The sequence below is a fragment of the Dactylosporangium sp. NPDC000555 genome (genome assembly GCF_040300025.1).
Lineage (GTDB): Bacteria > Actinomycetota > Actinomycetes > Mycobacteriales > Micromonosporaceae > Dactylosporangium.
Genome location: NZ_JBEPDB010000003.1, coordinates 1 through 110,140, shown reverse-complemented (window position 1 = coordinate 110,140; position 110,140 = coordinate 1). Strand labels below are relative to the sequence as shown.

Annotated in this window: 111 protein-coding genes, 3 pseudogenes and 1 riboswitch; of the genes and pseudogenes, 60 read left to right on the top strand and 54 right to left on the bottom strand. The window is 71.6% G+C overall.

From position 1 onward, the window contains the following. The first annotated feature begins 352 nt into the window (after window positions 1-352). Both ABT297_RS03895 and ABT297_RS03890 read left to right on the top strand, forming a co-directional pair. Window positions 353-1,423, top strand: coding sequence for a putative bifunctional diguanylate cyclase/phosphodiesterase (locus ABT297_RS03895; protein WP_350544336.1), 1,071 nt, complete (start codon window positions 353-355; stop codon window positions 1,421-1,423). A 13-nt stretch (window positions 1,424-1,436) separates the two neighbouring features. Beyond that, complete coding sequence (locus ABT297_RS03890) at window positions 1,437-3,110, top strand: cellulose binding domain-containing protein (RefSeq protein WP_350544333.1); 1,674 nt, start codon at window positions 1,437-1,439, stop codon at window positions 3,108-3,110. 6 nt (window positions 3,111-3,116) lie between these two features. On the opposite strand, the gene ABT297_RS03885 is transcribed toward ABT297_RS03890, so the two are convergent. Next, window positions 3,117-3,953: a PSP1 domain-containing protein gene (locus ABT297_RS03885; RefSeq protein WP_350544659.1), complete on the bottom strand. Its 837-nt coding sequence runs from the start codon at window positions 3,951-3,953 to the stop codon at window positions 3,117-3,119. A 297-nt stretch (window positions 3,954-4,250) separates the two neighbouring features. On the opposite strand from ABT297_RS03885, the gene ABT297_RS03880 reads away from it, so the two are divergent. Beyond that, window positions 4,251-5,768: a hypothetical protein gene (locus ABT297_RS03880; protein ID WP_350544331.1), complete on the top strand. Its 1,518-nt coding sequence runs from the start codon at window positions 4,251-4,253 to the stop codon at window positions 5,766-5,768. Between the two features lie 152 nt (window positions 5,769-5,920). On the opposite strand, the gene ABT297_RS03875 is transcribed toward ABT297_RS03880, so the two are convergent. After that, window positions 5,921-6,160, bottom strand: coding sequence for a hypothetical protein (locus tag ABT297_RS03875; RefSeq protein ID WP_350544328.1), 240 nt, complete (start codon window positions 6,158-6,160; stop codon window positions 5,921-5,923). A 208-nt stretch (window positions 6,161-6,368) separates the two neighbouring features. Between ABT297_RS03875 and ABT297_RS03870 the strand changes: the two genes are divergently transcribed. The 6 genes from ABT297_RS03870 to ABT297_RS03845 all read left to right on the top strand — a co-directional run bounded on the left by ABT297_RS03870 (window position 6,369) and on the right by ABT297_RS03845 (window position 14,343). Beyond that, window positions 6,369-6,761, top strand: coding sequence for a winged helix-turn-helix domain-containing protein (locus ABT297_RS03870; protein WP_350544325.1), 393 nt, complete (start codon window positions 6,369-6,371; stop codon window positions 6,759-6,761). A gap of 111 nt (window positions 6,762-6,872) precedes the next feature. Continuing rightward, a complete protein-coding gene (locus ABT297_RS03865; RefSeq protein ID WP_350544322.1) occupies window positions 6,873-7,355 on the top strand; it encodes a MarR family winged helix-turn-helix transcriptional regulator in 483 nt (160 codons plus the stop codon). Beyond that, entirely contained in the window at window positions 7,352-8,914 is a 1,563-nt protein-coding gene (locus ABT297_RS03860) for an MDR family MFS transporter (RefSeq protein WP_350544320.1), read from the top strand. Before ABT297_RS03865 ends, ABT297_RS03860 begins: the two co-directional genes overlap by 4 nt. Window positions 8,915-9,154: 240 nt before the next feature. Continuing rightward, complete coding sequence (locus ABT297_RS03855) at window positions 9,155-10,804, top strand: fatty acid--CoA ligase (protein WP_350544318.1); 1,650 nt, start codon at window positions 9,155-9,157, stop codon at window positions 10,802-10,804. Further along, entirely contained in the window at window positions 10,804-11,280 is a 477-nt protein-coding gene (locus ABT297_RS03850; protein ID WP_350544315.1) for a hypothetical protein, read from the top strand. The genes ABT297_RS03855 and ABT297_RS03850 overlap by 1 nt, the downstream gene beginning before the upstream one ends. A gap of 54 nt (window positions 11,281-11,334) precedes the next feature. After that, window positions 11,335-14,343, top strand: coding sequence for an NACHT domain-containing protein (locus ABT297_RS03845; RefSeq protein WP_350544313.1), 3,009 nt, complete (start codon window positions 11,335-11,337; stop codon window positions 14,341-14,343). Here the strand turns inward: ABT297_RS03845 and ku are convergent. After that, entirely contained in the window at window positions 14,335-15,264 is a 930-nt protein-coding gene (gene ku, locus ABT297_RS03840; RefSeq protein WP_350544310.1) for a non-homologous end joining protein Ku, read from the bottom strand. The genes ABT297_RS03845 and ku overlap by 9 nt on opposite strands. 95 nt (window positions 15,265-15,359) lie before the next feature. Here ku and ligD (ABT297_RS03835) point away from each other — a divergent pair, with 95 nt between their 5' ends. Both ligD (ABT297_RS03835) and ligD (ABT297_RS03830) read left to right on the top strand, forming a co-directional pair. Beyond that, complete coding sequence (ligD, locus tag ABT297_RS03835; RefSeq protein WP_350544308.1) at window positions 15,360-16,289, top strand: non-homologous end-joining DNA ligase; 930 nt, start codon at window positions 15,360-15,362, stop codon at window positions 16,287-16,289. Further along, window positions 16,282-17,169 (top strand): non-homologous end-joining DNA ligase, encoded by an 888-nt coding sequence (gene ligD, locus ABT297_RS03830; protein WP_350544306.1) that lies wholly within the window; start codon window positions 16,282-16,284, stop codon window positions 17,167-17,169. Before ligD (ABT297_RS03835) ends, ligD (ABT297_RS03830) begins: the two co-directional genes overlap by 8 nt. On the opposite strand, the gene ABT297_RS03825 is transcribed toward ligD (ABT297_RS03830), so the two are convergent. Both ABT297_RS03825 and ABT297_RS03820 read right to left on the bottom strand, forming a co-directional pair. After that, window positions 17,149-18,360 (bottom strand): aminotransferase class V-fold PLP-dependent enzyme, encoded by a 1,212-nt coding sequence (locus tag ABT297_RS03825; protein WP_502885483.1) that lies wholly within the window; start codon window positions 18,358-18,360, stop codon window positions 17,149-17,151. The genes ligD (ABT297_RS03830) and ABT297_RS03825 overlap by 21 nt on opposite strands. A 13-nt stretch (window positions 18,361-18,373) precedes the next feature. Continuing rightward, window positions 18,374-18,490: riboswitch (SAM riboswitch) on the bottom strand. Beyond that, entirely contained in the window at window positions 18,483-19,022 is a 540-nt protein-coding gene (locus tag ABT297_RS03820; RefSeq protein ID WP_350544303.1) for a hypothetical protein, read from the bottom strand. It overlaps the preceding riboswitch by 8 nt. Between ABT297_RS03820 and ABT297_RS03815 the strand changes: the two genes are divergently transcribed. Next, complete coding sequence (locus ABT297_RS03815) at window positions 18,997-20,394, top strand: PrsW family intramembrane metalloprotease (RefSeq protein ID WP_502885482.1); 1,398 nt, start codon at window positions 18,997-18,999, stop codon at window positions 20,392-20,394. The genes ABT297_RS03820 and ABT297_RS03815 overlap by 26 nt on opposite strands. Here the strand turns inward: ABT297_RS03815 and ABT297_RS03810 are convergent. Next, window positions 20,385-20,735 carry a GroES family chaperonin gene (locus ABT297_RS03810; RefSeq protein ID WP_350544652.1) on the bottom strand — a complete coding sequence of 117 codons (351 nt, stop codon included), beginning with the start codon at window positions 20,733-20,735 and terminating at the stop codon, window positions 20,385-20,387. The two genes, ABT297_RS03815 and ABT297_RS03810, sit on opposite strands and share 10 nt — an antisense overlap. Between ABT297_RS03810 and ABT297_RS03805 the strand changes: the two genes are divergently transcribed. After that, entirely contained in the window at window positions 20,717-22,111 is a 1,395-nt protein-coding gene (locus tag ABT297_RS03805; RefSeq protein ID WP_502885481.1) for an AI-2E family transporter, read from the top strand. The genes ABT297_RS03810 and ABT297_RS03805 overlap by 19 nt on opposite strands. A gap of 313 nt (window positions 22,112-22,424) precedes the next feature. Here the strand turns inward: ABT297_RS03805 and ABT297_RS03800 are convergent, their stop codons facing one another. The 8 genes and pseudogenes from ABT297_RS03800 to mtfM form a co-directional block, all read right to left on the bottom strand. Further along, window positions 22,425-23,315, bottom strand: coding sequence for an alpha/beta fold hydrolase (locus ABT297_RS03800; protein WP_350544649.1), 891 nt, complete (start codon window positions 23,313-23,315; stop codon window positions 22,425-22,427). A gap of 1 nt (window position 23,316) precedes the next feature. Next, on the bottom strand, window positions 23,317-23,643 hold the full coding sequence (locus ABT297_RS03795) for a DUF2516 family protein (RefSeq protein ID WP_350544298.1): 327 nt from the start codon (window positions 23,641-23,643) through the stop codon (window positions 23,317-23,319). 473 nt (window positions 23,644-24,116) lie between these two features. Beyond that, window positions 24,117-24,616: pseudogene (locus ABT297_RS03785) on the bottom strand (helix-turn-helix domain-containing protein); the annotation flags it as partial. Between the two features lie 189 nt (window positions 24,617-24,805). Next, window positions 24,806-25,639 carry a beta-keto acid cleavage family enzyme gene (locus tag ABT297_RS03780; protein WP_350544294.1) on the bottom strand — a complete coding sequence of 278 codons (834 nt, stop codon included), beginning with the start codon at window positions 25,637-25,639 and terminating at the stop codon, window positions 24,806-24,808. A gap of 245 nt (window positions 25,640-25,884) precedes the next feature. Next, window positions 25,885-26,949: a CAF17-like 4Fe-4S cluster assembly/insertion protein YgfZ gene (ygfZ, locus tag ABT297_RS03775; RefSeq protein ID WP_350544292.1), complete on the bottom strand. Its 1,065-nt coding sequence runs from the start codon at window positions 26,947-26,949 to the stop codon at window positions 25,885-25,887. Beyond that, window positions 26,943-27,353, bottom strand: coding sequence for a Fur family transcriptional regulator (locus tag ABT297_RS03770; protein ID WP_350544646.1), 411 nt, complete (start codon window positions 27,351-27,353; stop codon window positions 26,943-26,945). Before ABT297_RS03770 ends, ygfZ begins: the two co-directional genes overlap by 7 nt. Before the next feature lie 25 nt (window positions 27,354-27,378). Beyond that, on the bottom strand, window positions 27,379-27,966 hold the full coding sequence (locus ABT297_RS03765) for a heme-binding beta-barrel domain-containing protein (protein ID WP_350544290.1): 588 nt from the start codon (window positions 27,964-27,966) through the stop codon (window positions 27,379-27,381). Next, a complete protein-coding gene (mtfM, locus tag ABT297_RS03760) occupies window positions 27,963-28,067 on the bottom strand; it encodes a small membrane protein MtfM (protein ID WP_033363477.1) in 105 nt (34 codons plus the stop codon). Before mtfM ends, ABT297_RS03765 begins: the two co-directional genes overlap by 4 nt. Before the next feature lie 12 nt (window positions 28,068-28,079). Between mtfM and ABT297_RS03755 the strand changes: the two genes are divergently transcribed. Beyond that, the gene (locus tag ABT297_RS03755; protein ID WP_350544288.1) at window positions 28,080-28,454 is read left to right on the top strand and encodes a DsrE family protein; all 375 of its coding nucleotides are present in this window, start codon (window positions 28,080-28,082) and stop codon (window positions 28,452-28,454) included. A 110-nt stretch (window positions 28,455-28,564) separates the two neighbouring features. On the opposite strand, the gene ABT297_RS03750 is transcribed toward ABT297_RS03755, so the two are convergent. From ABT297_RS03750 to ABT297_RS03725, 6 genes are all read right to left on the bottom strand, one after another. Further along, on the bottom strand, window positions 28,565-29,350 hold the full coding sequence (locus tag ABT297_RS03750; protein ID WP_350544286.1) for a hypothetical protein: 786 nt from the start codon (window positions 29,348-29,350) through the stop codon (window positions 28,565-28,567). A 126-nt stretch (window positions 29,351-29,476) separates the two neighbouring features. Further along, window positions 29,477-29,788 (bottom strand): DUF1416 domain-containing protein, encoded by a 312-nt coding sequence (locus ABT297_RS03745; protein ID WP_350544284.1) that lies wholly within the window; start codon window positions 29,786-29,788, stop codon window positions 29,477-29,479. Between the two features lie 17 nt (window positions 29,789-29,805). Further along, entirely contained in the window at window positions 29,806-30,669 is an 864-nt protein-coding gene (locus ABT297_RS03740; protein ID WP_350544282.1) for a sulfurtransferase, read from the bottom strand. Between the two features lie 199 nt (window positions 30,670-30,868). Then, window positions 30,869-30,943, bottom strand: a complete 75-nt coding sequence (locus ABT297_RS03735) for an Ms5788A family Cys-rich leader peptide (RefSeq protein WP_350544643.1) — start codon at window positions 30,941-30,943, stop codon at window positions 30,869-30,871. A gap of 49 nt (window positions 30,944-30,992) precedes the next feature. Continuing rightward, window positions 30,993-31,766 carry an LmeA family phospholipid-binding protein gene (locus tag ABT297_RS03730; protein WP_350544280.1) on the bottom strand — a complete coding sequence of 258 codons (774 nt, stop codon included), beginning with the start codon at window positions 31,764-31,766 and terminating at the stop codon, window positions 30,993-30,995. 169 nt (window positions 31,767-31,935) lie between these two features. Next, window positions 31,936-33,024 carry a hypothetical protein gene (locus ABT297_RS03725; RefSeq protein ID WP_350544278.1) on the bottom strand — a complete coding sequence of 363 codons (1,089 nt, stop codon included), beginning with the start codon at window positions 33,022-33,024 and terminating at the stop codon, window positions 31,936-31,938. Window positions 33,025-33,321: 297 nt separating this feature from the next. Here ABT297_RS03725 and ABT297_RS03720 point away from each other — a divergent pair, with 297 nt between their 5' ends. The 6 genes from ABT297_RS03720 to pstB all read left to right on the top strand — a co-directional run bounded on the left by ABT297_RS03720 (window position 33,322) and on the right by pstB (window position 39,284). Beyond that, complete coding sequence (locus ABT297_RS03720) at window positions 33,322-34,023, top strand: winged helix-turn-helix transcriptional regulator (protein WP_350544276.1); 702 nt, start codon at window positions 33,322-33,324, stop codon at window positions 34,021-34,023. Window positions 34,024-34,064: 41 nt separating this feature from the next. After that, complete coding sequence (gene mshD / locus ABT297_RS03715; RefSeq protein WP_350544274.1) at window positions 34,065-35,027, top strand: mycothiol synthase; 963 nt, start codon at window positions 34,065-34,067, stop codon at window positions 35,025-35,027. A gap of 258 nt (window positions 35,028-35,285) precedes the next feature. Continuing rightward, window positions 35,286-36,404: a phosphate ABC transporter substrate-binding protein PstS gene (gene pstS, locus ABT297_RS03710; RefSeq protein ID WP_350544272.1), complete on the top strand. Its 1,119-nt coding sequence runs from the start codon at window positions 35,286-35,288 to the stop codon at window positions 36,402-36,404. A 99-nt stretch (window positions 36,405-36,503) separates the two neighbouring features. Continuing rightward, entirely contained in the window at window positions 36,504-37,409 is a 906-nt protein-coding gene (gene pstC, locus ABT297_RS03705) for a phosphate ABC transporter permease subunit PstC (protein WP_350544640.1), read from the top strand. Then, window positions 37,409-38,491 (top strand): phosphate ABC transporter permease PstA, encoded by a 1,083-nt coding sequence (gene pstA / locus ABT297_RS03700; protein WP_350544270.1) that lies wholly within the window; start codon window positions 37,409-37,411, stop codon window positions 38,489-38,491. The genes pstC and pstA overlap by 1 nt, the downstream gene beginning before the upstream one ends. 16 nt (window positions 38,492-38,507) lie before the next feature. After that, window positions 38,508-39,284: a phosphate ABC transporter ATP-binding protein PstB gene (gene pstB, locus ABT297_RS03695; protein ID WP_350544267.1), complete on the top strand. Its 777-nt coding sequence runs from the start codon at window positions 38,508-38,510 to the stop codon at window positions 39,282-39,284. Here the strand turns inward: pstB and ABT297_RS03690 are convergent. Together ABT297_RS03690 and ABT297_RS03685 are read right to left on the bottom strand one after the other, a co-directional pair. Further along, the gene (locus tag ABT297_RS03690) at window positions 39,260-40,048 is read right to left on the bottom strand and encodes an NUDIX hydrolase (RefSeq protein WP_350544265.1); all 789 of its coding nucleotides are present in this window, start codon (window positions 40,046-40,048) and stop codon (window positions 39,260-39,262) included. The two genes, pstB and ABT297_RS03690, sit on opposite strands and share 25 nt — an antisense overlap. Before the next feature lie 9 nt (window positions 40,049-40,057). Beyond that, window positions 40,058-40,498, bottom strand: a complete 441-nt coding sequence (locus ABT297_RS03685; protein ID WP_350544263.1) for a hypothetical protein — start codon at window positions 40,496-40,498, stop codon at window positions 40,058-40,060. A gap of 17 nt (window positions 40,499-40,515) precedes the next feature. On the opposite strand from ABT297_RS03685, the gene ABT297_RS03680 reads away from it, so the two are divergent. From ABT297_RS03680 to ABT297_RS03670, 3 genes are read left to right on the top strand one after another with little or no spacing between them, the layout of a single operon-like run. Then, a complete protein-coding gene (locus tag ABT297_RS03680) occupies window positions 40,516-41,493 on the top strand; it encodes a Gfo/Idh/MocA family protein (protein WP_350544261.1) in 978 nt (325 codons plus the stop codon). Between the two features lie 49 nt (window positions 41,494-41,542). Beyond that, a complete protein-coding gene (locus ABT297_RS03675; RefSeq protein ID WP_350544259.1) occupies window positions 41,543-41,869 on the top strand; it encodes a hypothetical protein in 327 nt (108 codons plus the stop codon). Beyond that, window positions 41,866-43,755: a M91 family zinc metallopeptidase gene (locus ABT297_RS03670; RefSeq protein WP_350544257.1), complete on the top strand. Its 1,890-nt coding sequence runs from the start codon at window positions 41,866-41,868 to the stop codon at window positions 43,753-43,755. Before ABT297_RS03675 ends, ABT297_RS03670 begins: the two co-directional genes overlap by 4 nt. Before the next feature lie 4 nt (window positions 43,756-43,759). Here ABT297_RS03670 and ABT297_RS03665 read toward each other — a convergent pair whose 3' ends face one another. From ABT297_RS03665 to ABT297_RS03650, 4 genes are all read right to left on the bottom strand, one after another. Further along, window positions 43,760-44,776: an inorganic phosphate transporter gene (locus tag ABT297_RS03665; protein WP_350544637.1), complete on the bottom strand. Its 1,017-nt coding sequence runs from the start codon at window positions 44,774-44,776 to the stop codon at window positions 43,760-43,762. A gap of 2 nt (window positions 44,777-44,778) precedes the next feature. Further along, a complete protein-coding gene (locus tag ABT297_RS03660) occupies window positions 44,779-45,405 on the bottom strand; it encodes a DUF47 domain-containing protein (protein WP_350544255.1) in 627 nt (208 codons plus the stop codon). 105 nt (window positions 45,406-45,510) lie between these two features. After that, window positions 45,511-46,512: a PI-PLC domain-containing protein gene (locus ABT297_RS03655; RefSeq protein WP_350544253.1), complete on the bottom strand. Its 1,002-nt coding sequence runs from the start codon at window positions 46,510-46,512 to the stop codon at window positions 45,511-45,513. A 90-nt stretch (window positions 46,513-46,602) separates the two neighbouring features. Further along, entirely contained in the window at window positions 46,603-47,103 is a 501-nt protein-coding gene (locus tag ABT297_RS03650; RefSeq protein ID WP_350544251.1) for a DUF402 domain-containing protein, read from the bottom strand. Between the two features lie 177 nt (window positions 47,104-47,280). Here ABT297_RS03650 and ABT297_RS03645 point away from each other — a divergent pair, with 177 nt between their 5' ends. After that, complete coding sequence (locus ABT297_RS03645; protein WP_350544634.1) at window positions 47,281-49,251, top strand: ATP-dependent DNA helicase; 1,971 nt, start codon at window positions 47,281-47,283, stop codon at window positions 49,249-49,251. Here the strand turns inward: ABT297_RS03645 and ABT297_RS03640 are convergent. Next, window positions 49,228-49,554, bottom strand: a complete 327-nt coding sequence (locus ABT297_RS03640) for a hypothetical protein (RefSeq protein WP_350544249.1) — start codon at window positions 49,552-49,554, stop codon at window positions 49,228-49,230. The two genes, ABT297_RS03645 and ABT297_RS03640, sit on opposite strands and share 24 nt — an antisense overlap. Before the next feature lie 385 nt (window positions 49,555-49,939). Between ABT297_RS03640 and ABT297_RS03635 the strand changes: the two genes are divergently transcribed. Genes ABT297_RS03635 through ABT297_RS03625 form a run of 3 tightly spaced genes read left to right on the top strand, consistent with a single transcriptional unit; the run spans window position 49,940 to window position 51,901 of the window. Beyond that, complete coding sequence (locus ABT297_RS03635; RefSeq protein ID WP_350544247.1) at window positions 49,940-50,602, top strand: response regulator; 663 nt, start codon at window positions 49,940-49,942, stop codon at window positions 50,600-50,602. Between the two features lie 11 nt (window positions 50,603-50,613). Next, a complete protein-coding gene (locus ABT297_RS03630) occupies window positions 50,614-51,414 on the top strand; it encodes an EI24 domain-containing protein (RefSeq protein ID WP_350544245.1) in 801 nt (266 codons plus the stop codon). Then, entirely contained in the window at window positions 51,389-51,901 is a 513-nt protein-coding gene (locus ABT297_RS03625; RefSeq protein ID WP_350544243.1) for an O-acetyl-ADP-ribose deacetylase, read from the top strand. Before ABT297_RS03630 ends, ABT297_RS03625 begins: the two co-directional genes overlap by 26 nt. Here ABT297_RS03625 and ABT297_RS03620 read toward each other — a convergent pair whose 3' ends face one another. Further along, complete coding sequence (locus ABT297_RS03620; protein ID WP_350544241.1) at window positions 51,902-52,660, bottom strand: maleylpyruvate isomerase family mycothiol-dependent enzyme; 759 nt, start codon at window positions 52,658-52,660, stop codon at window positions 51,902-51,904. Between the two features lie 51 nt (window positions 52,661-52,711). Here ABT297_RS03620 and ABT297_RS03615 point away from each other — a divergent pair, with 51 nt between their 5' ends. Further along, window positions 52,712-53,731 (top strand): UDP-N-acetylmuramate dehydrogenase, encoded by a 1,020-nt coding sequence (locus ABT297_RS03615; RefSeq protein ID WP_350544631.1) that lies wholly within the window; start codon window positions 52,712-52,714, stop codon window positions 53,729-53,731. On the opposite strand, the gene ABT297_RS03610 is transcribed toward ABT297_RS03615, so the two are convergent. Together ABT297_RS03610 and ABT297_RS03605 are read right to left on the bottom strand one after the other, a co-directional pair. Beyond that, the gene (locus tag ABT297_RS03610) at window positions 53,728-54,480 is read right to left on the bottom strand and encodes a class I SAM-dependent methyltransferase (protein ID WP_350544239.1); all 753 of its coding nucleotides are present in this window, start codon (window positions 54,478-54,480) and stop codon (window positions 53,728-53,730) included. The genes ABT297_RS03615 and ABT297_RS03610 overlap by 4 nt on opposite strands. A gap of 8 nt (window positions 54,481-54,488) precedes the next feature. After that, window positions 54,489-55,256 (bottom strand): SDR family oxidoreductase, encoded by a 768-nt coding sequence (locus ABT297_RS03605; RefSeq protein ID WP_350544237.1) that lies wholly within the window; start codon window positions 55,254-55,256, stop codon window positions 54,489-54,491. A 125-nt stretch (window positions 55,257-55,381) separates the two neighbouring features. Here ABT297_RS03605 and mshA point away from each other — a divergent pair, with 125 nt between their 5' ends. Further along, a complete protein-coding gene (gene mshA, locus ABT297_RS03600) occupies window positions 55,382-56,683 on the top strand; it encodes a D-inositol-3-phosphate glycosyltransferase (protein WP_350544235.1) in 1,302 nt (433 codons plus the stop codon). Continuing rightward, on the top strand, window positions 56,680-57,177 hold the full coding sequence (locus tag ABT297_RS03595; RefSeq protein WP_350544233.1) for a type III secretion system chaperone family protein: 498 nt from the start codon (window positions 56,680-56,682) through the stop codon (window positions 57,175-57,177). Before mshA ends, ABT297_RS03595 begins: the two co-directional genes overlap by 4 nt. A 483-nt stretch (window positions 57,178-57,660) precedes the next feature. Here the strand turns inward: ABT297_RS03595 and ABT297_RS03590 are convergent, their stop codons facing one another. Beyond that, window positions 57,661-57,984, bottom strand: coding sequence for an STAS domain-containing protein (locus ABT297_RS03590; protein ID WP_350544231.1), 324 nt, complete (start codon window positions 57,982-57,984; stop codon window positions 57,661-57,663). 44 nt (window positions 57,985-58,028) lie between these two features. Continuing rightward, window positions 58,029-59,264, bottom strand: a complete 1,236-nt coding sequence (locus ABT297_RS03585) for an MDR family MFS transporter (protein ID WP_350544229.1) — start codon at window positions 59,262-59,264, stop codon at window positions 58,029-58,031. A gap of 183 nt (window positions 59,265-59,447) precedes the next feature. Here ABT297_RS03585 and ABT297_RS03580 point away from each other — a divergent pair, with 183 nt between their 5' ends. Beyond that, complete coding sequence (locus ABT297_RS03580) at window positions 59,448-60,200, top strand: phosphoglyceromutase (protein WP_350544227.1); 753 nt, start codon at window positions 59,448-59,450, stop codon at window positions 60,198-60,200. Between the two features lie 60 nt (window positions 60,201-60,260). On the opposite strand, the gene phoU is transcribed toward ABT297_RS03580, so the two are convergent. Continuing rightward, entirely contained in the window at window positions 60,261-60,917 is a 657-nt protein-coding gene (gene phoU, locus ABT297_RS03575; RefSeq protein ID WP_350544225.1) for a phosphate signaling complex protein PhoU, read from the bottom strand. Window positions 60,918-61,099: 182 nt separating this feature from the next. Here phoU and ABT297_RS03570 point away from each other — a divergent pair. Next, window positions 61,100-62,164: pseudogene (locus tag ABT297_RS03570) on the top strand (sensor histidine kinase); the annotation flags it as partial. 77 nt (window positions 62,165-62,241) lie between these two features. Then, on the top strand, window positions 62,242-62,925 hold the full coding sequence (locus ABT297_RS03565; RefSeq protein WP_345123903.1) for a winged helix-turn-helix domain-containing protein: 684 nt from the start codon (window positions 62,242-62,244) through the stop codon (window positions 62,923-62,925). Between the two features lie 10 nt (window positions 62,926-62,935). Here the strand turns inward: ABT297_RS03565 and ABT297_RS03560 are convergent, their stop codons facing one another. Then, window positions 62,936-63,574: a PilZ domain-containing protein gene (locus tag ABT297_RS03560; RefSeq protein ID WP_350544221.1), complete on the bottom strand. Its 639-nt coding sequence runs from the start codon at window positions 63,572-63,574 to the stop codon at window positions 62,936-62,938. Between the two features lie 80 nt (window positions 63,575-63,654). Here ABT297_RS03560 and ABT297_RS03555 point away from each other — a divergent pair, with 80 nt between their 5' ends. Beyond that, a complete protein-coding gene (locus ABT297_RS03555; RefSeq protein WP_350544219.1) occupies window positions 63,655-63,876 on the top strand; it encodes a hypothetical protein in 222 nt (73 codons plus the stop codon). Here ABT297_RS03555 and ABT297_RS03550 read toward each other — a convergent pair. Next, a complete protein-coding gene (locus ABT297_RS03550) occupies window positions 63,847-64,671 on the bottom strand; it encodes a DUF3109 family protein (protein WP_350544217.1) in 825 nt (274 codons plus the stop codon). The genes ABT297_RS03555 and ABT297_RS03550 overlap by 30 nt on opposite strands. A 62-nt stretch (window positions 64,672-64,733) precedes the next feature. On the opposite strand from ABT297_RS03550, the gene ABT297_RS03545 reads away from it, so the two are divergent. Both ABT297_RS03545 and ABT297_RS03540 read left to right on the top strand, forming a co-directional pair. After that, entirely contained in the window at window positions 64,734-65,663 is a 930-nt protein-coding gene (locus ABT297_RS03545) for a Ppx/GppA phosphatase family protein (RefSeq protein WP_350544215.1), read from the top strand. 40 nt (window positions 65,664-65,703) lie between these two features. Next, window positions 65,704-66,507, top strand: coding sequence for a sugar phosphate isomerase/epimerase family protein (locus ABT297_RS03540; protein WP_350544213.1), 804 nt, complete (start codon window positions 65,704-65,706; stop codon window positions 66,505-66,507). A gap of 79 nt (window positions 66,508-66,586) precedes the next feature. On the opposite strand, the gene ABT297_RS03535 is transcribed toward ABT297_RS03540, so the two are convergent. Both ABT297_RS03535 and ABT297_RS03530 read right to left on the bottom strand, forming a co-directional pair. Further along, window positions 66,587-66,787 (bottom strand): cold-shock protein, encoded by a 201-nt coding sequence (locus ABT297_RS03535; protein WP_350544211.1) that lies wholly within the window; start codon window positions 66,785-66,787, stop codon window positions 66,587-66,589. 185 nt (window positions 66,788-66,972) lie between these two features. Next, on the bottom strand, window positions 66,973-67,560 hold the full coding sequence (locus tag ABT297_RS03530) for a CGNR zinc finger domain-containing protein (RefSeq protein ID WP_350544209.1): 588 nt from the start codon (window positions 67,558-67,560) through the stop codon (window positions 66,973-66,975). Window positions 67,561-67,638: 78 nt separating this feature from the next. Between ABT297_RS03530 and ABT297_RS03525 the strand changes: the two genes are divergently transcribed. From ABT297_RS03525 to ABT297_RS03500, 6 genes are all read left to right on the top strand, one after another. Then, window positions 67,639-68,559 carry a proline dehydrogenase family protein gene (locus ABT297_RS03525; RefSeq protein WP_350544207.1) on the top strand — a complete coding sequence of 307 codons (921 nt, stop codon included), beginning with the start codon at window positions 67,639-67,641 and terminating at the stop codon, window positions 68,557-68,559. 97 nt (window positions 68,560-68,656) lie between these two features. Further along, a complete protein-coding gene (locus tag ABT297_RS03520; protein ID WP_350544205.1) occupies window positions 68,657-70,147 on the top strand; it encodes a hypothetical protein in 1,491 nt (496 codons plus the stop codon). 211 nt (window positions 70,148-70,358) lie between these two features. Further along, window positions 70,359-70,574, top strand: a complete 216-nt coding sequence (locus ABT297_RS03515) for a helix-turn-helix domain-containing protein (RefSeq protein ID WP_350544203.1) — start codon at window positions 70,359-70,361, stop codon at window positions 70,572-70,574. 108 nt (window positions 70,575-70,682) lie between these two features. Next, entirely contained in the window at window positions 70,683-70,784 is a 102-nt protein-coding gene (locus ABT297_RS03510) for a 30S ribosomal protein bS22 (RefSeq protein ID WP_007465623.1), read from the top strand. Between the two features lie 162 nt (window positions 70,785-70,946). Beyond that, window positions 70,947-72,020: an NAD-dependent epimerase/dehydratase family protein gene (locus tag ABT297_RS03505; RefSeq protein ID WP_350544195.1), complete on the top strand. Its 1,074-nt coding sequence runs from the start codon at window positions 70,947-70,949 to the stop codon at window positions 72,018-72,020. After that, window positions 72,013-72,873, top strand: a complete 861-nt coding sequence (locus tag ABT297_RS03500) for a lysophospholipid acyltransferase family protein (protein ID WP_350544193.1) — start codon at window positions 72,013-72,015, stop codon at window positions 72,871-72,873. Before ABT297_RS03505 ends, ABT297_RS03500 begins: the two co-directional genes overlap by 8 nt. A gap of 34 nt (window positions 72,874-72,907) precedes the next feature. Here the strand turns inward: ABT297_RS03500 and ABT297_RS03495 are convergent, their stop codons facing one another. The 3 genes and pseudogenes from ABT297_RS03495 to ABT297_RS03485 form a co-directional block, all read right to left on the bottom strand. Then, window positions 72,908-73,750 carry an HAD family hydrolase gene (locus ABT297_RS03495; RefSeq protein WP_502885480.1) on the bottom strand — a complete coding sequence of 281 codons (843 nt, stop codon included), beginning with the start codon at window positions 73,748-73,750 and terminating at the stop codon, window positions 72,908-72,910. Window positions 73,751-74,208: 458 nt separating this feature from the next. Continuing rightward, window positions 74,209-75,069: pseudogene (locus ABT297_RS03490) on the bottom strand (DUF5667 domain-containing protein); the annotation flags it as partial. Between the two features lie 169 nt (window positions 75,070-75,238). Beyond that, entirely contained in the window at window positions 75,239-76,162 is a 924-nt protein-coding gene (locus ABT297_RS03485; RefSeq protein ID WP_502885479.1) for a sigma-70 family RNA polymerase sigma factor, read from the bottom strand. A 475-nt stretch (window positions 76,163-76,637) separates the two neighbouring features. On the opposite strand from ABT297_RS03485, the gene ABT297_RS03480 reads away from it, so the two are divergent. Genes ABT297_RS03480 through ABT297_RS03470 form a run of 3 tightly spaced genes read left to right on the top strand, consistent with a single transcriptional unit; the run spans window position 76,638 to window position 79,020 of the window. Beyond that, the gene (locus ABT297_RS03480) at window positions 76,638-78,146 is read left to right on the top strand and encodes an AMP-binding protein (RefSeq protein ID WP_350544189.1); all 1,509 of its coding nucleotides are present in this window, start codon (window positions 76,638-76,640) and stop codon (window positions 78,144-78,146) included. Beyond that, window positions 78,143-78,388: a glutaredoxin family protein gene (locus tag ABT297_RS03475; protein ID WP_350544187.1), complete on the top strand. Its 246-nt coding sequence runs from the start codon at window positions 78,143-78,145 to the stop codon at window positions 78,386-78,388. The genes ABT297_RS03480 and ABT297_RS03475 overlap by 4 nt, the downstream gene beginning before the upstream one ends. Beyond that, window positions 78,385-79,020 (top strand): HAD family hydrolase, encoded by a 636-nt coding sequence (locus tag ABT297_RS03470; RefSeq protein ID WP_350544185.1) that lies wholly within the window; start codon window positions 78,385-78,387, stop codon window positions 79,018-79,020. Before ABT297_RS03475 ends, ABT297_RS03470 begins: the two co-directional genes overlap by 4 nt. 17 nt (window positions 79,021-79,037) lie before the next feature. Here ABT297_RS03470 and ABT297_RS03465 read toward each other — a convergent pair whose 3' ends face one another. Both ABT297_RS03465 and ABT297_RS03460 read right to left on the bottom strand, forming a co-directional pair. After that, on the bottom strand, window positions 79,038-79,682 hold the full coding sequence (locus tag ABT297_RS03465; protein ID WP_350544183.1) for a response regulator: 645 nt from the start codon (window positions 79,680-79,682) through the stop codon (window positions 79,038-79,040). 562 nt (window positions 79,683-80,244) lie between these two features. After that, window positions 80,245-81,549 carry a sensor histidine kinase gene (locus ABT297_RS03460; RefSeq protein WP_350544181.1) on the bottom strand — a complete coding sequence of 435 codons (1,305 nt, stop codon included), beginning with the start codon at window positions 81,547-81,549 and terminating at the stop codon, window positions 80,245-80,247. 390 nt (window positions 81,550-81,939) lie between these two features. Here ABT297_RS03460 and ABT297_RS03455 point away from each other — a divergent pair, with 390 nt between their 5' ends. The 5 genes from ABT297_RS03455 to hemB all read left to right on the top strand — a co-directional run bounded on the left by ABT297_RS03455 (window position 81,940) and on the right by hemB (window position 87,632). Then, entirely contained in the window at window positions 81,940-82,695 is a 756-nt protein-coding gene (locus tag ABT297_RS03455; RefSeq protein WP_350544179.1) for a redox-sensing transcriptional repressor Rex, read from the top strand. A gap of 136 nt (window positions 82,696-82,831) precedes the next feature. Then, entirely contained in the window at window positions 82,832-84,139 is a 1,308-nt protein-coding gene (locus tag ABT297_RS03450) for a glutamyl-tRNA reductase (RefSeq protein ID WP_350544178.1), read from the top strand. Continuing rightward, window positions 84,136-85,065, top strand: coding sequence for a hydroxymethylbilane synthase (hemC, locus tag ABT297_RS03445; protein ID WP_502885478.1), 930 nt, complete (start codon window positions 84,136-84,138; stop codon window positions 85,063-85,065). Before ABT297_RS03450 ends, hemC begins: the two co-directional genes overlap by 4 nt. Next, the gene (locus tag ABT297_RS03440) at window positions 85,049-86,629 is read left to right on the top strand and encodes a bifunctional uroporphyrinogen-III C-methyltransferase/uroporphyrinogen-III synthase (protein WP_350544177.1); all 1,581 of its coding nucleotides are present in this window, start codon (window positions 85,049-85,051) and stop codon (window positions 86,627-86,629) included. Before hemC ends, ABT297_RS03440 begins: the two co-directional genes overlap by 17 nt. 22 nt (window positions 86,630-86,651) lie before the next feature. Next, window positions 86,652-87,632: a porphobilinogen synthase gene (hemB, locus tag ABT297_RS03435; RefSeq protein ID WP_350544176.1), complete on the top strand. Its 981-nt coding sequence runs from the start codon at window positions 86,652-86,654 to the stop codon at window positions 87,630-87,632. A gap of 39 nt (window positions 87,633-87,671) precedes the next feature. Here hemB and ABT297_RS03430 read toward each other — a convergent pair whose 3' ends face one another. Further along, window positions 87,672-88,400: a TetR/AcrR family transcriptional regulator gene (locus ABT297_RS03430; protein WP_350544174.1), complete on the bottom strand. Its 729-nt coding sequence runs from the start codon at window positions 88,398-88,400 to the stop codon at window positions 87,672-87,674. 89 nt (window positions 88,401-88,489) lie between these two features. On the opposite strand from ABT297_RS03430, the gene ABT297_RS03425 reads away from it, so the two are divergent. Next, a complete protein-coding gene (locus tag ABT297_RS03425) occupies window positions 88,490-89,389 on the top strand; it encodes a DUF3152 domain-containing protein (protein WP_350544172.1) in 900 nt (299 codons plus the stop codon). Window positions 89,390-89,392: 3 nt separating this feature from the next. Here ABT297_RS03425 and ABT297_RS03420 read toward each other — a convergent pair whose 3' ends face one another. Beyond that, complete coding sequence (locus tag ABT297_RS03420; RefSeq protein WP_350544170.1) at window positions 89,393-90,394, bottom strand: GNAT family N-acetyltransferase; 1,002 nt, start codon at window positions 90,392-90,394, stop codon at window positions 89,393-89,395. A gap of 85 nt (window positions 90,395-90,479) precedes the next feature. Then, complete coding sequence (locus ABT297_RS03415) at window positions 90,480-91,631, bottom strand: lytic murein transglycosylase (protein WP_350544167.1); 1,152 nt, start codon at window positions 91,629-91,631, stop codon at window positions 90,480-90,482. A 55-nt stretch (window positions 91,632-91,686) separates the two neighbouring features. Here ABT297_RS03415 and ABT297_RS03410 point away from each other — a divergent pair, with 55 nt between their 5' ends. After that, complete coding sequence (locus tag ABT297_RS03410) at window positions 91,687-91,908, top strand: FmdB family zinc ribbon protein (RefSeq protein ID WP_350544164.1); 222 nt, start codon at window positions 91,687-91,689, stop codon at window positions 91,906-91,908. A gap of 270 nt (window positions 91,909-92,178) precedes the next feature. Beyond that, entirely contained in the window at window positions 92,179-94,884 is a 2,706-nt protein-coding gene (locus ABT297_RS03405; RefSeq protein WP_350544162.1) for a winged helix-turn-helix domain-containing protein, read from the top strand. Between the two features lie 128 nt (window positions 94,885-95,012). Here the strand turns inward: ABT297_RS03405 and ABT297_RS03400 are convergent, their stop codons facing one another. The 4 genes from ABT297_RS03400 to ABT297_RS03385 all read right to left on the bottom strand — a co-directional run bounded on the left by ABT297_RS03400 (window position 95,013) and on the right by ABT297_RS03385 (window position 97,201). Further along, window positions 95,013-95,528, bottom strand: coding sequence for a hypothetical protein (locus ABT297_RS03400; protein WP_350544160.1), 516 nt, complete (start codon window positions 95,526-95,528; stop codon window positions 95,013-95,015). A 73-nt stretch (window positions 95,529-95,601) separates the two neighbouring features. After that, the gene (locus ABT297_RS03395) at window positions 95,602-96,168 is read right to left on the bottom strand and encodes a DNA-3-methyladenine glycosylase I (RefSeq protein ID WP_350544158.1); all 567 of its coding nucleotides are present in this window, start codon (window positions 96,166-96,168) and stop codon (window positions 95,602-95,604) included. Window positions 96,169-96,203: 35 nt separating this feature from the next. Next, a complete protein-coding gene (locus ABT297_RS03390; RefSeq protein WP_350544156.1) occupies window positions 96,204-96,683 on the bottom strand; it encodes an SRPBCC family protein in 480 nt (159 codons plus the stop codon). After that, a complete protein-coding gene (locus ABT297_RS03385) occupies window positions 96,680-97,201 on the bottom strand; it encodes a DivIVA domain-containing protein (protein WP_350544154.1) in 522 nt (173 codons plus the stop codon). Before ABT297_RS03385 ends, ABT297_RS03390 begins: the two co-directional genes overlap by 4 nt. A gap of 76 nt (window positions 97,202-97,277) precedes the next feature. On the opposite strand from ABT297_RS03385, the gene folP reads away from it, so the two are divergent. Next, complete coding sequence (folP, locus tag ABT297_RS03380; RefSeq protein ID WP_350544152.1) at window positions 97,278-98,138, top strand: dihydropteroate synthase; 861 nt, start codon at window positions 97,278-97,280, stop codon at window positions 98,136-98,138. A gap of 148 nt (window positions 98,139-98,286) precedes the next feature. On the opposite strand, the gene ABT297_RS03375 is transcribed toward folP, so the two are convergent. After that, window positions 98,287-98,676 (bottom strand): NADH-quinone oxidoreductase subunit A, encoded by a 390-nt coding sequence (locus ABT297_RS03375; protein ID WP_350544150.1) that lies wholly within the window; start codon window positions 98,674-98,676, stop codon window positions 98,287-98,289. A gap of 297 nt (window positions 98,677-98,973) precedes the next feature. On the opposite strand from ABT297_RS03375, the gene ABT297_RS03370 reads away from it, so the two are divergent. Further along, window positions 98,974-100,821: a 2-oxoacid:acceptor oxidoreductase subunit alpha gene (locus ABT297_RS03370; protein ID WP_350544148.1), complete on the top strand. Its 1,848-nt coding sequence runs from the start codon at window positions 98,974-98,976 to the stop codon at window positions 100,819-100,821. After that, window positions 100,814-101,842 carry a 2-oxoacid:ferredoxin oxidoreductase subunit beta gene (locus ABT297_RS03365; RefSeq protein WP_350544146.1) on the top strand — a complete coding sequence of 343 codons (1,029 nt, stop codon included), beginning with the start codon at window positions 100,814-100,816 and terminating at the stop codon, window positions 101,840-101,842. Before ABT297_RS03370 ends, ABT297_RS03365 begins: the two co-directional genes overlap by 8 nt. Window positions 101,843-101,897: 55 nt before the next feature. On the opposite strand, the gene ABT297_RS03360 is transcribed toward ABT297_RS03365, so the two are convergent. Both ABT297_RS03360 and ABT297_RS03355 read right to left on the bottom strand, forming a co-directional pair. Next, window positions 101,898-103,352: a leucyl aminopeptidase family protein gene (locus ABT297_RS03360; protein WP_350544144.1), complete on the bottom strand. Its 1,455-nt coding sequence runs from the start codon at window positions 103,350-103,352 to the stop codon at window positions 101,898-101,900. Window positions 103,353-103,465: 113 nt separating this feature from the next. Then, on the bottom strand, window positions 103,466-103,633 hold the full coding sequence (locus ABT297_RS03355; protein WP_081971220.1) for a DUF3117 domain-containing protein: 168 nt from the start codon (window positions 103,631-103,633) through the stop codon (window positions 103,466-103,468). Between the two features lie 221 nt (window positions 103,634-103,854). Here ABT297_RS03355 and ABT297_RS03350 point away from each other — a divergent pair, with 221 nt between their 5' ends. After that, window positions 103,855-104,658, top strand: a complete 804-nt coding sequence (locus ABT297_RS03350; RefSeq protein WP_350544141.1) for a PaaX family transcriptional regulator — start codon at window positions 103,855-103,857, stop codon at window positions 104,656-104,658. A 172-nt stretch (window positions 104,659-104,830) separates the two neighbouring features. Continuing rightward, window positions 104,831-105,619, top strand: coding sequence for an enoyl-CoA hydratase-related protein (locus ABT297_RS03345; protein WP_350544139.1), 789 nt, complete (start codon window positions 104,831-104,833; stop codon window positions 105,617-105,619). Between the two features lie 270 nt (window positions 105,620-105,889). Here the strand turns inward: ABT297_RS03345 and ABT297_RS03340 are convergent, their stop codons facing one another. Both ABT297_RS03340 and ABT297_RS03335 read right to left on the bottom strand, forming a co-directional pair. Beyond that, window positions 105,890-107,011, bottom strand: a complete 1,122-nt coding sequence (locus tag ABT297_RS03340; RefSeq protein WP_350544137.1) for a DNA glycosylase family protein — start codon at window positions 107,009-107,011, stop codon at window positions 105,890-105,892. Window positions 107,012-107,064: 53 nt separating this feature from the next. Beyond that, entirely contained in the window at window positions 107,065-107,655 is a 591-nt protein-coding gene (locus ABT297_RS03335) for an O-methyltransferase (RefSeq protein WP_350544135.1), read from the bottom strand. Window positions 107,656-107,808: 153 nt separating this feature from the next. Between ABT297_RS03335 and ABT297_RS03330 the strand changes: the two genes are divergently transcribed. After that, window positions 107,809-109,134, top strand: coding sequence for a S1C family serine protease (locus ABT297_RS03330; RefSeq protein ID WP_350544133.1), 1,326 nt, complete (start codon window positions 107,809-107,811; stop codon window positions 109,132-109,134). Window positions 109,135-109,205: 71 nt separating this feature from the next. After that, window positions 109,206-109,637: a Sec-independent protein translocase subunit TatB gene (locus tag ABT297_RS03325; RefSeq protein WP_350544131.1), complete on the top strand. Its 432-nt coding sequence runs from the start codon at window positions 109,206-109,208 to the stop codon at window positions 109,635-109,637. Window positions 109,638-110,140: the final 503 nt, after the last annotated feature.

Below are 110,140 nucleotides of genomic sequence, written 5' to 3'. Positions count from 1 at the left end.
CCGGGGGCGGCATGGTGAGACGACCGCCCACGCGTTCGGTGATCCGGTCAACTTCGCGCCGTGGCGGCCGATATGGGCTGCGTGGATTCTCGATGCTGCACCGTTCAGGCGAGATTTCGGAAATGCCGCCTGAAGCCGGGCGATCGTGCGGATGCGTGAGGTCCTGGCCGAGGCCCTGATCCGCGGCGCGCGCTCCGGCCGTAGCACCGCCGTGCTCCTCGTGGCCCTCGATCCACCCCCAACGAGGCCTGCGACGGGTCTCGCGACGAGGCCCGCGGTAGATTCTGCGCCGCCGGCAACGCCCGGGTGCGAAGCGGACGCCACGCCCGAGCCGGCCGAGTTCGATGACTTCATGCGCCGCAGCGTGCTCGGGGGCGACCCGGTGGGCCGGATCGGCGACAAGTTCGCCGCGGTGCTGCAGGACATCCGCAGCGTCGACAACGCCGAGGCGGTCGCGCGGCGCATCGCGGCCGCGGCGCCGGCCCGCATCGGCATCGCGGTTGCCGCGCCCGGCGAGTACGGCCCCGACGACCTGCTGGACCGCGCCGCCATGGCCCTGCAGCAGGCGCGGCTGCGCCCCGACGGCGCCCGCTGGGCCTGCTTCGAGCCGGGCATGACGGGGGGCACGCCCCTGGCGGAGGAGCTGCGCGTCGCGGTCGGCGAGGGGCAGCTGCGCCTGGTGTACCAGCCGATCGTCGGGCTGCCCGACGGCGGCCTCGCCGGGGTCGAGGCGCTGGTCCGCTGGGCGCACCCGCGGCGCGGCACGCTGGATCCGGACGCGTTCGTGCCGCTCGCCGAGCGCATCGGGATCATCGGCGACCTGGGCCGCTGGGTGCTCGAGCAGGCCTCCGCCCAGGCCGCCCGCTGGCAGCGCCGCATGCCCGCCCTGCAGCTCAGCGTCAACGTCTCGCCGCGGCAGCTCGACGACGACCGGTTCGCCGGGCAGGTGCTGCGGATCCTGGAGCGCACCGGACTCTTCCCCGGCAACCTCGTGATCGAGGTGACCGAGGGCGCGGTCATCGGCGAGCCCGCGTCCGTGGCGCAGCTGGCCGTGCTCAGCAACGCCGGGATCCGTATCGCGCTGGACGACTTCGGCACGGGGTACTCCTCGCTGCGCTACCTCGCCCGCCTCCCCGTCGACGTGCTCAAGCTCGACCGCGGTTTCGTCGCCGAGCTCGACGGCACCTCGCGCGGCAGCGCTGTGGCCCAGGCGGTGCTGCGCCTGGGCCAGATCCTGAACCTGGACACGGTTGCCGAGGGCGTGGAGAGCGAGGCCCAGGCCCGGGAGCTGACGCTGCTCGGCTGCCAGAAGGCGCAGGGGTACCACTACGCGCGCCCGCTCTCGCCCGACCAGTTCCAGCGCTGGCTGCCGACCGGAGACCTGTCCCGGTACGAGGCCGAGATCTGGGGCCCGGAGGTGTGATACTCGACGGGCCATGGGAGATCGCCTCCGCCTTCGTCTCGGTGCGTCGCTCGTCGCGGCCGTCGTGGCGGCCGCCGCCGCGACCGTGCTGGCGCCGTTGCCCGCCGCCGCCCTGCTGATCGTCGCCGCGGCGCTGGCCGGCGGTCTGCTCGGCCGGCTCGGCGCGCTGTTCGCGCTGCCCCTGCTGCTCTTCGCCGACGGCGCCGTGGCCAAGGTCGCCGTCGCGCTCGCCGGCGCCCTGCCGGGCCTCGCGCTCTACGGCTGGCGCCGCTGGTCCGCCCGCGGCGAGCGGATCCGCGCCGACACCGTCGCGGCCGAGCGGGCCCGGCTGGCCCGCGAGATGCACGACTCGCTGAGCCAGACCCTCGACGCGGTCGCGCTCGGCGCCGCGCCGCCCGACGGCCGTGCCGAGCCGGATCAGAGCGGCCGCCACGCGGCCACACCACGCGACGGCGACCGTGAGGCGACCCGCGACGCCGGCGGCCTGATCGAAGAGCCGGATCAGAGCGGCCGCCACGCGGCCACACCACGCGACGGCAACGCCGAGGCGGCCCGCGCCCGCGGCGTGATCGACGAGCCGCGCACCGACCTGGCCGACGCTCCGCTGCCCGACCTGGTCGCGGCGATCAGTCAGGAGTGGTCGGCGCGCACCGGCGTCGGCGTCATCCTGCACAGCGCCGGCCTCGACGGCGAGGCCGGCGGCGACGCCGCGCCGCGGGCCGGCATCGAGCTGTGCTGGATCCTGCGCGAGGCGCTGCGCAACGTCGCCGCCCACGCCCGGGCCGAGACGGTGGCCGTGACGCTCGGTCGCGACGGCGACGAGATCATGCTGGAGGTTCGCGACGACGGCGCCGGATTCGTCATACCGGAAAGCCTCGAGGCCCTGGCCCAGCCGCAGCGCGACGGCCACCACGGGCTCGCCGGCATGCACGAGCGGGCCCGGCTCTGCGGCGGGCACCTCAGCGTCTGGTCGCGCCCCGGCGGCGGCACCCGGATCACGGCAACGGTGCCCGCCGCCGCGGCGGTCGGCGCTTCGCGACCCTCCGGACGCCTCCGGCTGATCGCCGCCGTGGCGGCCGCGGCGGTACCGCTGGCGGTCGTGGCCTTCCTCGCGACGCCGGACAAGCACCCGACGCCGCTCGCCGCGCAGGACACCGAGCTGCCCCTCGATCCGCGGGCGACCCACGGCCCGGTGACCGCGGGGCCGGCGCCCGTCACGCCCGGTCGCTCGCCCGCCTCGTCCGGCCCGACCCCCGCCTCGTCCGGCCCGACCCCCGGCGCGTCGCGCAGCCCGTCCGGGCGCGCGGCCGCCCCGAGCAGCGCGCCGGCCGTGCCGGCCGCGCCGGCCGGACCGACCAGCCCGGCCACGACCCACACATGCAAGGTCACCTACGTCAAGATCAGCGAGTGGAACCCCGGCTTCGTCGCCGCCGTGACCATCACGAACACCGGCTCGAGCCCGCTCGGGGGGTGGTCGCTGCGCTTCGAGTATCCGGCCGGCCAGAAGGTCACCAGCTACTGGAACGCGGCGGTGACGCAGAGCGGCCCGGTCGTGGTCGCCGGCGCCGAAGGCAACAGCCGCGCGATCGCCCCGGGCGCGTCGTTCACGTTTGGCGTGCAGGGCACGTGGCAGGGCAGCAACCCCAATCCGGCCGCCTTCGCCCTCAATGGAGCGCCGTGCGGCTGAGGTGCGTCAGCCGTGGCGCTCCTCGTAGGCCTGGCGCGATCCGCACACCGATGCCCGGCTGCACGAGCAGCGGGAGCCGTCGGCGTCCATGCGGACGATGACCGAGTCGCGCGGGACGCTGTGGCCGACGACGCGTCCCTCGCCGTCCGGGGTGCTGACGCGCGCGCCGACGGCAGGGGCCGTGGCCTGGAAGCTCTGGTACAGCGGATGCTCGTACTTCAGGCAGCACATCAGCCGCCCGCACGCGCCGGAGATGCGCAGCGGGTTGAGCGGGAGGTCCTGGTCCTTCGCCATGCGGATGGTGACCGGCTCGAAGTCGTTGAGGAACGTGGCGCAGCACAGGTCGCGCCCGCAGGAGCCGATGCCGCCCTGCACGCGCGCCGAGTCGCGTGCCGAGAGCTGGCGCAGCTCAACCCGGCAGTGCAGCGTGGCGCCCAGGTCCCGCACCAGCGAGCGGAAATCCACCCGATGGGGTGCGGTGAAGTAGATCGTCGTCCGTGCGCCCTGCCCGCCCGCGGAGTCCAGGACGTGGTCCACCGCGACGACCTTCATCGGCAGGTCGTGCTCGCGGATGAGCCGCTTCGCCGCGACCTTGGCCTCGGCCTTGCGCTTGCGCAGCAGCTCGTCGCGGCGCAGGTCGTTGTCGGCGGCCATGGCCACCAGGCGCGGGAAGCCCTCGGTCTCCTCGGTGACCCACTGGGCGGCCCACACGCACTCGGCCACCTCGGGCCCGTCGTCGGTCGGCACCAGCACCCGGTCGCCGACCTGGGGGCGGAGGTCGCCGGGATCGAAGTAGAACAGCCGGCCGTAGCGATTGAAGCTCACCGCGCACAGCATGCCCATGGCGATCACAGTAACGCGGGTCATGCCCATCGCATATGGCTGTGGGCAGATCGCAGGAAAAGTGGGTAAAAGTCCGACTCGACACCTTTGGGTGGCTCCGCAACCATTCCGGTGCTTTCATCGTTACTAGTGCGGATGAGCCCGCAACCATGGGCGTAACCCCGTCCGGGAAGGCCTCGTTGGGGGCAGCAGTGGCACGCCCAACGGCGGGCCACGCCGAGTCTGGCTCGATATGGCTTCGCGCTGATCGATCCAGACCAGGCGCCCCGTACTCCCGGTCTCGGAGGACCTCACGTCATGACGCAACCTGTCGGTCTCGCGCGCCCAAAAACAGCCCGATACCTCGTCGCCCTTGCCGCCGCGGGGGTGCTCGGAGCAGTGAGCCCGGTCGCGGTGGCGGCACCAGCGGTGGCGGTCGCGGCGGAGAGCGCGGGTTGCCCCGACGGGTTCGGTGCGACGGCCGCCAGCAACACGCTCGCGCTCGGCGGCCTCGACCTGCGCGGTCTCGGGCTGGACCTGCGCGGCCTCGGGCTGGACCTGCCGCCGCTGGTGGAACTGCGCGCCGCGACCGCGCACTCCGGGTTCGCCGGCGGGCCGGCGCGGGCGGCGGCGGACGCGCGGTTCATCCAGAGCAGCGGCGTACTGCCGGTCGGGCTCATCGGCCCGAGCGCGTACCAGCAGGCGCCGCCGCCGCACGACCAGCCGGCCACCGCCGGGGTGGCCGCCGTCGACCTCGGCGCGTTGAAGACCGGCGTCGGCAGCCTGAGCGCGCACGCCACCTGGCAGGACGCCGCGAAGTGCACGCAGTCGGCCGGCCCCCGCGCCACCGCCGACGCCCGCCTGGCCGGCCTGGCGGTCCTGCCCGGCCGGGGCGACCGCGCGCTGCTGCGCCTCGGCGCGATCCAGAGCGGTACCGCCACCGGCGTGAGCACGCTCGACGGCAAGGCCGCGGCGTCGGCGACCGCCAGCGGCGGGGTCGCGGACCTCACCCTGCTGGCCGGCGGACCGCATGCGATCGGCGTGCGGGTGCTCAGCGCCCCCTCCCTGACGGTTACCGCCGGAAGCCGCAAGACCGTGGACTACAAGGCTCCCGTTCTCGAGGTGCGCGTCCCGGGCCGCGACGCGATCCGCGTCGACTCGGCCGGCTCGCACGCCGACATCGTGGTGCCGCTCGACGCCGGCTCCCGCGCGGCCGCCGAGGACCTGGGCCGCGCCGAGGGCCTGCCGGTGGCCGTCGGGGTGTCGCTGCTCGACCTGCTGGGCGGCGTGACGAGCGCCCTGTCCGGCGCGGTCGCCGGGGTCGCCGCCGTCCCCGAGGCGATCCTCGGCTCGCTGCTGCCCGGCCTGCCCGCGGTTGGCCGCGGCGAGTCCACCGTCCGCGCGCCCGAGGGCTCGCGCACCCGCCCCGCCCGCGCCGTCGTCCTCCGGGTCGAGATCGGGTCCGTCGAACGGCAGACGAGCGCGACCGGCCTGTACGCGAAGGCGTACTCGATCCGCGTCAAGCTGATTGTCCGGACCGCCTGGAAGTCCGACGGGTACGGCGCCCAGGGAGCTCAGGGAAGCCAGCCCGACAAGACCACGATCCTGGACCTTGGCGTGTGTGCCCTGGAGGCGGCGGCCGCGGCCCCGCGCGGGGACGGCTACGGCCCGGGTGGCATCGTCCCCAGCTACGGCGGGGTGAGCGGCAACACCGGCGGCGGCGAGACGCTGCCGGTGACGGGCCCCCGCGCCGCGATCGTCCTGGGTGCCGGCGTGCTCCTGTTGGTCGCGGGCCGCATGTTCGTGGTCCTGTCCCGCCGCCGCTCTGCGGTCTGATAGCCCCTTCGCCGCCCGTGCGGCCCGCGAGGGCTGCCCGGGCGGCGTAGTTTTCGCCGTTCCGCGCGGCGAAGACAAAGTGCCGTCTCGGGCGGTTCCCGGAGACGACGCGGGTAGGAGCATCGGGTAGCGAACGAGGTGAACGCGAACGGTCAGAGGGGGCGCGGGCGATGGCGGATCGATGCGGCGTACTCGAGGGCCGTCGAGGCCACTCGTTGGGCGCCGATGATGGCCTGCTCCCAGCTGCCGCACATGCCCGACGTGAACTCGATCATCACCTCGCCGTCGTCGACGAGCATGATCAGGTCGCCCTCGTCCTCCGCGATCACCGTGGTGATGTGCCGCAGGTCGAGCGCGACGATCGGAGTGAGGGGCTCCTCTTCGATCGGCATGTCGTTCTCCCGCTGTCTCGGCCGGGGATGGAAGGTGGGGCGCGGCGCCCGCGCGGCTCGCAGCAGTTGGACGAGCGCCGCACCCCGGTCTTTCGGGGGTGGCGGAGACCGGACCGCCCAGCCCGGTCTCCAGCCGAGCAACACTTTATACCGAGTAGCCCTAAGGCCACAATATGCCTGGCCGATTGACCTTCGTATGGTCGCCAGCATGATCTCCCGGAGTTCCGGCCTGTCGCTCTATCGGCAGGTCGCGGACGCGATTCGGCAACAGATCATCAGCGGTGAACTGCCGCCGGGGAGTCTGCTGCCCTCGGAGAAGTATCTGGCCGAGGAGCATGACGTCGGTCGCGACACCATCCGAGACGCGATGGCGCACCTGCGCAGCGAGGGTCTCGTCGAGAGCAAGCGCGGTTACCGCAGTCGCGTCCGCGCCATCCAGCCGCGCGAGCGTATCTGGCTGCATTCGGGCGAGATCGTCACCGCCCGCATGCCCACGCCGGCGGAGAAGAGGGAGCACAGCATGCAGGAGGGCGTGCCCGTGCTTGTCGTCGGCGACAAGGCGTATCCGGCCGATCGCTACGAGTTCGGCCGCGAGGATTGATCCTGTAGGTCCGCGCCGGCCGTAATGCGCGTCACGCCTTATTAGGTTGAAGTCGGCTGCCCGTGGTACCGATGCTTGTGGCAAGCAAGTATCGACCGACGGGGGACAGGCGTGGACGAGTACGGCGAGCACGCCGCCATCGGGCGGCAGGTCGGCCAGTTCATCCGGCTGTCTGAGCGGCTGTTCGCGACACTCAAATGGAATGAGGCCGGTCGCGGCCTCGAGCGCCCCGCTTTCGTACTGCTGAGCCGGATCTCGGTCGACGGACCGTTCCGGCTGTCGGTCCTCGCCACCGAAGTCAGCCTCGATCTCTCCACGGTCAGCCGTCAGGTTGCCGCGCTGGAGCACGCCGGTCTGGTGCGCCGCCTCCAGGACCCGTCCGACAAGCGAGCGAGCCTGGTCGAGGCCACCGACCTCGGGCACGAGGTCTTCGCCGAGAACCGGGACCGGTGGCTGGCCATCTGGGAGGAACTCCTCGCCGGATGGACGCCGCAGCAGCGGCAGCTCTTCGCCGCGCTGTTCACCCGGCTCAACGAGTCGATCGCCGAACGACTCCCGCAGACAGGCACAACCTCGGAAAGGGATGCTCGATGACCACCGCCGCGCCGCCGGAGCAACAGACCCGGCAGCCCCTCGCCCATCGGCAGATTCTGCTGCTGATGGGCGGCCTGATGACCGGGATGCTGCTTGCCGCGCTCGACCAGACGATCGTGGGCACGGCGCTGCCGACGATCGTCGGCGACCTCGGTGGCCTCGATCACTACTCCTGGGTCGTCACCGCCTACCTGCTCGCCTCGACGGCGTCGACGCCGCTGTACGGCAAGATCAGCGACCTCTACGGCCGCCGCCCCGTGCTGCTGTTCGCGATCGCGACCTTCCTGGCCGGCTCGCTGCTGGCCGGGCTCTCGCGGGACATGACCGAACTGATCGCCACCCGCGCACTGCAGGGCATCGGCGCCGGCGGTCTCATGACGCTCGCCTTCACCATCGTGTCCGACGTCGTCGCGCCGCGGGAGCGGGCGCGGTATCAGGGCCTCTTTGGCGCGGTCTTCGGCATCTCCTCGGTCGCGGGACCGCTGGTCGGCGGCTACTTCGCCGAGCACGACTGGCGCTGGATCTTCTACATCAACGTGCCGCTGGGCATCTTCGCGCTCTTCATCTGCGCCCGGGTGCTGCGCCTCGTCCCACACATCCGTCGCGAGCACCGCGTCGACTACCTCGGCGCGACGCTCATGGTCGCCGGCTGCAGCGCGCTGTTGCTGGCACTGTCCTGGGGCGGCAACGAGTACGCCTGGGGCTCCGCGACCATCCTCGGCCTGTTCGCCGCGTTCGCCGCGCTGACCGCGCTGTTCGTGGTCGTCGAGGGCCGCGCGCAGGAGCCGATCCTGCCGCTGCGGCTGTTCAAGCGGGCCACGTTCTCGCTGGGCAACCTGGCGACGTTCCTCCTCGGCTTCGCGATGTTCGGCTCGATCATCTACGTGCCGCTGTATCTGCAGATCGTCAAGGGCGCCACGCCGACCCGCTCGGGCCTGCTCATGCTGCCGATGATGGCCGGCCTCATCGCGACGTCGATCGTCGCCGGGCGGATCATCTCGAGGCTCGGCCGGTACAAGTGGTTCCCGGTCGCGGGCACCATCGTCATGGGCGGCGGTCTGCTGCTGTTCACCAGCCTGCAGGTCGACACCCCACTGTGGCAGGCGTTCATCTACATGACCGTCATCGGCGTGGGCCTGGGCCTGGCGATGCAGCCGTTGATCCTGGCCGTGCAGAACGCCCTCGACCCGCGCGACATGGGCGCCGGCACCTCGGCTGCCACCTTCTTCCGGTCGCTGGGCGGCTCGGTCGGCGTGGCCGCCCTCGGCGCGGTCATGAACAACCAGCTGGCCAAGCAGCTGCACGGCGCGGCCGGCGGAGTGTCGATCAACGCGCCGGCGCAGGTCCGGGCGCTGCCACCGGCGCAGCTGCAGATGGTCGAGCACATCTTCGTCAACGCGCTGCACCCGGTGTTCCTGGCGGCCGCGGTAACCGCACTGGTGGGCACCCTGATCACGCTCGCGTTGCCGAACAAGACCCTGCAGGGTGGCGCCCCGGCACAGGCCCGGGAGGGCGAGGAGGCCGCCGCCGACATGGAGGCGAAGGTCGCGGCGTTTTAGCGCCTGTTTCATAGCTGAGGCGGGGCTGCGGCGGGCCCAGATTCCGCCTGGCGGCGTCCCGCGCAAGCCCGGTTACAACACCGGTAGCCTGGCTCCCGCGGGCCACCACCAGACGAAATCTGGACTCCGCCTCGCTCCCACCCCAGTTATGAAACAGGCGCTGGCCGATCCGCGCGCAGGAGTTACCGGCTGGTAACACTGGGGTTCCAATGTGGCGCAGCACACATTAGCGTGCACTTCATGCGCAGCACGATGATGAAAACCCCCCTCCTGATCTCCCGCATTCTTCAGCACGGCAGCACCGTCCACGGTGATTCCGAGGTCGCGACCTGGGCCGGTGAGGGCGCCCGCCACACCACCTACGCCGAGGTCGGCCGGCAGGCCGCGCGGCTCGCCCACGGCCTGCGCGAGCTCGGGGTCACCGGCGACGAGCGGGTCGGCACGCTGATGTGGAACAACGCCGAGCACCTGGTGGCGTACCTCGCGGTGCCGAGCATGGGCGCCGTGCTGCACACGCTCAACCTCCGGCTGTTCCCCGAGCAGCTGATCTACATCGCCAACCACGCCGAGGACCGGGTCGTCATCGTCGACTCGACGCTGATTCCGCTGCTCGCGGGTGTGCTGCCGCACCTGAGCACGGTCCGGCACATCGTGGTGGTAGCGGGCCAGGAAGATTGGCAGAGTGTCACCGCGAAGCTGCGCAAGGACGGCGTCGAGGTACACCGCTGGGAGGAACTCGTGCGGGGCAAGCCGGACACGTTCGACTGGCCCGAGCTCGACGAGGACGACGCCGCGGCGCTGTGCTACACCAGCGGTACGACCGGAAACCCCAAGGGCGTCGCCTACTCCCACCGCTCGATCTACCTCCACTCGATGGAGGTGTGCATGGCGGAGAGCTTCGGCCTCGGTCCGCAGGTCCGCGACCTATGCATCGTCCCGATGTTCCACGCCATGGCCTGGGGCCTGCCCTACGCCGCGCTCATGAGCGGCGCGTCGCTGGTGATGCCGGACCGGTTCCTGCAGGCCGCACCGCTCGCCCGGATGATCGCCGCCGAGCGCCCGACCTTCGCCGGCGCGGTGCCCACGATCTTCACGGATCTGCTGGCGTACCTCGACGCCAACCCGACCGACACGTCCTCGCTCAAGGAGGTCGTCATCGGCGGGTCGGCCTGTCCGCCGGCGCTCATGCACGCGTACGACGAGCGGCACGGCATCCAGGTCATCCACGCCTGGGGCATGACCGAGATGTCCCCGCTCGGCTCGGTCGCCCGCGCGCCGCAGGGGCTGGAAGGGCCGCAGCACTGGGCGTACCGCTACACGCAGGGCCGCCTGCCGGCCGGCGTCGAGGGGCGCATTGTCGGCCCGACCGGCGAGGTCATGCCCAACGACGGCGAGGCGGTCGGCGAGTTGCAGGTGCGCGGCCCGTGGATCACCGCGCAGTACATCGGCGAGGACGGCCCCGACCCGGACAAGTTCGACAACGGCTGGCTGCGCACCGGCGACGTCGGCACCCTCACGCCCGACGGGTACCTCACCCTCACCGACCGCGCCAAGGACGTCATCAAGTCCGGCGGCGAGTGGATCAGCTCGGTCGACCTCGAGAACGCGCTGATGGCCCACCCCGCCGTGCTCGAGGCCTGCGTGGTCGGCGTACCGGACGAGAAGTGGGGCGAGCGCCCGCTGGCCACCGTGGTCCTCCGCGAGGGTGCCGCCGCCGACGCCGCCGTCCTGCGCGAGTTCCTGTCCGCGAAGGTGGCCCGCTGGCAGCTGCCGGAGCGCTGGTCGTTCATCGAGGCGGTCCCGAAGACCAGCGTCGGCAAGTTCGACAAGAAGCGCGTCCGGGCCGACTATGCGGGCGGGAGCCTGGAGGTGGTACAGATCAACGGGTGATGCGACGGGTCACAAGACCGGCGAAGATCGCCCTTCTGATCACCGCGGCCCTGTCGGCCTGCGTGATCGCGGCGTGCGGCGTGGCCCTGGCACTGCGGGACTGGGTGCCGGGGCTCATCGGCTGCGCCGACCCCGCACGCCCGACGAAGACCGCCGTGCTCACGGCGACGGTCCGGATCGAGCAGATGTACCCCGAGCTCAAACCGATCCGGTCCGTTCACTGGCAGGAACACGAGGCGCGCGCCCGCAGCTGCCCGGAGATCGGCCCGATGGACTACGAGATGAACGGCTTCGCGGTGATCACCGCGGACCGCGCCGCGGCGCTGTCTGCGGCCACGCAGTCCCCGGCGTCGGCCCCGGACATCCCCGCGGACCTCCGCCCCTTCGCCCCGGCCGACCCGCACTGGCAGCCCATCGGCGATGGCCTGCTCCTGGACCACGAATCGGCGACCGTCTACTTCACTCACGGGACATAGTGGCGCTGGATCGGTACGGTGAGGCCTCCGCCTTCTGCTCGGAGGTCCGTGGCGTTGTCCGGTATCGAGGTCGCGATCGTCGGGATCGGCGCAGCCGTGGTCAAGAGTGCGGCGAAGCTGTGGCTGGGCGACCGGGCCCTCGCCGCCGAAGTCGCTGCCAGTGCCATCGATGCGCTGGCCGGTCGGGCGACCGGGCTGCTGCAGCGCAAGAAGGTCGAGCGGACGTTCGACGATCTCGCTGATACGGTCGCCGAGCGCGTGCAGGTCTATGTGGAGCGCGAATTCCGGCGGCTGCCCAAGAACGAGCGGCTCTCCGTGCTCGAGGCCGTGCGCTCCACTGTGGAGCGCGCCCCGCTCGACAACGATGATCTGTTCGCGAAGGACCTCAACGCCGCCTACGTCGACCGGCACCTGCGCGGCTTCAGCCCCGATGCCGAGCGCCGCGCCGGACTGTCTGCGGACGGCGCTGCACTGTACGATATGGTGCTGCGCGACTGTTGCGAGTACATCGTGCAGGTCATCATCGCGCTGCCGGCCTTCGGCCCGAACGCCCTCGTCGAGGTGCTGCGCCGGGAGAGCGAAATCGCCGCGGCGCTCGAGGACGTCCTGCGACGCCTGCCGCAGCGAGGCGAACGGCGAGCCGAGGACTTCGAGACCGACTACCGCCGTCAGGTCGTCAACGTGCTCGACGAGGTGGAGCTGTTCGGCGCCGACGTCGCCACGCGCCGTTACCCGTTGAGCGTCGCATACATCAGTTTGAGCATGGCCGCCTCCGAGACCGGGCCGGACGCGGCGGAGGGATCGCCGGTGTCGATCGAGCGTGCACTTGCTAACTGGCCGCGGATCTTCGTGCGCGGTGAGGCGGGCGGCGGGAAGACGACGTTGCTGCAGTGGGTCGCGGTCCGGGCAGCACTGCGCGAACTCCCTGAGCTGGCGGGTCTGGTGCCACTGTTCATCCCGCTACGCCGGTACGTTGACAAGGAACTGCCGTTGCCGGAGCGGTTCCTGGGGCATGTCGGCCGCCACATCGCCGACGAGATGCCAGCCAGCTGGGTGCACGACCTGTTGCGACACGGCGCGGCCGTCGTGCTTGTCGACGGCGTTGACGAGCTGCCCGACGGGCAGCGCGACGAGGCCCGGCGCTGGCTCGGCGACCTCGTGGCGATATTCCCGGAGGCGCGGTTCGTCATCACGTCACGGCCCGGCGCGGCCCCACCCGACTGGCTGGAAAAGCAGGGGTTCGTACCGTATGACCTGCGGCCGATGTCGTCGGCGGACGTCGACGCCTTCGTGCGTTACTGGCACGCCGCAGTCGGCGCCGGGATCCCCGACCGGGACGAGCGGCTGCGGCTGGACGAGCTCGCTGACCGGTTGCGCCGCACCATACCGGAGCGGCGGCATCTGCGGCTGCTGGCCGAGTCTCCGCTGTTGTGCGCGCTGATCTGTGCGCTGCATCGCGACCGTAAGGGTCAGCTGCCGGAAAACCGGGTGGAGCTCTACAACGTCGCCCTGGACATGCTTCTGCAGCGGCGCGACAACGAGCGCAGCGTGGTGTCGGCACTGGCGATGTCCCGCACCGATAAGACCCAGTTCCTGCAGGACATCGCGTACTGGCTGGTGCGCAACGGCCGCTCCGACGCTGAGCGCGGCGAGGTGGTCGAGGCGCTTCAGCGCAAGCTGCTGACGATGGTGCAGATCCGTGGGACTGCTGAGCAGATCTACGCGTATCTGCTTGAACGCAGTGGCCTTCTCCGCGAGCCGGTGGTCGGGCGCGTCGACTTCGTTCACCTCACGTTTCAGGAGCATCTGGCTGCGCTTGGCGTGCTATCCAGCGGCGATCTCGGCCTGCTGCTCGCCAGCGCCCATCTCGACCAGTGGCGCGAGGTCGTGATCATGGCGGTGGGCAACGCGAGCTCTCGCGATCGGGAGAAGATCATGCGCGGGCTGCTGGCCCGTGCCGAGGAAGAGCGGGACCACCGCGAGCAGATGGTGCTGCTGGCGTTCCTGTGCCTGGAGACGGCGCCGGAGCTCGCCGTCGACGTCCGGGAGGCCGTCGAGCAGCTCGCCACGGAGATTCTGCCTCCGAAGACGGTCCGTGTGGGTCTGGCGCTGGCGGCGGCTGGCCCCTCCGTCCTCGATCCGCTCCGGAGGGTCCAGCCAACCCTGATCGGCGAGGTCGTGGCCACGATTCGCACCGCGGCGGAAATCGGTGGGCCGGAGGCCATGCAGCTGATCGGGCAGTGGGGCGCCGACCGCCGCGCGACCGTGGTGGACGAGCTGTTGCTGGCCTGGCATCGGTTCGACCGCGAGGAGTACGCGGCCCAGGTGTTGCGGAACTCACCGCTGCACGGTGGCCACCTGGTGCTCGACGATCCCGCGGCGGTGCCCTTCGCGTACCTGCTCTGCAATCTGCGTTCCCTGGACGTCCGCACGCCGGAGGCCCCGAAGGACCTGGACTTCGTCGCGCGCTGTACCGGGATCCGGGAGCTTCGAACCGCAGTGTCGCCGCGCAGCGAACTGCGGTCGCTTGGTAGGCTGGAGCGCCTCGAGCGGCTGAGCCTCGCCCGTGCGTCGAACGAGTTTCTCGGACGCGACGGGGTCGCCCTGCCCAGCGTGACGACCCTGGGTGTCTCGTGGTTCCAGGGGCCGGTCGACGTGGCCGATATTGGGCGGGTCGTGCCGAACGTCCTGCACCTGGTGCTGGAGGACGTGCAGTTCGTCGATCGGCGGGTCCTCAAGACACTGCCGCGGAGGTTGCGGACGCTTTCCCTGCGCAACACTGATGCGGTGCTCGGCCCGGAGATCGTGGAGTACACCGATCTCGAGTTTCTCGATCTGGGCGGCATCGGCCAAATTGACGACGCCAACCTCCGGCTGCTCGCGACCCTGCCCAACCTCTACGAGGTCAGCCTATTCAAGGGCTCGGGCTCGTTCGACGTGACGCCCTTGCGCCAGCGTGGCATCGCGGTCACGACCTCGCGGAAGTTTGGGCCGCTGCGCCTGTGGCGCCGGCTGCCGTACTGGACCAGACCGCCCGAGTTCGAGACTCCGGCCTCAGGCTGATTTCTTCGTAGCAGTTTTCTTCGCTGTTGCGGCCTTCTTGGCCGGCGTCGTCTTCTTAGTCGGGGCGGCCTTCTTCGCGGTCGTCTTCTTGATCGAGCTCGGCTGCCGCTCCTCCACCTCCGCCGGCGCGGCGGGCTCCTCGCCCCGCGCCGCCCGCGCCCGCTCCACCGACGCGCGCAGCGCGGCCATCAGGTCGACCGCCGCCGCCGGGGCCTCCTCGGCCTCCTCCGGCTGGACGACCTCGCGGCCGGCCACCTTCGCGTCGATGACCTCCTGCAGGGCCTCGCGGTAGTTGTCGGTGTAGGAGGACGGGTCGAAGTCGGCGGCCATCGACTCGATGAGGGAGCCGGCCATCGCGAGCTCCGCGGGGCGGGCCGTGACATCCTCGTCGAGGATGTCGAACTTCGCGGCGCGGACCTCGTCGGGCCACAGCATGGTGTTGAGGACCAGCACGTCGTCGCGCACGCGGAGGGTGGCCAGCTGCTCGCGCTGGCGCAGGGCGACCTTCACGATCGCGACCCGTTCGGTGTTGGTGAGGGCGTCACGCAGCAGGGCGTAGGGCTTCGCGGCCGTCTTCTCGGGTTCGAGGAAGTACGCCTTGTTGTAGAGGATCGGGTCCACCTGCTCGGCGGGCACGAATTCCAGCACCTCGATGGCCCGGCTGGTGGTCAGTGGCAGGTCGCTGAAGTCATCGTCGGTGAGGATCACCATCTCGCCGCCGCCCAGGTCGTAGCCCTTGGCGATGTCGTCGTAGGCGACCTCTTCGCCGTCGACGGAGCAGACCCGCTTGTACTTGATCCGCCCGCCGTCGTCGCGGTGCACCTGGTGAAAGCGGATGTCCTTCTCCTCGGTCGCGGAGTACAGGCGCACGGCGATCGAGACCAGCCCGAAGGAGACCGCGCCCTTCCAGATCGCGCGCATGGAGATCCTTTCCGCATGTGATGGACCTTGCCCAACCAGAATCGCATCGTTTCGAGCCGGACGCGAGGAACCGCCAGGCGAACTATCGTGTGGGCATGGCAGGCCCGCCGGCACCGATGCTCGCCTCGAGCGGCCCGCTGCCCTCCGGGCCCGGCTGGGCGTATGAGTTCAAGTGGGACGGCATCCGCGCGATCGCGGTCGTCCGCGAGGGTGCCACCAGGCTCTTCGCCCGTAGCGGGGCCGAGGTGACGGCCGCCTATCCCGAGCTCGCGGGCATCGGTCGCGGCCTGGCCGACTCGGTGCTCGACGGCGAGGTCGTGGCGATGGACGAGGCCGGGCAGCCGTCGTTCCAGGTGCTCGCCGAGCGCATGCACGTGCGCGAGCCGCACCGCGCGGCCCGGCTCGCCGCCACCGTTCCGGTCAGCTACCTGGTTTTCGACGCTCTGCGCGCCGAGGGGGAGGAGCTGACCGGCCTGCCGTACCGCATCCGCCGGCAACGCCTGGAGAGCCTCGCGCTGGGCGCCCGCGCGGTCATACCCCCGTCGTTCGACGACGGCGCGGCGACCGTGGCCGCCAGCCGGGAGAACCGGCTCGAGGGCGTGGTGGCGAAGCGGGCCGACTCGCTGTACCACGCAGGTGTCCGCACCACCGACTGGATCAAGGTGAAGCTCGAGGAGAGCTGCGAGTTCGTGGTCGGCGGCTGGCGGCCGGGCAAGCGCGCGCTGGGCGCGCTGCTGGTCGGCGTCCCCGCGCCGGGCGGCCTCGCCTACCGGGGCCGGGTCGGCGGCGGCATCTCCGGCGCGGCGGAGCGGGCGCTGCTGGCCGCGCTCGGCCCGTTGGAGACGAGCACAAACCCCTTCGGCGCATCGGTACCGCGGGAGGACGCCCGCGGCGCCGTATGGGTCGACCCGCACCTCGTGGTCGAGGTCAAGTTCGGGCACCGCACACGCGACGGGCGGCTGCGCTTCCCGCGCTTCCTGCGGATCCGCCCCGACCTGTCACCCGAGGAGGTGCGCGATGCCTGACCGCCTGCGGGTCGAGGTCGCCGGGCGCCAGCTGGAGATCTCCAACCTCGACAAGGTCCTCTACCCGAGGGCCGGCTTCACCAAGGGCGAGGTTCTCGACTACTACACGCGCATCGCGCCGACGCTGCTGCCGTATCTCGACGGGCGCCCGCTCACCCGCACCCGTTATCCCGACGGCGTCGACGGCATCAGCTTCTTCGAGAAGAACGCCCCGGCCGGCACCCCGGACTGGGTGCGTACGGTGCGGTTGCCGGTGCCCGGCTCCTCCAGAAACCGCGAGAAGATCGACTTCATCGTGGTCGAGGAGCTGGCGACCGTCGTCTGGCTCGCCAACCTGGCCGCGCTGGAGCTGCACACCCCGCAGTGGCGGGTGGACGAGGACGGCCGGGCGCTCGACCCCGACCAGCTCGTCGTCGACCTCGATCCGGGGCCGCCGGCCGGCCTGCCCCAGTGCTTCGAGGTCGCCCTGCTCATGCGCGAGCGGCTGGCCGCCGACGGGCTCGAGTGCGCGGCGAAGACGTCCGGCAAGAAGGGCATGCAGCTGGTCGTGCCGCTGCCCGGAGACGAGGGCGCGAACGAGGTCAGCGGCTACGCGAAGGCGGTCGCCGAGGAGCTGGCCGGCCGGCACCCACGGCTGATCGTGGCGAAGATGGCCAAGCAGCTGCGGCCGGGCAAGGTGTTCATCGACTGGAGTCAGAACAACGCGTTCAAGACCACGGTCGTGCCCTACTCGCTGCGGGCCGGCGAGACCCCGACCGTCAGCGCGCCGCTGGCCTGGGACGAGGTCGAGGCCGGCGAGCTGACCGCCGCCGACCTGACCCCGTCCGTCGTCCTCGACCGGGTCGCGACGCTGGGTGACCTACTGCAGGGCGGCCAGTAGCCGGTCGATGTGCTCCTCGGTGGTACCGATGCCGAAGCTGGCCCGGATCGCCTGGGCGGGCGGCTGCTCGGCGCCGAGCCGGTCGGCGGCCTCGCTCAGGAGGCGGCGGGTGAGCGGGTGGGCACAGAACAGCCCCGTCCTGACGCCGATGCCGTGATCGCGACCGAGCGTGACGGCGAGTTCGCCCGGGTCGGCCCCGAGGACCGCGAACGACACGATCCCGACCCGCTCGGCGTCGGCCGGGAAGAGCCGCAGCTCCTCGACGTGCGGCAGCCGCGCGAGGCCGTCGCGGAGCCGTCGCAGCAGGGCGTCTTCCCGCTGCTGCGGGTCGGTCTCCCGCAACGACCGCACCGCCGTCGCGAGCGCGACCGCGCCGATGAGGTTCGGGGTGCCGGCCTCGTGCCGGGCCGGGCCGGTCGCCCAGCGCACCGCGCCGTCGTCGGCCACGTGGGCGCTCGCCCCGCCGCCGGCCAGATACGGCTCCGCCGCGTCGAGCCAGTCCGCCCGGCCGGCGAGCACGCCCGCCCCGAACGGCGCGTAGAGCTTGTGGCCCGAGAACGCCACGTAGTCGGCGCCGAGCCCGGCCAGGCGCCCCGGGGCGTGCGGGGCGAGCTGCGCCGCGTCGACCGCGATGCGCGCGCCGAAGCGGTGCGCGACCTCCGCGAGCCGCGCGACCGGCCAGACCTCGCCGGTCACGTTGCTCGCCGCCGTCACGCTCACGAGCACGTTCGGACCTTCGACGTGGCGCAGCGATCGCTCCAGCGCCTCGACCGCCTCCTCGGGCGACCTTGGCGCGGCGAGGCGCACGGTGCGGCGCCAGGGCAGCAGGTTGGCGTGGTGCTCGCCGTCGAACGTGACGACCGTCGTGTCCTCCGGCAGCACCCGCGCCAGCAGGTTGAACGCGTCCGTGGTGTTGCGCGTGAAGATCACGGTGTCGTCCGGGCCGTGGCCGAGGAGGTCCGCGACGGTCTCCCGGGCCTGCTCGTACTCCCGGGTGCAGCGCTCCGACAGCGCGCCCGCCCCGCGGTGCACGCTGCCGTAGTAGGGCAGCAGGTCGGCGACCGCGTCCGCGACGGCCCGCAGGCACGGCGCGGTGGCGGCGATGTCGAGGTTGGCGAAGTCGACGGATCGCCCGTCGCGCAGCTTGACCTCGCTCGGCGACAGGATCGCAGGGGACAGCAACTTGGACACGGGTCACCCATTTCGCTCGCGCTTGCCCGGCACACCGCGTGCCGAACCGGGTCATCACCCGGGGCACCCCGCCGCGAACGCGAGGGTTGCCGGCCAGCAAGCCGGGGCTTGTGCGCTGGCACTCATGACCTGACCAGACCGTACCGCAGATAAGGTTGCGTCATGAGCGAACTCCCGCCGAGTGGGACGCCGGACTCGGCCCCCTCCGGGCCGCCGTCCCCGGAGAGCGGTGCGACCCCGGCCTCGGGCGCCGGCGCCTGGGCGGCGCCGGACAGCGCGCCCCCGGCGGCGGGCGGCGGCTTCTCGCCGGTGCCGAGCGCCGGACAGTGGGGGCAGTCGCCGCCGCCGGCGCCGACGTCGGGCCCCGCGCCGTGGGAGTCCGCGGACACCGGGCCGGAGCCGAGCCCCTGGAGTTCGCCGTCGTCGCCGTTTTCGCTCTCCCCGCCGTCCCCGGGCCAGCCGGTCGCGCCGCAGGCGCCGGCCGGGTCGCACCAGGACCCCGGCCGACTCCAGGGGTCGCCGTTTCCGGGGCCCGGGCCGACCGGCGCCGCGCCGCCCGGCGGGCCGATGACGCATGCCGGGCCGGCCGGTCCCTCGCCGTGGCCGTCGGCGCTGCCCGGCATCGCGGTGCCGAACGTGATCGAGTCGGCCGAGCCGAGCACCGGACGGCAGGAGTATCCGACCGCCGCCCTCGCCCTGGCCGCCGCGCCGCCCGCCAAGCGCTCCGACCGGCGCCGGCTGTTGACGCTCATCGGTGTCATGGGGTTCATCGCCGCGTGTGGCGTGGCCCTGCTCGCGTTCCTCGGCGTCAGCGGCGGCTGGACGGCGCTGCTCGTCGGCGTCGGATCCGCCGTCATCCCGGTCCCGGTCCTCGTGTTCTGCTTCCTCTGGCTGGACCGCTACGAGCCGGAGCCCGTGAAGTACCTCGTCTTCGTCTTCGGCTGGGGCGCCTGCGTGGCCACCGGCGTGGCGCTGGCGGTCAACACCATCAGCGGCTACTTCGTCGAGCGGGCCGGCCTGTCCGACGCCCTGGTCGCCGTCCTGGTCGCGCCGCTGATCGAGGAGAGCATGAAGGCCCTCGGCCCGGTGCTGCTCTTCTGGCGCCGCCGGCGCGCGTACTCCGGCATCATCGACGGCCTCGTCTACTGCGGCCTGTCGGCGACAGGCTTCGCGATGGTGGAGAACATCCTGTACCTCGGCTTCAAGGGATACGGCGAGTACGCCGACAAGTCCGGTCCGGCCTCGGGCGCGGCCGCGCTGGTCGGGATCTTCATCGTCCGCATCCTGATGAGCGGGTTCGCGCACCCGCTGTTCACCTCGATGACCGGCATCGGGCTGGGCGTCGCGTCGCGCTCGTCGACCAAGGCGGTGCGGTTCCTGGCGCCGCTGGCCGGCCTGCTGACCGCGATGATGTTGCACGGATCGTGGAACCTCATGACGGTCCTCGCAGCCACCTCGACCAACGCCTGGGTCCTGCTGTACGGCTACTTCGCGGTGATGATGCCGATCTTCCTGTGCATGGTCGGCTTCGCGCTCTGGCTGCGCGCCAACGAGGGCCGGCTCACCGAGCGGGTGCTGGGCGAATACGCGCGGGCCGGCTGGTTCTCCCCGCCGGAGGTCGCCGCGCTCGCCACCCTCGGCCGCAGGCTCTCCGCCCGCCGCTGGGCGAAGCGAGTGGCCGGCGACGCCGGCGCGAAGGCGATGCGGGCGTTCCAGTTCGACGCGACACGACTGGCGCTGCTACGCGACGGGCTGCACCGCGGCCTGGACAAGGAGCCGAAGCGGCGGATGGAGACGCTGGCCGAGGAGCGGCAGTTGCTGACCGCGCTGGACGCGTATCGACAGGTGTTCGTCGGGCGGGATCCGCAGTCGCCGCGGGCGGTGTGGGACGGGGCGCGCTACCACATCACGTTCCCCGACGGCGTGGTGCGCGTGCTCGATCCCCCGCCGACTCCCGTCGTGCCCGTGCCGGTCTCGCTGGCCGCGCCGCCACCCCCGCCCCCGGCGTACGCCGGCCCGCCGTACTACAGATAGAGGCCCGTCGAGTCGGGCTCGACCCGCTGGGCCGCGACCGCGTGCACGTCGCGCTCGCGCAGCAGCACGTAGTCACGGCCCTGCAACTCCACCTCGGAGCGCTCCTCGGGATCGAACAGCACCCGGTCGCCGGCGACGATGGAGCGCACGTTGGGCCCGACACCGACCGCGGTCGCCCATGACAGCCGGCGTCCGACCGACGCCGTCGCCGGGATGACGATGCCGGAGACGTGGCGGCGTTCGCCCTCGTGGCCCTCGAGCCGGACGAGGACGCGGTCGTGCAGGAGCCGGATCGGCAGTGCGTCGTCCGGTCGGGCGGCAAATGGCGTGTCGGTTGACACCTGGTAACCGGCGGCGGGTTGTGCTGTCACGCTTGCGACGCTACCGCCTTGGTGCGTGCCAACGTCGCGCGCCCCGGACTACGGTGAGGGTCCTGGTCGGGTGGCTGAGCGCGTCAAGGAGGCGATACATGGGCCGGTTCGACACGGTGCGGGCGAGTCTGCGCCGCGCCTATATCCAGAGAGTGGAGACGGCCAGGGCCGAGCGCGAGGCCGCGGCGTTGGTCGAAGTTTCCCGGCCGGAGCCGCTGGCCGAGTTGGAGCAGGAGCTCAGCCATGCCACGACGACCAGCCGGGACGACGCCGAGGTGCCGTATGGCCTGCGCATCGCCGCCGCCTGGTCCTGGCGCCTGCTGGTCCTCATCGCCGCGGCCGCGGTGCTGCTGTGGCTGGTCGGCCGGCTCAAGACCGTGCTCATCCCGCTGAGCATCTCGCTGCTCCTCTCGGCCCTGCTCGCGCCCGTGATGGGTGTTCTGCGCCGGCGGGTGAAGCTGCCCCCGTCGCTGGCCGCATTCGTGGTGCTGATCGCCGGCCTGGCCGCCGTGGCGGGTGTGCTGACGCTGGTCGTCAGCGAGTTCGTGGCGGGGTTCCCGACCCTGTCCGACAAGGCGTCCATCGGCGTACGACAGATCCAGGACTGGCTCACCACGGGCCCGCTGCACCTCAGCGGCCGTCAACTGGACGCCACCTTCGTCGCCGCCACCACCTGGCTCAACGACAACCGGGGCAGCCTCACCAACAGCGCGGTCAACACGGCCACCGCGACCGTGGAGTTCATCGCCCTGATGCTGCTGATCCTCTTCGTCACGTTCTTCTTCATGCGCGACGGCAAGCGGATCTGGCACTTCTTGACCGGTGTCCTGCCCACCCCCGCCCGCGAGCCGATCCGCCGCGCCGGCGAGGCCGGCTGGCGGACCCTGGTGGCCTACGTCCGCGCCACGGTCCTGGTGGCGTTCATCGACGCCGTGGGCATCGGCATGCTGCTGTTCTTCCTGGACGTCGACTTCTGGTTTCCCCTGGGCACCCTCGTGTTCCTGGGCGCCTTCGTCCCGATCGTCGGCGCCACGGTCTCCGGCGCCGTGGCGGTCCTGGTGGCCCTCGTGGACGATGGGCCGATCACCGCGCTCGTCGTGCTCATCGGCGTGATCGCGGTGCAACAGCTGGAGGGCCACGTGCTGCAGCCGCTCATCATGGGCCGTGCCGTCTCGGTCCACCCGCTGGCCGTCATCGTCGCGATCGCGACGGGGGTGGTGCTGGCCGGCATCATCGGGGCGCTGGTCGCGGTGCCGCTGGTGGCCGTGCTGAACACGGGCATCCGTCACCTGGTCGAGCACCGCCGGCAACCCGCACCCGAGGCGGTGGTCGTCACCGCCGACTGAGGCCCGCGGGCAGATACGGACTGCCCGGATGCATCCAGACGCGTCGTGGTCTGGCCGCCACGCGGGCGATCAGGTGAGCCGGACCCGGACGTGGCGGTGACCGGCCCGATGATGTGTGACACCCATGAATCCGGCTATATGCGGCGGGTCGGGCCCGCCCAGCGTCGCGAAATGGTCATGCAATACAGAACCCGTCAACCCTCGTTCTGATACGCGTCAGAGGGTCATCCATTCGGTCACTACCGGCGAGCCGTTCGCCGGTGAAGCGGCCGGGTCCGGGCGACACGCCCCGGCCGACCGTCCTCGCCGCAGATCAGTTGTTGAGGAACGCCGAGATCCGCGTGCGCAGGTCGGCGCGCTGCGTCCAGAGGATGCCGGGCCGGTCGTACACGTGCAGCCGCGCCCGTGGCAGCGCCGCCGCGAGCTGCTCGGCGACCGCGGCCGGATGCAGGTCGTCGCCCCGGCAGCCGATCACCAGACAGTCGGCGGTGACGTCGGCCAGCTCGGCGCGGTCCTCGATCGCCGCCTGTTCGGGCAGACCGGCCAGGCCGGCCGCGAGCCCGTCGCGCATGAGCTGGTCGAGCCGCTGGCGCAGGAACGCCCAGACCGGCGGCGTGTTGCGCAGCTGCGCCGGGATCTCCTGCGAGATCACGTCGGCCACCGCCGCCGCATCGCCCGCCTCGATCGCCGCCAGCAGCGCGGTGAGCCGCTCGTGGGCGGCGGCCGGGCGCGGGGCGTCGAGCACGGCGGGCAGGAAGAACACCGCCCGCTCGAAGCGGCCGGGGTTGTCCGCCAGCAGCCGGGTGAGTGCCCCGGCGCCCATGCTGACGCCGAACGCCCGGGTCGCGCCGGAGAGATCGGCGATCGCGCGGAGATCTCGGGCGAGGTCCGGATAGGTCCACATGCCCCCGGGCGCCGCGGACTGCCCGTGCCCGCGGAACTGGAAGAAAACCTTGCGGCCGTGCACGGCGCTGCCCAGCGGCCGGGTCTCGGCGATCCCGCTACCGAGGCCGTGGGCGAACACGGTCACCGGAGTGCCCTCGCCGGTGACGAGCTGCTCCAACTCGACGCCGTGCGGGGTGGCGACCAGCTCGGTCGGGGGCGCGGGAAGGGTTGGCCGGCCGGTCTGGGGCCCCCGGGTCACGGGCGGGCGGAACCGATCGGGGCGCCCGTCCGGCGGGGGCGGCCAGCGGAAGTCCATCAGCTCACCAGGAGCCGTGGCCGTCGACCGCGTCGCGCAGCGCGGGGCGGATGTCGAGCAGATACACGGCGAAGATCCCGGTCGCGATGAGCGAGAAGATGCCCAGAAAGCCGAGCCCGAGATTGGGCGAGATAGCGGTGAGCAGCTCGCCACCGCCGATCAGCGCCAGCCAGATGGACTTGGACATCGTGCCGATCGCCGGGAACGCGTCGGTGCGCTGCACGACGCAGTGCAGGAAGGCCGCAGCGCCGAGCACCAGGCAGAAGATCCATACGCTGATCGAAATATAGGTCTCGGCCTGAATGTAGAAGATCGGGACGGCACTCACCATGCACCGAGCTTATGCCGAAGCCCCCCGGCCCGTGCGCGACGGTGCCGGAGGGCTCCCAAGAAACACCATTACTTCTTGGTGTCGGCCTTCGGCGCGGCCTTCTTCGCCGCCGTCTTCTTGGCCGGGGTGCGCGACGCGGCCGGCCCCTCGGTCGTGGTGACCTCGGCGGTCACCGCCTTGCGGCCCGGCTCCAGCTCGATCTTCGCCTCGGCGCCCCGGGCGGTGCTGACGACCTTCTCGCCGCGGGCGACCAGGTCGGAATACACGGCTATGGCTCGGTCCTGCGCGACCTGGGCGCCGGCCTGCGCGCTGGCCAGGAAGCTGGAGGCGTTGCGCCGCGCCATCCCGCGCAGCCGGTCGAGGTCGTCCCGGAGGTTGCCCTCCGACACGGCACCGGCCACGGCCGGGCGCAGCTCCTCGACGCGGGCGCGCAGGTGGGCGACCTGCCCGGGCAGTTTGCGCAGCTGCTCGTACGCCAGGTCGCCGGCGCCTGCCGCGGCATACAACGGCGTCGGGATCTTCCGGGTGGTGCTCTTCGTGGTGGTCTTCGCGGTCACTGCGACTCCTCGTGGGAACGTGTCGGCTGCTCCGGTTCGGGCCGCGAGGTGGCCTCGGCGGCGTCCTCGTGATCCATAGAGTTCCGCGCGTTTTCCCGGCGGAACGTTTCGTAGATCTGGGTGAGCGATTGCTTCTGCGCGACGGTGAGGTCACCGTCGGCGGCGATCGCGGCGAGCACGTCGTGCCCCTCGCGCTCGAGCAGCCCGGCTCGCAGGTACATCAGCGGGGTCGAGACCCGCAGTGCGCTCGCGAGCTGGGCCAGCACCTCCGCACTTGGTTTGCGCAGGCCACGCTCGATCTGGCTCAGGTACGGGTTGCTCACCCCCGCCTGCTCGGCGAGCTGACGGAGCGAGATGCGCGCGTTGCGGCGCAGGTCACGAATGAACCCACCCAGATCGCGCGGCTCTTCTTTCACACTTACCGACGGTAGCGCGGGCTGCTAACTCCAGCAAGCAAAATGCTAGCGGGAGCTAGCGTGAACCCAGTCACCACACTGAGCGAACCATGCCAGCCTCGCGTCTGCCCCCCAAAACCGGAACTCCACCCGCCCGGGCATCGCGACGCCGAGCCCCAGCCGTCGACCCCGGTGGCACCTACCTGCGGGTCAGACGCTGCCGATCCCCAGCATGGCGCGGGCGTCGCCGGTGCTCATCGGCGGGCGCTGGGCGAGCCGGGCGAACCCGCTGGCCCGCGCGACGAGCTGGGCGTTGCTCTCGACGGGCTGCCCCTTGGCGTACGTCACGGTGTCCTCCATGCCGACGCGCAGGTGCCCGCCGGCGGCGAGCGAGGCGAGCAGGACCGGCAGCGAGGAGCGCCCGATCCCGGTCGCGGAGAAGGTGGTCCCCTCGGGCAGGTCGCGCAGCGCGGCCTCGCAGGCGGCGAGGGCCGCGACGGTGCCCGGCATGCCGCCCGGCACGCCCATGACGAGGTCGACGTGGACGTGCCCGCCGGCGGGCAGCCCGTGCTTGTCGAGCAGGCGGCGCAGGGCGGCGATCTGGCCGAGGTCGAAGATCTCGTACTCGGGGACGATGCCCCGATCCTGCATGCGCGTGTGCAGGTCGACGATGAAGCCCCACCGGTTGAGGAAGACGTCGTCGCCGAAGTTGACCGTGCCCATGGTGCAGGACGCCATGTCAGGCTGGGCGTCGAGCACGCGGAGCCGGTCGGCCTCGGGGTCGGTGACCGCGCCCCCGGTCGACAGCTGCACGATCAGCCCGGTCTCGGCACGCAGTGCGGCGACCGCCTCCCTGAGCCGCCCGAGGTCGAGCGTGGGCTCCGCGGCGTCGTCCCGGAGGTGGACGTGGATCACGCTCGCCCCCACCGCCTCGCAGTCCCGGCCGGCCGCCACCAACTCGTCAAGCGTCACGGGAAGCGCGGGCGCGTCCGATTTGCGCGATTCGGCGCCGGTCGGAGCCACCGTGATCAACGTCGTCGTCATCACTTCACCGATCCTGCCATGCCCGCGGGTTGGCCCCTGGTGGCTTGCCGGCGGAGTTTTCCGTGATCGCGGAGTCAAAATGCACAAAAGCGCAGCGCTTTCACTCCGTGATCACGGAAATCCCGCGCACCGCGGCCGCCGAGCGCATGCACCAGCCAATGATGGTCACCCTTTATACCCCGACAGGCGAAAAATCCGATAAGTCGTGGCGCGGAGCGCCCGACTTATCGGCGGAAACCAACCGGCTACAGGCCGGGGTCGATGGCGGCCGTCGACGGGCCCACGCGCAGGGCCGAGTCCGGGGTGAGGTTCTGCTTCACGACCGCCAGGGCGATCATTCCCAGCTCATGATGGCGCACCGCGGTCCCCACGAAGCCGACCGGGCGGTCGCCACCCTCCAGCGTCACCGGGGTGTGGCGCGCCGGGAGTTCGTCGGTGGCGATGCCGTCGAGGTGGAGCAGCACGAGCTTGCGCGGCGGGCGGCCCAGGTGGTGCACCCGCGCGATCGTCTCCTGGCCCCGGTAGCAGCCCTTCTCCAGGTGTACCGCCGGGGCCGTCCAACCCACCTCGGCCGGCAGCGTTTTGTGGTCGGTCTCGAACCCCGCCCGCGGGCGGCGTGCGGCCACGCGCAGCGCCTCGAAGGCCCAGATGCCGGCCCGCGGCAGCCCCGAGGACCCGATCACCTCGGGCAGGGCCTGGCGGGGGACCAGCAGGTCCGCGCCGTACGTCATGCGGCGCACCCACCCGCCGACGGGCAGCGGCGCGGCCGAATACACGGCCGTGGGGCGCGACGGGACCGAGCCGGCCGCGAACTTGGCGTCGGGCACGGCGAGCAGGTCGGGTGGGAGCAGCGGGCCGACGCCGAGCGTGATGAGGGCCTCGTCGGTTTCGGGGCCGACGATCGACAGCAGCGCCCAGTCGGCGGTGACCTCGGCCGGCTCGACGCGCATCAGGAACCGCATGCGCTCCAGGAACGTGAGCAGCCCGGGCGCGTCGGCGGTGTCCAGCCAGGTGGTGGCGCCGTCGTCGGTGAGCACCGCGTGATGCTCGACGTGGCCGTGTGGCGAGAGCACCAGCAGTTCGGAGCCGGTCATCGGGGCGAGGCCGGTGAGGTGCTGCGTCGTGAGGCTGTGCAGCCAGGTCAGCCGGTCGGCGCCGGGAACGGCCAGCACGCGCCGGTGCGAGCGGTCGACCAGGCCGGCGGCGGTGTCCAGGATGCGCTGCTCCCGGGCCGGGTCGCCGTAGTGGGCCACGGCGCCGGCGTCGGGGTCGTTCGGGTCGAGGGCGGCGACGGGTACGGCGCTCAGCATGACTCTCCTCGGGTAGCACCGCATTCGCCGCAGAGGCCGAACAGCGCGACGTGCCCGATGTCCAGCCGGAACCCGCGGCCGTCCAGCAGCTCGCCGGCGAGGCCGTCCAGGACCGGCGACGGCAGCTCCTGCACCGAGCCGCAGCCCCGGCACACCAGGTGGGCGTGCTGGTGCTCGTCGACCGCATGGTACGTCGGCGCGCCGTGCGACAGATGCGCGTGCGTGATCAGCTCGAGCTCCTCGAGGAGCTCGAGCGTGCGATACACGGTGGTGATGTTGATCCCGGCGGCCCGCTCGGCCACCTCGGCGTGGATCTGGTCCGGGGTGGCGTGTCGCAGCCGATAGACGGCTTCCAGCACGAGCTGGCGCGGCGCGGTAAGCCGCAGCCCGCGCGACCGGAGCATCTCCGCGAGGTCCACGTCGTTAAATCTAGCCCGCCGCACGCTCCAGTCGCGCCGAGAGGTGTACCTGCAGCGGCTGGCCGACCGCCGCGAGGTCGAACGTGTACAGCAGCGCGCCCTCGACGATGCCGTAGAGCCGCTGGCCGCCGCGCACCTCCTTGGCCGTCGCCGTGCGGCCGATGCCGTCCGTGGCCATCTGCCACTGGGTCGCGCCGCGCGCCTGGCCGGAGTACAGCTCCACGATCCCGTTCGGCGCGGACAGCAGGATCTCGAGCTCGTCGGTCGCCTTGCCGTCCACGATCACCGGGCGCCACCAGCCGACCTCGCGCTGCGCCGGGCGGATGGGGTTGGCGTCGGCGTCGATGATCCATGACCGCGACTCGTAGAACAGGAACGGCCGCCCGTCGTGGCTGAACCGGACCTCCTGCCCGTAGTGGAAGCCCTCGATCGTGGGATAGTCGCCCTGCCCGCGCCCGCGCCACACGCCGACCAGCGGCAGCAGCCCCAGCAGCGCCGGATGCAGGTCCGGCCCCTTGCGAAGATCGTGAGTCTCCTCATACGGATACTCACCGACCTGGGCGAGCCCCGCCCACGGCGGCGGCTGCACGTCAGTCACCAACGCCCCCTCGACACCCGAACCGCGAGATAGATCAGGCCGCCGGCCAGCGCACCCATGCCGGCGACCAGCAGGCTCACGAACCCGATCTCAGTTACCATTACCGGAATCCTATGCTGCGAGACATGGCACGTACTCTCGTCGTCAAGGCAACCGCCGGATCCGATGCCCCGGAGCGCTGCTCCCAGGCCTTCACCGTGGCCGCGACGGCCGTCGCGGGCGGCGTGGCGACCTCACTCTGGCTCACCGGCGAGTCGGCCTGGTTCGCGCTGCCGGGCCGCGCCGCCGAGTTCGAGCTCGCGCACGCCGCACCACTGCAGGACCTGATCGAGGCGATCCTGGCCGGCGGCAAGGTCACCGTCTGCACCCAGTGCGCCGCGCGCCGTGGCATCGGGGCGGACGACGTCATCCCGGGCATCCGGATCGCGGGCGCCGCGGCGTTCGTCGAGGAGGCGCTCCAGGACGACGCCCAAGCCCTGGTTTATTAGACAAACCAATACAGCAGGGGACTCGGGTCCGCGTCACCTGCGGACCGTTCCTCCCGCGAGACAACAGTCGGGCCTGGCGGCCCTCCTTGCCGGGTCCGCGGTGGCAAGAGCTAACAACCCGCCGTGGAGCTGACGACGAGCGAGGCGTGCTCCGTGCGCAGGGCGATGTCGGCCGTGCCCGCGCGGTAGGCGTACACCTTCGGCTCGTCCAGCACCACCGCGGACGCCGGAACCGTCGCCCTGGCCGCGGAGCCGTCGCCCGCGGTGACGGCCTCCACCGTCCGCAGCGTGCCGCCCGCCGGGCAGGCGAGCTGGTGCGCGCGCCACTCCGAGGCCGGCTTGCCGAGCGTGTCGAGCACCGCCTGCACCGGCGCGCGGCCGGCGTCCTGCGCCGGCGGCGTCGCCTCCGTGACCGGCGCGTCCTGGACCCGGCAGCCGGTGTCCGCGGTGAACCGCAGCTGGCCGGGCTCGGGCACGCTGCCGCGCACGGCCACGAAGTTGCCCGCGTCGGCGCTGAGCAGGTCGGTGCCGGCGTTGTGGACGACGGACGCCTTGTACTGCGCGGGCAGGGCTGCCCTGACGCGGTCGATGGTGGCGCCCTCGGCGGACTTCTTGACGTATACCGTGAGATCCCGGGCAAACCGGGTGCCCTTACGCGCCGTGGTCACCTGACAGCTCATCTCCGTGCGCCGGTAACCGCCGATCACCGCCACCGACGACGCCGGGTCGAGCGCCGAGTAGATCCGGCCGAGCGCGCCGTCCACGGTCGGCAGCGCCTCGGCGATCGTGGTCTGCTCGCGGGCGGTGGGCCGGCCGTGGAAGTGCGAGTACAGCGCCAACCCGGCCACGGCCACGGCCCACGCGACGACTGCGGCGACTATCCAGCGACGCTTCACGCCGCCATCCTCCCAGCCGGAAAGCGCGACGCCGCCCGCCGGGGTTGGGCCCGACGAGCGGCGTCACGTTTTGCGTGTGGAGCTGTTCGCGCGAAAAATCCTGCGGCGCAGGGCGATTCGCGCGGGCTAGGCGACGGAGAGGGCGACCTCGTTGATGCCGCGGTCCGCGGCGAGGGTCGTGTTGCCATTGCCGGCGCGGGACAGGGCGCGCAGCGTCCAGTTGCCCGGCGCGGCGAAGAACCGGAACTGTCCGGCCGGCGAGGTGACCACCTCGGCGGTGAACTCGCCGGTCGAGTCGAGCAGGCGCACGTACGCGCCGGCCACCGGGCCCTCGCCGGAGCTGACCACGCCGGTGATGACGGTTTCCTTCTCGACGTCGACGCTCGCCGGGAGCGGGGCGCTCTGGTCGGGCGCGGCGCAGCTGTCAGCAGTACTCATCGTCGGTACCCCTTCTCTCAGGCCTGGCCGTCAACGCTGCCGGGCTCGTCGCCCAGCGCCACGGGCACGCCGACCAGCGAGCCGTACTCGGTCCACGAACCGTCGTAGTTGCGCACGTCGCTGTGGCCGAGGATCTCCTGGAGCACGAACCAGGAGTGCGACGAGCGCTCGCCGATGCGGCAGTAGGCGATCGTCGGCTTGGCGTCGTCGAGGCCGGCCGCGGCGTAGAGCTCGCGCAGGTCGTCGTCCGACTTGAACGTGCCGTCCTCGTTGGCGGTCTTGCTCCACGGCACGGACACCGCCGTCGGGATGTGACCGGCGCGCTGGGCCTGCTCCTGCGGGAGGTGGGCCGGGGCGAGGAGGCGGCCGGCGAACTCGTCGGGCGAGCGCACGTCGACGAGGTTGTACGAGCCGATGGCCTTGATCACGTCGTCGCGGAAGGCGCGGATCGACAGATCCTGGTCGTGGGCGGCGACGTAGGTGGTGGCCGGGCGCTCGACCTCCTCCTTGTTCAGCGGGCGGGCGTCGAGCTCCCACTTCTTGCGGCCGCCGTCGAGCAGCTTCACGTCGCCGTGGCCGTAGAGCTTGAAGTACCAGTACGCGTAGGCGGCGAACCAGTTGTTGTTGCCGCCGTACAGGATGACGTGGTCGTCGTTGCCGATGCCCTTGCTGGACAGCAGCGCCTCGAACTGCGCCTTGTTGACGAAGTCCCGGCGCACCGCGTCCTGCAGCTCGGTCTTCCAGTTGATCTTGACGGCGCCGGGGATGTGGCCGCCGTCGTAGGCGGTGGTGTCCTCGTCGACCTCGACGAACACGACGCCGGGCGTCTCGATGTTCTCCTCGGCCCAGTCGGCCGTGACCAGGGCGGATTCGCGACTCATGGGTGTTCTCTCTCCCAGGAATGATGGGTGGGTTCGAGTCGCCACACGGGTAGGAAGCCGCGCGCGACCCGAGGGGGACGGATCACGGTTTCGGTGATGAGTCTGTGAATGCCTGCGACGGAGACTCGCCGGCCAGACCCACCGGTCTGGGGCGCCGCTGCCTCGAGCCGTATTCAGAGCACGCTGCAGGGCCGCACCATCAGGTGCGGCAACACAGGCAGGTGGCCACGCGGCACAGGTCGACCGCGCGCCGTCGGGTGAGCAGCATGCTCATGGTTTGGCAGCGTAGCATCGCCGAGCGTGCCCGCGCAGCGTCCGCTGGGTCACTGTCCGGTGAGCTTGACGTCCGCCGCGGACGCCTTGACCTGCAGTCCGGTGTCGGTGGTGTCGACGGAGTTCACCACCAGGTTGTACGGCAGGCCGGGCAGCCTCAGGTTGATCTGCAGCCGGTTCTGGTACTGCTTGATGAAGTTGTTGACCTGCGGCGGCAGGCTGCCCTGGTCGGTGCTGACCGACTCCAGCTTCAGGCGCACCTTCCCGGTCTCCACGACCATGCTGCCCTTGGCGACGATGTTGAACCCGACCCCCTGGATCGTGACCGGGACCCGCATCTCGATCTTGTTGTCGACCACCCGCAGGTCGACCTGCGACGGGTCGGCCGAGGGCGGCAGCCCCGCGACCTCCAGCAGCGGCCGCACGTCGTCCCAGCCCATCGACGCGTTGCCGACCACCTCACTGGCCACGACGTCGCCCTTGCCGCTGAGCAGTTCCTGCGCGTTGGCCTTGACCGACCGGGCCTCGACCGTCAGCGTGTCGAGCTTGATGTTGTTCAGCTGCGGCTTGCTGAGCTTGATGGTGATCTTCTTGTACTCGCCCGCCGCCACCTGCGTCAGGAACGGAAACCCGGTGACGGACACCTGCGGGTCGCCCTCGTACTTGATGTCCTTGGCCGCGAGCTGGGTGCGCGTCTCCTGGGCGATACGACTCTCGGCCGCGCCGGCCGCGATCCGATCGACGACCACGAACACGCCGATCAGGATGAGCGCCATGATGATCAGCACGATGCCGATCTTGGCCCCTCGTCGTCTCGCCGCCACGGCGCTCCCTCCGGTTTCGCTTCCAGCCGTCGTACCCAAGCACGAGGATTTCGTACCGCGCCAACTCTGACGCTCCGGCACCAACTATTGGCGCGAATCCACGACCCTTGCCAACCGTCTTTACCGTTTCGCCACATTTATCCCGGATCACGCCCCGGGTGGATCGGCGTCAGAGCAGGAGCAGGCTGCTGGCCACGTACGCCGCCGGGGCGGCGAAGGCGATCGCGCCGATCGGGCCCTGGATGTGCCTCGCCAGCCACAGGGCCGGCTCGTCGCCGTCGATGATGCGGCTCGCCTCGGCATAGCCGACCGACAGGTCGACCATGACCGCGACGATCGCGGTTGCCAGGCCCGCCAGAGCGCTCGGCAGGGGGCTGAGGCCGTCCAGGTAGTTGCCGATGGCGCCGGCTGCGGCCGTGCCGACCATCGTGCCCAGCACGACGCCGGCGCCGCCGCGCGGGACCTGGGGCGCGATTCGCGGCAAGGCGGCGATCGCATCGCTGAAGCGGGCGATGAACAGCGCTATGCCGGCCGCGGCCAGGCAGGCGACGATCGCCTGGGTGCCGTGCGGGATGCGCCCGAGCACCACCAGGCTGGCGAAGGAAACGACACCCAGCGTCACCACCAGCGAGGAGCCGAGCGACTCGGTGACCCGCTGGCGGCCCGCCGGGCGGGTGAGCTGGCCGACGACGCCGATGATGAAGCCGGCGGCGGTCACGTACGCGAGCGGGGCCAGCGACGCCGGCCGGTTCAGCACGGCGGCGACGTCGGTGCCGATCGCCACCGCGATGCCGACGATGCCGACGACCCTCGGCGCGGGCGGGCGGCTCGCGATCGTCCAGACGCCGACGAAGAGGGCCTGGACGCCGAAGACCACCACGGCGTACGACTCGTGGCGGGTCTGCGCGCCGACGATGAGCGCGATCGTCACGAGCGCGGCGAAGCCCGCCACGCCGAGCGAGACGAGGCGGCGAACCGGGGGCAGCGGGGGGATCGGGGCGGGCTTCTCCGGGCTGTCGCCGGTGTCGGCGACGTCACCGGGGTCGGGGTCGCCGTCGGGGTGATGTTCGGGGTGGTGCCCGTCGGTCTCCCGGCCGTCGTTGCGCGGGGCGCGGTCGCGGCGGTCGGCATCCCGTCCGGGCTGGTCTCGGCGGCCGGTATCGCGTCCGGCCTCGTCCCGGCGGCGGCGACGGGAGGCCGGCTCGGAGGCCGGGGGCCAGACGCCGAAGTCCTCGGCGGGCGACGGGGTTGCGGGCACGCAACGATCGTGCCAGACCGGCCGGTAACGACCCAGGCGGGGATGACCTGGAGACCCGGCCCGCTCGTCATTGCTCCCGCGCGCGAATATCATGTCATCGGAAACGGCGGGGTGTGGCTCACTCAACTGTCTCGAACCACGGTTTGACCGGTCGCAAAACGTGAATACTCAGATATTCTCGTGCGGGATACGCCCACAACCTCCCGTCAGAGCTGCCGGGATTGGAGCGAGCCGCCGCCCTGCCTGGGCGCCACAGCGCCCGAGCGACCAGGTGCGCCGCGGCCACGGAGGTGACTCGTGGAGATTCTGCTGCTGACCGCGGCTCCCGCGGGCCAGGTGGTGTTGCCAGGCCTTGACCTGCTGCCCCACACGGTGCGCACCGCACCCAGAGACGTTCGCACACTGGTGAGCGGCCCCAGCCCTGACGCCGTCGTGGTCGACGCGCGCACCGAGCTGGCCGACGCCCGCGCCACCTGCCGCATGCTGCACGCCACCGGCCTCGGCGTTCCGCTGCTGGCCGTGGTCACCGAGGCCGGGCTGGTCGCCCTGCACGCCGACTGGGGCCTCGACGATGTCATCCTCGCCTCCGCCGGCCCCGCCGAGATCGAGGCCCGGCTGCGCCTGGGCGTGGGGCGGCTCAACTCCGCCGCGGCCGCGAGCGGCGGCATGATCAAGGCCGGCGAGCTCTCCATCGACCCCGACACCTACGCGGCGAAGCTCAAGGGCCGCCCGCTCGACCTCACCTACAAGGAGTTCGAGCTGCTGAAGTTCCTGGCCCAGCATCCCGGCCGGGTGTTCACCCGCGACCAACTGCTGCGCGAGGTGTGGGGCTACGACTACTTCGGCGGCACCCGGACGGTCGACGTCCACGTGCGGCGGCTGCGGGCGAAGCTCGGGTCCGAGTACGAGTCGATGATCGGCACCGTGCGCCAGGTGGGCTACAAGTTCGTCGTCCCGCCGGCCCGTCCGTTGCACGACTCCGAGCCGGTAAGGGTCTGAGGCCGTTTCACGAGTTACCGGGCGCGGGCTACATTGATCGCATGATCCCAGCGCCTGCCGTACACCGTGCCGAGCACCTCTCCCCGGACCAGGTCGGGCAGGTCCTGGCGCTGATGCGGGCGGCGGGCGACACCGACGGCGCGCTTCCCCTGTCCGAGCACGTCGTGCTGCACCTCCGGCACGGGGGCGAGGCACCCGCGGTGCACCTGCTGGCGTACGGCGAGACGCCGGAGCAGATCGTCGGGTATGCCTACGTCGATACGACCGACGCCGTCGAGGGCGCCTCGGCGGAGCTGGTGGTGCACCCGCTGCACCGCCGCCGCGGGCTGGGGCGCGCCCTGGTCACCGCGGCCATGGCCGTCGCCGACGAGCGCAACGGCGGCCGGCTGCGACTGTGGGCGCACGGCGACCACCCGTCGGCCTCGGCGCTGGCCATCCGGCTCGGCTTCGACCGCGTCCGGGTGCTGCTGCAGCTGCGCCGCTCGCTTTCCGCGCCGCTGGACGAGGCCGTGCTGCCCGCCGGGGCGCACCTGCGCGCGTTCCGGCCCGGCGTGGACGACGAGGCCTGGCTGGCGCTCAACGCGGCGGCCTTCGCCGAGCACCCGGAGCAGGGCAAGTGGACGCTGGACGATCTGCACATGCGGCTGAGTGAGCCGTGGTTCGAGGCCGCCGGGTTCCTGCTCGCCGAGGCGGGCGACGGCCGGCTGCTCGGCTTCCACTGGACCAAGGTCCATGGCGCGGCGCCCACGCAGCCAGGCGATGGCGAGGAGGCACATGTCCCTGAGCCGATCGGTGAGGTGTACGTTCTCGGTGTCTCCCCGGACGCGAACGGCGGCGGCCTCGGCCGGGCGCTGACCCTCGCCGGGCTGTGGCATCTGCGTGACCGGGGGCTGGCTCAGGTCATGCTGTACGTCGACGAGAGCAACACGCGGGCCCTGGCGCTGTATCGGCGCCTCGGGTTCGTCCGCTGGTCCAACGACGTCTCGTTCCAGCGCACGCTGTAGGCGCTGGTCGCGAACGGTGGGCGTGATCATGCCGCAAAAGGGGCACCACGCCGCACCGTTGGGCAGTTCACCCAATGGCCAACTCGCCTCCGACCAGCCGTCATTTGCGGCCCAGGACCTGTTCACCCCGCGTTCACCCGGCTCCAGAGGCGTGGTTACCTACCGCTCTTAGCGTCCCTGTCAGTCGACGACCTGCGTCGGCCTTCCGCCACCTCCCCAGGCAACGGAAGTCGGAATATCCCCGACGAAGGGACCGCAGTGAACCTCAAGCGGCACGGCCTCATCGCCGGCATCGCGCTCACCGCGACGCTCGCGCTCGCCGCGTGCGGCTCGGACAACAACGAACCCTCGACTCCGGCGTCGACCGGCGCGGGCGGTGCGTCCGCCGCCGGCCCGACGTGCGCGGATGGCTCGCTTACAGCTCAGGGCTCGTCCGCGCAGAAGAACGCGATGGACGAGTGGATCAAGTCATACCAGTCGAAGTGTTCGGGTGCCAAGATCGACTACCAGGGCACCGGCTCCGGCGCCGGCATCACCGCCTTCTCCGGTGGCACGGCCGACTTCGCGGGCTCCGACTCGGCGCTGAAGGACGGCGAGGAGAGCACCAAGGCGGCCAGCCGCTGCGGTGGCGCCCCGGCGCTCAACCTGCCGATGGTGACCGGCCCGATCGCGGTCGCGTACAACCTTGACGGCGTCAAGGACCTGCAGCTCAAGCCGGACACCCTGGCGAAGATCTTCAGCGGTGCCGTCAAGAACTGGGACGACGCCGCCATCAAGGAAGACAACCCGGGCGCCACGCTCCCGGCGACCCCGATCCTCGCCGTGCACCGCTCGGACTCCTCCGGCACCACGGACAACTTCACCGGTTACCTGACCGCGGCCGCCCCCAGCGCGTGGACCGCCGGCAAGGACAAGGTGTGGAAGGCCCAGGGCGGCCAGGCCGAGAAGGGCTCCGACGGCATCGCCGCGGCCGTGAAGAAGTCCGCGGGCTCGATCGGCTACGTCGAGTGGTCGTTCGCCAAGGCCAACAGCCTCGGCACGGCCAAGATCTACAACGGCGCCGGCGAGTACACCGCGCTGACCGCCGAGGCGGCCGGCAAGACCATCGCGGGCGCCAAGGTCACCGGCACCGGCGACGACCTGAAGCTCTCGATCGACTACGCCACCAAGGAGGCCGGGGCCTACCCGATCGTCCTGGTGACCTACGAGATCGTCTGCAGCAAGGGCACCGCCGCCGACAAGCTCCCGCTGGTGAAGGGCTTCCTCGGCTACACGGTCAGCACCGCCGGCCAGGCCTCGCTGGAGAAGCTGGGCTACGCCCCGCTGCCGGAGACGGTCCGCGCCAAGGTGGAGTCCTCGATCAAGAACCTGGCCTGACAGGAAGACTCGTTGAGCCAGCAGACTCTGTCCGCCACCTCCGCCGGTTCGCCCGGCGGAGGTGGCGGTCTTCCGCCGCGCAAGCGGTTCAGCGGTGACATGTTCTTCCGCGGAACCGCGACGGCCGCCGGCTCGATGGTGCTTGTCATCATCGCGGCGATCGCCGTCTTCCTGGTCGTCAAGGCCATCCCCGCCATCAACAAGGACACGGTCAACTTCTTCACGTACAAGGAGTGGTTCACCGACGGCGACCAGCCGAAGTTCGGCATCGCCGCCACGGTCTTCGGCACGATCCTGACGGCGGCACTGGCGCTGCTGATCTCGGTGCCCGTGGCGCTGGGCATCGCGCTGTGCCTGTCGCACTACGCGCACCGGCGGGTAGCCACCACGCTCGGCTTCGTCATCGACCTGCTCGCCGCCGTGCCCAGCGTCGTGTTCGGCCTCTGGGGCCGCGACTACTTCTACGAGCCGATCACGGATCTGTCGAAGTGGCTGCACGACGTGTTCGGGTGGCTGCCGATCTTCGGCAGCGAAGGGCCGTACGGCAAGTCGGTACTGCTCGGCTCGGTAGTCCTGGCGATCATGATCCTGCCGATCGTCACGTCCCTGTCCCGCGAGGTCTTCCTGCAGACCCCGCCGGAGAACCAGGAGGCCGCGCTCGCGCTGGGCTCCACCAAGTGGGAGATGATCCGCACGGCCGTCCTGCCGTACGGGCGCGCCGGCATCATCGCCTCGGTCATGCTCGGCCTCGGCCGGGCCCTCGGCGAGACCATCGCCCTCGCTCTCACGCTGGGCAGTGTCTTCGCCATCAACTGGGACTTCCTCGGCCCCGGCGGCATCACGATCGCCTCGAACATCGCCAACCGGTTCGGTGAGGCCAACGACGTCGGCCGCGGGGCGCTCATCGCGTCCGGCCTGGTGCTGTTCGTGATCACCCTGATCGTCAACATGGGCGCACGCGCGATCATCTATCGGCGTCGCGAGTTCGTCGGAGGGGCTGCGTAATGGCCGTCGAAACCCCCGTCCGGCTGGGCGTGACCGATGCGCGCCAGCTACGGGCCAAGTCGCTGCCGCCCTGGACGCCCTGGGCGGCCGCCGTCGCGGCGGTGGCCGTCTCGTTCGTGCTGATCAAGCTGACCGACGCCGGCGGTTGGGTGCTGACGGGCGTTGTCGCCGCGATCTTCTTCGTGGCCTTGATGGGCATCGCGGCGAGCATCGTGGAAGGCACCCGCTCGGCGCGCAACCGCATGGCGAGCGTGCTGATCTACGGCGCGTTCATCCTGGCCCTGCTTCCGCTGCTCTCGGTCGTCTGGACGCTGCTGAGCAAGGGCAGCGAGCGCCTGGACCTGAACTTCTTCCAGACGTCGATGAACAATATCGGCGCCTTCGACGAGAAGGGCGGCGCCTACCACGCCATCATCGGCACCCTTGAGCAGGCGGGCATCGCCACGCTCATCACGGTGCCGCTGGGCGTCCTCGGCGCGATCTACATCGTGGAGTACGGCCGCGGCTTCCTGGCCAACGCGATCCGCTTCTTCGTCGATGTCATGACCGGCATCCCGTCGATCGTCTCCGGCCTCTTCGTCCTGTCGTTCTGGGTGTTCACGGTCACCCCGCTGTGGAACGACGGCAAGGCGGCCTACTCCGGCTTCGCCGCGGCGCTGTCGCTCAGCGTGCTCATGCTGCCGACCGTGGTGCGCTCCACCGAGGAGATGCTGCGGCTGGTGCCCGGAACGCTGCGCGAGGGATCGTATGCCCTCGGCGTGCCGAAGTGGAAGACGGTCACGAGGATCGTGCTCCCGACCGCGTTGCCCGGCATCGTCACCGGCGTCATGCTCGCGGTGGCGCGTGCCGCCGGGGAGACCGCGCCGGTGCTGCTCGTCGCCGGCGGCCTCAGCTCCATCAACTTCAACGTCTTCAGCGGCAACCAGTCCTCGCTGTCCCTGTTCATCTTCGAGCAGGCCGGCGTCGCCTCCCAGTTCGCTCCTGGGCGTGCCTGGACGGCGGCCCTCACCCTGGTCGTGCTCGTGCTGGTACTCACCGTCGCGGCGAAGCTGCTGGCCCGCCGCAACAAGCTCGCCCGATAATCACTGGAGCGCCCCCATGGCAAAACGGATCGAAGCCCACGGCGTCACCTCGTACTACGGATCGTTCAAGGCGATCGACTCCGTGTCGATGACGATCGAGCCCAAGTCGGTCACCGCCCTGATCGGGCCTTCGGGCTGTGGCAAGTCCACGTTTCTGCGGTCCATCAACCGGATGCATGAGGTCCTGCCGAACGCGCGGATCGAGGGCCAGCTCCTCATCGACGGGCAGAACATCTACGACCGTGACGTCGACGTCACGGCCGTGCGCCGGATGATCGGCATGGTGTTCCAGCGGCCCAACCCCTTCCCGACGATGTCGATCTTCGAGAACGTCATCGCCGGCCTGCGTCTCAACGGCGTGCGCAAGAAGTCGGTGCTGGAGGAGGTCGCGGAGAAGGCGCTGCGCAGCGCCAACCTCTGGAACGAGGTCAAGGACCGGCTGGGCCGCCCCGGCGCGGGCCTGTCCGGCGGTCAGCAGCAGCGGCTGTGCATCGCCCGGACGATCGCGGTCGAGCCGCAGGTCGTGCTCATGGACGAGCCCTGCTCGGCGCTCGACCCGATCTCGACCCTGGCGATCGAGGACCTGATCACCGAGCTGAAGAACCAGTACACGATCGTGATCGTCACCCACAACATGCAGCAGGCGGCCCGGGTGTCGGACCGCACCGGATTCTTCTCGATCGACAAGACCGGGGAGCCGGGACGGCTCATCGAATACGACGACACCGCGAAGATCTTCACCAACCCGTCGGTGAAGAGGACCGAGGACTACATCACGGGCCGCTTCGGCTGATCGGCGGTGGGGCGGATGGCGTCGGCCGGATCACGGGCCGGCGCCGCCGCCAGGACGCCGTCGATGCCGCCGGCCTTCGCGAGGTCCCGCAGCGTCTCCAGCGTCGGCGGCAGCATCGCGTAGCGGCCGTCGGCCGCCTCGGCCGGCGGGCACCACAGGCTTTCGTCGGCCTCGCCGCTCACATCCCGGGGCACCTGGCCCTTGGGCAGCAGGGCGAGGAAGAAATACGTGTCGTAGCGCCGCGGCTCGTGCTCCGGCGTGATCCAGCGCGACCACGGCACCAGCAGGTCGCTGCGCAGCACCAGCCCGCGGCGGCTGAGAAGCTCGGCGAAGCCCAGCTCCCGCGCGATCAGCGCCAGTCGCGCCTCCTCCCATTCCTGGCCGCTGACGTCGCCGACCACGGTGCTCTCGTCGGGGCCGGCCAGCAGGACACCGGACTCCTCGAACACCTCGCGCACGGCCGCGCACACCACCGAGCGCGCGACCGGCTCGTCGAGGCGCAGCCGCGCCGCCCACCGCGCCGGCGACGGCCCGGCCCAGCCCGGGTGAAACGCCGCGTCGCGCGGGTCGACGCCGCCGCCGGGGAAGGCGTACATCGACGCGGCGAACGCCATCGTCGCCGCCCGGCGGATCAGGTATGCCTCGAACGGCTCCCGCAGCAGCACCACGGTGCTGGCCAGGCGCGGCTCGACGGGCACGCCGCCGTGCTCGGCGAAGCGCCGGGCGTGCTGTGCCAGCTCGGGCGGTAACTGAAACTCGGCCATGGGCCCACGTTACGGGGTGGCCTCATGGCCGGGGCGGCCGTGGGTGCGGCGGCGCTCCTTCATCTCCGCCTCGTGCAGGTGCCGCCGCCCGCCGGCGAGCTGCTCGCGCGCGGTCCGGTCGAGCTCCCGGAAGAGCGCGTAGTATCCGTCGTCGAACTCCTCGACCAGTTGGAACGTCCAGCGGCCGTCGACCACGTTGCGGCCGATCAGCTCCGACTCGACGCGCTCGGCGAGGTCGGGGTGGCCGGCCTCGCGCAGCAGCGACACGGCGTCGTCGAGCATCAGGTCGGCGTGGCCGATGAGCTGGTGCAGATCGTAGAGGCGGCCGCGGGCGCGCTCGACGGTCTCCAGGGCCTCGCTCAGCTTGCCGAGCGCCTCGACCGTCTTGTCCGACACGCCGGCGGGGCGCCGGTGGGCCTCGCCCGGGCCGTCGTTCGCAAACGTTGTCACCTGCCTAAGCTACGGCCATGAGCGATCGCATCCGCTGGGGCATCCTGTCGACCGGCGCCATCGCCGCCACGTTCGCCGGGGACCTCCGGCTGCTGCCGGACGCGGAGCTGGCGGCGGTTGGATCCCGCAGTACCGAAGCGGCGGAGCGGTTCGCGGCGGAACACGGCGCCGCCCGGGCCCACGGCTCGTGGCAGGCCCTGGTCGAGGACCCGGACGTCGACGCGATCTACATCGCCACCCCGCACAGCGCGCACTACGAGGCCGCCATGCTCGCGCTGCGGGCCGGCAAGGCGACGCTGTGCGAGAAGCCGTTCACGCTCGCCGTGAGCGAGGCCGAGGAGATGGCCGAGACGGCGCGGGCCGGCGGCGTGTTCCTCATGGAGGCCATGTGGATGCGCTGCATCCCGGCGATCCGCCGCATGGTCGAGCTGGTCCGCGACGGCGCGATCGGCGAGCCGGTGTCGGTGCACGCCGACTTCGGCATCCAGGGCCCGTTCCCGGAGACCTCGCGGCTGCGCGACCGGCGGCTCGGCGGCGGCGCGCTCTACGACGTGGGCATCTACCCGGTCACGTTCGCGCACCTGTTCCTCGGCGTGCCGAGCACGGTCCAGGCGTGGGCCCGGATGAGCGCCGGCGGCGTGGACGAGAACACCGGCATGCTGTTCGGCTACGACGGCGGCGCGGTCGCGGCGCTCACCTGCTCCCTGCTCGGCGACAGTGCCCGCCGCGGCACGATCACCGGCACGCTCGGGCGCATCGAGGTGCGGCGGGACTTCTTCCACCCGCACGGGTTCACGCTCTGGCGGGGCGAGGAGGCCGAGGAGTTCGACCTGGCGTACGAGGGGCGCGGCTACCAGTTCGAGGCGGAGGAGGTACACCGGTGCCTGCGCGAGGGCCTGATCGAGAGCCAGCTCGTGCCACTGTCCGAGACAATAGATATTTTGCGCCTTCTTAATGATATTTCCGGAATTATCGGACTTGACTATTCGAGCTGAGGACTGAACGGGGCGGACCGGCCGTCCCGGCATCGTTACTGTGCGCCGTATGGCTCAGGAACTCCGGGTCGACCCCGACGCGCTGATCAGGCTGGCCGACGCCTGCCTCACGGCCGCCGACGGGGCCGGTTCGCGCTATCGCACCGGCTTCCGCGACCTGTCGCTGCCCGCCGACGCCTTCGGCAACACCCCGGCCTCGGCCGGCCCCGCGAGGGTCGCCGGGAGGCTGGAGACCGAGGCGCAGGACGCCGTGTACGCACACGTCCAGATCCTGGAGAGCGACGCCGACCGGCTCCTGCAGGCCGCCTTCGCCTACCGCGACGCCGACCGGCTGGCGAGCCAGCGCATGGGCGGCTCGCGCCGGGCGCCGTTGTGACGTCCGCCGGTCCGCTCGTGGTCGACGACGTGTGGGACCTGGCCGCGCGGCCCGAGGCGCTGGCCCGGGCGGCGCTGGCGTGGCGGGCGGTCGGCGGCGACGCGCGGGCGGCCCGCGAGACGCTGGATCGGGCCGCGGTGCCGGTCCTCGGCAGCGAGTGGGAGGGCGCGACGGCCGAGGACTATCGGGCGCACTACAACCGGTTCGCCGACAGTCTCGAGCGGCTGGGACACGCCGCGGACGACACCGCGGTGGCGCTCGACGGCGCGGCGGCGCTGCTACGCGGCGGGCAGGACCAGCTCGACCACGCCTGGGAGCGGGTGGCCGGCGCCGTGGCGCATCGGCGCGGCGGCGGCACCGTGACGTTCCGTCCGGTGGACACGGACCAGGCCGCCGCCGTCCGGGCGGCGGTCGCCGAGGCGGCCGCCGTGCGCGGCGACGTCGAGCGGGGCCTCGCGGACCGGGAGGCGGCGCTCGGCCGGGCGCGCGCCAACTGGGAGCTGCTGGCCGCCAACTGGATTCCGGTCATGACCGGGCTGCTCGCCGGGTGGGTCCCGCCCGCGCCGGCCGGCGGCGTCGACGCGCGGCTCGTCGACGGGTTGTTCGTGGTCCAGACCGGCGAGGGCGCCGACGACGTGGTGGTGGACGGGGGATACGTGATCGTCGGCGGGCAGCGCCTGGCGATCCCGCCCGGCGCCCGGCTCGTGCTGCGCACCGGCGGCGGCGACGACAGCGTGCGGATCGAGGGGGACGAGGGCGTGACGGTCCTCGCCGGCGCCGGCAATGATGTGCTCTCCGGCGGTGCCGGCGACGACGTGCTGATCGCCGGCGCGGGCGCCGACGTGGTCCGCGCCGGGGCCGGCAACGACCGGGTCAGCCTCGGGCCGCTGGCGCTCGCGGGGCAGCGCCTCGACGCCAGGGAGCGGGCCGACCTGGGCGAGGGCGACGACCGGCTCTGGGGGAGCCTCGGCGACGAGGACGACGAGGGCGGCCCGGGCGACGACCTGATGTTCGGCGGCGACGGCCGCGACTATCTCGACGGCGGCGCGGGCGACGACCTGCTCGATGGCGGCCGTGGCGACGACACGCTCTACGGCCTCGGCGGCTCCGACACCCTGCACGGCGGCGAGGGTGCGGACTACCTGGAGGGCGGTGAGGGCGCCGACTATCTCGACGGCGGCGAGGGCGCCGACGTGCTCTCGGGCGGCCGAGGCGACGATGTCATGACCGGTGGGGCAGGCGACGACGTGCTGTATTCCGGCGAGGGCCGCGACACGATCGACGGCGGCGCCGGCGCGGACACGCTCTACGGCCAGGCGCAGGACACGGTCGTCGGCGTCGAGCGGATGACCGCGGCGGCGGCCGGCGGCGACCTGACCGGCTTCATCACGATCGAGGGCGACGCGGCCTACCAGGAGCGGGTGCGGGCCGACCTCGAGCTGCTGGCCGCCTCGCCGGACGGCCGGGCGATGCTCACCGACCTGCGCGACTCCGGCGTGCCGCTGGGGATCTCGCCGACCGCCGAGGCCAACGGCCACGCGAACTCGGCGGACGGCATGACTCGCATCAGGTACAACCCGTCGTATGACAGCCTGCTGAACGGCACGCCGCCCGTGGTGGTGCTCTACCACGAGATGGCGCACGTGTACGACTTCGACTACGGAACGTTCAACCGTGACCTCTACAACGGGGCGAACGGGCTCGATCGGAATGGCGGCTCGTCGGTGCCCAACTACGAGCGCCAGGCCGTGGGGCTGCCGATCGACGACGACGGCGACCCGCACACGCCCAACCGCATCGACCCGCTCCACCCGCTGGAGCTCACGGAGAACGGGCTGCGGGCCGAGATGGGGCTGGCGCACCGGGACCGGTACGCCAGCGGGTAGGAGCTCAGGAGAACAGCGGGCGGGCCGGCAGGTAGATCAGCATCGCGATCAGGGCGGCGCCGGGGAAGGTCAGCACCCATGCGATGAGGATGTTGCCGGCCACCTGCCAGCGCACCGCGGAGAGCCGCTTCGTCGCGCCGACGCCCATGATGGCCGAGGTGATGCTGTGCGTGGTCGAGATCGGCAGGCCGAGCTGCGAGGTGGTGAACAGCACGCCCGCGGCGACCGTCTCGGCGGCGAAGCCCTGCGGCGGGTCGAGGTCGATCACCTTGCGGCCCAGGGTGCGGATGATGCGCCAGCCGCCGGAGTACGTGCCCAGGGCCAGCACCGTGGAGCAGGCCAGGAACACCCACTCGGGGATGTCGGTCTTGGTGCTCTGGTAGCCGCCGACGAACAGCGCCAGCACGATGATGCCCATCGTCTTCGCGGCGTCCTGCATGCCGTGGCCGACCGCCATCGCCGCGGCGGAGACGGTCTGCGCCCGGCGGAAGCCGCGGCTGAGCCGCCGCGGGTTGCCGCGCCGGAACGTCCACATGACGGCCACCATCAACAGCCCGCCCAGGACGAAACCGACCAGCGGCGAGGCGATCATCGGTACGATGACCTTGTCCAGGATGCCGGTCCACAGCACCTTGGCGTCCGTGCCGAACCACGCGGCGCACAGCGACGCGCCGACGAGGCCGCCGAAGAGCGCGTGCGAGGAAGACGAGGGCAGCCCGAAGTACCACGTGATCAGGTTCCAGGCGATGCCGCCGACGACGCCCGCGAAGACGATGCCGAGCCCGATCATGCCGGTCGGCGGGTCGATGATCCCGCCGCCGACCGTCTTGGCGACGTGGCCGCCGAGGTGGGCGCCGACGAAGTTGCCGACCGCCGCCATGAGGAGCCCGGTCCGGGGACTGAGCGCGCGGGTGGAGACCGAGGTGGCGATGGCGTTCGCGGCGTCGTGGAAACCGTTGGTGTAGTCGAAGACCAGCGCCACGATGATGACGGCGAGGACCGCGACGAACTCTGCGCTGATGGCTACGACTCCTTGACCACGATGGTCTCGACCGTGTTCGCCACGTGCTCGAACGCGTCGCAGGCCGCCTCGAGTTCGTCGACGACCTCCTTCATCTTCAGGACGGTCAGCGCGTCGTACTCCCCGGAGAACAGCCGCACGAGCGCCATCCGGTAGGCGCTGTCGCCCTCGTTCTCGAGGCGGTTGCACTCCACCCAGTACGGCTCGAGGTCCTTCATCGACTTGAGCCGGGGCATCGCGTCGGCGGTGAGCCGGGACTGCTGGTCGAGCACCTTGACGATCTCGTGGATCTCGCGGGGCAGCGACGGCAGTTTGGTGAGGCCGTACAGGTAGAGCAGGCTGCCGACCGCCTCCAGGTGGTCCATCACGTCGTCCAGCAGCGAGCCGAGGCGGTAGATGTCCTCGCGGTCGAAGGGCGTTATGAAGCTGGAGTTGATCTTCTTGTAGAGCTCGTGCGTGATCGCGTCGCTGTCGTGCTCGACCTCGACCAGCCGCTCGCTCACCGACTGCACGTCGGCGCCCGGCACGGCCAGCTCCGAGAGCAGGTCGGTGCCCTTGACGAGGTTCTGCGCCGCGCGGCTGAAGAGCTCGTAGAACGAATCGTCACTAGGACGCAGCCTGAACCGCACAGTCGACCTCGAAACGTCAAGAAGGGGTGCCGGGGACTCTCGACCGAGAATGCTAAGACCCTGCACATCGCTTTGCCGCACCGCGGTCCTATGCCTACCTGCGGTTCATTCCGTGTTCACTTGTGGTTCATGTAATGCCGGGAGCCCTTTTCGGTGCATACCAGGTGCATATCGGACGGGTGTCGCGCGGTGCTTGTAGGTGCGCCGGACAGGGCGGCGCAGGAACCGGGCGAGCGCACCTCGGTGCCGGCTGCCGATCACGTCGACCTCCGCGGCGCGCAGCTCGCGCCAGAAGGCGTTACGCACGCGCCGTGGCCCCTCCGGCACGTCGGCGAAGCGGACCCGCCGCCCGCCGGCGTGCGCGGCGCGCACCAGCGACCGCACGATGTGCCGCGCCTCGGCCGGGAACTCGGGCCACTCCTCGCGGGCGTCCCAGCCGATCCGGGCGGCGAGCGGCTCGGTGACCATCGGCGCCACGCTGGCCGGCAGGCCGCCGGGCTCGAGGTCGCTGAAGCGACCCTCCAGGAAGGCGTACCGCTCGTAGGCGCCCAGCAGATCGGCGCGCGACCAGTGCGGCCCGGTGAGCACGACGGTGATCGGGCCCGGGACGACCCGCCCGCCGAGGAACGTGGTCAGGATCGGCGCGTGCGGGCGCAGCAGGCGGTCGAGCGTCTCGTACTCCCGGCCGGTCGCGCGCACCACGCCGGTCTCCGGGTCCGGGTCCGGCTCGGCCCGCACCATGAGCAGGAACGGCTCCGCCCGGCGGGGATGCACGCGGCCCAGCGGGTTGCCGGCGACCCGCGCGGCCAGCGGCGTGAGCACCGCCTGGTCGAACGTCGGTGCCGGCTCGCCGGGCGGCATCGCGCAGGTCAGCCGCAGCGTCTGGAATGTGGTGTCGGCGTCGATCCGCACGCCGACCTCGACCCCCGCGTAGCCGGCGCGGGCCGCGACGGCGGCCGGGTCCACGGGTCCGTCGAGCGCCACGAACAGGCCGTTGGCGAGGTATGGGCGACCCCGGCGGAGGCGGGCCGCGGCGATCGCGGCGAGCGCCCCGCTGGTCGCCAGGCCGACGAGTCCGGCGGCGACGGTCGCCAGGGCGTTGTCCATGGGAAAAATGGTACTTAACGCGCATTTCGCGCGCTGGCCGAATCGGCCGTGTGCGCGACGCGTTTTCCGGGCAGCCTCGACCCGGAGAAGTCAGGCGACCTGCTGTAGCCACGGGTGGTACGCCGAACCGAACGGCTCCCGCCGGTCGCCGACGGCCGACAGCAGCCAGTCGGCGCTGGCCTGCGCCTGCGCGATGACGTCGGCCGGGTAGGCGTATCTGACCTGGTGCACCGCAAAATCGTCCTCGTCGAGCAGCTCGACCGCGCCGCCGCGGCGCCGGCGCACGTCGAGGTCCAGGTCGATCGCCGTGACCTCGGTCTCGCTCGGCCAGTGCGGCACGGTCGTGATGTCGCAGTAGATCTCGGTGCGGTGCGGCACGGCGTTGAAGCACGCCGTCCACCACGCCTGCCGCGGGAAGAGCAGCACGTGGGGCGCCTCGACCGGACCCGTCCGGACGGTTCCGCGGTGCACGGGGGTGCCGACCGGGGCGCCCAGCCAGATCCCGTGCTCGTCCTCGCCGAGCAGGTCGGTCTCGTAGTTCCAGTGCGGGGAGCCGTCGAACTTGCGGTACATCACGCGAACGCGCTTCATCGGCTCACCGTACCGATTCGTGGTGTGGCCGCCGGAATCTGTCGTACGCAGGGGGTAGCGTGCTCGGACGTGACAGCCTCCCCTCAGACCCGCCGCGCCCGACCGGAAGTGACCGACGTCCTCGCCGCAGCCGTCGGCGCCGTGCCGGAGGGCGCCGAGCGCCCCGGCCAGCAGACGATGGCGCGGGCGATCTCGGACGCGGCGGAGAAGGGGGAGCACCTGCTGGTCCAGGCGGGCACCGGCACCGGCAAGTCGCTGGCATATCTTGTGCCGTCGCTGCTCGTCGAGGGGCCGGTGGTGGTCTCCACCGCGACGCTGGCGCTGCAGTCCCAGCTCGTCGACCACGACCTGCCCCGCCTCGCCGACGCGGTCGAGCCGCTACTGGGCCGCCGGCCGACCTTCGCGGTGCTCAAGGGCCGCCATCACTACGTCTGCCTGGCCCGGCTGGAGGGCACCTCGGCGGAGGAGCCCGACGACGGGCTGTTCGACATCGGGGAGACCAAACCGACCAAATGGCTCGGCGAAGCCGGCCGGCTCGGCAAGCAGATCGACCGGCTGCGCGACTGGGCGATGGAGACCGAGACCGGCGACCGCGACGAGCTCGACCCCGGCGTCGACGACTCGGCCTGGAGGCTGGTGTCGATGCCGGCCCGCGAGTGCGTCGGCGCGCAGCGCTGCCCGTATGGCGCCGAGTGCTTCGCCGAGGCCAGCCGTGCCCGGGCCCGCGAGGCCGACATCGTGGTCACCAACCACAGCCTGCTCGCCGTCGACATGCTCACCGGCCGGCAGATCATCCCGCCGCACGAGCTGCTCGTCGTCGACGAGGCCCACGAGCTCGCCGACCGGGTCAGCTCCGCGTCGCAGGCCGAGCTGACCCCGGAGCTGCTGGAGCGGGCCGCCCGGCGGTGCCGGCCGTATGTCGACGACGAGGTCGCAGACCGGCTCATGGAGGCCGGCGACGTGCTCACCGTCGCGCTCGCCGAGATGCCCGCCGGCCGGGTCGTGGGCGCCCTGCCCGACGTGCTCGCCGAGGCCCTGACCCTGCTCGACGCGGGCGGGCGCAAGACCATCGAGACGATCGGCGAGGTCCGGGCCGACGACGCCGACCCGGTCCGCAAGCAGCAGGCGCGCACCATGGTCGCCGACCTGACGAAGATCGCCCAGCGGATGATCGCCAACGCCGAGCACGACGTCGCCTGGATCGAGCGCGACGACCGCGGCCGGCGCGCCGTCGTCATCGCCCCGCTCTCCGTCGCCGGCACGCTGAGCACCAACCTGTTCAGCGAGCGCACGGTCGTGGCGACCTCGGCGACCCTGGCCCTCGGCGGCCAGTTCGACAGCGTGGCCCGCTCGCTCGGTCTGCCCGCCACGGTCGGGCAACCGGACCCGACCGGCAAGGGGGCCGCGGCGACGCCGGCCGAGGAGGCGCGCGAGGCGGTCGTGCGGGCCGACGAGGCGCGCGACACGGCCGGTCTCGCGTGGAGCTCGCTGGACGTCGGCTCGCCGTTCGACTACGCGCGGCAGGGCATCCTGTATGTCGCGGCACACCTGCCGAAGCCGCAGACGTCGGGCCTGTCCGAGGCCGCCGCCAACGAGATGGTCGAGCTCGTGCAGGCACTCGGTGGGAGGGCGCTCGGCCTCTTCTCCTCGCGCAAGGCCGCCGAGCGCGCCGCCGAGGTGCTGCGCGCCCGCACGCCCGGCATCACGATCCTGCTGCAGGGCGAGGAGTCGCTGCCGATCCTGGTCCGCAAGTTCCGCCAGGACCGTAACAGCTGCCTGCTCGGGGTCATGTCGCTGTGGCAGGGCGTCGACGTGCCCGGCGACGCGTGCCAGCTCGTCATCATCGACCGGCTGCCGTTCCCGCGCCCCGACGAGCCGCTGTCCGCGGCCCGCTCCGATGCCGTCCAGGCGGCCGGCGGCTCCGGCTTCGCCGCGGTGAGCGTGCCGATCGCCGCCGTGCGGCTGGCCCAGGGCGTGGGCCGGCTGATCCGGTCCCGCGGCGACAAGGGCGTGGTCGCGGTCCTCGACTCGCGCCTGGAGCACGCCACGAGCTATGGGCCGTTCCTGCGCAAGTCGCTGCCCCCGTTTTGGTATACCACCAAGCCCGAGGTCGTCCGCGGCGCGCTACACCGCCTCGCCGCGTCGTAGCTTCCTCGGCAGCGTCACGATCATGCCGAGCAGGAGCAGGCCGCACGCGACCTGTTCGAGCTTGAGCCAGAGCGGGAACGGGCCCGGCAGCGCGACGATGACCACGATGGCGACCACCATCACGATCGCGACGATCCGCAGCCGCCGCACGTCTCCCCGGGCCGCGAAGACGTTCGTGAGGGCCGCGCTGGCCACGACGATCGAGCCGCGGATCCACACCGCGGCGTTGACCACGTCCGGATGGTGGCGCAGCGCGACGATGACGGCGAGCGTGACGGGGCTGAGGCCGAGGTCCCGAGTCATAGTCCGGCTGTCCTATCAGCCGGCGGCGGTACGGTTGGTCGTCGAGGACTTCGGCGCCCCCGCCGCACCGCCCGAGCCCGGTGCCGGCTAGCGCCTGTTTCATAGCTGAGGCGGGGCTGCGGCGGGCCCAGATTCCGCCTGGCGGCGTTCCACGGAAGCCCGGTTACAACACCGGTAGCCTGGCTCCCGCGGGCCACCACCAGACGGAATCTGGACTCCGCCTCGCTCCCACCCCAGCTTTGAAACAGGCGCTACGGCCTGACCGGCATGTGCGAGCGGGCGGAGCTGCTCGGCGGCGCGCTGACGGCGGCGCCGACGGAGACCGGCTTCCGCGTGGAACTGGAGATCCCGGCATGACACACGATCCGCGGGTAGGCAGCGTGTCGTGAGCATCCGAGTGCTCGTGGCCGATGACCAGCGGGTCGTGCGGGAGGGACTCGCGCTTGTCCTCGGCCTGCTGCCGGACGTCGAAGTGGTCGGCACGGTGGCGGATGGTGTCGAGGCCGTGGCGATGGCCGAGCGGCTGCGGCCCGACATCGTGCTCATGGACCTGCGCATGCCGCGCTGCGACGGGGTCGAGGCGACCCGGCTGCTGCGCGAGCGGCAGCCGGAGGTCCGCGTGGTCGTCCTCACCACGTACTCCGACGACCGCTCGGTGCTCGACGCGCTCCGCGCCGGCGCCCGAGGCTACCTCACCAAGGAGGCCGGCGGCGACGAGATCAGCGCGGCGCTGCGGCGCGTCCTCGACGACGGTGCCGCCATCGATCCGGCCGTGCAGCACCGCGTGCTCAACGCGCTCGCCCGGCCCGAGCCGCCGCCTTGGGAGCGGCTGACCCCGCGCGAGGCCGAGGTGCTGGGGCTCGTGGCCGAGGGGTTGTCCAACAAGGAGATCGCGCACCGGCTGTACATCAGCGAGGGCACGGTGAAGAGCCACCTCAACCACCTGCTCGCCAAGATCGACGCGCGCGACCGGGCCCAGGCGATCGCGTACGCGTATCGCAACGGCCTGGCGTCCCCGTTCGGTGGCGACGGCGGGTCTCTCGCGTAGGCTGCCTTGCCGTGGGACAGGTGAAATCGGCGGGGTCCGAGTTCCTGACCGGGCTGCGGCTGCTGGGGCGGGGCTTCGCGCGGTACGGGCGCAGTCCCAGGCTGCTGCTGCTCGGCGCGATCCCGGCCGTCATCACGTGCGCGCTGTTCGCCGTCGGGTGGGTGTTCCTGCTCGGCTACATCGATGAGATCGCGTCGGCGGTGACGTGGTTCGCCGACGACTGGCCCGCCGGGTGGCGCAGGCTCGTCGAGTTCGGCGCCGGGGCCGGCATCCTCGTGGTGGCCGCGCTGATCTCGGTGCTCACGTTCACGGCGATCACGCTGCTCATCGGCGACCCGTTCTACGAGGCCATCTCCGAAAAGATCGAGGACGGGCTGGGCGGGACGCCCGGGGTTGTGGACCTGCCGTGGTATCGCACGCTCTGGCCCAGCATCGTGGACTCCGTGCGGCTGATCGCGGTCGGCATCGCGCTGGCGATCCCGCTGTTCCTGCTCGGGTTCGTGCCGATCGTCGGGCAGACCGTCGTGCCGGTGCTCAACGCGATCGTCGGCGGTTGGCTCATCGCTCTGGAGCTGACCGGCATCCCGTTCAACCGCCGGGGCCTGCGCCTGAGCGACCGGCGCAAGATCCTGCGCGGCCACCGCCCGCTGGCGCTCGGCTTCGGCATTCCGGTCTTCCTGGTGCTGCTGGTGCCGGTGGTGGCGATCATCGTGGTGCCGGCCGCGGTCATCGGCGCCACGTTGCTGACCCGCCGGGTGCTCGGCCTGAGCATCGAGGAGCCGGCGAGTGCGCCTCACACTGTTGCGCGGTGACATCACCCAGCAACGCGTCGACGCGATCGTCAACGCCGCGAACTCCACCCTGCTCGGCGGCGGGGGCGTGGACGGCGCGATCCACCACCGCGGCGGCCCGGCGATCCTGGCCGAGTGCCGCGCGTTGCGCGAGACCATGTACCCGAAGGGCCTCCCCGCCGGCCACGCCGTCGCCACGACCGCGGGCGACCTGCCCGCCCGCTGGGTCATCCACACCGTCGGACCGGTCTACCGCACCGACGAGGACCGGGCGCCGACGCTGCGCGCGTGCTACGCCAACTCGCTGCGCCTCGCCGCGGAGCTGGGCGCCGAGTCGATCGCGTTTCCGCTGATCTCGTCGGGCGCGTTCGCCTGGCCGGTGGACGACGCGATCCGCCAGGCCCTCGTCGCCTTCGAGGAAGCGCGATTTCCGGGAGTCGTACTCCTCGTGCTCTTCGACGAGCAGACGCGCCGCCGCGCCGCGCGCATCCAGCAGGCGCGCGGGTGATCAGGCGAGCAGGCCGCGCAGGAGCGTGGCGTCGCCGCTGACCAGGAGCGTGTCGAACGGGACGCGGCCCCACAGCGCCAGGGCCAGGTCGCTGGCCGAGCCGCTGGCGGTGGCGCGCTCGTGGTGGTCGTCGGAGTCGAGCAGCGTGTCGGTGTCGAGCAGGGCGATGCCGGCGCCACGCAGCCGGACATACCACACCTGATCGACGTCCGTCGCGTGCAGCGCGATCATGCCGGCCCGGTCGGCGGGGCCGCCGCGCCGGCCGGAGGGCAGCCAGGTGTCGAGCACCTCGGTGACGTTGTCGCTGGCCAGCCGCGCCTCGATCGGTCCGGCGAGGCCGCCGGCCATCTGGGCGTCCCAGCGGTGGATCGCCGTCTCGTGCGCCATGCGGCGGTGCCAGAAGGACGCCTTCTTCGCCTGGGGCGCGAAGTTCCAGGCGGGCAGCTCCGGCTCAACGGCGTCGAGCGTCGCCACGAGCTCGGTGAACGCGTCGGTCCACGCCGTCGCCGCGTCGACCCCCTCCGGCAGCGGGTCGGTGCGCCGGGGCTCGGGCTGGTCGAGCAGCCCACGGGCGACGTGGCCGGTGACGTACGAATACACCAGGCTCAAATGCCACGCGAGATCGCCGACGCTCCAGCCCGGACAACTCGGCACGGGCGCGTCGAGCGGCGTGCCGCTGTTGAGGACGGCGCGAAACGCGTCGCCGTCCGCGCGAAGGGAGGCCAGCCAAATGTCCTTGGTGAGCTGAGGCTTGCTCATAGGCAACAAGATTAGGGCACCGCTTAGTCTGGTGCGGTGCCCGAACCCGCCATGCTCGCCGCGTTCACGACCCTGCGCCTCGGCGGCCCGGCCGGTCGCCTGATCGAGGCCACCACCGAGGCCGAGACCCTCGCGGCCCTGCGCTACGGGGGCGACCAGCTGATCCTTGCCGGCGGCAGCAACGTCGTCGTCGCCGACGAGGGCTTTCCCGGCACCGTCGTCCTGCTGCGCGAGCGCGGGATGCGCGTCGAGATTCACGACGGAGTGGTAACCTTGACGGTGGCCGCCGGTCACCTGTGGGACGACGTCGTCGCCACTGCGGTGTCGAACGGGTGGTCCGGCATCGAGTCGCTGTCGGGCATTCCGGGCTCGGCCGGCGCCACCCCGATCCAGAACGTCGGCGCCTACGGCCAGGAGGTCGCCGAGACCATCGCCGAGGTCCGCGCCTACGACCGCGAGCGCGACGAGATCGTCACCCTGCCGGCCGCGGCGTGCGGGTTCGCTTACCGCACGAGCGTCTTCAAGCACAACGCCCGGTTCGTGGTGCTGGCGGTGACGTTCCGGCTGACCCTGTCCGGGCGCTCGACCCCGATCGCCTACGCCGAACTGGCCCGCGCGCTCGGGGTGGAGCAGGGCGCGACGGCGCCGCTCGAGGAGGTGCGGTCGGCGGTGCTGAAGCTTCGCGCCGGCAAGGGCATGGTCCTCGACCCGGCGGACCCGGACACGTACTCGGTCGGCTCCTTCTTCACCAACCCGGTCGTCCCGGCCGCGGACTTCGAGCGGGTGCGCGAGCTGGCGGCCGGGTTCGGCACCCCGCCGTCGTGGCCCACGGGCGACGCGGTGAAGCTCAGCGCGGCGTGGCTCATCGAGCGGGCCGGCTTCGCCAAGGGCCACGGCGACCCGGCGCGCGGGGTGGCGCTGTCCGGCAAGCACACCCTGGCCCTGACCAACCGCGGCACCGGCACGACGGCGGCCCTGCTGGACCTGGCCCGCGAGATCCGCACGGGCGTGTCGGCGCGCTTCGGCGTCGAGCTGCACCCGGAGCCGGTCCTCGTGAACTGCGGGCTCTAACTGACCGGGGCGACGGCCGGGTAGGGCACCGTGATCTCGCCCAGTCGCCAGCGTGACGGGCGGTCGAGCACCGGCCAGCCCGCCTCCCGGGCCGACTCCACCGCGCGGCGCCAGCGCTGGCGCGGGCCGAAGACGGACAGCGGCGCCGCCGCCCGCCAGCCGGCGTCCAGCGCGGACAGCAGGGCGTGGATCCGCTCCCCGGGGACATTGTGGTGGATCAGGCACTTCGGGAGGCGTTCGGCGAGCGTGCCCGGATTGTCCAAGTTGGCGAGGCGGCTCGCCAGGGTCAGGGTCCGCGGGCCGGCGGGGGAGACCAGCACCCACGCGGCCAGCCGGCCCAGCTCGTCGCAGGTGCCCTCGACCAGCAGGGCGCCCGTCGCGGTCATCGCCGCCCAGGCCGCGGGCACATCGGCCTCGTCGTACTGGCGCAGCACGTTGAACGCGCGCACCAGCGTCGGGCGCAGGCCGGCCAGCTCGAAGCCGCCGAGGCGGAACTGCAGGTCCGGCGTGGCGTACGGCTGCGCGGCCGCCACGCGTTCGGGGTCGATCTCCAGGCCGACGACCGGGACGCCCAGGCGCGCCCGCAGCTCGATCGCGGTGATCGGCGAGGCACCGTAGCCGAGGTCGACCACGAGCGGGTCCGGCGCCCGGCGGAGCACCCCGCCGAGCGTCGCGGCGATCCAGTTGTCGACCCGGCGCAGGCGGTTCGGGTTCGTGGTACCGCGCGTGATGGCCCCGACCGGTCTCATGGCAGCCCTCAGCGGACCCGGTGCACCTTGTGCTGCGCGGCCTGAGCCAGCGGGCGGACCACGAGCCGGTCGATGTTGACGTGGTGAGGCCGCGTCGCCGTCCAGGCGATGCAGTCGGCGATGTCCTCGGCGACGAGCGGCTCGGCGACGCCCGCGTATACCGCCGCGGCCTTCTCCGCGTCGCCCTCGAAGCGCTTGAGGGCGAACTCGTCGGTCTTGACCATGCCGGGGTCGATCTCGACGACCCGGATCGGGCGGCCGTTGAGCTCCAGGCGCAGCGTCTCGGCGACCGCGGTCTGGGCATGCTTGGCCGCCGTGTATCCGCCGCCGCCCTCGTAGACGACCAGGCCCGCGGTCGAGCTCACCACGACGACCGTGGCCCGGCCGGAGTGCTCGAGCAGCGGCAGCAGGGCCTTGGTGACCCGGACCGTGCCGAGCACGTTGACGTCGAACATCCACTGCCAGTCTGACAGATCGGCGCTCTCCACCGTTTCCGCGCCGATGGCCCCGCCCGCGTTGTTGACCAGCAGTTCGACGATGCCGTTACGTTCGGCGGCCAGTTGGGCTACGGTGCCGGCGAGGGCGGCGACCGACGCGTCGGAGGTCACGTCGGCGACGACGGCGGTCGCGGAGGCGAGGGTGCCCACCAGGTCCTTGAGCCGGTCCTCGCGGCGAGCGACGGCGACCACGTGGAAGCCTTCGACGTCGAGGCGGCGGGCGGTCGCGGCCCCGATGCCGCTGGAGGCGCCGGTGACCACGGCGATTCGAGTAGACATGTGGCCATCCTGCACGAAGTTGCCCGGAACGCAGTGACCAACGCAACGGTGGGTAGACGCCCACCCACGGGGGAACATGGATGGTTGGGAAGATGTAACCACCCGGCAAAAGACAGGAGCACGACGTGGCGCGGGTCGACTCGCTGCACGGCCACACCCCGCAGTCCCGCCGTTCCCTCCCCAGACGCGTCGCGACGCTGTCGGTGCACACCTCGCCGCTGGACCAGCCGGGCACCGGCGACGCCGGCGGGATGAACGTGTACATCGTCGAGGTGGCCGAGCGGCTGGCTCGGGCCGGCGTCGAGGTCGAGATCTTCACCCGTGCGACCACCAGCGAGCTGCCTCCCGTCGTGGAGATGGCCCCCGGGGTCCTGGTGCGTCACATCATCGCCGGGCCGTTCGAGGGGCTGGCGAAGGAGGACCTACCGGCGCAGCTGTGCGCGTTCACCGGCGGCGTGCTGCGCGCCGAGGCCGCCCGGCCCTACGGCTGGTACGACCTGGTCCACTCGCACTACTGGCTCTCCGGGCAGGTCGGCTGGCTCGCGAAGGACCGCTGGGGCGTGCCGCTGGTGCACACCGCGCACACCCTGGCCAAGGTCAAGAACCAGCTCCTCGCTGACGGGGACAAGCCCGAGCCGATAGCCCGCGTGATCGGCGAGGAGCAGGTGGTGGCCGCCGCCGACGGCCTGGTCGCCAACACGCCGGCCGAGGCCGACGACCTGATCGAGCTGTACTCCGCCGACCCGCGCAAGGTGTCCGTCGTCCCGCCGGGCGTGGACCTCGAGCGGTTCGCGCCCCGGCCGCACGGCAAGCTCGCCGCCCGGGAACACTTCGGCCTGCCTGCCGACGCGCACATCGTCGCGTTCGCGGGGCGCATCCAGCCGCTCAAGGCGCCCGACATCCTGCTGCGCGCCGCCGCCGAGCTGCGCGCCCGCGACCCGAAGCTGCTCGTGGTGATCTGCGGCGGGCCCAGCGGCTCGGGTCTGGACCGGCCCACCGCCCTCATGGACCTCGCCCGCGACCTGGGCATCGCCGACATCGTGCGCTTCCTGCCGCCCCAGCCGCGCGAGGCGCTCGCCGACCTGTTCCGCGCGGTGGACGTCGTCGCGGTGCCCAGCTTCAACGAGTCGTTCGGGCTGGTCGCGATCGAGGCGCAGGCGTGCGGCACGCCGGTCGTCGCGGCGACCGTCGGCGGGCTGGTGACCGCGGTCCGCGACGGCGTGTCGGGGCTGCTGGTCGGCTCGCACCGGCCGGCGGACTGGGCGGCCGTGCTCGGGCCGCTGCTGGCCGAGCCGGCCCGGCGGGCGGCGCTGTCGCTCGGCGCGGTGCGGCACGCCCGGGAGTTCTCGTGGGCGCACACGGCGAGCGGCCTGCTGGCCGCCTACCGCGACGCGCTGGAGTTCCACCGGGAGGCGGTCGCGGCATGACGGACAGGTCCGAGGTCTGCGCGCTCATCGAGCGCGTCGCGACCGAGCGCGAGGTCGCCTGGGACCGCACCGGCGAGCACTCGTACGTCGTGACGCTGCCGGGCACCCACAAGCAGAAGACCAACTGCAACCTCATCGTCGGCGACCACGCGCTGCGCGTCGAGGCCTTCGTCATGCGCCACCCCGACGAGAACCGCGAGGCCCTGTGGGAGTGGCTGCTGCAGCGCAACGCCCGCATGTACGGGGTCGCGTTCAGCGTCGACGCCAACGGTGACGTCTACCTGGTGGGAAGGCTGTCTCTGCACGCCGTGACCGAGGAGGAGCTCGACCGGCTGCTCGGCGCGGTGCTCACGTATGCCGACGAGAGCTTCGACCCGATGCTGGAGATCGGCTTCGGCTCGGCGATCCGCCGCGAGTGGGAGTGGCGCGTCAAGCGCGGCGAACCGCTGGACAATCTTCGGGCCTTCACGGACTTCGTGAATAGACCCGCTTAGCGTCTGGTATCCCGGCCCGCCGCCCGAGTCCGCGACGGTCACGGAGGAGACCGGGCACAAGAATGGTTACGGCATCGACAACGAAGCGCAAACAGCTCGCGTCTTCGTGCGCCGAGACAGATAGACACCCATGCTGAGCTGTGGCTGAGCTTCCAGTATTTCGATTGATTTCGATTATTTCAATTGTGTGAGCGAGCCGACAGTGCGTTTACTTGTCGCTCGATTCGGCCGCCGCGTACCGTCGACTTCGGATCCGACGATTCCTGAAGTTGGGGAGCGGCGGGGGTGTTCCGGGCCGAAAGGCCCGCTCGCGGTGACGTGTCCGGGCGGGGCGTGTCATCGCCAACCGGCGGCATGCGCGGTCTTCGGATCGCAGCAGGGCGGGTGCCGTGGACTGGGGGTGCACGTCACCCGCTGCCGCCGGTGTGGGGCCGAAATTCAAGGCCGGCGATCTTCTTTTCTTTCGTATGCGACGCGTGCGGCTCAGGCGTGTGGCAGCGCGAACACGTCCAGCAGGCCGGTGAGCTCGAGCTGGGCATAGGCGAGCGGGCGCGGGTTGCGCAGCCGCAGCGTGCAACCCGCACCATTCGCGAGCTTCCAGCAACTCACCAGGGCGCCGATGCCCGCCGAGTCCAGCAGCGTCACCTCATGCAGGTCCAGGACCAGGGCGTCGGGGCGGAAGGCGGGGAGCACGGCGCGAACGGCCTCGGTCACCTGCTCCCGAGTGGCGAGGTCCAGTTCGCCGGCGAGCCGGATGACGACCGTATCCGGCGGCGTAGGCTCCAGGGTCGCGGACAAGCCGTCCAACTCCCGCCTCCTCCCGTCCGGCACCTCCTGCAGGAAGGGGCGCATTACCCGGCGACGGGCACCGCAAACCTTTCCGCCTCCAGTTGCTCCGCCACCCGGCGCTCGCGCGCGGGCTGGATCAACAGGTGGCCGGCCGCGGCCACCAGGCCGAGGGCGCCGCAGACGATCCAGTGCCAGTCGCCGAGGTACTGCAGGCTCACCCCGCCGGCCGCGGGTGCGATGAAGCTCGCCGCCGGGAAGGTCAGGTAGAACACGCTCTGGTACCGCCCGCGCAGCTCCGCCGGGGACAGCTCCGCGATGACGGCGGCGTTCGGCGGGGCGGCGATCATCGCGCCGATGGTCCACACGGTCGCCGCGGCGAGGTAGCCGAGCACGCTGTCGGCGAGGGCGACCGCGGCGAAGCCCAGGCCGAGCAAGACATTGGAGACGGTGAGCGCGGTGCCCTTGCGCCAGCGGCCGATCAACCGTGGCACGAACAGCTGGCCGATGACGATGAGCAGCGCGGCGTAGCCGACGACCGCCCCGTAGACCGACGACCCTAGCCCGTCGCCGGTGATCGCCAGCGGCAGGATCGTCGAGGACTGCGTGGACAGGATCGCCGCCAGCAGCGACAGCCCGACGAAGAGCATGTACGCCCGGTCGGTCAGCGCCGTGCGCAGGCCGCCCGAGGGCTTCTGCGCGATCCGCTGGGCCGGCCGGACCGGTCGGGTCTCGCGTACCTTCCACAGGATCAGCAGCGACGTCGCCAGCGTGGCGGTCGCGTCCACGGCGAACAGCAGCGTGAAGCTCACCTCGGCGAGCGCCCCGGCCAGCACCGACGCGATCGCCATGCCCAGGTTGAAGGCCCAGAACTGCAGGTTGAAGGCGCGGCTACGGTCGTCGGCCGGGGTCACGTCGACGATGGCGGCGACGAAGGCCGGGCCGGGCATCGAGTGCATGACGCCGAGCAGCGCGGCCAGCACGGCGATGGCCGGGATGGGCTGGGCGAACGCGAGGCCCACGAGCACGGCCACGGCGCCGAAGTGGGCGAGCAGCAGCGTCGGGCGGCGGCCCCACCGGTCGGCCATCACGCCGCCGAGCAGCACGCCCGCGATGCCGCCGATGCCGTACGCGCCGACCACCAGGCCGGCGACGGGCAGGGTCAGGTGGCGGGCGGAAGTGAGGTACAGCGAGAGGACCAGCGCGACGAAGCCGCCGATGCGGTTGATCAGCATGCCGGTCCAGAGATACCAGTAGAGCCCTGGGAGCCCGCCCATCGTGGACCGGTACCAGTTGCGCACGCGTCAGCTCCCCGTTTAGTTAACGCTCCTTACAGTGTTTCGCATCATTACACCCGGAGCCGTGTGATGTCGAAGGAATTCGGTGCGGGAGGATGAGGACATGAGCGGTCCGCAGCGAAGCGGAGGGGGCCGCTCATCATCGGCGCAGTCTGGCTCAGGCGGCCGGAGCGAAGCGGAGGACGAATGAGCGAAGTCGGGACACTGGTGCTCTTGCGGCACGGTGAGAGCGAGTGGAACGCCAAGAACCTGTTCACCGGCTGGGTCGACGTGGACCTCAGCGCCCAGGGAGAGGCCGAGGCCCGTCGGGGCGGCGAGCTGATCCGTGAGTCCGGTCTCCTGCCGGATGTGGTGCACACGTCAGTGCTGCGCCGTGCCATCCGCACCAGCGAGATCGCCCTGCACACCGCCGACCGGCACTGGATTCCCGTCCAGCGCAGCTGGCGGCTCAACGAGCGGCACTACGGCGCCCTGCAGGGCAAGAACAAGAAGCAGACGCTGGAGGAGTTCGGCGAGGAGCAGTTCATGCTCTGGCGCCGCTCGTACGACACGCCTCCGCCGCCCATCGCCGACGACGACGAGTGGTCGCAGGCGGGCGACCCGCGCTACGCCACGCTGCCGCCGGAGCTGCGGCCGAAGACCGAGTGCCTGAAGGACGTCGTCGCACGGATGCTGCCGTACTGGTACGACCGGATCGTGCCGCAGCTGTTCGACGGCAAGACGGTGCTGGTCGCGGCCCACGGCAACTCGCTGCGCGCGCTCGTGAAGCACCTCGACGGCATCTCCGACGAGGCGATCGCCAAGCTCAACATCCCGACGGGCATCCCGCTGCGCTACGACCTGGACGCCTCGCTCAAGCCGATCACGGCCGGCGGCACGTACCTGGACCCGGAGGCGGCCAAGGAGGCCGCCGCGGCGGTGGCCAACCAGGGCCGGTAGGGCTTTCCGCACGACGAAGGCACGACAAAGGGGAGGGGCCGCGGCCCCTCCCCTTTGTGCTCACTGCTCGCGGCCGTCCAGGTTCTCGCCGGTGACGAGGAACACCACGTGCCGACCGGCGTTGACGGCGTGGTCGGCGTACCGCTCGTAGAAGCGCCCGAGCAGCGCCGAGTCGACGGCGGCCTCGGTGTCCTCGGTCCACTTCGGCCCGAACATGATCTCGAACAGGTCCTTGTGCAGCTTGTCCATCGCGTCGTCGTCGCGATCGAGCTGGCCGGCGGCGACCACGTCGAGGTTGGAGATGGCGCTGGAGATCTTGCCGGCGATGCGGTCGGCGACCGTGCCCATCTGCTCGAACGTCTCGACCAGCGGCTCCGGCACGGCCCGCGCCGGGTGGCGGCGCAGCGCGGTCTTCGCGACATGGTCGGCCAGGTCGCCCATCCGCTCCAGGTCGGCTGCCAGGTGCAGGGCGGTCAGCACGACCCGCAGGTCGGAGGCGACCGGGGCCTGGCGGGCGCACAGGTCGTACACCTTGTCCTCGACCAACCGGTAGAGCGCGTTGACCTCGGCGTCGCGGGCGATGACCTCTTCCGCGTCCGTCTGGTCGGCGTTGAGCAGGGCATTGGTCGCGCGGTTCATGGCCGAGCGCACCGCGTCGGCCATCCACACCAGCAGCTTGTTGACCTGCAGCAGGTCGGCCCGATATTCGTCGCGCATAGTGCTCCCATCGTTTTGCACGTCACCGTAGGGCCCGAAGCCGGACGGGCCGATGAACAGCGTCCGCCAGCAGGGTGAACACTGGACGTCGTGAGCCCGATTCGTGCCTCTGTGCGCGCTGGATGCGGTAAGGCGTCTCCTACCATCGGAGCGTGGATTGGAAGTTCCGGCAGTCGAAGGCGGGCGGTCCGGCGATGACCGACGTCCTCGACGCGCTGCAGGTCGGGGTCCTCGTGCTCGACGAGGCCGACAGACCCGTGCTCGTCAACGCGGCGGCGCGCGACATGGGCCTCGTTCGCCAGCGCCAGGGCCCCGCCCCCGCCGACGAGGCGCACACGATCGTGCGCACCCTCGCCGGCCAGGTTCGCCGCACGGGCATCACCCGCGTCGTCGAGCTTGACCTGCCCCGCCTCACGCACGGCGAGCCCCTCGGGGTCAACGTCCGCGCGGTCGCGCTCGACGGCGGTCGGGTCGCGATCGAGGCGGCCGACGTCACGGAGGCCCACCGGGTCGCCCGCGTGCGCCGAGACTTCGTCGCCAACGTGAGCCATGAGCTCAAGACTCCCGTCGGCGCGCTGCAGCTGCTCGCCGAGGCGCTGCTCGACGCCACCGACAAGGACCCGGCCGCCGCCATCCGCTTCGCTGAGCGGATCAAGCACGAGTCGTCGCGGCTCGGCCGGCTCGTCTCCGAGCTGCTGGAGCTGTCCCGGCTGCAGGGCGCGGAGCCGCTGCCCGAGCCGGAGCCCGTCGACGTCGACAAGATCGCCGCCGAGGTGCTGGACCGGGCCAAGACCCCCGCCTCGGCCAAGGAGATCGAGCTGAGCTTCCAGGGTACGCGCGGGCTTACCGTCTACGGCAACGAGAACCAGCTCGTGACCGCGGTGATCAACCTGGTGGAGAACGCCATCGCCTACTCGCCGGAGCAGACCACGGTCGCGGTCACCACGAGCGAGGACAATGGCTTCGTGGAGATCGCCGTCACCGACCAGGGCATCGGCATCGAGCCGCGTGACATCGACCGCATCTTCGAGCGGTTCTACCGCGCCGATCGGGCGCGCTCCCGGGCGACCGGCGGCACGGGGCTGGGCCTCGCGATCGTCAAACACATCTCGACCAACCACGGTGGCCGCGTCACGGTGACCAGCACCGTAGGAGTTGGCTCGACGTTCACGTTGCGGCTGCCATCGCGTCCGACGGAGGCCGCGTTGTCGCTACCGCCGTCAGTTGAGATCGGAGGGGTCCCATGATCGTTATGCAGCAGCAATCTCCAGCCCGCGGTTCGCAGCGCCATGGTGCTTCCCGGCAGCTACGAAAGGACAGCACGTTGGCGCGCGTACTCGTGGTCGAGGATGAAGAGTCGATCTCCGACCCGTTGTCGTACATGCTCCGTCGCGAGGGCTTCGAGGTCTCCATCGCGGCGACCGGCACCGAGGCCCTGACGGAGTTCGACCGCACCGGCGCGGACATCGTCCTGCTCGATCTGATGCTGCCCGAGATGTCGGGCACCGAGGTGTGCCGGCAGATGCGGCAGAAGTCCAACGTGCCGATCATCATGATCACCGCACGGGACAGCGAGATCGACAAGGTGGTCGGCCTGGAGATCGGCGCCGACGACTACGTCACCAAGCCGTACTCGCCGCGCGAGCTGGTGGCCCGCATCCGCGCGGTGCTGCGCCGCCAGGTCGACGCCGTCGGCGAGCTGGCCCCGCCGACGCTGTCGGCCGGCCCGGTCCGCATGGACGTCGACCGGCACGTCGTGACCGTCGCCGGCGACGCCGTCCAGCTACCGCTGAAGGAGTTCGAGCTGCTCGAGTTGCTGCTGCGCAACGCCGGCCGGGTGCTGACCCGCGGGCAGCTGATCGACCGCGTCTGGGGTGCCGACTACGTGGGCGACACCAAGACGCTCGACGTGCACGTCAAGCGGCTGCGCTCGAAGATCGAGCCGGAGCCCTCGGCACCGCGGTACATCGTCACCGTGCGCGGCCTGGGCTACAAGTTCGAGCCGTGAGCAGGCCGCCTCAGCCGGCGTTCGCCACCGATTCGCGGTTACGTCTGCGCTCCTCCATCTCGCGGCGCAGGACGTAACCGCGGATCGCGCGTCCCACGAGCTCGCTCGTCTCATATGTGATGATCACGTCGTAGGTGGCGTTCCCGGGATCGCGCCTGACGAACAGGACGGTCCCGCTGAGCGTGATCGTCTCCTGCCCCAGCGACACCCGCAGGTTGACCCGGTCGTCCCGGTCGAAGCGGTCCTCCGTCATCCGGCAGCGGACCCCGCCCTCGGACAGGTCGATGACCCGGCCCGTATAGGTGGTGCCGCCGTGGATGACCTCGACCCACTCGCCGCCTCCGCCGCGCACGTAGTTGCGCCGCGTCTGCAGCCGGATCGAGCCGACCGCCTCCAGCGACCAGCGCGGCGGCTGCTCCCGGCTGAGGGCGGCCAGCCGGACGTCGACGGCCTGCCGGCGGTCACCCGCGACCCACGCCAGTTCCATGGACGCCCCGACCTTGGGCACGTCGGCGGAGGCCACGCCGAACGGCGCGGCCACGGTCAGGCGCTTGCCGCTGGCATCCTCGACCCGGGACTGATAGGCCTCACCGTCCATCAGCACCACGTCGACCAGGGCGTTGATCGCGGGCAGGCTGGGGCTGGTCACGCCCGCACCTTCGGCTCACCCGGGCAAGACTTGAGGAGTCCGGCCGCGCGAGCCGCCCGCCTGCCGTAGCGTTCTTCCCGGTGCGCAGCTTCAACACCGGCCCGGCCGGCATGATCATGGTGGTCGTCGGCCTGTTGCTGGCGGCGAGTTCGGCCTGGACCGCGATCGGCCGGACGGGCTGGGTCAACGCACTGCCGAGCATCCTCATCGGCCTGTCGTTGGCGGCCGTCGGCTACTCCGTGGTGGCCCGGGCGCGCCGGTCCCGCTCCGGCTCAGACGGGCCGGATGGGGATGAGTTTTAGCGCCGCCGTCGTGGCCGGGTGCTGGGCGATCATGTCCTGGGCGGCGCGCGCCGCGCACAGCTCGGCCAGTCGCGCGTACGCCACCTTGCCGATCAGCGCGGTCAGCTCCGGTTCGTACTCCTGGTAGAGCCGCTGCGAGCCGACGTGCGCCTCCGGCGACGAGGTGCACCACCAGTGCAGGTCGTGGCCGCCCTCGCCCCAGCCGCGGCGGTCGAACTCGCCGAGGGTGGAGACCAGCACCTTGGTGCCGTCGGGTCGCTTGCGCCAGTCCTGGTCGCGGCGGACCGGCAGCTGCCAGCAGACGTCCGGCTTGTAGTCCAGCGGGTGCACGCCGTCACGCAGCGCCTGGCCGTGCAGGGCGCAGCCGCCGCCGCCCGGGAAGCCGGGGTCGTTCTGGAAGACACAGCCGCCACCCGGGCGGGTCGCGGTGCGCAGGGCCTGGCTCTTGCCGTCGATGGTGTCCGTTTCGGTGTACCGCTTGAAGCCCCGCCGGTAGTACTGCCAGGTTTCGGGGGTCAGCTTCTTCACGGCGGCGCGCACGCGCTCCTGGTCGTCCTCGTCGGTGAAGAAGGCGCCGTGCGAGCAGCAGCCCTCCTCCTCGCGGCCCTCGATGATGCCGTGGCAACCCCGGCCGTAGACGCACGTCCAGTTGGACAGCAGCCAGGTCAGGTCGGCACGGATGAGGTGGTCGGCGTCCGCCGGGTCGGCGAACTCGATCCATTCCCGCGGAAAGTCGAGGTCGACCTCGAGGCTGCGCGGGTCGTCTGGGTCTTCGACCTCGACGTGGATGTCCATTCGACGAAGCGTACGCCGTCCTGCGCACGGTGCCGAAACCCCACGCGGCTACGGTTACCGGCATGCGGCTCGGCGTGCTCGATGTGGGCTCCAACACGGTCCATCTCCTCCTGGTCGACGCGCACCACGGCGCACACCCCTGGCCGGCCCACTCGCAGAAGGCCGAGCTGCGCCTCGCCGAGCGCATCGGCAAGGACGGCGACCTCAGCAAGGCCGGCGCGGACAGCCTGATCGCCGCGGTCGTGCTGGCCCGCGACGCCGCCGCCAAGCTGGAGACCGACGACCTGCTCGCGTTCGCCACGTCCGCAGTGCGCGACGCGAAGAACTCGGCCCGCGTGCTCAAGCGCGTGCGCGAGGAGACCGGCGTCGACCTGCAGGTGCTCTCCGGCGAGGCCGAGGCCATCATGACGTTTCTGGCCGTGCGTCGCTGGTTCGGCTGGTCGGCCGGCCGGCTGCTCGTGATGGACATCGGCGGCGGGTCCCTGGAGTTGGCGGCGGGCATCGACGAGGAGCCGGACGTGGCGATGTCGGTGCCGCTGGGCGTCGGCCGGCTGACCCGCGAGCGGCTGCACGGCGACCCGCCAACGCCGGCGTCGGTCGATGCGCTGTGGGAGTACGCCGAGGCGGAGGTGGCCAAGATCGCCAAGCGCCTCACGGACAGCGGATGGGATCGCCCGGTCGCCACCTCGAAGACCTTCCGCACCCTGGCGCGCCTGGCCGGGGCCGCGCCCTCGAGCGCCGGTCCGCGGGTGCCGCGGCGGCTCAGCCGTACCGGCCTGCATCAGGTCCTGTCCTTCATCCGGCGGATGCCGTCGGCCGCGCTCGCCGAGATCGACGGCGTCAGCCCGGGCCGGGCACACCAGATCCTGGCCGGCGCCGTCGTGGCCGAGGTGACCATGCGGACCCTCGGCATCGAGGAGGTCCAGATCTGCCCCTGGGCCCTGCGCGAAGGGGTGATTCTTCGCCGGTTGGAAGTGTTGGAGTCGAGTTGATCGACAAGAGACGCTACCTGGATGGGGCTAGCCTGGTGGTGTGAGTCGTCAAGTACCGGTCCTGCTGTCCACGTCCTCCGTCTTTCCCGAGCCCACCGCCGCCGGTTTCGAGCTGGCCGCCGCGCTCGGCTACGACGGCGTCGAGGTCATGGTCTGGGCCGACGCGGTGAGCCAGGACACGGGCGCGCTCGTCGGACTCTCCAAGCACTACGGCGTGCCGGTGCTGTCCGTGCACGCGCCCTGTCTCATGGTCACTCAGCGGGTGTGGAGCCCCGACCCGTGGGAGCGGCTGCGCCGGGCCGCCGAGCTCGCCGACGCCCTCGGCGCGCCGATCGTCGTCGTCCACCCGCCCTTCGCCTGGCAGCGCGAGTATGCACGCACCTTCCAGTCCGGCCTGCTGCGCCTGGGCCGGCAGTTCCCGGGCATCCGCTTCGCGGTGGAGAACATGTTCCCGCTGCGTGGCGCGGGCCGCGAGTTCGTGCCATATGCTCCGGGCTGGGATCCGACGCTGACCGGGTTCGACGCCTACACGCTCGACCTGTCGCACTGCGCCGCGTCCCGGACGGACGCCATCGCGCTGGCCGACACGATGGCCGGCAACCTGGCCCACGTCCACCTGGGCGACGGCACCGGCAAGGGTCGCGACGAACACCTGGTGCCGGGCCGCGGCACGCAGCCGTGCGCCGAACTGCTGGCGTCGCTGGACTCCCGCGGCTTCACCGGCTCGGTGGCGGTCGAGGTGGGGACGCGCCGGGCCGGCAGCCGCGGCGAGCGGGAGGCCGACCTGGCGGAGGCGCTGCGGTTCGCGCGGCAGCACCTGGCCACGCCGTCCCCGGTCGTCTGAGCCCACCGTTCGAGGGGAGAGAGCGCGCGGCCCCGGCCGCGAATGAAGCGCGCGGGCCGGGGCCGCCGAAAGTCGACGATCAGATCTTGCGGACGGACTCGGCCTGGGGGCCCTTGGGACCCTGCTTGATCTCGAATTCGACGCGCTGGTTCTCTTCGAGGCTGCGATAGCCGTCGGAGACGATCGCGGAGAAGTGGACGAAGACGTCGTTGCCGCCGTCGACGCTGATGAAGCCGAAGCCCTTCTCAGCGTTGAACCACTTCACGGTTCCCTGGGCCATGGTGCTGTTTCTCCTTCGTAGGGCGTTGTGATCCGGTGGCTTACCCGGTGTCGGGGGCCTGTCGACCACAGTCGCCGGCCCCGCATCGCCCAACCCCGCGTGTCCGACTTGTCGGACGCGCGGTAAAGCGAACCACATGACGCAAGATACGCCGAACTTACCAGCTCCGGGGTGGTTTCCAGGAGTTATGCGGTGACTACCGCCCGATCGGAGTCACCCACCGGGAGCTGGGCCGCGGCCAGCGCGGCGCCCGTCTCGGCGGCGCGCTTGCGAGCCCGGTGCGCCGCGACGTGCGACCGGGTGGCGCAGCGCTCCGAGCAGAAGCGGCGGCAGCAGTTCGAGGAGGTGTCCAGGTAGACGTTGCCGCAGCGCTCGTCGGCGCAGACGCCGAAGCGCGTGCTGCCGTGCTCGCACAGCCACACGGCCAGGCCCCACGCGGCCCCGGCGAGCAGCTCCGAGCTCACCGAGGAGCCCCGGCCGGTCACGTGCATGTGCCAGTCGTGGGTGTCGTGGCCGGAGATGCGCGGCTGCATCGGGTATGCCTCGAGCAGCGCGTTGAGCTCGGCGACCGCGGCCACGTCCCGGCCGGAGGAGCCGTGCTCGAACACGTCACGGAGTCGTTTGCGGGCGCGCCGGAGGGCGATCAGATCGCGTTCCGTCGCTTCCGCGGTCTGCCAAGTGTCCTCGCCGAAGAGCGCGGTGAGGTCCTGCATGCTTTCGAGCGGCGCGTTGACGATGTCGACGGCGGTCCGCGCATACGCGTCGAAGTCCACCCGACCAAGGTAGTCAAGAAATGCCATAGTGGCGACCAGGCATCACCGGACGCCTGCGGTTCTGTCTACGCTCGGCTCATGCTCAGATCGGTCATCCTCGCCGCCGCCCGCTCGAACAGGGTCGAGCGGCTCGTTGAAACCGCCCCGGTGAGCCGCAGCATCGTGCGTCGTTTCATCGCCGGGGAGCACGCGGACGACGCGCTACAGCGCACCCGCGAACTGGCCGCGGACGGCCTCGCCGTCACGATCGACTACCTGGGGGAGGACACCACCAACCCGCACCAAGCCGAGGCGACCCGGGACGAGTACCTGAAGCTGCTCGAGGCCCTGCACGCCGCCGAGCTGACCCCCGCGGCCGAGGTCAGTGTGAAGCTGTCCGCGCTCGGCCAGGTCTTCGACGAGAAGATCGCGTACGAGCACGCCCGCGCGATCTGCGCCAAGGCCAGCGAGGCGGGCACCACGGTCACCCTGGACGCCGAGGACCACACCACCACCGACTCGACCCTGGAGGTGCTGGCCAGGCTGCGCGGCGAGTTCCCGACCACGGGCGCGGTGCTGCAGTCGTACCTGCGCCGGACCGAGGCCGACTGCCGGGAGCTCGCGGCCGACGGCTCGCGGGTCCGGCTGTGCAAGGGCGCCTACAAGGAGCCCGAGTCGGTGGCGTACCAGAGCCGCCTGGACGTCGACAAGTCGTACGTGCGCTGCCTCAACGTGCTCATGTCCGGCGGCGGATATCCGATGGTCGCCACCCACGACCCCCGCCTGGTGGCCATCGGCGAGGACCGCGCCAAGTGGTTCGAGCGCAGCCCCGACGAGTTCGAGTTCCAGATGCTCTACGGCGTGCGCCCCGACGAGCAGCTGCGCCTTGCCCGGCTGGGTTACACCGTGCGCGTCTACCTGCCGTACGGCACCGAGTGGTACGCGTACATGATGCGCCGCCTCGCGGAGCGCCCGGCGAACGTCGGATTCCTGGCCAGGGCCCTGCGCTCGCGCGCCTGACGAGGCGAAGAGTCAACGGCTCGAAAGCGAAAGGTCAGGACGGAAACGGCCCGTATGGGCGAGGCGGCGGCTTGACCGGGTCGCGTACGTTCCGGCGGTGATGGATGGGGATGGGTGGCGGCACGCGGGCGCCTCGGACGCCGTCGAGAGCCGGCCGCCCCTCCCGCACCAGCGCGAACCCGAGCCCGAACCCTGGCGGCCGATGCCGCCTTCCGGTTCCCATGCGCACGGCGAGGCGTACCGCGAGCCGCCCCCCGCCCCGCGCGACGCGACGTTCTTCCGCGTCGTTCTGGTCGCCGCGCTCGCCCTGCTGCTGCTCGCGCCGACGGCCGCCATCGCCTACACCACGGTCCGTAGCGGCCGCCCCACCGTCATGGCCGGGCAGGAGCTGCCCGGCGACGGCGGCTACGGCGTGGAGGGCCCGAGAGGCCCAGGGGAGCCGGCCAGTCCCGCGGCCGGCCGCTCGGCGAGCCCGGGCGCGAGCCACCGGCCGGCGCCGACCACCGTCGCCGGCAAGATCCGGCTGGCCCTCGAGTCTCAGGGCGCCGCGCTGCTGGCCGGCGACGAGGACGCGTTCCTCGCCGTCGTGGACCCGTCCGCGGCGGTGCTGCGCGAGGACCTGGCCCGGCGGTTCGGCTCGCTGCGCCAGCTGCAGGTCAAGCTCTGGCATCCGGTGCCCGAGGGCCGGCCGAAGACCGAGGCCGGGGGCACCGCGACGGTGAATATCCTGGTGACGTACTGCTTCGTCGTTGCCACCTGCGACCCGATGGCCCTGCGGACCACCACGCGGTGGAACGTCTCCGGCCGGTCGCCGACGCTGCTGGAGTTCGGCGTCGCCAAGGACCTCGGGCCGCGCCCGTGGGAGATCAGCGAGCTGCGCAGCGCGGTCGGCGCCCGGGTCGTGATGTCGACGACCACGAGGTATGCCTCCCGGCTGCCGTCGATGCTCGCCATCGCGGAGAAGGCCGCCGCACTCACCGACACCTTTGCCCGCTGGGGGGAGCCGCCCGCGCGGTACGTCGTCTACCTGGCCGGGCCCGACGAGTGGTCCGCCTGGTACGGGATCAAGCAGGAGCCCTGGGTCGCCGGCTTCGCGCTGCCGCTGACGGCGACCGTCACCGAGATCGTGCTCAACGCCTCGCGGGTGGACGCCAAGCAGACCCTCGACGTGCTGCGCCACGAGTTCACGCACGTCGTGACGCTGGCCGGAGTCGAGAAGGCCTACGACCAAACATGGTGGCTGGTCGAGGGCATCGCGGAGTACGCGCGGGTCAAGGGCGGCGGCAAGCCGTTCGACGGGCTCGGTGCCGTGCGCGCCTACGTGCGCGGCGGGCACTGGAAGAACGAGATCGCCATGGACAACCCGCCCGACGGGTCGAGCACCGCCGACGTGAGCGGCCGCTACGGCGTGGCGTACCTGTCCCTGCAGCGCCTCGCCGACCGCTTCGGCGAGGACCGGCTGCTGGACTTCTTCGACTACGCCGCCCGCCAGGGCCTCGCGCTCGGCGACGCCGCGCCCAAGGCGTTCGGCGTGAGCTGGGACGACGTCGAGGCGGACTGCGTGCGAACCGTCCGGGGCCGCGTCTGACCCGGCGACGTGTCCAAACTCGCCGGCGTGCATCTCGAGCCTGCGGTGGCCCTCCGCACGGATTGATCAAAGTCTGCGGGAAAGATTCCGACGAACCAGGGGTGCAAGTCACAGCAGTACCGTTACCGTACTGGTAACACGCTGATTGAGTAACGCTCGGTCCGGGTTGGTCGAACCGAGCGTAGGGTAAGCACGCTGGTCGGAGGTTGCGATGTCGAGCACGCCACACACCACCGAAGGCCGGTTGGGCGATGTCAGGTTCCTTACCGTGGCTGAGGTGGCCACGCTGATGCGAGTGTCGAAGATGACGGTCTACCGCCTCGTCCACGCCGGTGACCTCACCGCGGTCCGCGTGGGAAGGTCGTTCCGGGTCCCCGAGCACGCGGTCGACGCGTACCTCCGCGAAGCGTTCCGTGAGACCGCATAGCGGGGCCGTTTTCCGATCTAGAAGCGGTACGGCTACCCTTGAACAGCTAACCATGTCTTCGGCGTGCCAGGGATGGCACGCGTTCCGCTGTATCGAGGAGATGCTCGTATGGGCTCGGTGGTCAAGAAGCGCCGCAAGCGTATGGCCAAGAAGAAGCACCGTAAGCTGCTGCGCAAGACCCGCGTCCAGCGTCGTCGTCTCGGCAAGTAGCCTTTCGGCTCGTCACCCGGCGGCCGGCCCCTCCATCGATCGGGGCTGGGCCGCCGCAACGCCCGCCGCGGCGTGGCCGCGGTCGACGGGCCCGGCCATCGCGGCCGGACTTCGTGGCGCGTCGGGAACGAGCCTCACTGTGGTCCCTGCGATCGGAGCCGCGTGACCGCGCCGCCCAGTGTCGTGTTGGTGACCGGGGTGAGCCGTTATCTCGGCGCACACCTGGCCGCCCGGCTCGCCGCTGATCCGGGCGTCGACCGCGTTGTCGCCGTTGACGCGGTGGCACCGGTCGGCGAGTTCGCCGATGTGCTGTCCGCTGCCGGCGACAAGATCGACGTGCGGCAACTCGACCTGCGCACCCCCGGGGTGCTGCGGGTGATGGTCGACGCCCGCGTGGAGGCGATCGCCCATCTCGCCGTCGCCACCGCGACCGACCAGCACGGCGGCCGCGCGGCGATGAAGGAGCTCAACGTCATCGGCTCGATGCAGCTCCTGGCCGCCTGCCAGCAGGCGCCGAGGCTGCGCAAGCTGATCGTGCGCTCCTCGACGGCGGCATATGGGGCCTCCTTCCGCGATCCGGCGATCTTCACCGAGGACACCGAGCCGCGCGAGGTGCCCCGGGGCGGGTTCGCCAAGGACGTGCTCGACATCGAGGGGTATGTCCGCGGCTTCCGTCGCCGGCGACCCGACGTGGCGGCCACCGTCCTCCGCTTCGCGCCGTTCATCGGCTCCGCCGTGGACACCCGGCTGACCAGGTATTTCGCCCAGCCGATCGTGCCCACCGTGTTCGGCCGCGACCCGCGGCTGCAGTTTCTGCACGTCGACGACGCGTTTGTCGTGCTCGAGCGCTCGGTCACCGAGCACCATCCGGGCACGTTCAACGTGGCCGGGTCCGGCACGCTGACGCTGTCCCAGGCGGTGCGTCGCGCCGGCCGGGTCACCATGCCGATCCTCGAGCCGGGCCTCAACGCGCTGGCCGGTCTCGGCCGGGCCGGCGTCACGCTGGACCAGCTCGACCTGTTCGTGCACGGCCGGGTCGTGGACACCTCGAAGCTGATCCGCGAGTTCGGTTTCGTGCCGCGGACCACCGCCGAGGCCTTCGGCGAGTTCGTGCGCAGCCGTCGCGAGGGCGAACCGCTGCCCGCGGATACGATTCGCTCCGTCGAGCAGGCGCTGCTCGACGGCTTCCGCAGGACGCGTGCGGCACGTGCCGCGTTGGAGAGTGGCCATGAGTGACCCTGGTCTCCCTGATGTGTGGGACGACCGGGTCGCCGGTGCGCTCGCCTTCCTGCGCGAGCGGCTGACCGGCGACTACGAGATCGACGGGTTCGGCTTCGACCGCCACCTGACCGACGGCGTCTTCCTGCCGATGCTGCGTCCGTTGTACAAGCAGTGGTTTCGCACCGAGGTCTCCGGCTCCGAGCACGTGCCGAAGGAGGGCGCCGCACTCGTCGTGGCCAACCACTCGGGCACGGTCGCGCTCGACGCGCTCATGCTCACCGTCGCCGTGCACGACGAGACGGCCTCCCAGCGCCACCTCCGCCTGCTCGGCGCGGACCTGGTCTTTCGCATGCCGTTCATGTCGGAGCTGGCCCGCAAGTCCGGCGCGACGCTGGCCTGCAACCCCGACGCCGAGCGTCTGCTGTCGGAGGGCGAACTCGTCGGCGTCTTCCCCGAGGGGTTCAAGGGCATCGGCAAGCCGTTCGCCGAGCGGTACAAGCTTCAGCGGTTCGGCCGGGGCGGCTTCGTCTCCGCGGCCCTGCGGACCGGCACCCCGATCGTGCCGGTCTCGATCGTCGGCGCCGAGGAGATCTACCCGCTCATCGGCAACATCCGGCCCCTGGCCCGGCTCCTGGGCGCCCCGTACTTCCCGATCACCCCCACGTTTCCGTGGTTGGGCCCGCTGGGCTTGGTCCCGCTGCCGAGCAAGTGGCTGATCGAGTTCGGCGAACCGATCCCGACCGACGACTACATCGACTCGGCCGACGACCCGATGGTGGTCTTCAACCTCGCCGACCAGGTGCGCGAGACGATCCAGCAGACGCTGTACAAGCTGCTGGACCGCCGCCCGGACGCCTTCTCCACCTGACCGTTCGGTGAGGCTGGGTGGCCGCGGCGGGCCGTCAGGTGGACCGAATGCGGCGGCGGCGCTTGCGCATCGCGGTGAACGTCGCCATGCCACCGATCACCACGCCCGTCGCCAGGGCCGCCGGGATCGCGATCTTCGCGGCCTTGCGGCCGGTGCGGAAGTCGCGGATCTCCCAGCCGCGCTTGCGGGCCTCGCGGCGCAGGGCCGAGTCGGGGTTGACCGCCACCGCGTAGCCGACGGCGGAGAGCATGGGGGCGTCGTTGATCGAGTCGCTGTACGCGGCGCAGCGGGTCAGGTCCAGGCCCTCCGCCCGCGCGAGGGTGGTGATGGCCGACGCCTTCTCCGGGCCGTGCATGAGGTCGCCGACGAGGCGGCCGGTGTAGACGCCGTCGGAGACCTCCGCCACGGTGCCGATCGCGCCGGTGAGGCCCAGGCGGGCGGCCATGATCCGGCCGAGCTCGACGGGGGCCGCGGTGACGAGCCACACGCGCTGGCCGGCGTCCAGGTGAAGCTGTGCCAGGGCCAGGGTGCCCGACCAGATGCGGTCGGCCATGAGCTCGTCGAAGATCTCCTCGCAGAGCCGCTCCATCTCCTCGACCTTCCACCCCGCGATGAAGGCCAGGGCGGTGGACTTGGCGCTGGACACGGTGCCGGCGTGCTCGGACGCCAGGAGGCGGAAGCGCGCCTGCTGGTAGGCGAAGCGGACCAGGTCGCGACTGGTGAAATACTTCCGCTTGGCCAGGCCGCGCGCGAAGTAGTAGATCGACGCGCCCTGCATCATCGTGTTGTCGACGTCGAAGAACGCCGCGCCTGCCGGGTCGGCCGGTACTTCCAGGGCGGCCTCGACCTCGGCCGCCGCCCACCCGGCGGCAGACACGACAATACGGCCGCTCGAGCTCGTTCGGCGGCGCCGTAGCACTCCTGAAGGTCGGATCGGCACGTGTGTCTCCCTCCGCCGGTGACGCCGTGCTGTCGCAGCACAGGATCCATCCAGATTGGCCAACGGTACCGGCATCGAACAGCAACAGGGCCCGGTGACGGTCACCGGGCCCTGTCATGTCGCGAATGTGTCGCCGGGTTGAATCAGTGCAGCAGCCAGTCGAGCAGGCCGCCCTTCGCCGACTTGGTGGGGGCTGGGCTGGGCTGGCCGCCGGCATTCGGGTCGGCGGGGGCCGACTCGGTGGCGGAGGAGTCCACCGAGACGCTGGACGGGCCGGTGCTCGGCGGGCGCTCGCTGTTCTGGCCTGGGGTGTTCGTCACCGGCGCGCCGGGCTGCTGCTGTTGCTGCTGCCCGGGCCCGGTGCCGTCGGGCTTGGGCATGGTGCGGCAGGCGTTGCTCACCGGCACCGGACCGAGGATGTCGGGCGTCGTGACCGCGGTCGGGCCGCACTTGACCAGCGGGCGCAGCGCCTTGGAGCGGCGGTCGATCTCCTCGAGCAGGGTCACCGACTTGGTCGCACGGGTCCGTGCCTCGCCGCCGGTCGACGCCTGGAGTTTCTCGGCGACCCCGCGCTGGTTGGTCACGAAGCCGTCGATCGCGTCGAGCGCGGCCCCGTCCCTGCGGGCGACCGCGGTGGCCGTCAGCAGGCGTACGCCCTCGAGGGTCTCGCCGTCCATGTCGTCCAGCACCGAGGAGAGCCCCGCCGGGTCCTTCACCGCCTGGGCCTCGCCGAGCCGGGTGCGGGCGAACTCGAGGTACAGCTGGCCCTTGCTGATGTCCGAGCCGGCCAGCGCGAGCTGGGCCTTCTCGCTGGACCGCTTGACCGAGTACAGCGCGTCGCCGGGGATGGCGTTGTCGCTCGCGGCGGACATTCCGGACAGCGCCAGCGCGCCGGCGGCGAGGCCGACGACGATGGCGCCGCGGGTGCGGGTCCGGCGGCTGACGGTCGGGCGGCTGCCCGCCGGGCGGCGCAGCGAATGCAGGCCCGCCCGGCGGACCGGCTCGGGCTCCTTCGCTGTGGCCCCGATGCCCTCGCGCTCGATCGTGGCCATGAGCATGGCCCGCAGACCGTCACGGAACTCCGGTTGCGCCTCTATCCGGACCGGCAGCTCACCGAGCCGCTGGCCGACCGACACCAGGTCGGTGAGGGAGTCGTCGAGCGTGGACCTCATGCGGTGTCGCCGGGCCCCTGTGGCCTCGTCGACGAGCTGGGCGAACCGCTCAGCTCGTCGACGGTGGAAGACGGAGCCAATCACCTGAGGCACCCCCCTTCGCTGATCGCGTCACTCAGGCGCGGCAGGGTAGCGGGATGGTGGGCCACCGCGTCCGCCGTGCGCCATGCCGACGGTCGCATTAGGACCAACGGTGCGAGGCGGAACCTGGTTACGGCGCCCGCCGGGGCACAGTAACCAAAGGTGGCAGCGGTCACGGCTGGAATCCGTCGGGCAGCAGCCGGGCGAGCGCGCGTACGGCGCGGTACTGCAACGCCTTGATGGCTCCCTCGTTCTTGTTCATGGTCTGTGCGGTCTCCGCCACGGAGAAACCGTGCAGGAACCGCAGCACGATGCACTCCTGCTGCTCGGGGTTGAGCTGCTTGACGGCCTTGAGCAGGTCCACATTGGTGATGTGGTCGATGACCGCCGCTTCCGGGCTGCCCTCCGGGCCCCGGTCGGGGCGGTCGGCGTCCAGCACGTCGCCGGTGGTGACCTCCAGCCGGTACCGGCCGGACTTGAAGTGGTCGGCGACGAGGTTGCGGGCGATGGTGACCAGCCAGGCACCGAGGTCGCGACCCTGCCACGTGAAGCTGCCGATGCGCTTGAGCGCGCGCAGGAACGTGTCGGCGGTCAGGTCCTCGGCGAGCTGGCGGTTGCCGACCCGGAAGTACACGAAACGGAAGACCGTGTCGAAGTACCGGTCGTAGAGGAGACCGAATGCCGCGCCGTCGCCGGCCTGGGCTCGCTCGATGAGCGCCCACACCTCCGACGCCGGGTCGCCCCGCTCGGGGCGCGTCGGCTGCGGCGGGACGGGCTCGCGCGGGCCGGTGTCGGTCAGCGTGTCCGTGCCACCGCCGAGGATCCCGGTCGGGATCGGCACGGTCTCCTCGCCGAGGAGGCTCGCGCCGGCGCCGCCGGTGGGCTTGCCGTTCATCCCGGCGTTGGGTCTCGAGTTCGAGGCCGGACCCGGGCGGGCCGGCGCCTCGTTGGTATGTGGGCGTGTTCGGGTGCGCGGGACGCTGCCTCCCTCGCCGCGAATCACCGTGCTGAACATGTCGCGCATCGAGTCGCGCAGCATCGACAGCCCACCGGCGAGTGCGTGTTCGGTGTTGAACACGTGCTGGTAACCGCTCATGCTTCGCAATCCATCACAGATGGCGTAGTAAGTGCGATCACGGGCACTTCGGCCTCCTCGGGGTGAGGGGTGTCAACTCGGAACAAATGGGGTGAGTCGACTTGGGTGATAATAGGTCCGGCGTCACCCTCGTTGGGCGGCTCTTGGCGTGAGGGGACATTCATCCCACGGATTGGGGCCCGTTCGGCGCACATGCTGTCCGTCGCACTCTCGCGACACGCCGCACGACACGCCGTAGAACCGGATTAGCGGGACGTAATCGCGCCGAAATTACCGATGCGCGGCGCGCGCATTGCACACGAACGGGTGGACCATTACTCAGTCGGCGTGTCGGGGGCTGCGCGCGCCCCCGTCGACCGCAGGAGGCACCATGCCACGCGACAGGGTGATTGGTGACGGGTGAACTCTCAGTTTTTGTCGCCTCACCCTCGGGGCTTGAATTGGATCACCGCGCGCTGTGCAAGACTCGTCGACCGTGCAGGACGTTTGGAACTTCGCCGACCTGGTGCGGCGCGCCGCTGCCGCCAGCGGTGCGCGCCCCGCCCTGCGATCGCACGACACCGTGCTGACCTGGGCCGAGCTCGACCGGAGCGTCGACGCGGTGGCCGCCGGCCTCGCCGCCCTCGGGCTGCCCGCCGACGAACGCGGCCGCCCGCGCGTCGCGATCGCCCTGCCCAACGTGCCCGAGTTCGCCGCCGTCTTTTTCGGCGTGCTGCGCGCCGGGCTGGTCGTGGTGCCGGTCAACCCGGCGTACACCACGCGCGAGCTCGGCCACGTGCTCGCCGACTCCGGCGCCGCCGTGCTGGTCGCGACCCGCCCGGTGATGAGCTCGATCGCCGAGGGGGCGCCGCCCGTGCGGTACACCCTCGGAGAAAACCTCGGCGACCTGCTCGCCGGCGGACCGGCGCCCGCGCGGACGCCCGCGACCGGCGGGGGCGAGGACCTGGCGGTGCTGCTGTACACGTCCGGGACCGAGGGCGCGCCGAAGGGCGCCATGCTGCCCCACCGTGCGCTGCTGGCCAACCACGAGCAGCTCGCGCGCCTCGACCCGCCACCCGTCACCGGCGACGACGTGCTGCTGCTGGCCGTGCCGCTCTTCCACGCGTATGGGCTGAACTCCGGGCTCGGCGCGGTCGCCTACCACGGCGGGTGCGGAGTGCTCGTCGAGCGCTTCGACCCGGCCGACTCGCTGGAGGTGATCGAGCGGCACGGCGTGACCGGCGTGGTCGGGGTGCCACCGATGTACGTCGCGTGGTCGCTCATGGGCGAGCGGCTGGCCCGGGCCTGGGCGGGCGTGCGGCTCGCCGTGTGCGGCGCCGCGCCGCTGGACCCCGCCGCCGAGCGGCGCTTCGCGGAGACCACGGGCCGGCCGGTACACCAGGGATACGGGCTGACGGAGGGCGCGCCGGTGCTCACCAGCACCCTGGCGAGCCCGTCGGCCAAGCCGGGCTCGATCGGCCGGCCGATTCCCGGCGTGGAGGTGCGCCTGGTCGACGCCGGCGGCGAGGACGTGGTGCCCGACGAGGAGGACGGCACCACGGATCCCGGCGAGATCGTCGCGCGCGGTCGCAATTTCTTCCAGGGGTACTGGCCTGAAGGCGGTTCGGCCCCGAACGCCGACGGCTGGTGGGCCACCGGCGACGTGGCCTACGCCGACGAGGACGGCGACCTGTTCATCGTGGACCGGCTCGGGGAGCTGATCCTCGTGAGCGGGTTCAACGTCTATCCGCACGAGGTCGAGTCCGTACTCGAAGCGCACGAGGAGGTTCTCGAGGCGGCGGCGCTCGGGGTACCGCATCCCTACACCGGCCAGACCGTGAAGGCGCTCGTCGTGCGCCGGCCCGGCTCGCAGGTGACCGCCGAGGAGCTCATCGCGCACTGCGAGGGCAACCTCGCCCGGTTCAAGTGCCCGACGGCCGTCGAGTTCGTGCCGGAGCTGCCGCACTCGGCCACCGGCAAGGTCCGCAAGGGGGTCCTGCGATGAGACTGGTGCTGTATACCCGCCCCGGTTGCCACCTGTGCGAGGACGCCAAGGCCGTGCTCGACCGCGTCGCCGCCGCGACCGGCGAGGGCTTCACCGAGATCGACATCACCGGCGACGACGACCTCGAGGAGGAGTACGGGTTCCGCATCCCGGTGCTGCTGCTCGACGGCAAGGAGCACGGGTACTGGCGGGTCGAGGAGGACCGCCTCCGTAACGATCTGCGACTATCCTCACCCGAGTGAAGCACCTCGTTTGGGACTGGAACGGGACCCTCCTCGACGACCTGAAGCTGGTCGTCGACGCCACCAACGTCTGTCTGGCCACCGTCGGCGGCCCGGTCATCACCGCCGAGGAGCACCGCCGCGACTTCCGCCGGCCGATCCTGGACTACTACGCGCACGTCCTCGAACGCCCGGTCGACCAGGCGGAGTTCCAGCTGCTCGACGACGCGTTCCACAACGCGTACCGGCGGGGGATGACCGACGTACAGCTGGCCCCGGACGCCCTCGAAGCGATGGGGAAGTGGTCCGGCACGCAGTCGCTGCTGTCCATGTTCTTCCACGACGAGCTGCTGGTCGAGGTGGAACGGCGCGCCCTGGGTGCCCGGCTGGTCCGGGTCGACGGCCTGCCGGGCACGGTCGGCGGTCATCTCAAGGCGGACTACCTCGAGCGCCACCTGACGGCGCTGTCCCTCGACCCGGCCGAGGTGGTCCTGATCGGCGACTCGGTCGACGACGGCGACGCGGCACGGTCGGTGGGCGCGTCCGCGGTCCTCTACGCCGGCGGCTTCACCGACATCGCCCTCCTGCGGGCGACCGGTCTGCCGGTGGCGCACTCTCTGGTCGAGGCCGTCAACCTCGCGACGGCCGGCTGAATCGCGCTGTTGCCGGCTCAGCCCTGCAGGTATGCGAGGACCGCCAGCACGCGGCGGTGCTGCTCGTCGTCCGGGGGCAGGTCGAGCTTGGTGAAGATGTTCTTCACGTGCTTCTCCACCGCGCCGTCGGTGACGACCAGCTTGCGGGCGATCGCCGTGTTGGATCGGCCCTCCGCCATCAGGCCCAGAACCTCCCGCTCGCGGGGGGTCAGGCTGCGCAGCGGGTCGTCCCGGCGCCGGCGGACCAGCAGCTGGCCGACGACCTCCGGATCGAGCACGGTGGCGCCGGACGCCACGCGCTCCATCGCGTCGAGGAACTCGGCGACCTCCGAGACGCGGTCCTTCAACAGGTAGCCCACGCCGCCCGCCCGATCGGCGAGGAGGTCGTCGGCGTAGGACACCTCGACGTACTGCGACAGCACGAGGATCGGCGTCTTCGGCACCCGGGCGCGTGCCTCGACGGCGGCGCGCAGGCCCTCGTCGGTGTGCGAGGGCGGCATCCGGACGTCCACGATGGCGGCGTCGGGGCGGTGCTCGACGATCGCCGCCACGAGGCTCGGGCCGTCCCCGACGGCGGCGAGGACCGTGTGGCCGCTCTCGGTGAGCAGGCGCACCAAGCCCTCGCGCAGGAGTACCGCATCATCCGCAACGACAACCCGCACGCCGCCGATAGTAGGCCAGCCGCCGCCAAGCTAGGAACAGCCAAGCTAGGTACAGCGCGCAGCGTCCGCAAGAGTGTCCGCGTAGCGGGCATGGGGGGTTCCGGGGTGGGAACCCCCCGGGCAGCGCCGCGCCGGAGCCGCCGCCAGGCTAGGAACAGTGCCGCCGGCTAGGAACAGCCTGCGCGCAGCGTCCGCAAGAGTGTCCGCGCAGCGGGCATGGGGGGCTCCGGGGTGGGAACCCCCCCGGCAGCGCCGCGCCGAAGGCGCCGCCAAGCTAGGAACAGTGCCGCCAGGCTAGAAACAGCCAGCGCGCAGCGTCCGCAAGAGTGTCCGCGCAGCGTCCGCAAGAGTGTCCGCGCAGCGGGCATGGGGGGCTCCGGGGTGGGAACCCCCCGGCAGCGCCGCGCCGAAGGCGCCGCCAAGCTAGGAACAGTGCCGCCAGGCTAGGAACAGCCTGCGCGCAGCGTCCGCAAGAGTGTCCGCGTAGCGGGCATGGGGGGCTCCGGGGTGGGAACCCCCCGGCAGCGCCGCGCCGAAGGCGCCGCCAGGCTAGAAACAGCAATCAGGAAACAGGCAGGATGGCGACGATCTTGGTGCCGCCGTCGAGGGGGCTGGTCACGGTCAGCTCGCCGCCGGCCGCGCGCACCCGGTCGGCCAGGCCGGTCAGGCCGTGGCCCTTGGCCAGGCTCGCGCCGCCGACGCCGTCGTCCTCGATCGTGACGAGCATGCCGTACACCGAGCGCTGCAACGTCACCTTGCACTCGCTCGCGTGGCTGTGCTTGGCCACGTTGGTGAGGGATTCGGCGACGACGAAGTACGCGGTCGTCTCCACATTGCTCGCCAGCCGGCCGACCTCGGGCAGGTCCAGGTCGACGGGGACCATCGAGCGGGCGGCGAGCGCCGTCAGCGCCGCGCGCAGGCCGCGGTCGACCAGGATCGGCGGGGCGATGCCGCGCGACAGCGCCCGCAGCTCCTCGAGCGTCTCGCGGGTCTGGGCGAGCGCCTCGGCCACCGTTGCCCGGGCCGCCGTGGGGTCGCTGTCGAACTGCAGGTCGGCGCGGCCGAGGTCCATGGCCAGGCGGACCAGGCGCTGCTGCGGGCCGTCGTGGATGTCGCGCTCGAGCCGGCGCAGGGCGCTCGCCTCGGCCGAGACCGCGGCGGTGGTCTGCGCCCGGGCGCGGTCGCGGCTGCGCTCGGCCTCGACGACCCGCTCGCGCAGCTCGTTCACGCCGCTGAGCAGCGCCCGGGCGAACCACGCCTCGATCAGGGCGGCGCCGCGCACGACCGGCATCAGCGTGAGCGCGAAGACCACGCCGATTCCGGTGTTGAAGAGGATCCGCAGCCCGGCGCCCGAGCCGATGCCGATCAGCATCGGCAGGTCCTGGGTGTCCGGAGAGCGCGGGACGGCCCAGTCCCACAGCACCGTGGTGAGCCCGCTCAGCGCGCCGACCCACCAGGTCACGACGAACACGAAGGCGATCGTGCTGGGGATGAAGCGAAAGATGCCGTGCAGCAGGTCCAGCCAGGACTGGCCGTCGGTGAGGGGGACGAACGTGCGGCGCAAGAAGCCGGCGCTGGGCTCGGCCTTCTTGTAGTACGGGTGCGCCAGCCGTGTGTGCAGCACCGCGCCGGCGCGGGAGCGCTCGAGGGTGGCGAAGCCGCGGGCCTGCAGCAGCGCGGCGAACAGGATCGGGATTCCGACGACGGTCACCATCAGCCCCAGGCCGACCGCGAAGCCGGTCATGCACAACACCAGCGTGATGAGGCCGAGGGGGAACCCGAGCAGCACGTACTGCGTGTCGATCCCGAGCTGACGGAAGATGCGGGAGAACCGGCCCGGGCCCAGCGGGGTGATGGTCGTCGTCATGTCATCGACGCTAGACATGGCGCCCGCCGCCTCCCATCCCGCCGCCCAGCCACTTGGTGGTAGGGGCAACCCTACTGAAAAAACGTGTAGTGTCGCTACGTAAGGCGTGTCGGCATGTTGAATGCCGGAATTGCGGTGATACTTGCCACAGCGCCCGCCTGCTGCCGACCGCGTCGGAGAAGGGGGTACCACGTGCCGCGGGGGCAATTCTCGGGCGCGCGATCCGCACGGGCGGGCGCTGACCTCTACGTGGTGGGCGCCGACTCTTCAAGATCGCGATTTGTGCACGGCTTCACAAGCGCCTACTCTGTTGCAACGACGAACCCCGTTAGCACAGGCGATAATCGCCGTTGCGAGCGGCCTCGTAAACCGTCGTCGTCTCGGAGACTCATGAGCCAGCAGCGCACCGGCCCCACGGATGGACCGGATTTTCCGGACCTTCCGGAGGCGACCGTCGCCAGGCTTCCGGAGTACCTGCGCGCCCTGCACCACCTCGCTGAGGAAGGGCACGACACGGTCTCCTCGGAGGGGCTGGCCGCGGCCGCGGGTGTCAACTCCGCCAAGCTCCGCAAGGACCTGTCCCACCTCGGCCGCACCGGCACCCGCGGCGTCGGCTACGACGTCACGCTGCTGATCGACCAGATCGAGCAGGTGCTCGGCCTCACTCATCGGCGTGCCGTCGCGCTCGTCGGCGTGGGTAATCTCGGTCACGCCCTGGCCGGCTACGCCGGGTTCGGCAATCGCGGGTTCCGCATCGCGGCTCTCTTCGACGCCGACCTCGGCCGGGTCGGGGAGCACATCAACGGCCTGGTCGTGCGGCACATCGACGAGCTGCCCGAGGTCGTACAGGAGGAGTCGATCGCCATCGCGGTGATCGCCACGCCCGCGCACGCGGCGCAGAACGTGGCGGACCGGCTCGTGGCGGCTGGGGTCACCAGCGTCCTGAACTTCGCGCCGTGCGTCTTGAATGTCCCTGAGGGCGTGGACGTGCGTAAGGTCGATCTGGCCATCGAGTTGCAAATCCTGTCATTCCACGAGCACCGCAAGTCGGCCCTGACGGGGCTTCCGGTGGTGCAGGAGCCCGGACGGGTCGGCCAGGACCTACAACGAGCCAACCGGCTCGGCGGGGAGGCGGTGGGGTCGTGAGCGGTTCGAAGCGAAGCGGCGCCTGGTGTGGGTCGGTCAACGCGAAGCCTCATCGAGCCAGACTGGGCGGAGAGGCCGCGAACCAGAAGCACAGGTGTGGCTCGCGCCGCCGCCGGAGCGAAGCGGAGGTGTCGGCATGAGCGTGAATCAGAACCTGCTGGTCGTGGGCATGTCGCACCGGACGGCGGGGGTTCCGCTGCTCGAGCGGCTCGCGCTGAGCCCGGGCGAGCTGCCCGGCGTGCTCGCCGAACTCGTCGGGCTGCAGTATGTCGACGAGGCCGTGGTCCTCTCCACCTGCAACCGCGTGGAGATCTACGCCGCTGTCACCGCGTTTCACGGCGGCCTCGCCGACATCGGCGGCGTGCTCGCCCAGCGGGCCGGGCTCGCCGTGGCCGACCTGGCTCCCCAGCTGTACGTCCACTATGAGGTCGACGCCGTCCGGCACGCCTTCCGCGTGGCCGCCGGGCTCGACTCGATGGTCGTGGGCGAGGCGCAGATCCTCGGCCAGCTCCGCGACGCCTACGGTACCGCCGGTGAACAGGGCACGGCCGGGCGGCTGTTGCACGAGCTGCTGCAGCAGGCCCTGCGGGTCGGCAAGCGGGTGCACGCCGAGACCGAGATCGACCGCGCTGGGCAGAGCGTGGTGAGCGCGGCGCTCGCCTACGGCCAGGGCGCCACCTCGCCGATTGAGGGGCGTCCCGCGCTGGTCATCGGGGCGGGCGCGATGGGCGCGCTGTCGCTGGCGACGCTGCGCCGGGCCGGGGCCGCTCCGCTCTACGTGACCAACCGCAGCCACGCCCGGGCCGAGCGCCTGGCGGAGCTGCACGGGGCCGAGGCCGTGGCGTTCGCCGAGCTGCCGTCGCTGCTGGAGCGCGTCGACGTGGTCGTGAGCGCGACCGCGTCGCCGGAGCCGGTGCTCGACGCGCCGCTCCTTGCTGGGGCCGTCGGGGCCCAGGGGCACCTGCTGGTCCTCGACCTGGCGCTGCCGCGCGACGTGGCGCCTGCGGTCCGGGAGCTGGCCGGCGTCACGCTCGTCGACATCGAGCTGCTGTCCGAGTCGCTGTCGGCCACCGCCGACGCGGAGGAGCGTGCCGGCGAGGAGATCGTCGCCGGCGAGGTCGAGGCCTTCCTGACCTGGCTGCGCGGTGCCGACGTGGCGCCGACCGTGGCCGCGCTGCGGGCCCGGGCCGATGAGGTCGTCGAGGTCGAGCTGCGCCGGCTCGCACAGCGCTGCCCGGAGCTCGGCGACGAGGCGCGCGCCGAGGTGTCGCGCAGCATTCACCGGATCGTCCAGCGCCTGCTCCACCAGCCGACCGTTCGCGTGCGCCAGCTGGCCGCCGCGCCGGGCGGCGAGGCCTATGCTCAGGCGCTACGTGAGCTGTTCGACCTGCAGATCCCCACCTCGGAGATCAACCCGGTCGCAGCTGGAGAGGTGCACCCGTGACGCTGAGACTGGGGACCCGGGGCAGCGCGCTGGCGATGGCGCAGTCGACGACTGTCGCCGATGCCGTGCGCGAGCGCACCGGCCGCGACGTGGAACTGATCGAGATCGTCACCGCCGGCGACCGGTCGAGCGCGCCGGTCCAGCGGCTCGGCGTGGGCGTGTTCGTCTCCGCCCTGCGCGACGCGCTGCTCAACAAGGAGATCGACTTCGCCGTCCACTCCTACAAGGACCTGCCGACCGCGCCGGCCGAGGGTCTCGTGGTGGCCGCCGTCCCGCTGCGGCAGGACCCGCGCGACGCGCTGGTCGCCCGCGACGGGCTGATGCTCAACGAGCTGCCCGACGACGCCCGCATCGGCACCGGCGCGCTGCGCCGGATCGCCCAGATCAACGCGTTGGGTCGGCGGCTTTCCGCGGTACCGTTGCGGGGGAACGTAGACACCCGTCTGCGGAAGCTGGCCGAGGGCGAGTTCGACGCCATCGTGCTGGCGCACGCCGGCCTGGCAAGGCTCGGCCGCGGCGGGGAGGCGACCGAGGTGCTTGATCCGCTGCTGATGCTGCCCGCACCCGCGCAGGGCGCGTTGGCGGTCGAGTGCCGTGAGGACGACGCCGAGCTGCGCGAGGTGCTCGCCGCGCTCGACGATGAATACACCCGCGCGGCGGTCGCCGCCGAGCGGGCGCTGTTGGCCGAGCTCGAGGCGGGCTGCTCCGCCCCGATCGCGGCGCTGGCCGAGGTCGCCGAGGGCGACGAGGGGCCAGAGATTTATCTGCGCGGTGCGGTGTTCAGCCCGGACGGCGGCTTCGCCCTCCGGCTCTCGCGCACCGGAACGCTCGCCGACGCCGCGGAGGTGGGCCGAGCCCTGGCCCGCGACCTACGCGAAGAAGGCGCCGACAACGCACTGGGAGTGCAGCATGACCCCCACCCGTAAGGGCACCGGCCGGATCGCCTTCGTCGGGGCCGGCCCCGGCGACCCCGGCCTGCTGACGCGCCGCGCCCATGAGGCGCTGGTGACCGCCGACCATATCGTCTACGACCGCAACGTACCGGAGCCGCTGCTCGCCGCGATTCGCGCCGAGGCCGACCCGGAGGCCCAGTTCAGCCCGGCCGAGGGGGCGCCCGGCGACGTGGCCAAGGTGCTGCTGTCCGCGGCCCGCTCCGGGCTGCGCGCGATCCACCTCGTCGGCGGCGACCCGCTGGCGCACGAGGCGGTCCTCAAGGAGGTGCAGGCCGTCGCCCGCACCGCGGTGACGTTCGAGGTCGTGCCGGGCATCGGCCAGGCCGCCGGCGTCGCCACCTACGCCGGCGTTCCGCTGCCTGGCGTACGCGTGACCGCCGACGTCGACGACGTGCAGTCCGTCGACTTCGAGGCTGTCGCCACCGCCGTGGCCCGCGGTTCCTCCGCGCTCGCCGTCGACGCGGGCGACCTCGCCGCCGTCCGCGACGGGCTGCTGGCCGCCGGGGTCGACCCGGCCACGCCGGTCTCGATCACCGGCGACGGCACGGGCGAGACGCAGTACAGCTCCGCCTCCAGCGTCGACAGCATGGTCGCCGCCGCGCTCGGCTTCGCCGGCCGCGTGGTGCTGTGCCTGGGCGCCGGCGTCGCGCACCGCGAGAAGCTCGGCTGGTGGGAGAACCGCCCGCTGTACGGCTGGAAGGTGCTCGTGCCGCGCACCAAGGAGCAGGCCGGCGCGATGAGTGAGCGGCTGCGGGCCTACGGCGCGATCCCGTGCGAGGTGCCGACGATCGCCGTCGAGCCCCCGCGCACCCCGGCGCAGATGGAGCGCGCGATCAAGGGCCTGGTCGACGGCCGGTACGCCTGGACCGTCTTCACCTCGGTCAACGCCGTCCGCGCGGTCTGGGAGAAGTTCGCCGAGCACGGCCTCGACGCCCGCCACTTCGGCGGCGTGAAGGTCGCCTGCATCGGCGAGGCCACCGCCGAGGCGGTCCGCGGCTTCGGCATCGTGCCTGAGCTGCTGCCGACCGGCGAACAGTCCTCCGAGGGCCTGCTGGCCGAGTTCTCGCCGCACGACGAGGTGCTCGACCCGGTCGGCCGGGTGCTGCTGCCCCGCGCCGACATCGCCACCGAGACCCTCGCCGCCGGCCTCACCGAGCTCGGCTGGGAGGTCGACGACGTCACGGCGTACCGCACGGTCCGCGCCGCGCCGCCGCCGGCCGACATCCGCGACGCGATCAAGTCCGGCGGCTTCGACGCGGTGCTGTTCACGTCGTCGTCCACCGTGCGCAACCTGGTCGGCATCGCCGGCAAGCCGCACGCGCGCACCGTCGTCGCGGTGATCGGGCCGAAGACGGCGGACACCGCCGTGGAGTTTGGCCTGCGCGTCGACGTGCAGCCGCCGCACGCCTCGGTTCCCGACCTGGTCGAGGCGCTGGCGGGCTACGCTGTGGAGTTGCGCGAGAAGCTCGCCGCGATGCCTGCCAAGCAGCGCCGCGGCTCCAAGGTGCAGGGACCGACCGCCCTGCGGTTCCGGTAGACGTTTCGTAGGGGGTCATCCCGTGGGGTTCCCTGAGGTCCGGCCGCGCCGGCTGCGTCGCACGCCCGCGATGCGCCGGCTCGTGGCGGAGACGCATGTACAGCCGTCCAACCTGATCCTGCCGATGTTCGTGAAGGAGGGGCTGACCGAGCCGCGGCCGATCAGCTCCCTCCCCGGCGTCGTGCAGCACTCCCGCGAGTCGCTGCGCAAGGCCGCCGCCGAGGCGGTCGCCGAGGGCGTCGGCGGGCTCATGCTCTTCGGCGTGCCGGCGACGCGCGACGAGACCGGCTCCGGCGGCATCGACGCCGACGGGATCCTCAACGTCGCCATCCGTGACGTGATCTCCGAGGTCGGCGACTCGACCGTGGTCATGTCCGACCTGTGCCTGGACGAGTTCACCTCGCACGGGCACTGCGGCGTGCTGGCCCCCGACGGGGTTGTCGACAACGACGCCACGCTGCGGCAGTACGAGCTGATGGCGCTGGCGCAGGCCGAGGCCGGCGCCCACGTGCTCGGCCCGTCCGGGATGATGGACGGCCAGGTCGGCGTCGTGCGCTCGGTGCTGGACCGGGCCGGCTACACCGACGTGTCGCTGCTGGCCTACGCCGCCAAGTACGCCAGTGCCTTCTACGGCCCGTTCCGCGAGGCCGTCGAGTCCACCCTGGACGGCGACCGCAAGACCTACCAGCAGGACCCGGCCAACCTGCGCGAGGCCCTGCGCGAGGTCGCCCTCGACGTCGAGGAGGGCGCGGACATGGTCATGGTCAAGCCCGCGCTGCCGTACCTCGACGTGCTCGCCCGCGTCGCCGAGATGGTCGACGTGCCGGTGGCCGCCTACCAGGTCTCGGGCGAATACGCGATGGTCGAGGCGGCCGCGGCCAACGGCTGGCTGGACCGCGAGCGGGTCGTGTTGGAGACGCTGACCTCGATCCGCCGGGCCGGCGCCCAGCTGATCCTGACGTACTGGGCGAGTGACGCGGCTCGACTGCTGCGCAACATCTGAACTGGCGCTTTCGTGGGTGGCTGCGCCAAGGCCGGGTCGCTACGCTTCTTGTCGATGAAGAAGAAGCTCGACCTCGACGCCTGGCGCGGGGTCTGCTGAGGCGCCGAAGTCCGCCGCCGCGGTGAGGCCGTTGCGCTCCGCCAGGGCGTGCATGGCGCGCAGGATGCCCGCCCGGTCCGGCGCCGGCTCGGCCGGGGTGTCCGCGGGGGCGCGCAGGCCGGCGAGGGTGTAGCCGAGCTGCCGCCGCCACGCGGTCGGTGCGGTCGTGCCGGTGCGCTCGATCAGCCCGGCGTTGGCCATGAGCACCGGGACCACGTCCTCGTGCTGGAAGTCCGGCCGCAGCACGCCGGCGGCCCGGGCGCGGTCGATGAGCTCGCTCAGGCCCAGGAAGGCGCGCCCGCGCAGGCTCTCCAGCTCCGGTACCCCGGACACGGTCGCGGTCAGCAGGTCGGCGAAGGCGCGGTTTCCGGCCTGCACCTCGCACAGGAACGTCAGGTGCTCGGCGAACGCGGCCCACGGGTCCTCGACGGCGAGCGCCCGTTCGGTCGCCGCCACCACCTCCCGCAGCGCGTCGGTGAACACCGCGGCGACAAGCTGGCCGCGGCTGGGGAAGCGGCGGTAGAGGGTGGCGTTGCCGACCCGGGCGCGCCGCGCGATCTCATCGAGCGGGGCCTCCAGCCCGCGCTCGGCGAAGACGACCTTCGCGGTTTCCACGAGCTGCCGGCGGTTGCGCTCGGCGTCCCTCCGCAACGGCCCCTGCGCCCCCATGGCTACAGCATAGGCAATTCCATCGGGGGCAGCGGTGGTTGCGGCTTTCGCCTAGGCTCGGCCGAGTGCCAGGGACACGTGTAGGAAAAATGATGCTGGTCGGCGCGCTGCTGGCCGGTCTGGTCGGCTGTGGTACGAACGCGGAGTCGTCGCCGGGGGGCGACGTGACCATCGACGCGGCGTCGAGCACCGACCCGTTCCCGACCGCCCAGCTCGAGGGCGAAGGCGAGCTCGGCCCGGCGCCGTCCCCGTCGAAGAAGCCCAGCCCCAAGCCGTCGGCGTCGCCGTCGGTGAAGCGGGTCAACCCGGGCGGCGACACCGGTGGCGCCAAGCCGGTGAACAGCAACGACGGCGTGCCCAACCTCGGCAGTGGCACGTTCACCGCGGCCGGCGGGGGCACCGACGTGGTCGGATCGGCCGACGCGGCGACGCTGGTGAAGTATCGCGTCGAGATGGAGAACGACATCCAGTGGGGCGGCAACCAGGTCTGGTCGATCTCGTCGCTCGCCGCCGAGGTCGACCGGGCGATCGCCTCGCCGCAGGGCTGGACAATGTCCGGCGAGCACCCGGTCACCTACTCGTCCAACAAGATCAGCGACGCGACCTGGAAATTCCAGCGCGTCAGCGGCGGCGACTACAACGTGGTGCTGCGCCTGGCCACCCCGGGGACCGTCGACAAGCTGTGCAAGGCGGTCGGGGTCAACACCCAGGGCATCTACTCCTGCCGATACGGCAAGGTCATCCTGCTCAACCTGCGCCGCTGGCTCAAGGGCATCGACGGCTTCCCGGCCGGCATCGACTACCACTCGATGACCATCCTGCACGAGATGGGCCACTTCCTCGGCTTCGACCACATGAAGTGCCCCGGCTCGGGCCAGGTCGCGCCGGTCATGCAGACGCAGACGATCGCGCTGAACGGCTGCCGGCCCAACGCCTATCCGTTCACGTCCGACGGCACGTTCGTGCATGGCCCCTGGGCGCCGAGCTGACCGTCAGGCCTTCAGGCGGCGCAGGAGGTCGATCACGTCGGCCTCGTATTCGCGCCACTCTCGGTCGGGCTTGAATCCCAGCTCCGCGTTGACCTGGAGCAGCGGCTCGTTCTCCAGCGCGTTCCAGGTCTGCACGTCCAGCAGGTCCGGCTCGGCGGCGCGCAGTTCGAACAGCATCCGCGCCTTGATCGCGCGGCTGATGCCGTAGCCGCGGTGGCTGGGCACCTCGATGGTGTCGTACTGGTCGGCGCGGGTCGGGCGCTGCGCGGGCACGACGACCTCGGTGAGCCCGGCGATCGTCTCCGACTGCTCGTGCACGGCGAGCACGATGTACGGCTTCAGGCCGCGCGCGTGCAGCGTGCGCAGGCTCGCCGCGAGCCGCTCGGAGTCGTAGGAGCTGGGCCGCAGGTCGAGGTCCTCGACCACGGCCGCGCGGGCGGCCTCCTTCGCCGCCGCGTAGCCCGCGAAGAGCTCGGGCGGAGGGCCGCCCGGGTAGTACTCGATGCGGTATCCGGCGCTGATGCCGGCCGCCGTCTCGCCCAGTCGCAGCCAGTCCACGCCGGCCAGGTCGAGCAGGTTGCGCGTCTCGATGAATGCGCACTCGAAGCCGTGGGCCTCGAAGAACTTCACGCTCGGGGTGCCGCCGATGACCTCGACGCCGACGGACTCGAAGCCCTCCTCGGCGGCCCGGCGGGCGACGGCGGCCAGCAGCGCGGTGCCCGTGTGGCCGTCCCGGGCGTTCGGGACGACCGACAGCTCGAGCACGCCGATCTCCTCCAGCGTCAGCAGGCTGGCGTGGCCGAGGATCTCGCCCGACTCGGAGGTCGCCAGCCACGACGTGCGCCGCTCGCCCGGCATGGTGACGGCGAGATACTCCCGGAACATGTTCTCGCGCCACGGCGGGTCCTCGGGCACATCGACGGCGACGATGTCGTTGAGTGTCCGCAGCACCGCATCGATTTCGGCCGCGGGTGCGGTCCCCGGGTCCCACTCGCGCACCTTCACGTCTTAAGCCTGCCCCTGTTTGTGGCTGAGCGGAAGTACCAGGGCGCAGAGCGTGGCATTGACCTACTCGTAGGTGGTCCGCCGCTCAGCCCTGCCGGTCCCGCCGGCCGTAGTCGTTGGTGGCGTTGAACACGGCGGCGCGATACTCCTCGGGCACGTTGTAGGCGTGGATGGCCGCGTTCCAGCCGTCCAACGTGGACAGGTCGCGGTTGTTGGCGCACAGGAACGCGGCGGCGGTCAGGGCGGCGTCGTTGATGTCGTTGATGTCGATCACGCCGTCGTTGTCGGCGTCCTGGCCGTACGCCTTCCAGGTGGCCGGCAGGAACTGCATCGGCCCGACGGCGCGGTCCCAGGTGCGGTCGCCGTCGAGCTCGCCCTGGTCGGTGTCGGCGATCGCCTGGCGGCCGTTCTGCCCGTCCAGCGGCGGGCCGATGATCGGCGGCACCGAGCGACCGTCGTCCTGCAGAACCGAGCCGTTGGCGCGGCCGTGGTCGGACTCGACCTTGCCGATGCCGGCCAGGGTGGACCACGTCAGGTGGCACCTCGGGTTGGTGCGGGCGGTGACCGCCTCGGCGTACGCGTACGCCTGCAGCGCCACCACCGGGATGTCCAGCCGGACCGCGCGGGCGCCGGCCCACGCCCCGTACACGTCGGCGGGGCGCTCGCGGGTGCCGGGCGGCGGGCTGTAGGTGGACGAGGCCGACGGCGTCTCGGACCGTGGCGCCTCGCCGGTGGCGGGTGCCCCGGTGAGGCCCGGCGCGCCGCGCGAGCCATTGGTGCCCTCGGGCGGCGGAACCGACCGTGAGGCATCGGCCGTCGTCCTGGACGCGGCCGGGATCACGACGGCGCCGGCCACTCCGGCCGCGGTCAGCACGATCGCGATGAGCACGCCGGGCAGCAGGAACCGGAACCCCGGGCGGGCGCGCATGTGCGCGAACCGCTCCCGCCGCGCGTCCAGCCGCCGTCGCGGCGACTCGAGCACCTCGCCGGCGGGCGGACCGGAAGCGGCCCCGAGCGGCGGTCGCGGCGGCGATCCGGGCGCGTCGCCCGGCTCCGGCGCGGCGTGGCGCGGCTTGTGTGGCGGTTTCGGACCTTTGTCCGGCTCCGGCGCAGTGATCTCGACCGGGATCCAGCGCTCGCCGGACTGCCCGGGGACCGGGGGCCGGACGGCGGGAGCCGGCGGAGTGTCCACTGTGGTTGGTCGCTCCGGCTCCGGCGTCTCGTCGTTGCTTGCCACGGTTCGAGTATTCCTGAATTCCCGGGTGCGTGTCACCGTGGCATAGCCTGTGGGAATGCCACGCTACGAGTATCGCTGCCGCGCCTGCGGAGACACCTTCGAGGTGCAACGCCCGATGAGTGAAGCCAACGTGAAGACCGCCTGTCCGGCGGGCCACGACGACACCGTCAAGCTGCTGTCCACGATCGCTGTCGGCGGCTCCGCGCTCAACGCCCCGCGGGGTGACGTCGCGGGTGGCGCCGGGGGCGGTTGCTGCGGCGGCGCGTGTGGCTGTTGAAACATTGTTACCGATCGGTTTCGCAATACATTGCCAAAACGGCTTTGATGTTGTGGCCTGTTGTGCCACAACCGCTACCGGAGCGTTGTCGTTACGTCACGCGAAACCCACTCAAGCTTTGCCTTATACCATTGCTGACCAGCACGGATCGTCCCGGAGGGGTCCGGGGTCGACCTTGAGGGTCGCCGGTGGGGACCGTTTCTACGATGCGCGCGCCACCGGGGTGGGGAAATATGGGGCACGCCTGAAATAAGGAGGCGGAGGTTTCACGTGTCGGGGCGGACGCACCTGCCCAGCGGGCTGGTGACTTTCCTCTTCACTGACATCGAGGGCTCGACCCGCTTGGCCCAGATGCTCGGTGCGGGATACCGGCCGGTGCTCCACGAGCACCGGGAGGTGATCCGCCGCGCACTGTCCAAAGCGGACGGTGTGGAACTTTTCACCGAGGGTGATTCGCTCTTCGTAGCCTTCGCCGACGCGGCCGCCGCGCTCAACGCGTGTGCCGAGGCCCAGCGCGACCTCGACGCACACGACTGGCCCAGCCCCGAGGCGCGCCCCAAGGTCCGGATGGGCCTGCACACCGGCTTCGCCGAGCCGTACGGAGGCGAGTACACCTCACCCGAGGTGCACCGCGCCGCCCGCATCGCCGCCGCCGCGCACGGCGGGCAGGTGCTCTGCTCCGCCGCCACCGCCGCCCGCGCCGGCGTGGCCGGAGCGCCGCTGGACGACGACGCGTGGCTGCTCGACCTCGGCCTGCACCGGCTGCGCGGCTTCGACGGCTTCGAGCGGATCTTCCAGCTCGTCGCCCCGGGGCTCGACCGGCAGTTCCCGCGCCCGCGCACGATCGACGCGCCGGCCCATAACCTGCCCGTGCAGACCACCCGCTTCATCGGCCGCGCCGCGGAGCGCGCCGCCGTGCGCGACCTGATCGGCCGGCACCGCCTGGTCACCGTCGTCGGCGCGGGTGGCGCCGGGAAGACCCGGGTCGCCGTCGAGGCCGCCGGCGAGATCGTCGAGCAGTTCCGCGACGGCGTCTGGTTCGCCGACCTCAGCACCGTCGCGACCGGCGACCTCGTCGACGTCACCATCGCCGCCGCCCTCGGCCTGCGCCCCGAGCCGGGCCGCCCAGTCGGGCAGACCATCGCCGACCACGTCCGCGACCGCCGCCTGCTCGTCCTGTTCGACACCTCCGACGCTCAGCTGCCCGCGGCGCGCCGGCTCGTCGCGCGGCTGCTGGCCGCCGGCTCCGATGTCGCCGTGCTCGCCACCAGCCGCGAGCCGCTCGGCCTCGCCGGCGAGGTTGTCTGGCGCATCCCGCCGCTGTCCGTCGAGGCGGCCAGCGGTGGTGGCTTCAGCGACGCTGTGGCCCTGCTCGTCGACCGCGCCTCCGCCGCCCGCGGCGGCCGCCCCGTCGAGCCCGGCGACATCACCCACCTCACCCGGGTCGCCTCCGCGCTCGAGGGCCTGCCGCTGGCCCTGGAGCTGGCCGCGGCCCGCCTGCGCCTGCTGTCCGCCGCGCAGCTGGCCGACCGCATCGGCGACGTGCTCGGCACGCTGGACGCTGGCTCGCCGGCCATCTCGCCGGACCTCCCGGACCTCCCGGACCTGCCCGACTCCTCGGACCGGCACCGCACGATGCAGGCCGCGGTCGGCTGGTCGTACCGCACCCTCGACCTGCGCTCCGCCCGCCTCCTGCGCTGGCTGTCGGTCTTCGCCAGCCCGGTCGACCTGCCGGCGATCGAGTGGCTGCACGACGGCGACCCCCTCGACCCGCTGGCCACCCTGGTCGACAAGTCCCTGCTGCAGGCCGAGGCCGGCGCGACCAGCGCCACCTACCGCATGCTCGACCCGATCCGCGCCTACGCCGCCCGCCTGCTGCTCGAGGCCGGGGAGGAGGAGTCGGCGCGCGAGCGGCACGTCGCCTGGTGCCAACAGGCCGCCCACGACGCCTACCTCGACGCCGAGGGCCGCCCGGTCACGCTGTCCCTCTACACCCTCGACCCGCTCGCCGACGAGCTGCGCGCCGCCCTGCACTGGACGGTGACCCGGGGCAGCGCTCGCCAGGGCCTGGAGCTGGCCGGCTCCCTGGACCAGTGGTGGCGCGAGCGCGGCCTGATGCGGGAGGGCCGGATGTGGCTCTTCCGCCTGTACGAGCGGATCAGCGCCACCGGCGAGCCGGTCCCCGACGCCGAGCTGGCCGCGGCGTACCACATGCACTCCCTGCACGCCGGCGCGGACGGCGAGACGGTCGAGGAGCTCCGTTTCTCCCAGCGCGCCGAGTCCGCCGCCCGCCGTGCCGGCGATCCGGGGCTCATCGCGCGCATCCTCTCCGCCCGCGCCACCCCTCTTCTCGAGATGGGCCGCACCGACGAGGCCGAACGCCTCTGCCGCGACGTCATCACCTGGTCCGAGGAGCAGGGCGTCGCCGGCGAGGCCTTCTTCGCCGTCTACGCGCTGGCCCAGCTCCTCTGGCGCCGCGGTGCCCTGGACGAGGCCGCCGGCCTGCTGGCCGGCGCCCGCCCGCTGGAGAACAGCCGCCCGATGGACCGCGGCCGCCGCACCGTGGACATGTGGCTGGGCATGGTCGCACTGTCGAGGGGCGACCTGGTGGCCGCGCACGATCACCTGATCGTCGCCCTGCGCTCCCGCATGACCCACGGCTTCCACCTGCGCGTGTGCGAGTCCCTCAACGCCGTTGCCGTGCGCTGCGCGCTGGCCGAGGACGCGGAGACGGCCGCCCGCCTGTTCGGCGCCGCCCAGGCCACGAGGATCCGCCTGCGCTGCTCGACGGGCGCCTTCGGCGTGTACTGGACGGAGCAGCAGGCAACCTTGCGCGCCGCGATGGGCGATGCCGCCTTCGACACCGCCTACGCCTCGGGCGGCACCCTGAGCCTGGAGGAGTCGGTGGCCCTGGCCCTGACGATTGAGCACCCGGACCTCATGGCCGGCTCGATCCGCTTCTCCACGGTCGAGTAGACCGGCTCTCCGCCGGTCGTTCGCCCGGCTTCCCGCAGGACTCCTCTGCTCCGCGGGCTTCTTCGCTCGGTTCTCCGCAGGATTTTTCGCTTGGTTCTCCGCGGGGACCTGAGCGCCCCCGGCCCCGGTCAGTCCTCCTCGGGGTCCTGATTGGCCTCGGCCCCCAGCACGTACGCCTGCATGGCCAGTTCATCCCCCGCCGGCCATACGAACGCGGGCAGCTCGGCCGGCCCGAGCTCCCGCACGTAGCTCCAGAACGCCCGGACGGCCTCCCCGGGCGAGGCGGCCTCGATGGGCATGTCGACGCTGACCAGCCAGGTGCGTTTCACTCCGCCCCGCGACGAGTCGGCGGAGGCCCTCCGTGCGACGTCGAGGAAGGCGTCCTCATCGAGCCGCCGTGCCCCGACTTCACCCGAGAAACCACCCCCGGGCAGCGGTCGGTCGAGCAGGTTCACGGTGTATTGGAGGCGCCCCTCGGCATCGACCCGGCCCAGCCCGAAGACAACGGGCGCCTCGCCGGCGGCGACGAGCAGCGCTTCATCCCCGATCGCGAGCCCGCCATCCGGAACCGAAATCCCCCCGGTCCCATACAGCCGCTCAGCCTCGTACCGCTTCTCGGAGACAACCACCACCCACTTGGCCATGCCTTCATTGGATCACGCAGTCAGAAACAGGGTCGTCGACGGAGCACGGCGGCGACCCGCCCGCCCCTGCCCCTCAGAGGTCCACGAAGCACGCCACAACATGGTCATTGACCATCCCGGTCGCCTGCATCAACGCATAAGCCGTTGTCGGCCCCACGAACCGAAACCCGCGCCGCTTCAGGTCCTTCGCCATCGCCTTCGACTCCACCGTCACCGCCGGCACCGCCGAGGAGTCCGCCGGCCGGGGCCGCCCGTCCGGCGCGAACGACCACAGCAGCGCCGCGATCCCGCCCGGTAACTCCGCCGCAGCCCGAGCATTCGCGATCGCCGCCTCGATCTTCGCCCGATTGCGGACAATCCCGGCATCCCCGAGCAGCCGCTCGATGTCGGCCTCCCCGAAGGCCGCCACCTTCTCGATCTCGAACCCGGCGAACGCGGCGCGGAAGGACGGACGCTTGCGCAGGATCGTGATCCACGACAGCCCGGACTGGAACGCCTCCAGCGTCATGCGCTCATACAGCCCGTTGTCGTCGCGGACCGGCCGGCCCCACTCATTGTCGTGATAATCCAGGTAATCGGGTGTCGACGCGCCCCACCCGCACCGGGCCAGCCCGTCTTCTCCCACCACCACGTCGACCATGCCTCGGAACCTACTCCGGGGGTACGACAAAATCGCTACGCCAGCCGCCCCGACTCGACCATCCGGGCGAACCGCCGCAGCGCCCCGGTCAGGCCGGCCTTCGAGCCCGGCCAGAGCAGCGGCCACGCGATCCGCCCCGCGGGGCCGGCCGGCAGGTGGAACCATTCGTGCCACACGACCTGGGTGCGGTCGGTGCCCAGCTGGGTGCAGCGCATCACGCCCGGGCCCCGCAGGAGCTTGCCGTAGTGCACGACCCGTACCTCGAAGGGCGGGTCGACCTTCACCACCCGCATGAGGTCGCGCAACATCGCCGGGCCAACCTGGGTCACCGCCTCGATCCGGCTGCCCTCGCCGCCGTCGCCCTCGAGCACCCGGACCTTCGTGAACGGGATCCACTCGCCCTGCCGCTCCCAGTCGGTGAGCGCCGCGAACACCCGTGCGGCCGGTGCGGCAACGATCATCGTTGCCGTGACCTCGCCCGGGCCGGGCCGTGCCGCCTCGGTGAAATCGGTCACTTCACTACCGGAGACGGGCGGCCCCAAGAGTCGTTGGCGGAGGCGTCCCAGCTGTCGTCCGAGGACGGCTTCTCGTCCGGGTCGGCGTCCGACGTCTCCGCGGCGGGCTCGGCCGGCGCGCTCGGTGTCGTGCCGGTGGCGGTGGTCGTCGACGTCCCGGCCGCGCTGGCCTGGCGCGCGTCGCGCAGCGCGTCCGCGTCCGCCTGCCGCCCCTCGCGGAGGGCCTTGATCTCGGCCTCGAGGATCTGGATCAGCTCCTCCTTGTAGCCGATGTCGTAGCCGGCGCGCCGCAGCGCGGCGTCGACCTGGTTCATTCGGTAGCCCCGGACGACCGTGTCGAACCGCAACTGGTTCACGTCGCCCTCGACCAGAGGCCGCGACGACGGCAGCGGCACGGAGCGTCCGTCGGGCTCATGTCCTTCGATCCCCGGGTCGTCACCGGTGATCAACAGCGACACGCCGAACCCGATGGCCCCGACGACCACAGCGGCGATCAACACCAGGAGGAACTCAGCCATAGGGGGAATCGTGGCACGCTGAGTACGCCTGGGCGAGCCCGGCACACCCTTCTGAAAGAAACGCGGAGGTCATGCAATGTTCCGTCTGGGTGCCCGGCACTTCGCCGACGGCGAGTACGCGGTGATGGCGATCATCAACCGGACCCCGGATTCCTTCTTCGACCGAGGTGCGACTTTCGCCGAGGATGCCGCGCTGCGGGCCGTCGAGAGCGCGGTGGCGGAGGGCGCCGACATCGTCGATATCGGCGGCGTCAAGGCCGGTCCCGGCGAGACGGTCGACGCGGCCGAGGAGCTGCGTCGCACGCTGCCCACGATCGAGAAGATCCGGACGATGTTTCCCGAGATCGTGATCTCGATCGACACCTGGCGGGCCGAGGTGGCCCGGGAGGTCGTCGCGGCCGGCGCCGATCTCATCAACGACACGTGGGCGGGCGCCGATCCCGGCCTGGCCGAGGTCGCCGCAGAGACGGGGGCCGGCCTGGTCTGCTCGCACGCCGGGGGCCTCACGCCCCGCACCCGGCCGCACCGGGTGGCGTTCCAGGATCCGGTGACCGATGTCGTACGCACGGTCACCGCTCTGGCCGAGCGCGCCCTCGCACTCGGCGTGCGCCGCGACGGCATCCTCATCGACCCAGCGCACGACTTCGGCAAGAACACCCGCCACTCCCTGGCCATCACCAACCGCCTCGGCGAGCTGGTCGAGACGGGCTGGCCGGTGCTGGTCGCGCTGTCGAACAAGGACTTCATCGGCGAGACGCTGGACCTGCCGGTGGGGGAGCGGCTGGAGGGCACGCTTGCGGCGACGGCGGTCTCGGCATGGCTGGGGGCCCGGGTGTTCCGCGCCCACCAGGTGCGCGCCACCCGCCGCGTTCTCGACACCGTCGCCGCGATCCGGGGCGAGCGGCAGCCGGCCGTGTCCCGCCGTGGCCTCGCCTAGGCCTGTTTTTATAACCTTTTCATAACCGCAATGGGCCTGGTCCGCGGATTTCGGACGTAGACAGAATGGTTTTGAACCATACATATGCGGAATATCGGGATAAATCCGGCCGCGGGAAATGGCTGGATTTATCCGCCCAGAACATTTTTCAGGTCCAGCGCAGAATGTTCTTCCGCCACGCGTAGAGGATTCCGAGGAACAATACGGCCACGAAGATCGCCATCTCGACGATCACCGCCGCTCCGTAGCCGGGCGCGCGGTACACGACCGCCCAGGGGAACAGGAACACGCTCTCGACGGCGAACAGTGTGTAGAGGTAGGCGTACACGTAGTAGCGGATCTGGGCCTGTGCCCAGTCGCCGCCGACCGGGTCCAGTCCGCATTCGTACGTGTCGTACTTCGGGTCGTCGGCCGTCGTCCGGTCGGCCGGACGACGCGGTCCGAGCAGCCGGTTGCCCGTGAACGCGGCGATGAAGACCACGGCTCCGGCCAGGAGGAGGAGCCCGAGGGTCGCATATCCACCCAGGTATCCGCTCATCGTACGCACCGTACACGCATCATCACGACCTCCGGCATGCCGAAACGCGAGTCCGTCCGGATAGCCGGTCTTCCGGGTCGAAGCCGTCGGCGGGCGACGAGGAGCGGTAGCGCCCGGTGACGGGTGGCGCCGGGATCTGTCGGATTTGCGACCCGCGCACAACGGTGCGCACGGCGCAATGACGAAAGTCGCAGCTTCGGTGCCGTCGAAGGGATATGCGCCGCAGGCACAACGTTCATGTCGACGTACCCTCAGGGTGTAGGACAACACGATCGCCGCTTTAGGAGGTCAGCTCACGTGACCAAGCAGGTCCGCCAGCTGGATCGAGTGGTCATCAGGTTCGCTGGCGATTCCGGCGACGGTATGCAGCTCACCGGTGACCGCTTCACTTCCGAGACCGCTCAGCTCGGGAACGACATATCCACGCTACCGAACTTCCCCGCCGAGATCCGCGCTCCCGCCGGCACCCTCCCGGGCGTGTCGAGCTTCCAGGTGCACTTCGCCGACTTCGACATCCTCACGCCCGGTGACGCCCCCAACGTGCTCGTCGCCATGAACCCCGCCGCGCTGAAGGCCAACCTCGCCGACCTGCCCAAGGGTGCCTCGATCATCGTCAACACCGACGAGTTCACGAGCCGCAACCTGGCCAAGGTGGGGTATTCGTCCAACCCCCTCGACGACGGCTCGCTGGAGGGCTGGCACGTCGCGCCGGTCGGCCTGACCTCGATGACGGTCAAGGCGCTCGACTCGTTCGAGATCTCCAAGAAGGACGCCGAGCGCGCCAAGAACATGTTCGCGCTCGGTCTGCTGTCGTGGATGTACTCCCGCCCGTACGAGTCCACGATCTCCTTCCTCGAGCGCAAGTTCGCCTCCCGCCCGGAGCTCGTCGCCGCGAACATCGCCGCGTTCAAGGCCGGCTGGAACTTCGGCGAGACGACCGAGACCTTCGCCGTGCGTTACGAGGTCAAGCCCGCCCGCATGGTCGCCGGCAACTACCGCAACATCACCGGAAACGCGGCGCTCGCGCTGGGCATCGTCGCCGCCGGCGTGCGCTCCGAGCTGCCCGTCTTCCTCGGCGCGTATCCGATCACCCCGGCCTCCGACATCCTGCACGAGCTGAGCAAGCACAAGAAGTTCGGCGTGACGACGGTGCAGGCCGAGGACGAGATCGCCGCGATCGGCGTGGCCCTGGGCGCCTCCTACGGCGGTGCGCTCGGCGTGACCACCACGTCCGGCCCCGGTGTCGCGCTCAAGGGCGAGACGATCTCGCTGGCGGTCGCCCTGGAGCTGCCGCTGTTGATCATCGACGTGCAGCGGGCCGGCCCGTCCACCGGCCTGCCGACCAAGACCGAGCAGGCCGACCTCAACATGGCGCTGTTCGGCCGGCACGGCGAGGCCCCGGTCGCGGTGCTCGCGCCCCGGTCGCCCGCGGACTGCTTCACCACCGCCCTGGAGGCGGCGCGCATCGCGCTGACCTACCGCACACCGGTGATCCTGCTCTCGGACGGGTATATCGCCAACGGGTCCGAGCCCTGGCGCCTGCCGGAGGTCGCTGACCTGCCAGACCTGCGGGTGCAGTTCGCCACCGAGCCCAACGGCGAGGACGGGAAGACGTTCCTGCCGTATCTGCGCGACCCGCAGACCCTGGCCCGGCCCTGGGCCGTCCCGGGCACTCCCGGCCTGGAGCACCGCATCGGCGGCCTGGAGAAGGCCGACCGTACGGGTGATATCTCCTACGACCCGGCCAACCACGACTTCATGGTGCGGACCCGGGCCGCGCGCATCGAGGGCATCGACGTCCCCGACGTGGAGGTCGAGGACCCTGAAGGCACCGCGCGCGTCCTGGTGCTCGGCTGGGGCTCGACCTATGGCCCGATCGGCGCCGCCGCCCGCGCCCTGCGCCAGCGCGGCCTGCCGATCGCCCAGGCGCACCTGCGCCACCTCTCGCCCATGCCGAAGAACCTGGGCGACGTGCTCAAGAACTACGACAAGGTCGTCATCCCGGAGATGAACCTCGGCCAGCTCGCCGGGGTCATCCGGTCCCGCTACCTGGTCGACGCTATCGCCTACAACCAGGTCCGGGGTCTGCCGTTCACCGCGGCCGAGCTGGAGGGCGTGCTCGAGGAAGTGGTCAAGAATGCCTGAGCAGTTGAAGCTGACGACCAAGGACTTCAAGTCCGACCAGGAGGTGCGCTGGTGCCCCGGCTGCGGGGACTACGCGATCCTGGCCGCGGTCCAGTCGTTCATGCCCGAGCTCAATATCCCGCGCGAGCGGATCGTCTTCGTCTCCGGCATCGGCTGCTCCTCGCGGTTCCCGTATTACATGAACACCTACGGCATGCACTCGATCCACGGCCGCGCGCCGGCGATCGCGTCGGGCTTGTCGGTGTCCCGCCCTGACCTGTCGGTCTGGGTCGTCACGGGCGACGGTGACGCACTGTCCATCGGCGGCAACCACCTGATCCACGCGTTGCGCCGTAACGTCAACCTCAAGATCCTGCTGTTCAACAACAAGATCTACGGTCTGACCAAGGGGCAGTACTCGCCGACGTCGGAGATCGGCAAGATCACGAAGTCGACGCCGGCCGGGTCCGCCGACTCGCCGTTCAACCCGATCTCGCTGGCGCTGGGCGCGGAGGCGAGCTTCGTCGCCCGCACCATCGACTCCGACCGCAAGCATCTGCAGTCGGTCCTGCGCGCCGCCGCCGAGCACCGCGGCTCCGCGTTCATCGAGATCTACCAGAACTGCAACATCTTCAACGACGGTGCGTTCGACGCCCTCAAGGAGCCCGCCACCCGCGACGACTTCCTGATCCGGCTGGAGCACGGGCGGCCGATCACGTTCGGCAAGGACGGCGAGTGGGCGGTCACGCACCCGCCCGGCGGCTTCGGCCTGTCCGTCGTGCCGACCGCGTCGGTGCGCGCCGACGAGATCGTCGTGCACGACCAGACGGTCGCCGAGCCGGCGTACGCGTTCGCCCTGTCCAGGCTGCCGGGCCTCGACCTGCGCAACACCCCGATCGGCGTGTTCCGCTCGGTCGACCGGGCGGCCTACGACGACATCGTCCGCGACCAGCTCGCCACCGCGAAGGCCAAGGCGAAGGACACCCCCGAGGGGGAGCTCGCCGCCCTGCTCAACAGCGGCGACACCTGGACCATCCTCTAGCTTCTCGCGCGCATGTGCGGTGGCGGCCCCGGCGGGCCGTCACCGCATTCGCGTCTCAGCAGGACGTTTCCAGCCAGCGGGTCAGGGTGCGCACGCCCCAGCCGGTGGCGCCCTTCGTCAGCTCGCCGTCGTTGGAGTCCGACCAGGCGGGCGAGGACATGTCGAGGTGGGCCCACCGATCCCGCAGCGGGCCGATGAACTCGCGCAGGTAGAGCGCCGCGAGCAGCGACCCCGCGCCGATGTCCGTCGAGTTGACCAGGTCGGCGACGTCGCCGTCGAGCTCCTCGGCGTAGTCGTCGCTCAGCGGCATGCGCCACACCGACTCGCCCGACGCGGCCGCCGCGGTGGCGAGGGTGCCCGCCAGGGTGTCGCTGTCGCAGTACATCGCGGCCGTGCGCTTGCCCAGAGCGACGCCCTGCGCGCCGGTGAGCGTGGCGAGATCGATCATGACGTCGGGGCGCAGGCGGCGCACCGCATACGCCATCGCGTCGCCGAGCACCAGCCGGCCCTCGGCGTCGGTGTTGAGGATCTCCGAGGTGAGCCCGCCGTAGTGGGTGACGACGTCGCCGGGGCGCATGGCGTCGGGGCCGAGCGCGTTCTCGGCCAGCGGGGCCAGCGCGGTCACCCGCACCGGCAGGCGCATCGCGGCGGCGGCCAGCGTCGCGCCGATCACCGCGGCCGCTCCGCCCATGTCCTTGCGCATCAGCTTCATGTTGCTCGTCGGCTTGATGCAGATGCCGCCGGTGTCGAACGTGATGCCCTTGCCGACCAGGACCACGTGCCGCTTCGCGCCGCGCGGGCGCCAGGACAGCTCGACCAGGCGCGGGCCGCGCTCGGTTGCCGCGCCCCGCCCGACGGCCAGGATCGCGTTGAAGCCCTGCGCCTCGAGGTACGAGGGCTCCCGCACCTCGACCGTCAGACCGGGGATCCCGGCGGCCGCCTTGACCACCTGCCGGGCGAACCAGGCCGGCGTCTTGCGGTCGCTGGGCATGTTGGTCAGGTCGCGGGCCAGCACCGTGGCGGTGACGACCGCCCGGGCCTGCTCGAGCGCGTCGATCGTCTCGCCGGTGGCGGGCAGCGCCACCGTCACGCGCCGCAGCGGGTCGGGCTCGGTGTCGGCGAGGCTGAACCGGTACGACGCCAGCCACAGGCCCTCGGCCAGGCCGCGGATGGCCTCGGGGGCCGTGTCGTGCGACACCAGGACGCGCAGCGAGGTCTCGGTGCGCGCCTTGCGGGCCAGGGCGGCGCCCGCGGACCGCCAGCCGGCCTCGCCGCCGTCGCCGATGCCGGCGAACAGCAGCCGCGACGGCTTGCGCCCCGGCCGGGGCAGGGTGTGCACGGTGCCGGCCGACCCCGAGTGCTCGACGTCCTCCAGGAACGCTGCACACTCCGCCAGGTCGGCCGGACCGAGCTTGAGCAGGTCGAGTGCGGCGTCGGGGGAGCCGGACGGCACGACGACAGCCACCGCACCGGAGGCGCTGCGGGCTGTGGCGAACCTGATGTCCAGCACTGGGGACCCTCCATTCACCCGGGCGATTCTCGCCCAGGGATTGCGCGCACACCGATGGGAGCGACCACCAGGGCCACCCAGTCAAAACCGAAAGCAGAGCCGTACGCAGGAACTCAGCCTGTGGCGGTCTTCAGTGCCTCACTGAGCTCGTTGGCCTCATCCTTGGTCATTTCGACGACGAGCCGCCCACCACCCTCGAGCGGGACGCGCATGACGATGCCGCGGCCCTCCTTGGTGACCTCCAGCGGACCGTCGCCTGTCCGCGGCTTCATGGCCGCCATGTTGTCTCCCTTCGCTTCCTGATGTCCCAGACATCAGGTGGCACAGCCGTCCCCGCATGCCCGGCACGCCTGCTCACGGGGCCTGACCGGACCCGACGACTCCGTGACGAACGCGCCAAACGATGATTTTCCCTGATGATGGCCCCAAGACCCAAACTGGGACGCAAACCCTGTGACAATATGTGGCGGAAAATGCCGGTCAACTGTCACAATAAGCGGCCATGCAGGCCCGGTCCGCCCTCTTTGATCTCTATGGCGACCATCTTCGCCCGCGCGGTGGGCGGGCCGCGGTCGCGGCTCTCGTGCGCCTGCTCGCTCCCCTCGGCATCGCCGCCCCCGCCGTCCGTACCGCGGTGTCGCGGATGGTTCGGCAGGGGTGGCTCCATCCTCTACGGTTGCCGACCGGCCCGGGCTACTGCATCACCCCGAAGGCGGCACGACGCCTCGATGCCGCCGGCGCCCGCATTTACCGCACTCAGCGCCCGGGCGGCCCCACGAGCGCCTGGACGGGCCGGTTCGATCTCATCACGTTCGAACCGCCCGCGCACCGAGGCGCGCGGGCGAGACTCGTGGCAAACCTCGGATTCCTCGGGTACGGGTCGATCGACAGTTCGACGTGGGTCGCCCCGCGGCCGGGGGAGGGCGTCGACACCCTCCTGACGGAGGCCGGTGTCCGCTATGACCGATTCACGGCGGCGCATACCGGCGGTACCGGAGGAGCGATCAAGATGGTGGCGAGGGCCTGGGATCTCGACGCGATCGCCGCGGCGTACGGCGATTTCGTCGAGCGCCTCACTCCGCTCGTGGCCGGCGTCGGCCCCGCCACCCCCGACGAGCAGGCCTACGCGGTGCGGTTCACGCTGGTGCATGCCTGGCGCGCGTTCCTGTTCCGCGACCCGCAGCTGCCGCCCGAGTTGCTGCCCGAGCGCTGGGCCGGCACCGCGGCCGCCGCGTTCTTCGACCACCACGCCGTCCGGCTCCGCCCCGCCGCGGACCGTTTCGTGGACGCGTGCCTGACCCTCTGATGAGGGCCTGTTTCATGGCTGAGGCGGGGCTGCGGGCCCAGATTCCGCCTGGCGGCGTCCCACGGAGGCCCGGTCACAACACCGGTAGCCTGGCTCCCGCGGGCCACCACCAGAGGAAATCTGGACTCCGCCTCGCTACCACCCCAGTCATGAAACAGGCCTAGGAGTACCGATGGAGCTACTCGTCGAACGCACCAATACCGGCGTCGCGATCCTCACCCTCAAGCGGCCCGATGCCCTCAACTCGCTGGACGTGGCGCTGAAGGTGGCGCTGCGGGACACGCTGGAAGAGCTTCGGGACGATGATTCCGTGCGTGCGCTGGTGCTCGCCGGCGCGGGGCGCGCCTTCTGCGGCGGCCAGGACCTGCGCGAGCACGTCGCCTCGCTCGAGGCCGGGACCGGTTCGTCGCTGTCGACCGTGACCGAGCACTACAACCCGGTCGCCACGCTGCTCGCCGGTATGCCGAAGCCGGTCGTGGCGGCCGTGCGCGGCATGGCGGCCGGTGCCGGCGCGTCGCTCGCCCTGCTCGCCGACTTCCGCGTCGGCGGCCCGAAGACCGCGTTCCTCATGGCTTTCGCGAACGTCGGCCTGGCCGGCGACACCGGCATCTCCTGGACCCTGCCCCGCATCGTCGGGCACGCCAAGGCGGTGGAGTTGCTGCTGCTCGCCGAGCCCGTGACGGCGCAGACCGCGTTCGACCTCGGCATGCTCACCCGCCTCACCGACTCCGACGACGACGTGCTGCCGGCCTCGATCGAGCTCGCCGACCGCCTCGCCGCCGGCCCGACGGTCGCCTACGGCCAGATCAAGCGCGAGCTGGCCGCCGGCGGCTCCGGCTCGCTCGCCGACGCCCTCGCCGTCGAGGCCGAGGCCCAGACGGCCTGCGGCCACACCGCCGACCACCACAACGCGACCGCCGCGTTCGTGCGGAAGCAGCGGCCGGTCTTCAAGGGGGCCTGAGCTCCGCTCTACGCGGCTTGAACCTCGTTTGAGGGTCGAGCACCGGCGTGCCAGGGACGCCCTCACCGGCAGGGCGTTCCTGATGGCCAGCGTCGTGGTCGGCGGCGCGGCCGTCGCCGCCGGCGTGTCCCCGTCTGCGTCGGTTCGCCGCATATACGCCACCCTCCTGCGGGACGTCCTCGACGCCGACCACCGAGCAGGTCCCGGGCTCCAAGACGCCGCTGGAGGGCATCTTGTGGCCCGGGACCGGAGCGCGCCCGCCCCGCCGGTTCAGCCCTCGCCAACCGGATCGAGGGCGGCGCCGTCGGCGGCGAGGACCGCGCCTTCGGCCACGCGACCCGGAGCGGACGGGCTCCACAGCGCCGGTTGGCGGTCGCGGCCGGCGGCCCGCGGGCGATTGCTGCCCGCCGGCGTCCGCGGCCGGCGGACCGCCGGGCCCCGCGACCGGCCGGCCTTCTCCCTGGCCTTCTTCTCCTGCTCCAGCCAGTTCAGCGCGGTGCGGCAGGTATATGCCCACCAGCCGATCCACGGGCCATACCGCTCGCGCAGCTCGGCCGGGGCCGGCGGCGGGTCACCATAGACGGCGGTGGTGGTGCTGACGAACTGCTCCATCTCCAGCGGCACCGCGTCGGGCCGGCCGAGCACCCGCAGGAGCAGGGCGTGCGCCGTGTAGGCCCCGATGCCCCGCACCGACAGCAGCGCCGCCCTCGCCTCGTCATACGGCCCGGTGCGCAGCAGCTCCTCGTCGAGCGTGGCCACGCCGCCGATCACCTCGGCCAGGCGCACCGCCTTGTGGGCGGCGCCGACGTGGGGAAGCAGGTGCGTAGGCGTCAGCTGGGTCAGGAGAGAGAAGTCGGGGAAAGCGGTGTAGTCCTCGCCGGCCGCCGAGACGGTCGTGCCCAGCTGGACGGTCAGCCGGCGCTTGCGAAGGGACGCATGCCACTGCGCCGAGTTCTGCACCAGCGTGAAATACACGACGCCCTCGGCCAGGCTCGAGAACCGCACCTGATGCAGGCCGGCGGCGAGAGCGAGTAGCGGGCGGACGTGCTCGTCGCTCTCGGCGACGCGCAGGAAGTCCGCGCGGTCGTCGTCGAGGCCGAGCCAGGCGGTCACCCGCGCGCCGACGGCGTCCAGCTCCGGCCCGGTGAGCGGCGCAGCGCTGAACACGGTGAGCGCGACGCCCGGCTCGCCGTCGTCGCGCTCGGTGATCTGGGTCACGACCGCGGACGACGGGTCGGTCGGGTGGGTGAACGCCCGGCGGACGGTGCCCTCGCTCAGTCCGACGTCGCGGATGCAGGGCTGGAAGCCGGCGATTGCGCGCAAGGAGCACTCGAGCTCGAAGGGGGCCGTGGCGGCCAGGACGGTCTTGGTGATGATGCCGAGTTCGGTCATGGGGGAATCTTCGAACGCGGGTACGACAGTTTTCGGCGGGGGTTGCCGAGTTGCTACTGTGCGCGAGCGGCGAGTAGCAGACCGTCGTCGAGGGGGAGGAGGGTCGGGATCCAGGAGTCGCTGTCGCGGATCGATTTGACCGCCTCACGAAGAAGTACCGTCTCCACGTCCCTCATCGTGGGATCGCTGACCCGTCCGCCGGCCAGGGCGTCCGCCAGTGCCAGCGTGCCGCCGGGCCGCAGGAGCCGCTCCGCGGCCTCCACCACCGGTCCGTACTCGCATGGGTCGTGGTCGACGAAGATCAGGTCGTATGCCCGGTCGGCCAGGCGCGGCAGCACGTCGAGCGCGCGGCCCGTGATGATCCGGGTGCGCGAGGGCGCGTTTCCGGCGGCCGAGAATACGCGGCGCGCGATGCGCTGGTGCTCCGCCTCGAAGTCGATAGTGGTGAGCACCCCGTCGCGGCGCATCCCGCGCAGCAGCCACCCGCCGCTCACCCCGGTGCCGGTGCCGACCTCGACCACCGCCTTGGCGTTGCTCACCGCGGCGATCACCCGCAGCGCCGCCCCGCAGCCCCGGCTCACCGCGTTGATGCCCAGCTCGAACGCCTGCTCGCGAGCGGCCGTGAGCACCGGGTCCTCGGACACGTACCCGTCGATGAAATCAGCGGTCCGAGCGGAAGCGGTAATGGGACACCCCTCAGAGTGAGTCGATTGACCGCAAGCCTAGGAGACCTCGCCCCCGCATGCGTGATGCCGGGGCGTGTAATGCTGGATGCGAAACGGACGGAGGAGCCGATCGTGACAGACGGTTCGGCCTGGCGTCAGCCGGGCCCCGGCGCGCCGGTCAGCGGGAGTGGCTGGGGGTCGCGCCCCGGTTGGGCCGCACCCAACTCCCCTCAGGCGGCAGGGCCGCAGCCGGCGCCCAACAGCTGGTGGTCCGACGCGCTGGCCGATCCGTGGCGTGATCCCGACGCGCCGATCGTCGTGGTCAAGACCCAGCCAGAGGAGGCTCCCGAGCTCGAGAAGCCGCCGCCGCCCTCGCCCGGGCCTCGGGTCGGCATCGGTCTCGTACTCGTCGTGTCGATCGTGACGGCGCTGCTGGCCGGTGCGCTCGGCGGCACACTCGGATACGTCTTCGCGGTCGGCGGCGGCGGTGCGATGCTCGGCGGCACTCAGCTCGGCAACGCGCCGCTGAACAACCGAGCCCCCGAGTCGATCGCCGGGCTGGTCAAGAAGGTGCTCCCCAGCGTCGTCACGATCAGTATCCGGGTCGGCAACGGCATGTCACTCGGCTCCGGGTTCGTCGTGTCCGGCGACGGCCACGTGATCACGAACAACCACGTCGTCGAGGGCAGCAGCGGTCCGGCGACGATCCGGTTCAGCGATGCCACCGCGGCCGCGGCGAGCGTGGTCGGCAGCGACCCGGAGTCCGACATCGCGGTGCTCAAGATCGACACCAACGGCCTGCCGGACGGCAAGCTCGCGCCCGTCGAGTTCGGCAACTCCGACCAGGTGCAGGTCGGCGACCCGGTGGTCGCCGTCGGCGCGCCGCTGGGGCTGACCAGCACGGTGACGTATGGCGTGGTCAGCTACCTCGACCGCCCCATCCGCACGAGCGAGGGCGGCACCGCCCGGTATTACTCGGCCATTCAGACCGACGCCGCCGTCAACCAGGGCAACTCGGGCGGCCCGCTCTTCGATGCCAGTGGCCGCGTGGTCGGGATCAACTCCGTGATCGGGACCCTCTCCGAGGACCAGGCCAGCGCGGGCAACGTGGGCCTCGCCTTCGCCATCCCGATCAACCACGCCCGGCGCATCGCGTCCGACATCATCAACACCGGCAAGGCCCGCCGCACGGTCATGGGCGTGCAGGTCGACACCGCATACCAGAACCCGCTCGGCGGCGCCCGGCTGTCCACGGTCCAGGCCGGTGGCCCGGCCGAGGCCGCCGGCCTGAAGGCCGGCGACGTGGTCATGGCCGTGAACGGCAAGCCGGTCGAGGAGTCGTGGGATCTCACGGCGCTCGTGCGCAAATATGCGCCGGGAGACACGGTGGAAATGCAATATCTCCGCGGTACGTCGAGAGCCAAGGCCCCCGTGACGCTCGTCGCCGACGCGAAGTGACCTGACGGCTCTCCCGGAACCGCCCCGGGAGTGCGTAGTCTTGCGCGTGAGAGCAGGGGAGGGGCCGGCACATGGGCTTGGAGAACATTGGCGGCTGGGAGTTCATCGTGATCATCCTGGTCGGGCTGTTCATCTTCGGTCCCGACCGGCTGCCGAAGGCGATCAGCGATGGCATGAGGATGCTGCGCCAGGTCCGCCAGATGGCCCGTAACGCGACGGGCGACCTGAGCAAGGAGCTGGGCACCGACATCCAGCTCGAGGACCTGCACCCGAAGACCTTCCTGCGCAAGCACCTGCTGAGCGAGGAGGACGAGGCCGCGCTGCGCAAGCCGCTGCAGGGCATCTACGACGACGTGCGAGGCGTGGCCGATCAGGTCAAGCGGGACGCCGAGTCGGCCGCCTCGGTCGCGAAGTCGGCCGTGACCCCGGCCGCGGCCTCGGCGGTGACGCCGGCGCCCGCCCAGCAGCCCGCCGTCAAGGCGTCCTGGGACGACGTGACCTGAGCCACCCGGCCGCGGCCCGTGTCGGGGAAGTCCGCTGAGGCGGCTAGCCGCAGGTCGGCCCTCACGGCACCCGTGAGAGCCAGCGGCGCGCGCACGAGCGGACCACCGGTCAGTGGCCGCTCCACCTTCCGTGTGCGCCCGGCCACCCAATGGCGTCGCCGCCCCGATTCCACGCCTCGCGCGGCGCGTCCCAAGATGGCAGCGGCCCGAGGGCCCGTGGCCCAGAGCGCCCCGTGGCCCGATGCGGCCCGTGGCCCGATGCGGCCCGTGGCGCGAGGCTGCCCCTGCGGCTGGCTGTGGCGCGAGGCCGGCTTATGGCGTGATGGCGGCCTGAGAGGCTGGCCCGTGGCCCGTGGCCCGTGGCCCGTGGCCCGTGGCCCATGGCCCATGGCCCGTGGCCGCGAAACGGGCTGTGGCGTGCTGGTGGCCCTGCGAGCCCCCCGACTGTGGCGTGATGGCGGCTTGCGGAGGCTGGCCGTGGCCCGTGGCCCGTGGCCCGTGGC

What these genes read in the sequence shown, in the direction of transcription:
- ABT297_RS03895 (WP_350544336.1), top strand. Translation starts at nt 353, where the DNA reads ATGCGCCGCAGCGTGCTCGGGGGCGACCCGGTGGGCCGGATCGGCGAC.
- ABT297_RS03440 (WP_350544177.1), top strand. Translation starts at nt 85,049, where the DNA reads ATGACCCCCACCCGTAAGGGCACCGGCCGGATCGCCTTCGTCGGGGCC.
- ABT297_RS03860 (WP_350544320.1), top strand. Translation starts at nt 7,352, where the DNA reads ATGACCACCGCCGCGCCGCCGGAGCAACAGACCCGGCAGCCCCTCGCC.
- ABT297_RS03745 (WP_350544284.1), bottom strand. Translation starts at nt 29,788, where the DNA reads ATGAGTACTGCTGACAGCTGCGCCGCGCCCGACCAGAGCGCCCCGCTC.
- ABT297_RS03690 (WP_350544265.1), bottom strand. Translation starts at nt 40,048, where the DNA reads ATGGCCGAGTTTCAGTTACCGCCCGAGCTGGCACAGCACGCCCGGCGC.
- ABT297_RS03365 (WP_350544146.1), top strand. Translation starts at nt 100,814, where the DNA reads ATGCCTGAGCAGTTGAAGCTGACGACCAAGGACTTCAAGTCCGACCAG.
- ABT297_RS03755 (WP_350544288.1), top strand. Translation starts at nt 28,080, where the DNA reads ATGCTGCGAGACATGGCACGTACTCTCGTCGTCAAGGCAACCGCCGGA.
- folP (WP_350544152.1), top strand. Translation starts at nt 97,278, where the DNA reads ATGTTCCGTCTGGGTGCCCGGCACTTCGCCGACGGCGAGTACGCGGTG.
- pstB (WP_350544267.1), top strand. Translation starts at nt 38,508, where the DNA reads ATGGCAAAACGGATCGAAGCCCACGGCGTCACCTCGTACTACGGATCG.
- ABT297_RS03325 (WP_350544131.1), top strand. Translation starts at nt 109,206, where the DNA reads ATGGGCTTGGAGAACATTGGCGGCTGGGAGTTCATCGTGATCATCCTG.
- ABT297_RS03885 (WP_350544659.1), bottom strand. Translation starts at nt 3,953, where the DNA reads ATGGGCATGCTGTGCGCGGTGAGCTTCAATCGCTACGGCCGGCTGTTC.
- ABT297_RS03640 (WP_350544249.1), bottom strand. Translation starts at nt 49,554, where the DNA reads ATGACTCGGGACCTCGGCCTCAGCCCCGTCACGCTCGCCGTCATCGTC.
- ABT297_RS03485 (WP_502885479.1), bottom strand. Translation starts at nt 76,162, where the DNA reads ATGAGCGGTTACCAGCACGTGTTCAACACCGAACACGCACTCGCCGGT.
- ABT297_RS03880 (WP_350544331.1), top strand. Translation starts at nt 4,251, where the DNA reads ATGACGCAACCTGTCGGTCTCGCGCGCCCAAAAACAGCCCGATACCTC.
- ABT297_RS03870 (WP_350544325.1), top strand. Translation starts at nt 6,369, where the DNA reads ATGATCTCCCGGAGTTCCGGCCTGTCGCTCTATCGGCAGGTCGCGGAC.
- ABT297_RS03545 (WP_350544215.1), top strand. Translation starts at nt 64,734, where the DNA reads ATGCGGCTCGGCGTGCTCGATGTGGGCTCCAACACGGTCCATCTCCTC.
- ABT297_RS03345 (WP_350544139.1), top strand. Translation starts at nt 104,831, where the DNA reads ATGGAGCTACTCGTCGAACGCACCAATACCGGCGTCGCGATCCTCACC.
- ABT297_RS03795 (WP_350544298.1), bottom strand. Translation starts at nt 23,643, where the DNA reads ATGGTGAGTGCCGTCCCGATCTTCTACATTCAGGCCGAGACCTATATT.
- ABT297_RS03610 (WP_350544239.1), bottom strand. Translation starts at nt 54,480, where the DNA reads ATGAGACCGGTCGGGGCCATCACGCGCGGTACCACGAACCCGAACCGC.
- ABT297_RS03385 (WP_350544154.1), bottom strand. Translation starts at nt 97,201, where the DNA reads ATGGCTGAGTTCCTCCTGGTGTTGATCGCCGCTGTGGTCGTCGGGGCC.
- ABT297_RS03595 (WP_350544233.1), top strand. Translation starts at nt 56,680, where the DNA reads ATGACGGACAGGTCCGAGGTCTGCGCGCTCATCGAGCGCGTCGCGACC.
- ABT297_RS03475 (WP_350544187.1), top strand. Translation starts at nt 78,143, where the DNA reads ATGAGACTGGTGCTGTATACCCGCCCCGGTTGCCACCTGTGCGAGGAC.
- ABT297_RS03410 (WP_350544164.1), top strand. Translation starts at nt 91,687, where the DNA reads ATGCCACGCTACGAGTATCGCTGCCGCGCCTGCGGAGACACCTTCGAG.
- ABT297_RS03350 (WP_350544141.1), top strand. Translation starts at nt 103,855, where the DNA reads ATGCAGGCCCGGTCCGCCCTCTTTGATCTCTATGGCGACCATCTTCGC.
- ABT297_RS03850 (WP_350544315.1), top strand. Translation starts at nt 10,804, where the DNA reads ATGCGACGGGTCACAAGACCGGCGAAGATCGCCCTTCTGATCACCGCG.
- ABT297_RS03515 (WP_350544203.1), top strand. Translation starts at nt 70,359, where the DNA reads ATGTCGAGCACGCCACACACCACCGAAGGCCGGTTGGGCGATGTCAGG.
- ABT297_RS03535 (WP_350544211.1), bottom strand. Translation starts at nt 66,787, where the DNA reads ATGGCCCAGGGAACCGTGAAGTGGTTCAACGCTGAGAAGGGCTTCGGC.
- ABT297_RS03430 (WP_350544174.1), bottom strand. Translation starts at nt 88,400, where the DNA reads ATGGGGGCGCAGGGGCCGTTGCGGAGGGACGCCGAGCGCAACCGCCGG.
- ABT297_RS03500 (WP_350544193.1), top strand. Translation starts at nt 72,013, where the DNA reads ATGAGTGACCCTGGTCTCCCTGATGTGTGGGACGACCGGGTCGCCGGT.
- pstC (WP_350544640.1), top strand. Translation starts at nt 36,504, where the DNA reads ATGTTCTTCCGCGGAACCGCGACGGCCGCCGGCTCGATGGTGCTTGTC.
- phoU (WP_350544225.1), bottom strand. Translation starts at nt 60,917, where the DNA reads ATGCGCGACGAATATCGGGCCGACCTGCTGCAGGTCAACAAGCTGCTG.
- ABT297_RS03620 (WP_350544241.1), bottom strand. Translation starts at nt 52,660, where the DNA reads ATGAGCAAGCCTCAGCTCACCAAGGACATTTGGCTGGCCTCCCTTCGC.
- ABT297_RS03740 (WP_350544282.1), bottom strand. Translation starts at nt 30,669, where the DNA reads ATGAGTCGCGAATCCGCCCTGGTCACGGCCGACTGGGCCGAGGAGAAC.
- ABT297_RS03510 (WP_007465623.1), top strand. Translation starts at nt 70,683, where the DNA reads ATGGGCTCGGTGGTCAAGAAGCGCCGCAAGCGTATGGCCAAGAAGAAG.
- ABT297_RS03650 (WP_350544251.1), bottom strand. Translation starts at nt 47,103, where the DNA reads ATGAAGCGCGTTCGCGTGATGTACCGCAAGTTCGACGGCTCCCCGCAC.
- ABT297_RS03645 (WP_350544634.1), top strand. Translation starts at nt 47,281, where the DNA reads ATGGCGCGGGCGATCTCGGACGCGGCGGAGAAGGGGGAGCACCTGCTG.
- ABT297_RS03580 (WP_350544227.1), top strand. Translation starts at nt 59,448, where the DNA reads ATGAGCGAAGTCGGGACACTGGTGCTCTTGCGGCACGGTGAGAGCGAG.
- ABT297_RS03675 (WP_350544259.1), top strand. Translation starts at nt 41,543, where the DNA reads ATGGCTCAGGAACTCCGGGTCGACCCCGACGCGCTGATCAGGCTGGCC.
- ABT297_RS03890 (WP_350544333.1), top strand. Translation starts at nt 1,437, where the DNA reads ATGGGAGATCGCCTCCGCCTTCGTCTCGGTGCGTCGCTCGTCGCGGCC.
- ABT297_RS03805 (WP_502885481.1), top strand. Translation starts at nt 20,717, where the DNA reads ATGGCGTGTCGGTTGACACCTGGTAACCGGCGGCGGGTTGTGCTGTCA.
- ABT297_RS03770 (WP_350544646.1), bottom strand. Translation starts at nt 27,353, where the DNA reads ATGCTCCGGTCGCGCGGGCTGCGGCTTACCGCGCCGCGCCAGCTCGTG.
- ABT297_RS03615 (WP_350544631.1), top strand. Translation starts at nt 52,712, where the DNA reads ATGCTCGCCGCGTTCACGACCCTGCGCCTCGGCGGCCCGGCCGGTCGC.
- ABT297_RS03605 (WP_350544237.1), bottom strand. Translation starts at nt 55,256, where the DNA reads ATGTCTACTCGAATCGCCGTGGTCACCGGCGCCTCCAGCGGCATCGGG.
- mshD (WP_350544274.1), top strand. Translation starts at nt 34,065, where the DNA reads ATGATCCCAGCGCCTGCCGTACACCGTGCCGAGCACCTCTCCCCGGAC.
- ligD (WP_350544308.1), top strand. Translation starts at nt 15,360, where the DNA reads ATGGCAGGCCCGCCGGCACCGATGCTCGCCTCGAGCGGCCCGCTGCCC.
- mtfM (WP_033363477.1), bottom strand. Translation starts at nt 28,067, where the DNA reads ATGGTAACTGAGATCGGGTTCGTGAGCCTGCTGGTCGCCGGCATGGGT.
- ABT297_RS03875 (WP_350544328.1), bottom strand. Translation starts at nt 6,160, where the DNA reads ATGCCGATCGAAGAGGAGCCCCTCACTCCGATCGTCGCGCTCGACCTG.
- pstA (WP_350544270.1), top strand. Translation starts at nt 37,409, where the DNA reads ATGGCCGTCGAAACCCCCGTCCGGCTGGGCGTGACCGATGCGCGCCAG.
- ABT297_RS03425 (WP_350544172.1), top strand. Translation starts at nt 88,490, where the DNA reads ATGATGCTGGTCGGCGCGCTGCTGGCCGGTCTGGTCGGCTGTGGTACG.
- ABT297_RS03355 (WP_081971220.1), bottom strand. Translation starts at nt 103,633, where the DNA reads ATGGCGGCCATGAAGCCGCGGACAGGCGACGGTCCGCTGGAGGTCACC.
- ygfZ (WP_350544292.1), bottom strand. Translation starts at nt 26,949, where the DNA reads ATGCTGAGCGCCGTACCCGTCGCCGCCCTCGACCCGAACGACCCCGAC.
- ABT297_RS03340 (WP_350544137.1), bottom strand. Translation starts at nt 107,011, where the DNA reads ATGACCGAACTCGGCATCATCACCAAGACCGTCCTGGCCGCCACGGCC.
- ABT297_RS03525 (WP_350544207.1), top strand. Translation starts at nt 67,639, where the DNA reads ATGCTCAGATCGGTCATCCTCGCCGCCGCCCGCTCGAACAGGGTCGAG.
- ABT297_RS03460 (WP_350544181.1), bottom strand. Translation starts at nt 81,549, where the DNA reads ATGACGACGACCATCACCCCGCTGGGCCCGGGCCGGTTCTCCCGCATC.
- ABT297_RS03400 (WP_350544160.1), bottom strand. Translation starts at nt 95,528, where the DNA reads ATGGCCAAGTGGGTGGTGGTTGTCTCCGAGAAGCGGTACGAGGCTGAG.
- ABT297_RS03455 (WP_350544179.1), top strand. Translation starts at nt 81,940, where the DNA reads ATGAGCCAGCAGCGCACCGGCCCCACGGATGGACCGGATTTTCCGGAC.
- ABT297_RS03395 (WP_350544158.1), bottom strand. Translation starts at nt 96,168, where the DNA reads ATGGTCGACGTGGTGGTGGGAGAAGACGGGCTGGCCCGGTGCGGGTGG.
- ligD (WP_350544306.1), top strand. Translation starts at nt 16,282, where the DNA reads ATGCCTGACCGCCTGCGGGTCGAGGTCGCCGGGCGCCAGCTGGAGATC.
- ABT297_RS03855 (WP_350544318.1), top strand. Translation starts at nt 9,155, where the DNA reads ATGCGCAGCACGATGATGAAAACCCCCCTCCTGATCTCCCGCATTCTT.
- ABT297_RS03780 (WP_350544294.1), bottom strand. Translation starts at nt 25,639, where the DNA reads ATGACGACGACGTTGATCACGGTGGCTCCGACCGGCGCCGAATCGCGC.
- ABT297_RS03680 (WP_350544261.1), top strand. Translation starts at nt 40,516, where the DNA reads ATGAGCGATCGCATCCGCTGGGGCATCCTGTCGACCGGCGCCATCGCC.
- ABT297_RS03450 (WP_350544178.1), top strand. Translation starts at nt 82,832, where the DNA reads ATGAGCGTGAATCAGAACCTGCTGGTCGTGGGCATGTCGCACCGGACG.
- ABT297_RS03550 (WP_350544217.1), bottom strand. Translation starts at nt 64,671, where the DNA reads ATGGACATCCACGTCGAGGTCGAAGACCCAGACGACCCGCGCAGCCTC.
- ABT297_RS03375 (WP_350544150.1), bottom strand. Translation starts at nt 98,676, where the DNA reads ATGAGCGGATACCTGGGTGGATATGCGACCCTCGGGCTCCTCCTCCTG.
- ku (WP_350544310.1), bottom strand. Translation starts at nt 15,264, where the DNA reads ATGCGCGCGATCTGGAAGGGCGCGGTCTCCTTCGGGCTGGTCTCGATC.
- ABT297_RS03655 (WP_350544253.1), bottom strand. Translation starts at nt 46,512, where the DNA reads ATGGACAACGCCCTGGCGACCGTCGCCGCCGGACTCGTCGGCCTGGCG.